122 protein-coding genes, 1 tRNA gene and 1 pseudogene (2 of these 124 running past the window's edge) are annotated in these 108,965 nt (G+C 73.1%); 73 read left to right on the forward strand and 51 right to left on the reverse strand.

Annotated features, from left to right (window positions below; genetic code table 11):
- Positions 1-699: the 3' portion of a uracil-DNA glycosylase gene (locus Ae717Ps2_RS02475; RefSeq protein ID WP_020626456.1), read on the forward strand. 18 nt of this gene lie to the left of the window's left edge; 699 of the gene's 717 nt are visible here — the last part of the coding sequence; the start codon falls outside the window, past its left edge; its stop codon occupies positions 697-699.
- 170 nt (positions 700-869) lie between these two features.
- On the opposite strand, the gene Ae717Ps2_RS02480 is transcribed toward Ae717Ps2_RS02475, so the two are convergent.
- A complete protein-coding gene (locus tag Ae717Ps2_RS02480) occupies positions 870-1,688 on the reverse strand; it encodes a class I SAM-dependent methyltransferase (protein WP_075308301.1) in 819 nt (272 codons plus the stop codon).
- 33 nt (positions 1,689-1,721) lie between these two features.
- Here Ae717Ps2_RS02480 and Ae717Ps2_RS02485 point away from each other — a divergent pair.
- Positions 1,722-1,794, forward strand: a tRNA-Leu gene (locus Ae717Ps2_RS02485).
- Between the two features lie 177 nt (positions 1,795-1,971).
- On the opposite strand, the gene Ae717Ps2_RS02490 is transcribed toward Ae717Ps2_RS02485, so the two are convergent.
- Positions 1,972-2,463 (reverse strand): pyridoxamine 5'-phosphate oxidase family protein, encoded by a 492-nt coding sequence (locus tag Ae717Ps2_RS02490; protein ID WP_075308300.1) that lies wholly within the window; start codon positions 2,461-2,463, stop codon positions 1,972-1,974.
- Positions 2,460-2,867 (reverse strand): GNAT family N-acetyltransferase, encoded by a 408-nt coding sequence (locus Ae717Ps2_RS02495; protein ID WP_233147419.1) that lies wholly within the window; start codon positions 2,865-2,867, stop codon positions 2,460-2,462. The genes Ae717Ps2_RS02490 and Ae717Ps2_RS02495 overlap by 4 nt, the downstream gene beginning before the upstream one ends.
- 164 nt (positions 2,868-3,031) lie before the next feature.
- Here Ae717Ps2_RS02495 and Ae717Ps2_RS02500 point away from each other — a divergent pair, with 164 nt between their 5' ends.
- From Ae717Ps2_RS02500 to Ae717Ps2_RS02510, 3 genes are all read left to right on the forward strand, one after another.
- Positions 3,032-3,586 carry a CGNR zinc finger domain-containing protein gene (locus tag Ae717Ps2_RS02500; protein ID WP_075312378.1) on the forward strand — a complete coding sequence of 185 codons (555 nt, stop codon included), beginning with the start codon at positions 3,032-3,034 and terminating at the stop codon, positions 3,584-3,586.
- 52 nt (positions 3,587-3,638) lie between these two features.
- Positions 3,639-3,863: a hypothetical protein gene (locus Ae717Ps2_RS02505; RefSeq protein WP_075308298.1), complete on the forward strand. Its 225-nt coding sequence runs from the start codon at positions 3,639-3,641 to the stop codon at positions 3,861-3,863.
- A gap of 180 nt (positions 3,864-4,043) precedes the next feature.
- The gene (locus Ae717Ps2_RS02510; protein ID WP_020626462.1) at positions 4,044-4,580 is read left to right on the forward strand and encodes a hypothetical protein; all 537 of its coding nucleotides are present in this window, start codon (positions 4,044-4,046) and stop codon (positions 4,578-4,580) included.
- A gap of 98 nt (positions 4,581-4,678) precedes the next feature.
- Here Ae717Ps2_RS02510 and Ae717Ps2_RS02515 read toward each other — a convergent pair whose 3' ends face one another.
- Together Ae717Ps2_RS02515 and Ae717Ps2_RS02520 are read right to left on the reverse strand one after the other, a co-directional pair.
- Positions 4,679-5,137 (reverse strand): hypothetical protein, encoded by a 459-nt coding sequence (locus Ae717Ps2_RS02515; RefSeq protein ID WP_075332983.1) that lies wholly within the window; start codon positions 5,135-5,137, stop codon positions 4,679-4,681.
- A 507-nt stretch (positions 5,138-5,644) separates the two neighbouring features.
- A complete protein-coding gene (locus Ae717Ps2_RS02520) occupies positions 5,645-6,010 on the reverse strand; it encodes a hypothetical protein (protein WP_075309046.1) in 366 nt (121 codons plus the stop codon).
- Between the two features lie 316 nt (positions 6,011-6,326).
- Between Ae717Ps2_RS02520 and Ae717Ps2_RS02525 the strand changes: the two genes are divergently transcribed.
- A complete protein-coding gene (locus Ae717Ps2_RS02525) occupies positions 6,327-6,893 on the forward strand; it encodes a GNAT family N-acetyltransferase (protein WP_075332984.1) in 567 nt (188 codons plus the stop codon).
- A 97-nt stretch (positions 6,894-6,990) separates the two neighbouring features.
- Here Ae717Ps2_RS02525 and Ae717Ps2_RS02530 read toward each other — a convergent pair whose 3' ends face one another.
- Complete coding sequence (locus Ae717Ps2_RS02530) at positions 6,991-7,860, reverse strand: MFS transporter (protein ID WP_198932127.1); 870 nt, start codon at positions 7,858-7,860, stop codon at positions 6,991-6,993.
- A 9-nt stretch (positions 7,861-7,869) separates the two neighbouring features.
- Positions 7,870-8,142, reverse strand: coding sequence for a hypothetical protein (locus tag Ae717Ps2_RS38060; protein ID WP_198932128.1), 273 nt, complete (start codon positions 8,140-8,142; stop codon positions 7,870-7,872).
- Between the two features lie 239 nt (positions 8,143-8,381).
- Here Ae717Ps2_RS38060 and Ae717Ps2_RS02535 point away from each other — a divergent pair, with 239 nt between their 5' ends.
- Positions 8,382-8,702, forward strand: a complete 321-nt coding sequence (locus tag Ae717Ps2_RS02535; protein WP_075332985.1) for a putative quinol monooxygenase — start codon at positions 8,382-8,384, stop codon at positions 8,700-8,702.
- A gap of 124 nt (positions 8,703-8,826) precedes the next feature.
- Here Ae717Ps2_RS02535 and Ae717Ps2_RS02540 read toward each other — a convergent pair whose 3' ends face one another.
- Positions 8,827-9,390, reverse strand: a complete 564-nt coding sequence (locus tag Ae717Ps2_RS02540) for a GrpB family protein (protein ID WP_075332986.1) — start codon at positions 9,388-9,390, stop codon at positions 8,827-8,829.
- A gap of 221 nt (positions 9,391-9,611) precedes the next feature.
- Here Ae717Ps2_RS02540 and Ae717Ps2_RS02545 point away from each other — a divergent pair, with 221 nt between their 5' ends.
- On the forward strand, positions 9,612-10,256 hold the full coding sequence (locus tag Ae717Ps2_RS02545; protein WP_075332987.1) for a VOC family protein: 645 nt from the start codon (positions 9,612-9,614) through the stop codon (positions 10,254-10,256).
- Positions 10,257-10,497: 241 nt separating this feature from the next.
- Here the strand turns inward: Ae717Ps2_RS02545 and Ae717Ps2_RS35910 are convergent, their stop codons facing one another.
- Positions 10,498-11,190 (reverse strand): hypothetical protein, encoded by a 693-nt coding sequence (locus Ae717Ps2_RS35910; RefSeq protein WP_139320166.1) that lies wholly within the window; start codon positions 11,188-11,190, stop codon positions 10,498-10,500.
- Between the two features lie 231 nt (positions 11,191-11,421).
- On the reverse strand, positions 11,422-12,117 hold the full coding sequence (locus Ae717Ps2_RS02555; protein WP_075332989.1) for a hypothetical protein: 696 nt from the start codon (positions 12,115-12,117) through the stop codon (positions 11,422-11,424).
- A gap of 342 nt (positions 12,118-12,459) precedes the next feature.
- Here Ae717Ps2_RS02555 and Ae717Ps2_RS02560 point away from each other — a divergent pair, with 342 nt between their 5' ends.
- The gene (locus Ae717Ps2_RS02560) at positions 12,460-13,188 is read left to right on the forward strand and encodes a phosphotransferase enzyme family protein (RefSeq protein WP_075308296.1); all 729 of its coding nucleotides are present in this window, start codon (positions 12,460-12,462) and stop codon (positions 13,186-13,188) included.
- Positions 13,189-13,384: 196 nt separating this feature from the next.
- Here the strand turns inward: Ae717Ps2_RS02560 and Ae717Ps2_RS02565 are convergent, their stop codons facing one another.
- A complete protein-coding gene (locus Ae717Ps2_RS02565) occupies positions 13,385-13,966 on the reverse strand; it encodes a DinB family protein (protein ID WP_075312376.1) in 582 nt (193 codons plus the stop codon).
- Positions 13,967-14,055: 89 nt separating this feature from the next.
- Between Ae717Ps2_RS02565 and Ae717Ps2_RS02570 the strand changes: the two genes are divergently transcribed.
- The 3 genes from Ae717Ps2_RS02570 (at position 14,056) to Ae717Ps2_RS02580 (ending at position 16,169) form a co-directional block, all read left to right on the forward strand.
- The gene (locus Ae717Ps2_RS02570; protein WP_075332990.1) at positions 14,056-14,838 is read left to right on the forward strand and encodes a methylenetetrahydrofolate reductase; all 783 of its coding nucleotides are present in this window, start codon (positions 14,056-14,058) and stop codon (positions 14,836-14,838) included.
- Between the two features lie 132 nt (positions 14,839-14,970).
- A complete protein-coding gene (locus tag Ae717Ps2_RS02575; RefSeq protein WP_075308294.1) occupies positions 14,971-15,609 on the forward strand; it encodes a dihydrofolate reductase family protein in 639 nt (212 codons plus the stop codon).
- A 5-nt stretch (positions 15,610-15,614) separates the two neighbouring features.
- Positions 15,615-16,169, forward strand: a complete 555-nt coding sequence (locus Ae717Ps2_RS02580; RefSeq protein ID WP_075308292.1) for a dihydrofolate reductase family protein — start codon at positions 15,615-15,617, stop codon at positions 16,167-16,169.
- On the opposite strand, the gene Ae717Ps2_RS37205 is transcribed toward Ae717Ps2_RS02580, so the two are convergent.
- The 3 genes from Ae717Ps2_RS37205 to Ae717Ps2_RS02590 all read right to left on the reverse strand — a co-directional run bounded on the left by Ae717Ps2_RS37205 (position 16,151) and on the right by Ae717Ps2_RS02590 (position 17,474).
- The gene (locus tag Ae717Ps2_RS37205; protein ID WP_158071448.1) at positions 16,151-16,288 is read right to left on the reverse strand and encodes a hypothetical protein; all 138 of its coding nucleotides are present in this window, start codon (positions 16,286-16,288) and stop codon (positions 16,151-16,153) included. The two genes, Ae717Ps2_RS02580 and Ae717Ps2_RS37205, sit on opposite strands and share 19 nt — an antisense overlap.
- An 83-nt stretch (positions 16,289-16,371) precedes the next feature.
- Positions 16,372-16,866, reverse strand: coding sequence for a hypothetical protein (locus tag Ae717Ps2_RS02585; RefSeq protein WP_075308290.1), 495 nt, complete (start codon positions 16,864-16,866; stop codon positions 16,372-16,374).
- Between the two features lie 8 nt (positions 16,867-16,874).
- Positions 16,875-17,474, reverse strand: coding sequence for a TetR/AcrR family transcriptional regulator (locus Ae717Ps2_RS02590; RefSeq protein WP_233147420.1), 600 nt, complete (start codon positions 17,472-17,474; stop codon positions 16,875-16,877).
- Between the two features lie 81 nt (positions 17,475-17,555).
- Between Ae717Ps2_RS02590 and Ae717Ps2_RS35915 the strand changes: the two genes are divergently transcribed.
- The gene (locus Ae717Ps2_RS35915; RefSeq protein WP_139318816.1) at positions 17,556-17,762 is read left to right on the forward strand and encodes a hypothetical protein; all 207 of its coding nucleotides are present in this window, start codon (positions 17,556-17,558) and stop codon (positions 17,760-17,762) included.
- 5 nt (positions 17,763-17,767) lie between these two features.
- On the opposite strand, the gene Ae717Ps2_RS02595 is transcribed toward Ae717Ps2_RS35915, so the two are convergent.
- Entirely contained in the window at positions 17,768-18,121 is a 354-nt protein-coding gene (locus Ae717Ps2_RS02595; protein ID WP_075308286.1) for a VOC family protein, read from the reverse strand.
- Between the two features lie 29 nt (positions 18,122-18,150).
- Between Ae717Ps2_RS02595 and Ae717Ps2_RS02600 the strand changes: the two genes are divergently transcribed.
- On the forward strand, positions 18,151-18,708 hold the full coding sequence (locus tag Ae717Ps2_RS02600; RefSeq protein ID WP_233147421.1) for a GrpB family protein: 558 nt from the start codon (positions 18,151-18,153) through the stop codon (positions 18,706-18,708).
- 10 nt (positions 18,709-18,718) lie between these two features.
- Here the strand turns inward: Ae717Ps2_RS02600 and prcB are convergent, their stop codons facing one another.
- Positions 18,719-19,510 (reverse strand): proteasome subunit beta, encoded by a 792-nt coding sequence (prcB, locus tag Ae717Ps2_RS02605; protein WP_020621946.1) that lies wholly within the window; start codon positions 19,508-19,510, stop codon positions 18,719-18,721.
- Positions 19,511-19,612: 102 nt separating this feature from the next.
- Here prcB and Ae717Ps2_RS02610 point away from each other — a divergent pair, with 102 nt between their 5' ends.
- Positions 19,613-20,662 carry a nitronate monooxygenase family protein gene (locus tag Ae717Ps2_RS02610; RefSeq protein ID WP_075332991.1) on the forward strand — a complete coding sequence of 350 codons (1,050 nt, stop codon included), beginning with the start codon at positions 19,613-19,615 and terminating at the stop codon, positions 20,660-20,662.
- 7 nt (positions 20,663-20,669) lie between these two features.
- Here the strand turns inward: Ae717Ps2_RS02610 and Ae717Ps2_RS02615 are convergent, their stop codons facing one another.
- On the reverse strand, positions 20,670-20,915 hold the full coding sequence (locus tag Ae717Ps2_RS02615; protein WP_060713255.1) for a DUF397 domain-containing protein: 246 nt from the start codon (positions 20,913-20,915) through the stop codon (positions 20,670-20,672).
- A 175-nt stretch (positions 20,916-21,090) separates the two neighbouring features.
- Between Ae717Ps2_RS02615 and Ae717Ps2_RS02620 the strand changes: the two genes are divergently transcribed.
- Entirely contained in the window at positions 21,091-21,390 is a 300-nt protein-coding gene (locus tag Ae717Ps2_RS02620; RefSeq protein WP_143510281.1) for a hypothetical protein, read from the forward strand.
- A gap of 25 nt (positions 21,391-21,415) precedes the next feature.
- On the opposite strand, the gene Ae717Ps2_RS02625 is transcribed toward Ae717Ps2_RS02620, so the two are convergent.
- The gene (locus tag Ae717Ps2_RS02625; protein WP_020621950.1) at positions 21,416-21,640 is read right to left on the reverse strand and encodes a hypothetical protein; all 225 of its coding nucleotides are present in this window, start codon (positions 21,638-21,640) and stop codon (positions 21,416-21,418) included.
- 192 nt (positions 21,641-21,832) lie between these two features.
- On the opposite strand from Ae717Ps2_RS02625, the gene Ae717Ps2_RS02630 reads away from it, so the two are divergent.
- From Ae717Ps2_RS02630 to Ae717Ps2_RS02640, 3 genes are all read left to right on the forward strand, one after another.
- Positions 21,833-22,150 carry a hypothetical protein gene (locus Ae717Ps2_RS02630; RefSeq protein ID WP_139318814.1) on the forward strand — a complete coding sequence of 106 codons (318 nt, stop codon included), beginning with the start codon at positions 21,833-21,835 and terminating at the stop codon, positions 22,148-22,150.
- Positions 22,151-22,305: 155 nt separating this feature from the next.
- Complete coding sequence (locus Ae717Ps2_RS02635) at positions 22,306-23,127, forward strand: Bax inhibitor-1/YccA family protein (protein WP_075332992.1); 822 nt, start codon at positions 22,306-22,308, stop codon at positions 23,125-23,127.
- Positions 23,128-23,272: 145 nt separating this feature from the next.
- Complete coding sequence (locus Ae717Ps2_RS02640) at positions 23,273-23,713, forward strand: hypothetical protein (protein WP_075308277.1); 441 nt, start codon at positions 23,273-23,275, stop codon at positions 23,711-23,713.
- 64 nt (positions 23,714-23,777) lie between these two features.
- Here Ae717Ps2_RS02640 and Ae717Ps2_RS02645 read toward each other — a convergent pair whose 3' ends face one another.
- Positions 23,778-24,998 (reverse strand): acetyl-CoA C-acetyltransferase, encoded by a 1,221-nt coding sequence (locus tag Ae717Ps2_RS02645; RefSeq protein ID WP_020621954.1) that lies wholly within the window; start codon positions 24,996-24,998, stop codon positions 23,778-23,780.
- A 112-nt stretch (positions 24,999-25,110) separates the two neighbouring features.
- Between Ae717Ps2_RS02645 and Ae717Ps2_RS02650 the strand changes: the two genes are divergently transcribed.
- Genes Ae717Ps2_RS02650 through Ae717Ps2_RS02660 form a run of 3 tightly spaced genes read left to right on the forward strand, consistent with a single transcriptional unit; the run spans position 25,111 to position 28,146 of the window.
- Positions 25,111-25,572 carry a pyridoxamine 5'-phosphate oxidase family protein gene (locus Ae717Ps2_RS02650; protein WP_043276228.1) on the forward strand — a complete coding sequence of 154 codons (462 nt, stop codon included), beginning with the start codon at positions 25,111-25,113 and terminating at the stop codon, positions 25,570-25,572.
- A 19-nt stretch (positions 25,573-25,591) separates the two neighbouring features.
- Positions 25,592-26,962, forward strand: a complete 1,371-nt coding sequence (locus Ae717Ps2_RS02655) for a cystathionine beta-synthase (protein ID WP_020621956.1) — start codon at positions 25,592-25,594, stop codon at positions 26,960-26,962.
- A gap of 38 nt (positions 26,963-27,000) precedes the next feature.
- Positions 27,001-28,146, forward strand: coding sequence for a cystathionine gamma-synthase (locus Ae717Ps2_RS02660; RefSeq protein ID WP_075308273.1), 1,146 nt, complete (start codon positions 27,001-27,003; stop codon positions 28,144-28,146).
- Positions 28,147-28,158: 12 nt separating this feature from the next.
- Here Ae717Ps2_RS02660 and Ae717Ps2_RS02665 read toward each other — a convergent pair whose 3' ends face one another.
- Entirely contained in the window at positions 28,159-28,386 is a 228-nt protein-coding gene (locus Ae717Ps2_RS02665; protein ID WP_020621958.1) for a hypothetical protein, read from the reverse strand.
- Between the two features lie 91 nt (positions 28,387-28,477).
- Between Ae717Ps2_RS02665 and ilvA the strand changes: the two genes are divergently transcribed.
- Positions 28,478-29,701 (forward strand): threonine ammonia-lyase, encoded by a 1,224-nt coding sequence (gene ilvA, locus Ae717Ps2_RS02670; RefSeq protein ID WP_075308271.1) that lies wholly within the window; start codon positions 28,478-28,480, stop codon positions 29,699-29,701.
- A gap of 63 nt (positions 29,702-29,764) precedes the next feature.
- Here the strand turns inward: ilvA and greA are convergent, their stop codons facing one another.
- Positions 29,765-30,253: a transcription elongation factor GreA gene (gene greA, locus Ae717Ps2_RS02675; protein WP_170917035.1), complete on the reverse strand. Its 489-nt coding sequence runs from the start codon at positions 30,251-30,253 to the stop codon at positions 29,765-29,767.
- A gap of 544 nt (positions 30,254-30,797) precedes the next feature.
- Between greA and mca the strand changes: the two genes are divergently transcribed.
- Positions 30,798-31,676 carry a mycothiol conjugate amidase Mca gene (gene mca / locus Ae717Ps2_RS02680; RefSeq protein ID WP_075334146.1) on the forward strand — a complete coding sequence of 293 codons (879 nt, stop codon included), beginning with the start codon at positions 30,798-30,800 and terminating at the stop codon, positions 31,674-31,676.
- A 90-nt stretch (positions 31,677-31,766) separates the two neighbouring features.
- On the forward strand, positions 31,767-32,060 hold the full coding sequence (locus Ae717Ps2_RS02685; RefSeq protein WP_139318813.1) for a hypothetical protein: 294 nt from the start codon (positions 31,767-31,769) through the stop codon (positions 32,058-32,060).
- Between the two features lie 24 nt (positions 32,061-32,084).
- On the opposite strand, the gene Ae717Ps2_RS02690 is transcribed toward Ae717Ps2_RS02685, so the two are convergent.
- Positions 32,085-32,711, reverse strand: coding sequence for a hemolysin III family protein (locus Ae717Ps2_RS02690; RefSeq protein ID WP_075312370.1), 627 nt, complete (start codon positions 32,709-32,711; stop codon positions 32,085-32,087).
- Between the two features lie 116 nt (positions 32,712-32,827).
- Here Ae717Ps2_RS02690 and Ae717Ps2_RS02695 point away from each other — a divergent pair, with 116 nt between their 5' ends.
- Complete coding sequence (locus tag Ae717Ps2_RS02695) at positions 32,828-33,598, forward strand: isoprenyl transferase (RefSeq protein WP_075312368.1); 771 nt, start codon at positions 32,828-32,830, stop codon at positions 33,596-33,598.
- Between the two features lie 554 nt (positions 33,599-34,152).
- Here Ae717Ps2_RS02695 and Ae717Ps2_RS02700 read toward each other — a convergent pair.
- Positions 34,153-34,518, reverse strand: coding sequence for a hypothetical protein (locus Ae717Ps2_RS02700; RefSeq protein ID WP_233147422.1), 366 nt, complete (start codon positions 34,516-34,518; stop codon positions 34,153-34,155).
- A 331-nt stretch (positions 34,519-34,849) separates the two neighbouring features.
- Here Ae717Ps2_RS02700 and Ae717Ps2_RS02705 point away from each other — a divergent pair, with 331 nt between their 5' ends.
- Together Ae717Ps2_RS02705 and Ae717Ps2_RS02710 are read left to right on the forward strand one after the other, a co-directional pair.
- Positions 34,850-36,103, forward strand: coding sequence for a hypothetical protein (locus Ae717Ps2_RS02705; protein WP_075312364.1), 1,254 nt, complete (start codon positions 34,850-34,852; stop codon positions 36,101-36,103).
- 454 nt (positions 36,104-36,557) lie between these two features.
- On the forward strand, positions 36,558-37,838 hold the full coding sequence (locus tag Ae717Ps2_RS02710) for a PhoH family protein (RefSeq protein ID WP_043278933.1): 1,281 nt from the start codon (positions 36,558-36,560) through the stop codon (positions 37,836-37,838).
- Positions 37,839-37,889: 51 nt separating this feature from the next.
- Here the strand turns inward: Ae717Ps2_RS02710 and Ae717Ps2_RS02715 are convergent, their stop codons facing one another.
- A complete protein-coding gene (locus Ae717Ps2_RS02715; protein ID WP_020624480.1) occupies positions 37,890-38,714 on the reverse strand; it encodes a class II aldolase/adducin family protein in 825 nt (274 codons plus the stop codon).
- A 43-nt stretch (positions 38,715-38,757) separates the two neighbouring features.
- Positions 38,758-40,203 (reverse strand): GuaB1 family IMP dehydrogenase-related protein, encoded by a 1,446-nt coding sequence (locus Ae717Ps2_RS02720; RefSeq protein ID WP_075308267.1) that lies wholly within the window; start codon positions 40,201-40,203, stop codon positions 38,758-38,760.
- 115 nt (positions 40,204-40,318) lie between these two features.
- On the opposite strand from Ae717Ps2_RS02720, the gene Ae717Ps2_RS02725 reads away from it, so the two are divergent.
- From Ae717Ps2_RS02725 to Ae717Ps2_RS02745, 5 genes are all read left to right on the forward strand, one after another.
- Positions 40,319-40,825 (forward strand): DUF4365 domain-containing protein, encoded by a 507-nt coding sequence (locus Ae717Ps2_RS02725; protein ID WP_075308265.1) that lies wholly within the window; start codon positions 40,319-40,321, stop codon positions 40,823-40,825.
- The gene (locus Ae717Ps2_RS02730; protein ID WP_075308263.1) at positions 40,822-41,886 is read left to right on the forward strand and encodes a hypothetical protein; all 1,065 of its coding nucleotides are present in this window, start codon (positions 40,822-40,824) and stop codon (positions 41,884-41,886) included. Before Ae717Ps2_RS02725 ends, Ae717Ps2_RS02730 begins: the two co-directional genes overlap by 4 nt.
- Before the next feature lie 61 nt (positions 41,887-41,947).
- Positions 41,948-42,508, forward strand: a complete 561-nt coding sequence (locus Ae717Ps2_RS02735; RefSeq protein ID WP_233147423.1) for a hypothetical protein — start codon at positions 41,948-41,950, stop codon at positions 42,506-42,508.
- Complete coding sequence (locus Ae717Ps2_RS02740; RefSeq protein ID WP_075332993.1) at positions 42,505-45,639, forward strand: helicase HerA domain-containing protein; 3,135 nt, start codon at positions 42,505-42,507, stop codon at positions 45,637-45,639. The genes Ae717Ps2_RS02735 and Ae717Ps2_RS02740 overlap by 4 nt, the downstream gene beginning before the upstream one ends.
- A 71-nt stretch (positions 45,640-45,710) precedes the next feature.
- Positions 45,711-46,487 carry a UTRA domain-containing protein gene (locus tag Ae717Ps2_RS02745; RefSeq protein ID WP_075332994.1) on the forward strand — a complete coding sequence of 259 codons (777 nt, stop codon included), beginning with the start codon at positions 45,711-45,713 and terminating at the stop codon, positions 46,485-46,487.
- On the opposite strand, the pseudogene Ae717Ps2_RS02750 reads toward Ae717Ps2_RS02745, so the two are convergent.
- From Ae717Ps2_RS02750 to glpX, 4 genes and pseudogenes are all read right to left on the reverse strand, one after another.
- A pseudogene (locus tag Ae717Ps2_RS02750) lies at positions 46,418-47,946 on the reverse strand (ATP-dependent DNA ligase). The gene Ae717Ps2_RS02745 and the pseudogene Ae717Ps2_RS02750 sit on opposite strands and share 70 nt — an antisense overlap.
- A 45-nt stretch (positions 47,947-47,991) precedes the next feature.
- Entirely contained in the window at positions 47,992-49,248 is a 1,257-nt protein-coding gene (locus Ae717Ps2_RS02755; RefSeq protein WP_075308253.1) for an EAL domain-containing protein, read from the reverse strand.
- A 136-nt stretch (positions 49,249-49,384) separates the two neighbouring features.
- Positions 49,385-50,785 (reverse strand): class II fumarate hydratase, encoded by a 1,401-nt coding sequence (locus tag Ae717Ps2_RS02760; RefSeq protein ID WP_075308251.1) that lies wholly within the window; start codon positions 50,783-50,785, stop codon positions 49,385-49,387.
- Between the two features lie 54 nt (positions 50,786-50,839).
- Positions 50,840-51,826, reverse strand: coding sequence for a class II fructose-bisphosphatase (glpX, locus tag Ae717Ps2_RS02765; RefSeq protein WP_226363091.1), 987 nt, complete (start codon positions 51,824-51,826; stop codon positions 50,840-50,842).
- 628 nt (positions 51,827-52,454) lie between these two features.
- On the opposite strand from glpX, the gene Ae717Ps2_RS35920 reads away from it, so the two are divergent.
- Both Ae717Ps2_RS35920 and Ae717Ps2_RS02775 read left to right on the forward strand, forming a co-directional pair.
- Entirely contained in the window at positions 52,455-53,084 is a 630-nt protein-coding gene (locus tag Ae717Ps2_RS35920) for a DUF4245 domain-containing protein (RefSeq protein ID WP_075308249.1), read from the forward strand.
- A gap of 156 nt (positions 53,085-53,240) precedes the next feature.
- Positions 53,241-54,200, forward strand: a complete 960-nt coding sequence (locus Ae717Ps2_RS02775) for a type IV toxin-antitoxin system AbiEi family antitoxin domain-containing protein (RefSeq protein ID WP_075308247.1) — start codon at positions 53,241-53,243, stop codon at positions 54,198-54,200.
- Positions 54,201-54,272: 72 nt separating this feature from the next.
- Here Ae717Ps2_RS02775 and Ae717Ps2_RS02780 read toward each other — a convergent pair whose 3' ends face one another.
- Genes Ae717Ps2_RS02780 through Ae717Ps2_RS02790 form a run of 3 tightly spaced genes read right to left on the reverse strand, consistent with a single transcriptional unit; the run spans position 54,273 to position 56,349 of the window.
- The gene (locus Ae717Ps2_RS02780) at positions 54,273-54,509 is read right to left on the reverse strand and encodes an exodeoxyribonuclease VII small subunit (protein WP_075308245.1); all 237 of its coding nucleotides are present in this window, start codon (positions 54,507-54,509) and stop codon (positions 54,273-54,275) included.
- A complete protein-coding gene (gene xseA / locus Ae717Ps2_RS02785; RefSeq protein WP_075332995.1) occupies positions 54,506-55,744 on the reverse strand; it encodes an exodeoxyribonuclease VII large subunit in 1,239 nt (412 codons plus the stop codon). Before xseA ends, Ae717Ps2_RS02780 begins: the two co-directional genes overlap by 4 nt.
- The gene (locus tag Ae717Ps2_RS02790) at positions 55,741-56,349 is read right to left on the reverse strand and encodes a lipid droplet-associated protein (RefSeq protein WP_075308241.1); all 609 of its coding nucleotides are present in this window, start codon (positions 56,347-56,349) and stop codon (positions 55,741-55,743) included. Before Ae717Ps2_RS02790 ends, xseA begins: the two co-directional genes overlap by 4 nt.
- A gap of 104 nt (positions 56,350-56,453) precedes the next feature.
- On the opposite strand from Ae717Ps2_RS02790, the gene Ae717Ps2_RS02795 reads away from it, so the two are divergent.
- Positions 56,454-57,431, forward strand: coding sequence for a 4-hydroxy-3-methylbut-2-enyl diphosphate reductase (locus Ae717Ps2_RS02795; protein WP_020626874.1), 978 nt, complete (start codon positions 56,454-56,456; stop codon positions 57,429-57,431).
- Positions 57,432-57,515: 84 nt separating this feature from the next.
- Here the strand turns inward: Ae717Ps2_RS02795 and Ae717Ps2_RS02800 are convergent, their stop codons facing one another.
- The 3 genes from Ae717Ps2_RS02800 to Ae717Ps2_RS02810 form a co-directional block, all read right to left on the reverse strand.
- The gene (locus tag Ae717Ps2_RS02800; RefSeq protein ID WP_060713230.1) at positions 57,516-58,064 is read right to left on the reverse strand and encodes a L,D-transpeptidase; all 549 of its coding nucleotides are present in this window, start codon (positions 58,062-58,064) and stop codon (positions 57,516-57,518) included.
- A 185-nt stretch (positions 58,065-58,249) separates the two neighbouring features.
- The gene (locus Ae717Ps2_RS40025) at positions 58,250-59,143 is read right to left on the reverse strand and encodes a DUF6542 domain-containing protein (RefSeq protein WP_158071449.1); all 894 of its coding nucleotides are present in this window, start codon (positions 59,141-59,143) and stop codon (positions 58,250-58,252) included.
- 4 nt (positions 59,144-59,147) lie between these two features.
- Positions 59,148-60,743: a DNA recombination protein RmuC gene (locus Ae717Ps2_RS02810; protein ID WP_075308237.1), complete on the reverse strand. Its 1,596-nt coding sequence runs from the start codon at positions 60,741-60,743 to the stop codon at positions 59,148-59,150.
- 245 nt (positions 60,744-60,988) lie between these two features.
- Between Ae717Ps2_RS02810 and Ae717Ps2_RS02815 the strand changes: the two genes are divergently transcribed.
- The gene (locus Ae717Ps2_RS02815; protein WP_075308235.1) at positions 60,989-61,525 is read left to right on the forward strand and encodes a hypothetical protein; all 537 of its coding nucleotides are present in this window, start codon (positions 60,989-60,991) and stop codon (positions 61,523-61,525) included.
- A 67-nt stretch (positions 61,526-61,592) separates the two neighbouring features.
- Here Ae717Ps2_RS02815 and Ae717Ps2_RS02820 read toward each other — a convergent pair whose 3' ends face one another.
- Positions 61,593-62,090, reverse strand: a complete 498-nt coding sequence (locus tag Ae717Ps2_RS02820; protein ID WP_020623209.1) for a methylated-DNA--[protein]-cysteine S-methyltransferase — start codon at positions 62,088-62,090, stop codon at positions 61,593-61,595.
- Positions 62,087-63,580, reverse strand: a complete 1,494-nt coding sequence (locus tag Ae717Ps2_RS02825; RefSeq protein WP_170917037.1) for a DNA-3-methyladenine glycosylase 2 family protein — start codon at positions 63,578-63,580, stop codon at positions 62,087-62,089. Before Ae717Ps2_RS02825 ends, Ae717Ps2_RS02820 begins: the two co-directional genes overlap by 4 nt.
- Before the next feature lie 251 nt (positions 63,581-63,831).
- Between Ae717Ps2_RS02825 and Ae717Ps2_RS02830 the strand changes: the two genes are divergently transcribed.
- The 7 genes from Ae717Ps2_RS02830 to Ae717Ps2_RS02860 all read left to right on the forward strand — a co-directional run bounded on the left by Ae717Ps2_RS02830 (position 63,832) and on the right by Ae717Ps2_RS02860 (position 69,547).
- The gene (locus tag Ae717Ps2_RS02830) at positions 63,832-65,379 is read left to right on the forward strand and encodes a cell wall metabolism sensor histidine kinase WalK (protein WP_233147424.1); all 1,548 of its coding nucleotides are present in this window, start codon (positions 63,832-63,834) and stop codon (positions 65,377-65,379) included.
- A complete protein-coding gene (locus tag Ae717Ps2_RS02835) occupies positions 65,376-66,047 on the forward strand; it encodes a response regulator transcription factor (protein WP_075332996.1) in 672 nt (223 codons plus the stop codon). Before Ae717Ps2_RS02830 ends, Ae717Ps2_RS02835 begins: the two co-directional genes overlap by 4 nt.
- Positions 66,048-66,072: 25 nt before the next feature.
- Positions 66,073-67,146, forward strand: a complete 1,074-nt coding sequence (gene ychF, locus Ae717Ps2_RS02840; protein ID WP_075308229.1) for a redox-regulated ATPase YchF — start codon at positions 66,073-66,075, stop codon at positions 67,144-67,146.
- Positions 67,147-67,177: 31 nt separating this feature from the next.
- Positions 67,178-67,945, forward strand: coding sequence for an aminoglycoside phosphotransferase family protein (locus tag Ae717Ps2_RS02845; RefSeq protein ID WP_143510283.1), 768 nt, complete (start codon positions 67,178-67,180; stop codon positions 67,943-67,945).
- Positions 67,946-68,103: 158 nt separating this feature from the next.
- Positions 68,104-68,559, forward strand: a complete 456-nt coding sequence (locus tag Ae717Ps2_RS02850; RefSeq protein ID WP_158071450.1) for a hypothetical protein — start codon at positions 68,104-68,106, stop codon at positions 68,557-68,559.
- Positions 68,560-68,623: 64 nt separating this feature from the next.
- Positions 68,624-68,953: a hypothetical protein gene (locus Ae717Ps2_RS02855; protein WP_198932129.1), complete on the forward strand. Its 330-nt coding sequence runs from the start codon at positions 68,624-68,626 to the stop codon at positions 68,951-68,953.
- 156 nt (positions 68,954-69,109) lie between these two features.
- Positions 69,110-69,547 (forward strand): BLUF domain-containing protein, encoded by a 438-nt coding sequence (locus Ae717Ps2_RS02860; RefSeq protein WP_020623134.1) that lies wholly within the window; start codon positions 69,110-69,112, stop codon positions 69,545-69,547.
- A 6-nt stretch (positions 69,548-69,553) separates the two neighbouring features.
- Here Ae717Ps2_RS02860 and Ae717Ps2_RS02865 read toward each other — a convergent pair whose 3' ends face one another.
- A complete protein-coding gene (locus tag Ae717Ps2_RS02865) occupies positions 69,554-70,015 on the reverse strand; it encodes a nuclear transport factor 2 family protein (protein ID WP_075308225.1) in 462 nt (153 codons plus the stop codon).
- A 90-nt stretch (positions 70,016-70,105) separates the two neighbouring features.
- Between Ae717Ps2_RS02865 and Ae717Ps2_RS02870 the strand changes: the two genes are divergently transcribed.
- Complete coding sequence (locus Ae717Ps2_RS02870; RefSeq protein WP_075308223.1) at positions 70,106-70,666, forward strand: TetR/AcrR family transcriptional regulator; 561 nt, start codon at positions 70,106-70,108, stop codon at positions 70,664-70,666.
- A gap of 7 nt (positions 70,667-70,673) precedes the next feature.
- Here Ae717Ps2_RS02870 and Ae717Ps2_RS02875 read toward each other — a convergent pair whose 3' ends face one another.
- The gene (locus Ae717Ps2_RS02875; RefSeq protein ID WP_233147425.1) at positions 70,674-71,507 is read right to left on the reverse strand and encodes a MarR family transcriptional regulator; all 834 of its coding nucleotides are present in this window, start codon (positions 71,505-71,507) and stop codon (positions 70,674-70,676) included.
- Positions 71,508-71,544: 37 nt separating this feature from the next.
- Complete coding sequence (locus Ae717Ps2_RS02880) at positions 71,545-72,096, reverse strand: GNAT family N-acetyltransferase (RefSeq protein ID WP_075308222.1); 552 nt, start codon at positions 72,094-72,096, stop codon at positions 71,545-71,547.
- 693 nt (positions 72,097-72,789) lie between these two features.
- Here Ae717Ps2_RS02880 and Ae717Ps2_RS02885 point away from each other — a divergent pair.
- Complete coding sequence (locus Ae717Ps2_RS02885) at positions 72,790-73,419, forward strand: hypothetical protein (RefSeq protein WP_075332997.1); 630 nt, start codon at positions 72,790-72,792, stop codon at positions 73,417-73,419.
- Between the two features lie 88 nt (positions 73,420-73,507).
- On the opposite strand, the gene Ae717Ps2_RS02890 is transcribed toward Ae717Ps2_RS02885, so the two are convergent.
- Entirely contained in the window at positions 73,508-74,065 is a 558-nt protein-coding gene (locus Ae717Ps2_RS02890) for a TetR/AcrR family transcriptional regulator (RefSeq protein WP_075312352.1), read from the reverse strand.
- A gap of 70 nt (positions 74,066-74,135) precedes the next feature.
- Positions 74,136-74,291 (reverse strand): hypothetical protein, encoded by a 156-nt coding sequence (locus Ae717Ps2_RS37210; RefSeq protein WP_158071451.1) that lies wholly within the window; start codon positions 74,289-74,291, stop codon positions 74,136-74,138.
- Positions 74,292-74,431: 140 nt separating this feature from the next.
- Between Ae717Ps2_RS37210 and Ae717Ps2_RS02895 the strand changes: the two genes are divergently transcribed.
- Genes Ae717Ps2_RS02895 through Ae717Ps2_RS02905 form a run of 3 tightly spaced genes read left to right on the forward strand, consistent with a single transcriptional unit; the run spans position 74,432 to position 75,872 of the window.
- A complete protein-coding gene (locus Ae717Ps2_RS02895; RefSeq protein WP_075308220.1) occupies positions 74,432-74,923 on the forward strand; it encodes a GNAT family N-acetyltransferase in 492 nt (163 codons plus the stop codon).
- The gene (locus Ae717Ps2_RS02900; protein WP_075308219.1) at positions 74,917-75,405 is read left to right on the forward strand and encodes a GNAT family N-acetyltransferase; all 489 of its coding nucleotides are present in this window, start codon (positions 74,917-74,919) and stop codon (positions 75,403-75,405) included. Before Ae717Ps2_RS02895 ends, Ae717Ps2_RS02900 begins: the two co-directional genes overlap by 7 nt.
- A gap of 47 nt (positions 75,406-75,452) precedes the next feature.
- Complete coding sequence (locus Ae717Ps2_RS02905) at positions 75,453-75,872, forward strand: hypothetical protein (RefSeq protein ID WP_020622671.1); 420 nt, start codon at positions 75,453-75,455, stop codon at positions 75,870-75,872.
- Positions 75,873-75,883: 11 nt separating this feature from the next.
- On the opposite strand, the gene Ae717Ps2_RS02910 is transcribed toward Ae717Ps2_RS02905, so the two are convergent.
- Positions 75,884-76,954, reverse strand: a complete 1,071-nt coding sequence (locus tag Ae717Ps2_RS02910; RefSeq protein ID WP_075308218.1) for a 3-deoxy-7-phosphoheptulonate synthase — start codon at positions 76,952-76,954, stop codon at positions 75,884-75,886.
- A 200-nt stretch (positions 76,955-77,154) separates the two neighbouring features.
- On the opposite strand from Ae717Ps2_RS02910, the gene Ae717Ps2_RS02915 reads away from it, so the two are divergent.
- Positions 77,155-77,952, forward strand: a complete 798-nt coding sequence (locus Ae717Ps2_RS02915) for a carbon-nitrogen hydrolase family protein (RefSeq protein ID WP_075308217.1) — start codon at positions 77,155-77,157, stop codon at positions 77,950-77,952.
- Positions 77,953-78,064: 112 nt separating this feature from the next.
- Here Ae717Ps2_RS02915 and Ae717Ps2_RS02920 read toward each other — a convergent pair whose 3' ends face one another.
- The 3 genes from Ae717Ps2_RS02920 to Ae717Ps2_RS02930 form a co-directional block, all read right to left on the reverse strand.
- Positions 78,065-78,364 carry a 4a-hydroxytetrahydrobiopterin dehydratase gene (locus Ae717Ps2_RS02920; protein ID WP_060713209.1) on the reverse strand — a complete coding sequence of 100 codons (300 nt, stop codon included), beginning with the start codon at positions 78,362-78,364 and terminating at the stop codon, positions 78,065-78,067.
- Between the two features lie 66 nt (positions 78,365-78,430).
- Positions 78,431-79,465, reverse strand: coding sequence for an ABC transporter permease (locus Ae717Ps2_RS02925; RefSeq protein WP_075332998.1), 1,035 nt, complete (start codon positions 79,463-79,465; stop codon positions 78,431-78,433).
- Positions 79,462-80,457, reverse strand: a complete 996-nt coding sequence (locus Ae717Ps2_RS02930) for an ABC transporter ATP-binding protein (RefSeq protein WP_075308215.1) — start codon at positions 80,455-80,457, stop codon at positions 79,462-79,464. Before Ae717Ps2_RS02930 ends, Ae717Ps2_RS02925 begins: the two co-directional genes overlap by 4 nt.
- A 128-nt stretch (positions 80,458-80,585) precedes the next feature.
- Between Ae717Ps2_RS02930 and Ae717Ps2_RS40200 the strand changes: the two genes are divergently transcribed.
- Positions 80,586-81,413 (forward strand): NUDIX domain-containing protein, encoded by an 828-nt coding sequence (locus Ae717Ps2_RS40200; protein ID WP_349289825.1) that lies wholly within the window; start codon positions 80,586-80,588, stop codon positions 81,411-81,413.
- 79 nt (positions 81,414-81,492) lie between these two features.
- Complete coding sequence (locus Ae717Ps2_RS02940; protein ID WP_075308214.1) at positions 81,493-82,488, forward strand: type IV toxin-antitoxin system AbiEi family antitoxin domain-containing protein; 996 nt, start codon at positions 81,493-81,495, stop codon at positions 82,486-82,488.
- 255 nt (positions 82,489-82,743) lie between these two features.
- On the opposite strand, the gene Ae717Ps2_RS38065 is transcribed toward Ae717Ps2_RS02940, so the two are convergent.
- Positions 82,744-82,893, reverse strand: a complete 150-nt coding sequence (locus Ae717Ps2_RS38065) for a hypothetical protein (RefSeq protein ID WP_020626377.1) — start codon at positions 82,891-82,893, stop codon at positions 82,744-82,746.
- Positions 82,894-83,002: 109 nt separating this feature from the next.
- On the opposite strand from Ae717Ps2_RS38065, the gene typA reads away from it, so the two are divergent.
- From typA to Ae717Ps2_RS02990, 10 genes are all read left to right on the forward strand, one after another.
- A complete protein-coding gene (gene typA, locus Ae717Ps2_RS02945) occupies positions 83,003-84,913 on the forward strand; it encodes a translational GTPase TypA (protein ID WP_075312348.1) in 1,911 nt (636 codons plus the stop codon).
- 152 nt (positions 84,914-85,065) lie between these two features.
- On the forward strand, positions 85,066-86,913 hold the full coding sequence (locus tag Ae717Ps2_RS02950; RefSeq protein ID WP_075332999.1) for an ABC transporter family substrate-binding protein: 1,848 nt from the start codon (positions 85,066-85,068) through the stop codon (positions 86,911-86,913).
- A gap of 319 nt (positions 86,914-87,232) precedes the next feature.
- Positions 87,233-88,936, forward strand: coding sequence for an ABC transporter substrate-binding protein (locus Ae717Ps2_RS02955; protein WP_075333000.1), 1,704 nt, complete (start codon positions 87,233-87,235; stop codon positions 88,934-88,936).
- An 86-nt stretch (positions 88,937-89,022) separates the two neighbouring features.
- Positions 89,023-89,955: an ABC transporter permease gene (locus tag Ae717Ps2_RS02960; RefSeq protein WP_020626372.1), complete on the forward strand. Its 933-nt coding sequence runs from the start codon at positions 89,023-89,025 to the stop codon at positions 89,953-89,955.
- A gap of 21 nt (positions 89,956-89,976) precedes the next feature.
- Positions 89,977-90,951: an ABC transporter permease gene (locus tag Ae717Ps2_RS02965; RefSeq protein ID WP_083695573.1), complete on the forward strand. Its 975-nt coding sequence runs from the start codon at positions 89,977-89,979 to the stop codon at positions 90,949-90,951.
- A 3-nt stretch (positions 90,952-90,954) separates the two neighbouring features.
- Entirely contained in the window at positions 90,955-93,033 is a 2,079-nt protein-coding gene (locus Ae717Ps2_RS40030; RefSeq protein WP_075308209.1) for an ABC transporter ATP-binding protein, read from the forward strand.
- Positions 93,034-93,099: 66 nt separating this feature from the next.
- Positions 93,100-94,215 (forward strand): tRNA (adenosine(37)-N6)-threonylcarbamoyltransferase complex transferase subunit TsaD, encoded by a 1,116-nt coding sequence (gene tsaD / locus Ae717Ps2_RS02975; RefSeq protein WP_075333001.1) that lies wholly within the window; start codon positions 93,100-93,102, stop codon positions 94,213-94,215.
- Positions 94,216-94,224: 9 nt separating this feature from the next.
- On the forward strand, positions 94,225-95,112 hold the full coding sequence (mshB, locus tag Ae717Ps2_RS02980) for an N-acetyl-1-D-myo-inositol-2-amino-2-deoxy-alpha-D-glucopyranoside deacetylase (protein WP_075308205.1): 888 nt from the start codon (positions 94,225-94,227) through the stop codon (positions 95,110-95,112).
- A complete protein-coding gene (locus tag Ae717Ps2_RS02985) occupies positions 95,109-95,495 on the forward strand; it encodes a hypothetical protein (RefSeq protein WP_075308203.1) in 387 nt (128 codons plus the stop codon). The genes mshB and Ae717Ps2_RS02985 overlap by 4 nt, the downstream gene beginning before the upstream one ends.
- Positions 95,495-96,277, forward strand: a complete 783-nt coding sequence (locus Ae717Ps2_RS02990; RefSeq protein WP_075308201.1) for a hypothetical protein — start codon at positions 95,495-95,497, stop codon at positions 96,275-96,277. Before Ae717Ps2_RS02985 ends, Ae717Ps2_RS02990 begins: the two co-directional genes overlap by 1 nt.
- Positions 96,278-96,293: 16 nt before the next feature.
- Here Ae717Ps2_RS02990 and Ae717Ps2_RS02995 read toward each other — a convergent pair whose 3' ends face one another.
- Positions 96,294-97,304 carry an N-acetyltransferase gene (locus Ae717Ps2_RS02995; RefSeq protein WP_083695575.1) on the reverse strand — a complete coding sequence of 337 codons (1,011 nt, stop codon included), beginning with the start codon at positions 97,302-97,304 and terminating at the stop codon, positions 96,294-96,296.
- 116 nt (positions 97,305-97,420) lie between these two features.
- Between Ae717Ps2_RS02995 and fdxA the strand changes: the two genes are divergently transcribed.
- The 3 genes from fdxA (at position 97,421) to Ae717Ps2_RS03010 (ending at position 100,268) form a co-directional block, all read left to right on the forward strand.
- Positions 97,421-97,747: a ferredoxin gene (gene fdxA, locus Ae717Ps2_RS03000; protein WP_075308199.1), complete on the forward strand. Its 327-nt coding sequence runs from the start codon at positions 97,421-97,423 to the stop codon at positions 97,745-97,747.
- Entirely contained in the window at positions 97,744-98,847 is a 1,104-nt protein-coding gene (dapC, locus tag Ae717Ps2_RS03005) for a succinyldiaminopimelate transaminase (RefSeq protein ID WP_075308197.1), read from the forward strand. Before fdxA ends, dapC begins: the two co-directional genes overlap by 4 nt.
- 233 nt (positions 98,848-99,080) lie before the next feature.
- Entirely contained in the window at positions 99,081-100,268 is a 1,188-nt protein-coding gene (locus Ae717Ps2_RS03010) for a CynX/NimT family MFS transporter (RefSeq protein ID WP_075312342.1), read from the forward strand.
- Between the two features lie 10 nt (positions 100,269-100,278).
- Here Ae717Ps2_RS03010 and Ae717Ps2_RS03015 read toward each other — a convergent pair whose 3' ends face one another.
- Genes Ae717Ps2_RS03015 through Ae717Ps2_RS03025 form a run of 3 tightly spaced genes read right to left on the reverse strand, consistent with a single transcriptional unit; the run spans position 100,279 to position 102,964 of the window.
- Positions 100,279-101,259, reverse strand: a complete 981-nt coding sequence (locus Ae717Ps2_RS03015) for a CHAD domain-containing protein (RefSeq protein WP_075308195.1) — start codon at positions 101,257-101,259, stop codon at positions 100,279-100,281.
- Positions 101,260-101,312: 53 nt separating this feature from the next.
- Positions 101,313-102,248 (reverse strand): 2,3,4,5-tetrahydropyridine-2,6-dicarboxylate N-succinyltransferase, encoded by a 936-nt coding sequence (dapD, locus tag Ae717Ps2_RS03020; protein WP_075329826.1) that lies wholly within the window; start codon positions 102,246-102,248, stop codon positions 101,313-101,315.
- A gap of 11 nt (positions 102,249-102,259) precedes the next feature.
- Positions 102,260-102,964, reverse strand: a complete 705-nt coding sequence (locus Ae717Ps2_RS03025; protein ID WP_075308193.1) for a helix-turn-helix transcriptional regulator — start codon at positions 102,962-102,964, stop codon at positions 102,260-102,262.
- A 479-nt stretch (positions 102,965-103,443) separates the two neighbouring features.
- On the opposite strand from Ae717Ps2_RS03025, the gene dapE reads away from it, so the two are divergent.
- From dapE to Ae717Ps2_RS03065, 8 genes are all read left to right on the forward strand, one after another.
- Positions 103,444-104,517, forward strand: coding sequence for a succinyl-diaminopimelate desuccinylase (gene dapE, locus Ae717Ps2_RS03030; protein WP_233147725.1), 1,074 nt, complete (start codon positions 103,444-103,446; stop codon positions 104,515-104,517).
- Between the two features lie 229 nt (positions 104,518-104,746).
- Positions 104,747-105,529 (forward strand): TIGR00730 family Rossman fold protein, encoded by a 783-nt coding sequence (locus Ae717Ps2_RS03035; RefSeq protein ID WP_043280539.1) that lies wholly within the window; start codon positions 104,747-104,749, stop codon positions 105,527-105,529.
- On the forward strand, positions 105,529-106,125 hold the full coding sequence (locus Ae717Ps2_RS03040) for a TIGR00730 family Rossman fold protein (RefSeq protein WP_075333002.1): 597 nt from the start codon (positions 105,529-105,531) through the stop codon (positions 106,123-106,125). Before Ae717Ps2_RS03035 ends, Ae717Ps2_RS03040 begins: the two co-directional genes overlap by 1 nt.
- 4 nt (positions 106,126-106,129) lie before the next feature.
- Positions 106,130-107,200, forward strand: coding sequence for a glucosyl-3-phosphoglycerate synthase (locus Ae717Ps2_RS03045; protein ID WP_083695578.1), 1,071 nt, complete (start codon positions 106,130-106,132; stop codon positions 107,198-107,200).
- Complete coding sequence (locus Ae717Ps2_RS03050) at positions 107,176-107,538, forward strand: DivIVA domain-containing protein (RefSeq protein ID WP_020626070.1); 363 nt, start codon at positions 107,176-107,178, stop codon at positions 107,536-107,538. Before Ae717Ps2_RS03045 ends, Ae717Ps2_RS03050 begins: the two co-directional genes overlap by 25 nt.
- Positions 107,513-108,076 carry an SRPBCC family protein gene (locus Ae717Ps2_RS03055; protein ID WP_337819610.1) on the forward strand — a complete coding sequence of 188 codons (564 nt, stop codon included), beginning with the start codon at positions 107,513-107,515 and terminating at the stop codon, positions 108,074-108,076. Before Ae717Ps2_RS03050 ends, Ae717Ps2_RS03055 begins: the two co-directional genes overlap by 26 nt.
- Positions 108,077-108,080: 4 nt before the next feature.
- Positions 108,081-108,707, forward strand: a complete 627-nt coding sequence (locus Ae717Ps2_RS03060; RefSeq protein ID WP_075308187.1) for a DNA-3-methyladenine glycosylase I — start codon at positions 108,081-108,083, stop codon at positions 108,705-108,707.
- Positions 108,708-108,881: 174 nt separating this feature from the next.
- Positions 108,882-108,965: the beginning of a DUF3117 domain-containing protein gene (locus Ae717Ps2_RS03065; RefSeq protein ID WP_010241564.1), read on the forward strand. It continues 84 nt past the right edge of the window; 84 of the gene's 168 nt are visible here — the first part of the coding sequence; its start codon is at positions 108,882-108,884; its stop codon lies off the right edge, out of view.

Raw genomic sequence — 108,965 nt, forward strand, 5'->3', positions numbered from 1 at the left:
GACCAGCGGATCTCCGAGTGCCGGGCCTGCCCGCGGCTGGTCGAGTGGCGCGAGCAGGTGGCCCGAGAGAAGCGGGCCGCGTTCCGCGACGAGACCTACTGGGGTCGGCCGGTACCCGGCTTCGGCCCGCCCGACGCGCGGATGCTGATCGTCGGGCTGGCCCCGGCCGCGCACGGAGCGAACCGGACCGGGCGCATGTTCACCGGCGACCGCAGCGGCGACGTGCTCTACGCCGCGCTGCACGCCGTCGGGCTGGCCTCGCAGCCGACCGCCTCGCACATCGGCGACGGCCTGGAGCTGTACGGGGTCCGGATCACCGCGCCCGTGCACTGCGCGCCGCCGGCGAACAAGCCGACCCCCGCCGAACGGGACACCTGCCGCGGCTGGCTGGAGCAGGAGCTCGACCTGCTCGCCCCGACGGTCCGATCGATCATGGTGCTCGGCGGCTTCGGGTGGCAGGCGCTGCTGCCGGTGCTCGCCGGGGCGGGGTGGACGGTCCCGCGGCCGGCCCCGAAGTTCGGGCACGGGGCGTCGGTGACGCTGGCCCCCGCCCGCCCCGACCGGGAGCCGCTTGAGCTGTTCGGCTGCTACCACGTGAGCCAGCAGAACACCTTCACCGGACGACTCACCCCGGCCATGGTGGAGCAGGTCCTGGCCGACACCGCATCGGCCGGCGGATTGACGCCGATCCGACGATAAGTCTCGTCGTCGCTGGTCGGGGTGAGGTCCGGGGTTGCTCTGCTCTGCTCACCGCTACGCAGCACCCTCCCCGCCGCGCCGCTGCCGTCGTCGAGATGCAGCTCAGCGGGGTTCCGGCGCGGGGTGCCACCCGCTGAGCTGCATCTCGGCGGGTGTCCCGGTAGCGGGGCTCAGTCGGTGGTGAAGCGGTGCAGCCGCATCGCGTCCTGCATGGCGGGGACGTGCCCGGCCGCCGACAGCAGCGGACGCAGCCACACCCGCGGCTCGCGCAGGGACACCTCGTCGTAGATCGAGACGTCGTCGCGCTCGGTCAACGACGGGTGCCGGTGCGCGAACTCGGCGGGGTTCCACGACCACCGGAACTCGGTGCCGACCGCGCGGAACGTCGGCGTCCAGCGCGAGGCGCGCACCGTCCACGGGGCGACGGCGTCGAACGCCAGCGTGGCCGCCGGGGTGCCGGCAACGACCCGGTCGACGGTGGCGTGCACGGCCTCGGCCGGGAGGTACATGAACAGCCCTTCGGCGACGACGAGCGTCGGCAGCGCCGGGTCGACGGCGGACCACCAGTCGTCGTCGACGACGGAGCCGGAGACCTGCTCGACGTTGTCGGGGAAGTCGTAGAGCCGACGGCGGACGTCCATGACCTCGGGCTGGTCGACGTCGACCCAGCGGCACGTCGACGGCACCCCGACCCGCAACGGCCTGCTGTCGAGCCCGCAGCCCAGGTGCAGGACCTGTCCGGCGGGCTCGGCGGCGAGGAACTCCCGCGTCCAGCCGTCGAGGATCGCGGCGCGGCACACGATGGTCGAGACGTCGCCGGTGAACTGCCAGAGGCCGTGGACGTCGTGCTGGATGCGGTCCCAGACGGGCTCCGCCCACGGGTCGCCGAGGATCGGGCGGCGGGACCGGGCGTCCAGGCGTCGCATGTAGAGGGTCATCAGCAGGGTCGCCGCGGCGCCCCGGAGGTCGACCTTCTCGGTGCTCGGCATGAGTTCTTCCCGCCCTGGCTACGCTGTCGCGGCGCCCCCGTAGCCCAACGGCAGAGGCAGGCCCCTTAAAAGGGTCCCAGTGTCGGTTCGAGTCCGACCGGGGGCACCCCGCTTCCACGTCGAGGCTACCCCTCTGACCAGCGGTGACACCCGCCCCGGCCACCGCGACGCGGGTCGCGGACGATACGCGGACGCGGGAGCGATGCGTGGTTGCATCGTAGGTCAGGGCCGGTGTGACAGCTCTCTGTAGTTCCGCCCTCCTCTTCGCTGTCGGAGGGTTGCGTCAGTACTTCCGCACGGTGCGTTCGGACAGTCCTGGAGTCCAGACGGTGATGTCGAGATGGCCATCGACGAGTTGAACGGCGGACGCACTCGTGATGTCGGCTGCGTAGAACGTCTCGAACTCCCGCCCCCGGATGTCGAGTCCGATCAGGGTGAAAAGATGTTCTGCGAATCGTTGCTGTTGTTCTCGGTCGGGTATGTGATGGACTCGACCCGACAGCTTCGCGTCTCCGTCGGTGGGGTGTGTGCTCACCGTCGCGCTGTGGAGGCAGAAGCGGGGGTCGGCCGCGAGATCGCCGAACTTCCGTGTGCCGGGCATGCCGATGATCCACAGCCGATCTTCGAAGATCCTGGGTTCCATCGGGCTGATCCGAGGTGACCCATCGGCGCGGACGGTTCCGAGCATGCACAGGTTGTCGGTGGCAACGTATCTACGTTCGAAGATCTCCGCGACGGTCGGTGCGGCGAGTACGAACTCGCTCCAGCTCATCATGCCCGTCCTCCGGCGGGCGGAAGGTTCTTCTCGTAGCGACGACACGGAACGACGATGGTCGCCTCACCAGCGGTCCTGGCCTCGTAGTCGATGGCCCCCACGTCTCGCCAACCCTCGCGCTCGTAGAAGCGACGGGCGCGCCTGTTTCCGGGGGCGACAGCAAGCCAGCATCGAGGGTGTCCGTCTGCGCTGATGAGTCCTTCACCGTGGCGCAGCAACTGCGCTGCCGCACCGGTTCCACGGGCTGCTCGCCCGACGTACAACTGCTCGATCTCGGCCTTCTTCACCGTCACGAAGCCGATGACGTCGTCGTGGTCGACGACGACTGTCGTGGAGGAGATCTGCGCCGGCGTGCGGTGGCGAAACGTTGCGGGAGTGCGGTGCCCCAGCAGCGCATCCGGCACGTGGCCGACATGTCCGTCCCGCCATCCGTCGTGCCACAGCTCTGCGATCGCCTCACGGTCAGCGGCGTTCGCCGGTCGTAGTGTCGTCGGGCTCGTCGAGGTTCTCATTCTGTACCGTCACAGACGTTAGGTGTTTGAGTCGTGACGAGGTTAGGAGAGTGCGCGTGACGGGTCAAGAGCAGTTCGATCGTTACGTCGACGCAGGGGTGTTCGTCGCTGTCGATCTCGTCGACCTGCGCCGTCAGGCAGAGGGCCCCGTCATTCCGGTCGTCGAACTCGCACGCATCCTCGCCGTGGATCCGGCGTCCGTGGAGCTGCTGGACAAGGCCGACGAGGCGGGTTTCACGGAGCTGGCCAACCAGCTCGGGGAGGTGTTCGCGGCGATCGATGGCGACCGACTCGACGAGGCAGCGGAACGACTCAACGTGCTCCTCGCCCTGTACCCCGCGCACCCGCATCTGGCCAAGGAGTTCGGGCGGTGGCGCCTTCACCACCATCCCCCGGACCTTCCGCTGGTTCCGATGTGGACCGCCATCTGCGCGGAGAACATCGCGCGCATCCTCGCTGCGGGCGAGGCGGCCCGGCTCGGCACGTGCGACGCACAGAACTGTAACCGGGTCTACCTCGACGAATCGAAGAACGCCAGCCGTCGCTACTGCTCCACCGCATGCAACAACCGGGCACGGTCGGCGGCCTACAGGCGCCGACGAGCGTCATGATGGACGGGCCAAGGTCCTTGCGGACCGGGGACCGACCGTCGACGCTGAAACAATGTCGGCGACGTCCCAGACCGTGACAGTAGACGGGCAGATCTTCCGCGTGAGCTGGCAACTCGGCACCCACAGCCGGTACGACTTCCGCTGGCTGACCGGCCCACACGACTATGGGTTCACCGCCTCCTACTCCAGCAGTGAGCCCATGACTCCGGCCGACGTCGAGGACGCGATCAGGGGCTTCCTGGCGCAGATCGATCCGGAGACCGGCTTCATCGACTGATGGCTTCCGGCGGCCGGGCTCGCCCGAACCCAACACTGCTCGGAGATCGGGGGAGCCGTGGTGGGGGTGCTCTCGTCACGGTGCCCGAACCGGCAACCGGGGGTGAACCCACGCCGCGAGGGATGACCTCAGCGGGCGGTAGGAGGGGACAGACGGTGAACGATCAAGAACGATGACCTCATGACCGACGAGTGGTTCGGGCCGGTGACCTACAGCGACGGCGAGGCCGAAGGATCGCCGTTCCTGGAAGCAGTGCGCAGGCTCGCGCCAAACAGACTCACCGGCTTGATCGAGCCCGACGCAACGGTCGTCAGCTCCTACCCTGTTGCGCCGTTCGTGCTGCTCTGCCTGGACGTCGCCCTCACCGAGGACCCGGGCGAGATCACACTCAAGGTTCTCTTCGATGGTCGTGGAGGCCTCTCAGGCACCTGGGGCGGCGATGACATCTGGGACGGCTTCGACCGGAAGCACCCCGACAACCTTCTCGTTCACGCTCGATCCTTCTCCGATGAGCGGCACGCAGTGATCGCGCTCGATTGGGTCGCCGCCCAACTCAACCGACCTCTTGTCGAGAAGCAATGGGTACGGCGGGGAAAGATTGTTGCGAGAGTCTGGGCTACAGGGGACACCGGGGACGTTCTCGAGGTGTCGGGTCGGCGGCGGTTCCGTGGTGAGGCGGACATCGTAAGAATCGTCCGGACAGGCATCTCTCGCTGAGCCGGGACCGCCCTCGGTGCGGCTGCCGACCGGACGAGCGCGCTGAATACGCGCCGAAGCTCGGCTGGCGAGACGCCGAGTGCGGGCATCCAAGCAGCTCAGAGGCCATGATCGGCGGGCAAAACGGCTCCCCCCAAATGAGGAGGGGCGTCTGACTCCAGAGGGGGATCGTCAGCGACCGCGAGCCTCGCCAGGACACGCCGACGCAGCAAGAGGTACTCGTCGACGCATCGACGGAGCTCGCTGGTTGGCGGTCGCTTGAGAGCCTCTCCGCCCACAACGACCTCATGGGCGGTGAACTGTTCGCGAGTCAGGTCGACGTCCACGAGGCCAAAGCGGTTCCACCAGTGGTAGTCGACGTGCGTGCCGTCTTTGTGTACTTCGCCGACGACCAGGTCTCCGCCGAGCAGATCGTTGACCACCAAGGCAGTGACGCCGCACTGATCGCGAGAGGGATTGCTGGGGTCCCATTCAGCCTGACACTCGGGAGGCCGCGTCTCGTCGCACCAGCTCTCACGTACCGCGCGCTCGACGTCGGCAAGGGTGTAGGTGGGCATGAGGCGAACGTGCCACGAAGCACCGACAACTTGGCCGACAAGCCCCGGACTCCGCCAGACCCGGTACCGCTCGATGACCGGGGGAGAGTGCGGTGGAGCTGGTGAACTCCTCGCGGCGCGCCGAGACGGCAGCCGGTCTGGCAGGGACGAGCCCACGTCGCGAGAAGATCCCAGCGGGACCGGACGTGGAGAGAGCGGTCAGGACGGCAGCAGGACGAGACCGTCGTGTTCGGCGACGTCGGCGAAGTCTCTGGTGTTCAGCGTCGCGAGCGGGACGTCGTTCGCGATGCAGGTGGCGGCGATCCACGAGTCGTCGCCGGGCGTGCGCGTCCGCGGAGCCGCGCGGCAGCGTTGATCCGCTCCCGGACCGGGAGACCGTCTCGTCGGAGTCCAAGACGACGACGTGGGCGAGCCAGTCGTCGAGCTGGTCGCGGGTCAACCCGCGTCCCTCACGACGGCACCTGGTCTTGTTCCACGCGGAGGATGGGCAGGGACACCGGAACGTCGTCACGCAGGCCAGTCGAGCTGTGCGTCCGGTACCCCATGCTGTCGTCCATAGTTCTCCGCGGCGCGACGGCCCTCAGCGTCGCCCCGCCGGTACCGAAACACCAGGTGGGGAAAGATGATGAGGGTCTCGTCGGTCGTCCTCATGTCGACATACCAACCGGGCTCGTCGAGGACGCGGGAAAGCTGGTTCGACAGTTCGGTGACCATGCTGTCGTCGGCCTCGAACGTGAGCAGGGTCCAGATTCGCGCTTGGGCCGCGATCGCCGAACGGGCCTCGAACCGCTGGATACGTGAGACACGGAGAGCGAGCTCTCCCAAGTCCGTCCCCAGCCGCAGACTCTCGGCGATCAGCGTGCCAGTCGCCATGTCGGTTCCCTCCTTCCCCGCACCGTCGTGCAGGCGATCTTCGGGGCGTGCCTGACAGTAGGCAAGGGGCAGCCGACATGGGGCCGGAGTTCGAACAGGCGCGGCAGTGGGTGCCCTCTGGAAGATCGCTGTCGCGGCCACCGTGGAGGAGTCGGCAGCTGGGGTGTGGTGCCGCGATCGGCGAGGTGCGACCGCAGCAGGACCGTAGGCGGTGGGGACCGTGGCCGGCCCCCGGGGGGAGAAGTGCTCAGTCCCCGACGCGGCGCCGCGTATTACACCGCGATCCTGTTGACGCCGGGTGTCCCATACTGTCCGAATGGGGCAGGCCACGTTGGAGACATCCCGACTGCTTCTCACGCCGCTGGCCGAGGAACATCTGGAGCTCGAGGTCGCAGTCGACTCCGATCCCGAGGTCATGCGCTATCTGACCGGGCGGCCCAGCCCCCGGAAGACGGTCGAGGCGCAACACCGGAGACGGCTCGCAATCTCCCAGAACACACCAGGATTCGGCCTGTGGGCCGGCTTCACCGCGGGACAGTTCGTCGGTTGGTGGCTACTCCATCCGTCTACCCGTCCCGAATCCGCTGCCGGCGAAGGCGAGGTCGAACTGGGGTACCGGCTGCTCCGTCGATTCTGGCGTCAGGGTTTGGCCAGCGAGGGTGCTCGGGAGCTGATCCGCCATGCGTTCGATGACCTTGGACTCTCACGGGTGTTCGCCGAGACCATGGCTGTCAACACCGCGTCGCGCGCAACGATGAACTCGGTGGGGCTCCACTACCAACGCACGGTGCACCGTGAGTGGGACTACCCATTGCCCGGCAGCGAGCGTGGCGAGGTCGAGTACGCGATCACCCGGACACAATGGCTCCGGCGCGCACGCTGACGATTCTCACCGCGCGGCCCCTCGGCCGAGAAGAATCCACGGTCAAGAGTGTGTATCTGCTCCGAGTGAGGAGCGGCACCCGTTGCGGAACGTGGGGTCATCTCGGTTGCCGGACACAAAGGCACAAGGGGAGGCCAAGTGCCGTCACGGCGGCGAGGGCGACGCCGAGTCCGGGGAAGCCCCCGAGGGACAGCCCAAGTCCGCCAACGGCCGAGCCCATGAACACGCCCAGGCTCATCGCGGCTGCCTGGAGCGAGAGGACCGTGCCTCGGGCAGCACCTGCTCTGTGAACGAGCATGGTCGTCACACCGGCAGCGATCGTGGCATGGGTCGCCCCGAGAGCCGCCGTGCCGGCGAGAACCACCACGAGGTCCGGCACGAGGTGCACGACAAGCATCGCCAGCGTGCCCGTCGAGAGGCCCGCAGCTAGAGCCAGCACTCCGCGTTCGCCATGAGTGGCCAGCCATCGGCCGGTCAGAAAGTTGGCAACGAAGAAGGAGGCCCCACTGAGCGTCCAGACAAATGCGAAGACCGTGGGTGCCAGATGGAACCGGAAATCGAACAGTGCTGCGAGATAGGACAGGTAACCCATGAACGCAGTGGTGCGAAGGAAGGCCATCGCTGTCAGTGGCAGCGCTCCCGGTATCCTGACGGCTATACGAAACGCGTCGAGGTATCCAACTCTCGGTTTGACCTCGTCGATCGTGGTCGCGCGCGAAAGCCGGACCAGCTCGACAGCCAGCACGGCCGAGACGACGGCCACCGCGACGTAGTCACCGCGCCAGCCCCAGAACTCGGCCGGCCAGACGACCAGCGGAGCGGCGAGAAGTGCGGTGAGCGATGTGGTCGCGGTGACAAGGGTCGCGGCCCGGCCGGCCTCCGCTGCAGTGGTGAAGTGGTCAGCAGCCGCGGCCATGAGCGCCGGGGTCAGTAGCGCGGTCCCGGCACCGGTGAGTAGGCAGAACACGATCAGTGCCTACAGGGTTCCGAGGGTCGCCACCAGGGACGATGCCGCTAGCACTGTCAGTGCGAGCGCGGCCGCGTAGCCACGCGGAACTCGGTCGAGTAGCGGAGCAACGAGGACTCCGACCGTGAGCGCCGCGATGCCTCCGAGTCCTCGTAGTGAGCCAACGACGGCTACATCGCTGGCCACCTGCTCGGCGATGGGGACGAGAAGAGTGCTGAAGATCGTGAACGGGACCAAGCCGACGACCGAGGCCACGAGGGTTGGCCAGATCGTGATCGCCATCCGGAGGTCGCCAGGCATGTCCGCGGCTTCGCTGGGGCCACGCTTCCAGGATCGCTCGATGTTCGGACGTGCTCGTCGCACCAGCCCCCCAGCTCGGAGCGTCAGTATCCACTTGTTGCCACATACTGGCAATAAGTGACGGTTGCGGTGAGGAGCTGCACCCCACCTCGTGAGGCAGCGACTGATTCCGCGGGTCGATCGACCGATGACTCCGCACAGTCCAAGCGGTCGACCCTCTCATGACCACTGCACGCAAGCCGGACCACAGCGGCAAGCTCGTGATCGCCGGCCCGGTCCACATCGACCCACGTCAGCGGCGAGCGTTCGTCGATGCTCACAAGGACCTCATCACCGCGGCCCGAGCCTTCCGCGGATGCCTCGACATCGCCGTCACGCCTGACCTCGTCGACCCCGCCCGGGTGTACCTCTTCGAACTGTGGGAGTCAGACGAGCGACTGCAGGCATGGCGAGCCATGGCGCCCGTGCCGGTCGACGTTCCTCCTGTCGTCCGCGACGAGGTACAGCTGCACCGGATCTCAGCATCCGGGTCGCCGTTCTGAATCCGTGGGCTCGGCCCACTCCCGATGCCGCTCGGAGATCAGCGGAGTGCGACAGAACCGGTGATCTCTTCACCGAGGGGGCGCTCACTGTGTCGCAGGTAAGGGCAGCTTTGGTAGCTCGCTGTCAATCCGGTGCCTGCAGGTCCGCTACGACCCGTTGCACGAAATCGTGCTTGGCCAGGGTGTAAGCCTCGCGATCCTCGCGGTGCTGTGCAGCGGCGCCGGTCTTCAGCCGGGCGTACTCGCGAACGAGATCCTCCGATGCACGGAGTCTGTCTCGGAACACGAGCTGTTGGCACCGCCTGGGCTGATCAACCGTCATGAGATGCAAGTGCGCGAGTCGATGGCTCTCGGACGTGTCGGTACGGACAACGAACCACCGCCAGGGGCGCTGATCCAGCTCTCGTGGAACGACGTGCCAACGCGCCGCCGCAAGAGCGTCCTTGCAGTCGGCGACGGCCTGGGCGGGGTCCACCGAGACGGCCTGCAGATCGATGATCGGCTTCACGGGCAGCCCCGGAACTGCAGTCGACCCCATGTGCTCGATCTGGCCGGCCAGCCGATCGCCCAACAGGCCGTGCAGCTCGTCGATGTACTGCTCAGCCACCACCGGCCAACCCGGGTCCGGCTCGGCGAGATGGACGGGCTCGTTCGCCCACGCTGGTACGGGCTCGTGCTCACCTGTCACCTCTCGACGGTGGCACACGAAGGAGGTCGAGACGAGCACCTGCCGGCGGTTCTGCGCCGGAGGTGTGCCGAAGTTGGAGACCGCCCGACCCGAGCAGGCGATCGGTGCGGGTCCGGCGCGCAGGTCAGAACCGGTCTGGCAGCTCTCTGTAAAACCACCACCCCCTTACGCGCGTGGCACGTACGCGACTCGGTCGCGACCCGGTGGCCTACCGTTGCCCCGTGGAAGAGGTGACCGCCCGTCTCGGTGTTCGTGAAGTCGACCTGACGGACTGGCGGTGGTTGCTGGGAGCGCTGCACGCCCGCTTCGACACTCGTTCGTTCGGCGACGGGGCAGCGTTCATCGATGCGGTTGCGCAGGCCTCCGGTGCGGACGATGACCATCTCAATGTGGACCTGCGTGTCGGACACGTCCGAATCGCGCTGCGCACGACCGACGTGGGCGGGGTCACCCAGCAGGACGTCCTCCTGGCCGAGTCGATCAGTCTCCTCGCCCGTGACCGGGGTCTGGTAGCGCGCCCACAGCGTGTGCAGGTGGTGGAGTTGGCTTTGGACACTCCCGTCGCCGACTCGGTGCGACCGTTCTGGGACGCGGTTCTTTCCGGGCGCGACGGGGGAGGTGACGTTGTCGATCCCGCCCAGGAGTTCCCGTCGTTGTGGTTCCAGGCAACGGACTCGACTGCCCGCGATCGGCAGCGCTTCCATCTCGACGTCACCGTCCCTCCGGAGGTCGCCGAGGAGCGGATCGCTGCGGCGGTGGCGGCGGGTGGACGCGTTGTCGACGACGGTCGTTCTCCGGCCTTCGTCGTGCTCGCAGATCCCGACGACAACGCGGTCTGCATCTGTACCGAACTGGGCCGAGAGTGAGCCTTCCCGCTGGAGCTCCCCGGACCAGGGGGGCTCGGCCCAGCACGGGACGCCGTGCCGAGTACGTACCGGCGTTTCGCCGCTCCCGGGGGATTCCGGGAACGTCGACGATCCCGGTGTCCGCGCGGCAGCGCCGCCGGTGACGGAGGGCACGGGACATTGCGTGTCCGGCCGAACGTCCGGTGCTTCACCCTGCGCTTGCGCGCTACACATCCGGCCCGTTCGCGGCGCCGTGGCTCGGCTATCCGGCCCCGTCCGTGGAGGAGTGCGCTTGCTCCCAGTGTCTGAACGTCGCGTCCTGGCGGACGTGGTCGGCTGTCAAGCCGACCACCACGGCGCCGAGGAGCAAGGACAGGAGCGGAAGGTACGTCGTGAACGCTGCCTGCGAGACGGTCTGGAATCCAGCCAGCCACATCACTCCGGTGTTGCGGAGGACGGTTGTTCGGTTCCGCTGGACGTGTACGCGCGCGAGATCGATCGACCGGCCGTTCAGCGGCTCGCGCCGTCGTAGCGCTCGCACGATGCTCTTCCTATCGTCCTTCGTGCTGGCGGACCGTGCCCGGGGCAGCTCGGTGTCCTTCAGGTACGGCCGCGTGGGCAGCCTCCACGTGAACGCCACCGCAGACAGCCCGAGCAGTACTCCGCCGCAGCACACCAGGATCTGGTAGATCGAAGGTCCCGGTGAAGGGGCCGCGAGAAGCGTGAACAGTGCGGAGGCGACGGTGAGGACAAGGCCGCCGACGCTCCCGGCGCGCCACCGCCGTGTGCGCTTACGTGTCGGGGGTTCGGCGACCGGCCATCGATCCGGCTCCTCGCGGGTGCGATCTGGGATCTCGGACCAGGGAAGAACGGCGGAGAAATCGACATGGTGTTCGGGCTGCTCGGACAGCCGTCGGCGGGGTTCCGGGCGATCGGGATGCCTCCCTGCGGTCACGGCACCGACCCCGGCTGCTTCTGACCGACGAGTTCCGCGTCGCCCCCGACCTCGTTCATCACAGTGGAAGCGATTATGCAGGTGTCCCCTCGGCGGCGAGAGACCATGACCGCGGCCAGCACCGATGGAGACACATGCCAGGAGAGCCTGCCTGCCACGGTCGCGTGGAACAAGCACGGCTCCGCCCGGACTCGGCACCGCCCGGAAACCCGAGGCAGTGGGGCGGAACCGTCACACGGCCCACGTGATGCTGTGGGGCAGATCGTTGTCGGCGACGTCCCACTGTTCTCGAATCCGGATGACGAGTTCGTCGACTCGGCCCGGCACGATCGTGGACACCCACTGACCGATGCGATCCGTGGTGGCGATGAGTCCGCGCTGCATCTCGGACACCAGCTCAGGCACGGTCGACTTCGAGAACTCGATGTGGGAATCGTCCGGTAGCGGGCCTCGATCATCGGTGTTCATGTCTTCGGTTGCCCACGCGAGGCAGATGTCGTCGCGCAGTGCGACAACGACTTCCGGGGCGTGTCCCATCACCACGGGCCGGCCATGGAGGAGGAGGTCGGTCCAGTCGGCCCAGTCACGGACGTGTGTGCAGCATCCTGGAGCGATGACAGTGCCGGTCGTGTCATCGGTGAGTCGTACGCCTCCCTGGCTCGTCAGATGGCGGGCATCGAGAATGCGGTCCAGGACCGCGCTGGGCTCTGCGAGCTGTGCCACCGTCGGCGGGTGTCGGCGAAGGAGCCTCTGGGCGATCGCCAGTTTGGGAGGCGTGGCCAGCCACGCGATGTTGGCGACGAGAAGCGCGATCTGCTCGTCGGGCTGATTCCCGTCCAAGACGATGTCGGGATAGCTGTCGGTCACCGGCCAAGCCTGGAATCCGTCCGGAACCCCGGCGTAGGCGACGACTTCGGCGCGAACCACGAACGTCCTCCTACGGGCGCGCGACCGGACTCCCGGATGTTGCGGCCTCCGCCGCGTTGCGCGGTGGTCCGCGGAACCGCCAGTTCACCACATACGTGCTGAGTACGCGTCGATGTTTCACCTGCGAGGGATCTACCTCCACGTCGTTCGAGGACAGAGGTGACGTTCAAAGGCGACCACGGTTCCCGTTGGCAGACTCCAGCGTCGGTCCGAGTCCGACTGAGGGCGCACTGCTCCCAGCGACGACGCTCGTCTCGGGCACCAGCGCCGTCGTCGAGCACTCCGGCAGCGAAGGGCCGGTCGTGAGGGGCATGTTCTCCTGCCGTCCGGCAGGCTGGCGCCGTGATCGACCTCAGCCCGTGGCCCGGTCTCAGCGTGACTGCACCACTCGGTGGTGGCCATCGGAACGATGTCTACGAGGTGCGCGGTCGGGACCGCCTGGTCGCGCGGCGCACCAGGCGAACAGCGCCGGCCCTGGATTGGGAACTCGATCTACTGGAGTTCCTGGAACACCACGGGTTCGTCGTGCCGCACACCGTCCCCACAGCGGACGGCCGACGCTCGGCGGGCGGCGTGGTAGTGCAAACCTGGCTGCACGGGCGGGAGCCCCTGGCCAGTGACTGGGCCCTTGTCGCTTCCGAGCTGGAGCGGCTGCACCGACTGACTGCGGGGTGGGCGAACCAGCGCCCCGGCTTCCGGTCGACCCGGGAGCTCCAGCGGGAGTCACGCGGAGGAGACATCGATCTCGAGGCCATGCCCGATCATGTCGCCCACCTTTGCAGGCGGGCCTGGGCCGCCCTCTCGGCCGGCCCGGACTGCGTCGTCCACGGCGACCCCGGCCCGGGCAACGTCCGGGTGAGTGGCGGCTGTGTCGGCTTCCTCGACTGGGACGAATCGCGAGTCGATCACGCCGACCTCGACCTGGCCGAGATCCCCGGAGGGCCACTGCGAGGTCACCGTGCCGCCGTCGCGAGCAACGCGATCGACGCGTGGGAAGCTGCCTGCGGATGGGCCAGTGAACCCGCCTACGCCCGCCGACGCTTCGATCGACTTCGTCAGAAGCTCAGCTAGACCTCCTGGCTCCGTCGCGATCCGACGAATCCGGGACAGAAGCGACGCGACGAGGGCCGGAATCGATCGTCAGCGACCCCGATCCGCTGACGGACATTCCCAGCCCGAACCGGGCTCGACGTTCCGTTGCCATCACCTCGCTGCGATCCGCGGGTTTGGCGGGGGTTGCCAGCTTCTCGAGGCTGGACGGCGACCACTACCGCGAAGCCTGCCGCGCCGCCGACTCGATCCGGCTGACGTACTGCTCCCACCACACACGGTCCCCGGGAGGCAGCGACGACGAACCTTCCTGATGCCCGGTCGCGCCGTCGAAGCCCTCACGGATGACGTCCGCCTGGCCCGCATGGCGGTTGGTCTCTGCGATCATCCGGATGAGGATGTGGTGGAGCGTCACGGTTGCCCGGTCCTCGGGCCAGTGAGGGACACGCCCCGTGTCGTCCAGCGACAGCTCGGTGACGACGTCGTTCGAGTGCGCACAGACGCGGCGGTAGCGCTCGACCACGTCTGCCCGGTTCTCGTCCGCCCGGGCCCACATGTCCTCGTTCTCCCACGGGTCGAACGCGTCGAGGTAGGCGAGATCCCTGGTCGGGCGGTCGAAGGTCTGGGCGAAGTAGGTCAGCTCGCAGCTAGTCAGGTGCTTGACCAGACCGAGGAGATTGGTGCCGGTGTCGGTCGCAGGCCGGCGAGCGGTGTACTCGTCGAGCCCGTCGACCTTCCACACGACGGCATTGCGCGCCTCGTCGAGGTAGCGGACCAGATCGTCCTTCGGGCTGCTCATGCTCGGGATGCTGACAGGGGCCACCGACAGCTTGGCCCGCTGTGCCTCGACCCGGCCAGTTCCGGCCACAGGGTCTCTACCCTCGGACCGTGACCGACGGATTCCGCATCATCTGCGAGATCGAGCCGCCGACCAGGCCCGACCTGACGCACGCCCGCCACCAGATCGGCGTCCTGACTCCGGTGTCGGATGCGTTCCTGATCCCCGACAACCACATCGGTCGGGCCACGGTGTCCAGCATCGCGGTGGCCAACGAGGTCCGGGCGATGGGCGGGGCCGGCATCGCCTGCGTGAACTCCCGTGACCGCAACCTGTTGGGCTTCCGCCGGGATCTCCTGACCGCCGCCGCCTACGGCGTGGACCAGTTCCTGTTCGTCCAGGGGGACAAGCCGTCGGTCGGAGATCGCACCGGCGAGCTGACCGTGCGGACCATGATCGAGGAAGCGCGTGCGGCGACCGGTCAGGATGCGTTCGCGGGGGTCGCGCCCTTCCGGCTCGGTGTGACGGCCGGCCACCGTCGTCGGATGGCGGCCTGGAAGCAGGCGGCCGACTTCGTGTTCGTGCAGGTCGGCTACTCGGTCGAGGCGTTCCTGCAGTGGCGCGAGGCCAACCCGATGGACCTGCCCGTCTATGCCGGTGTGATGGTCCTCGCGAGCGCCGGCATGGCGACCAGGCTGCGGGCGTCGATCCCGGACATCGACATTCCCGACGAGCTCGTCCACCGGGTCTCGGACGACCCGGCCGCGGGGGTCGACGCGGCGTGCGAGCAGATCCGCGCCCTGCGCGACACGGGAGCCTTCGCCGGGGTGCATCTCGTCCCGGTCAGCCGGTTCCGTGAGGTGGCCGCCCGCCTGGAGCGCGAGCGACGGTGACCGGCCGAGCGTGACGATTGCCCCGTCCCGTTCGAGTTCGACGTGCCCGCCGCCCCGTCGTCGCAGCGCGGGCGATGAGTTCCGCCGCCCCCGCCGGTCGACCATCTGAGCCACGTCCACCGAGGAGCCCCCATGTCCCGCACCCGGGTGCACAACCTGTTCGTCTCCCTCGACGGCTACGCCGCCGGCGACCACGTGAGCCTCGACGCCCCGATCGGCGACGCCGGGGCGCTCTTCGCCGGCTTCGACGGGCGGTTCATCCACGGGATCGGCGGTGTGGACGCCCCCGTCACCCCGGACCGCGCCCTGACCAGCACGTGGGCCCAGGGGATCGGCGCCGAGATCATGGGGCGGCGCAAGTTCGGCCCGCAGACCGGCCCCTGGACCGACGACGGCTGGCAGGGCTGGTGGGACGACGAGCCCCCGTTCCGCACCCCGGTGTTCGTCATGACCCACCATCCGCGGCCACCGATCGAGTTCGCGAACGGGACGAGCTTCCACTTCGTCGACGGGTCGGCGCAGGAGGTGCTGACGGTCGCGCGTGCGGCCGCGGGCGAGCTGGACGTCCGGCTCGGCGGGGGACCCTCGACGATCCGCCAGTTCCTCGACGCCGACCTGGTCGACGTCATGCACGTGGTGATCCTGCCGATCGTCCTCGGCCGTGGGGTGTCCCCGTGGGAGGGGCTGACCGGCGTCGAGGACCGGTTCACCGTCGAGTCGGTCGCCTCGCCGAGCGGGCGCATCCACCAGTTCTGGAACCGGAAGGGCTGACACCCATGGGCCTGGTCACCTACGCCATGAGCATGTCCCTCGACGGCTTCGTCGAGGACCCCACGGGCAGCATCGCCTTCGGCGACCCCGACGAGGAGGTGCACCGCCTGTCCAACGACCAGACCCGCGCGACGTCGGTGTTCCTGTTCGGCCGTGGCCTCTACGAGATCATGGAGGACTTCTGGACCGCCCCCGAGCGGGCCGACGGGCATCCGGTGGAGGCGGAGTTCGCCCAGCTCTACACCGCCGTCCCGCGGGTCGTGTTCTCCGACTCGCTGACCTCGGTCGCGCCCGGGTGCCGCCTCGTCCGTCGAGTCGGCGCACTGGACGAGGTGTCCCGGCTGAAGGCGGAGAACGACGGCGAGCTGGCCGTCGGCGGGCCGGGGCTGGCGGCGTCGTTGCTGGAGCTGATCGACGAGTTCCGCCCGCGGGTGGTGCCGGTCGTCCTCGGCGGCGGGAAGCCGTTCCTCCCGCCCGGTGCGGACCTGCGGCTGCGGCTGATCGAGCAGCGTGTGTTCGACGGCGGGACCGTGCACCTGCGCTATGAGCGTGTCCGCTGACCCCGGACCCATCGGTCGCGCAACGCGTCGTCCAGCGCGGTCGTCAGCGCGGCGAACCGGGTCACGACCCGCAGGTCGGCCATGGTGAGGGCGACGTCCCCCGGTCCGATCCGTGCCACCCCGGCACCTTCCCGCAGCGGGCGCGTCTGCGCCAGGACTGCCCTGCGCACCCGGCGGCGGACCGTCGCCGGCGCGTGACCGTTCAGACCGGCCGGTACCGGTAACGCCCCAGGTACACGCAGTACCCGACGATCCCGACGACCAGCAGGACGAGCACCACCCAGACCGGCCCGACCGGCAGCCGCGGCGGGTCGCTGCGGGTGGCGTACACCGCCGTCACCGGGACGACGGTGAGCAGCAGCAGCGTCCCGCCGAAGGTCCGTCCCATGTCCTCGGCGAGCATGTGGCGCAGCCTTCCGACCCGCTGCGGCGCCGTCCAGTAGTCGCGGTGCGGCACCGACACCCGCGCCAGCGACCCGGTCGTGACCAGGCGGTAGAGCCCCGCCCCGATCCCGGCGACGAGCAGCCCGAACAGCGTGCCGAGCGCCAGGAACCCGGCGCGGGTGCCGAACGCGGTCGGCACGCCCGCGGGGTCGAAGTGCAGCGGCACCCCGTCCTCCGGCAGCTCCCCGGCCGCCCACACCAGGGCGAACGCGTAGAACACCGAGCCGGCGAGGAGCGGGAACCAGGGGCGCACCGCTCGGATCATTCCGGGTCGCCGGCCGGTGCGCGCGCCGTGGCGGGGGCCAGCCGGTCGAGCATCGCGGTCAGGGTGCGCCGGGCGCGGTCGACGGGAGCGCCGTGCAGCGCGACCTCCGTGCTGAGCCCCGAGGTCAGGGCGAGCAGCGCGTGCGCGTCGGTGTCCGGATCGGGCGATCCGGCGTCGGCGACGACCCGGACGGCGAGGGCATGGATCTCGTCGTCGCCGTCGGTGAGGATCGCCCGCGCCCGCTCGTCGACCTCGCGGGTGGCGAAGGCGGCGTGGATGCGCAGCGCGTCGCGGGTCCGCGGGTGCTCGCCGAGCAGCTCGTCGAGGATCGTCGCGAGGACGGTCCGATCCCCGCCGCCCACGGCCCGGGCCCTGGCCTCGATCCGTTCCTCCATCTGCCGGTGCGACCGGTCCAGGGCGTGCAACAGCAGCGCGTCCTTGCTGGCGAAGTAGTGCTGCACGCGGCCCATCGAGATCCCGGCCTCGGCCGCGACCGAGCGCAGCGAGACCGCCTCGGTGCCCGACCGCGCGACGAGCGCGAGCACGGCGTCGGCGATCTCGGAGCGTCGGGCGTCGTGGTCGACGGAACGGGGCACCACGCCACTGTAGCAATGCGGTCGCATTGACAAGGCCCGATGGAGCTGTTGCAATGCGACTGCATTGCTACAGGGGGGCATGTGAGGACAGCACAGAACATCGCCGGGATCCTCGGGGTGCTCCTCGGAGCGATCCCGTTGCTGCAGTACCTGATCACCGGCGGGATCGGCCTGTGGACGGTCCCGCTCGGCGACGCACCGGCGCTGCCGTGGGCCTACCCGACGGTCGTGCTCGTGTTCACCGGGGCCGCGGTCGTCGTGCTGGACCGGCGGGAGAAAGCGGGCTGAGCGGATCAGTCCTGCAGCGGCGAGCCGTAGCGCAGCAGGTTGTTGTCCGGGTCGTGGTGCGCGCCCTCGCGCAGCCCGTAGGGGGTGTCGACCGGCGCCACCTCGCGGCCGCCGGCCACGGCCGACCAGCGGGCGTGCAGTGCGTCGGCGTCGTCGACGTGCAGGTAGGCGCAGCCCGCGGTGCGGGCCGGGTCGTGGTCGGGCAGCACCGAGACGTGCAGCTCCACGCCGCCGAGGGCGGCGAAGCCGTAGCCGTCGTCGTAGCGCTCGACGGTGAACCCGAGCGCCCGGTAGTGGTCCAGCCACCGGTCGAGATCGGTGGTGGCGAAGACCGGGGCGACCGAGCGCAGCGTGGACACCGAGGCAGTCTGCCCGCATGCTCGGCATCGTGACCAGTCGCCACGACGAGCTGAACCGGGCACTCGTGCACGGGATGCGTCCGGTCGTCGTCGAGCTCGCCGAGCCCGACCCGGCCTGGCCCGCGGCCTTCGACGCGGCGGCGGCCCGCCTGCGCGCGACGCTGGGGGAGCGTGCGCACCGCATCGAGCACATCGGCTCCACCTCGGTGCCGGGGCTCGCGGCGAAGCCGGTGATCGACGTCGTCGTGGCGCTCGACGACCCCGACGACGAGCCGGCCTACCTGCCCGACCTGCTCGCCGACGGCTACGACCTGCGGGTGCGCGAGCCCGGGCACCGCTGCCTGCGCGGCGCCGTCGGGGACCTGCCCGTGAACCTGCACTGCTACCCGCGGGGCAGCCCGGAGATCACCCGCTACCTGGTGTTCCGCGACCGGCTGCGCACCCACGACGACGAGCGGGCGCGCTACGAGGCGCACAAGCGTGGGCTCGCCGGTCGGGAGTGGGCCGACATGAACCTCTACGCCGACGCCAAGGGCCCGGTCGTCGAGGAGATCATCGGCCGGGCCGGTGGCCCGCCCCGGCCCTGACCCGGTCGGCTCAGCCGCCGGGGCGCTCCGCCCGCTCGGCGAGCATCCGCTCGGTCGCGGCCCGGACCTCGTCGACGCCGATCTCCTCGACGCCGTCGGCGGTCACCGTGATCAGGTTCGGGAAGATCGCGCGGGTGAGGTCGGGACCCGCGGTGGCGGTGTCGTCGTCGGCGGCGTCCCACAGCGCGTTGACCGCGAGCGCGATCGCGCCGGCCCGGTCGACGCCCGGGTCGTGCCGCTTCTTCAGCGACGCCTCGGCGAACTGCGAGCCGGACCCGATGCCGACGTAGCCGGACCGGGCGCGCTTGACGCTGCCGGTCGGGTCGTAGGTGACGATGCGGACCGGGTCGGGGTCGGTCGGGTCGTAGCCGACGAACAGCGGCAGCGCGACGAAGCCCTGCATCGCCGCGCCCAGGTTCTCCCGCACGATGCTCGACAGCCTGCGGATCTTGCCGTCCTGGCTGATCGGGGCGCCCTCGACCTTCTCGTACTGCTCCACCTCGGCCGCGAACATCGTCAGCATCTGCAACGCGTGACCGACCGACCCGGCGAACCCGGCGGCGGAGGTGTCGTCGATGCCGACGACCTTCACCAGGTCCTTCTGCGCGATCAGGTTGCCGGAGGTGGCGCGCCGGTCGCCGGCCAGCAGCACCCCGTCGGCCCAGGTCAGCGCGATGATCGTGGTGCCGTGCGGGACGTCCATGTCGGCGGGGACCCGCTGGGCGGGGTCACGCGGGAGACGCGAGGGCAGCAGCTCGGGGGCGTGCGCACGCAGCTGCTCGAGGAACGAGGGTCCGGTCATGAGGGGGAGCGGGCTCCTTCGCACTGCGGGTCGGGGTCGGGGTCGATCCTTCCTGTCCGCGCCGCCCCGGTCCACCCGCGGTGCAGTGGCACACTCGCGACGGTGAGCGCACGGAGCCGGGCCGAGTCCTTCTGCACACGCCACGGGCTGCGGGTCCCGGTCCTGGAGGCCCCGATGGCCGGGGCCTGCCCGCCGGAGCTGGCGGCCGCGGTGGCCGCGGCGGGCGGTATGGGTGCGGCGGGCGTCGTCAACGACACCCCGGAGGCGATCGCCGACTGGGCTGCCCGCTTCCGCGTCCTCGCCGGGACCGCTCCGTTCCAGCTCAACCTGTGGATCCCCGACTCGCCCACCGACGACGACGTGGGCCTCCAGACCGCCTATCTCGACTCCCTGGGCGGTGCGCCGGCTCCGCCCGGCGGCCCCGGACCGGCGTTCCCCGACCAGCTCGCCGCGGTCCTGGCGGCCCGGCCGGCCGTCGTCTCGACGATCATGGGGCTGTTCACGGCCGAGCAGGTCGCCGCGGTGCACGGTGCGGGCTGCGCCTGGTTCGCGACGGTCACGACCCGCGCCGAGGCCCTCGCTGCGGAGCGGGCGGGGGCCGACGCCGTCGTCGTGCAGGGGATGGAGGCGGGCGGGCACCGTGGCACCACCGACCCCGCCGACGCCGAGACCGTCTCGGTCGGGCTGCTCGCGCTCGTCCTGTGGGTGGCCGACGCCGTCGATGTCCCGGTGGTCGCCGCCGGGGCGATCGGCGACGGCCGGGCCCTGGCCGCCGCGCTCACCCTCGGCGCGAGCGCGGTGCAGGTGGGGACGGCACTGCTGCGCAGTCCCGAGGCCGGGATCGACGACGGCTGGTCCGCCCGGCTCGACGGCCTGGACCCCACCGGTACGACGACCACCCGCGCCTACACCGGCCGGCTGGCCCGCGGCATCGCCACCGACTTCGTCCGGGCCTGGACCGTGCCGGGCGCCCCGGCGCCGGCGCCCTACCCCCACCAGCGACGCCTGGTGGCCCGCTACCGCGCGGGTGAGCCCGGCGCGGTCGACCGGGTGAACCACTGGGCGGGCCAGGCCGCCGGACGCGCGACGACCGACCCCGCGTCCGAGGTGGTCGCCCGGCTGTGGCGCGAGGCGGACCCGCTGCTGCCGTGAGCCCGGCTCAGTCGCGGAAGGGGTCGACCATGTCGTCGAACTCGCCCTTCTTGGCGCCGTCGACGAACGCGGAGATCTCGGCCGGGGTGTAGACGAGGACCGGGCCCTCGGGGTCGCGGGCGTTGCGGACGGCGACCTGGCCGTCGTCGAGGACGGCGAACTCCACGTTCTGCCCCTCGGCGGCCCCGCCGGCCGGGCGACGCCACGTCACCGGGCCGAGATCTGCTGCGCGCGTGCCGTTCGAGTGGGACATGGGGGACCTCCGGATGTGTCCGCGGCGTCCGTTTGACTGCGGAGAGTGTCGAAAGACTGTGGAAGGGATCTTGCATCCGCAAGTGTGATCCGTGACGATGGAACGACTGACACGCTGAGGGGGCCAGAGAAATGCGCCGGTCGACGCACGGATCTGCCGTCGTGTGGGCGTCGTCGTGACCGCCGGACGGACGAACGACGCCGGCTGCCCCGATGTCCTGACGCTGACGTCGGTTCTCGACGGTCGTGCACACAAGGTGACCGACGCGGAACTCTGTGCGCCGCACTCGGTGCGGACCGGCCGCTATGCGGCGCTGTGCGGCCACCTGGTGTCCCCGGCCCCGCTGATCGACGTCGCCGGGGTGCCGTGCGGCCGCTGCGGACAGCTCGACCCGACGCCCCCGGCGGACGAGGCACCGCGGCGGCGCCCCGCCCGCCGGCGCGGCTGGGGTCTGCGCCGGATGCTGCCGGCCTGAGCGTGCGGCGCCGGCGCGGGAGTCGTCAGCGGGCGAGCCGCTCGGGGTCGGTCTGCTCGTGGCGGCGCAGCGGTCCCCGGCTGCGCCGCTCCAGGTAGCGGCGGCCCGAACGGATCAGCTTGGTCAGGGTGTTGGGGCCGCGGCGGCGCTCGACGGCGTCGCCGATCTTGCCCAGGAGCCAGGCCAGCAGCGGTGCACCGACCGCCAGCAGCAGCCACACGCGCAGGTGCCGGGAGAGCAGGGCCCACATATCCGGACCGTCCTTTCACTGGAGGGGCGACGGAGGCGCCGTCGCGAACGCGCCGAGAGTAGTGCGGCCCGCGCGGGTCCGCCCGCTGCGCGGTGACGGCCCGTGACCGACCCGCCACAGGATCGTTGTACGGCGCGAGGGTGGGTCCGGCTGCCCCCGGCCGGGCGCCCGCTTCTGCGAGGAGGTACGCCCGTGCTCGCTCCGGGTTCCAGCGGCGTGGTCGTCGCCGTCGCGTTGGTCGTCGTGGTCGCCGTGCTGGTCAGCCCGGCGGGACGCCGCGCCGCGGTGGCCGCGCTCGGTTCGGTCGGGCGCTGGCCGGCGTTGATCCGCGCCGAGATGCGCGGTGACGCGCCGCTGGTCGACGGGCGTGCCGACTCCGTCGACACCCTCGACTCCCTCGACACCGTGGACGACCGGCACGACGACACCACGCCCGAGATGCCGGCGGTGCGTGCCGAACCGCTGCCGACGACGTCGACGTTCCCGCAGGTGAGACTCCCGGGACGGTGATCACCGCCCGTTGTGGGGGACAGGACTGACGCCGGACCCCCGGACGCGGTAAATTTTCTTTTACCAGCGGGAACCCCCGGCTCTCCCTCGGCGTTGCACACGTGTGAGGGCCTGCCAGAGGTGGGCCCCGCACACGTCCGTCGAGGAGGATCCAGGTGCGCTCCACGAGCAACCCGGCGTTCCGCAACCTGCCTACACAGCAGCAGGGCGGCTACGCCACGTTCGACCGCTCGGGTGGCGGCATGATGGGCGGGGGCGCCGCCATGGCCGGCTCCCAGCCGTCCTACGTCGACCCGACCCAGGCCACGCAGGAGACGGGTCGCCCGATCACGGTCGACGACGTCGTCCAGAAGACCGCGATCAGCGCGGGTCTCGCGCTGGTCGCCGGCATCCTGACCGTGATGTCGGGGCTCTACATCCTGGCCCTGCCGGCGTTCCTCGTAGGCCTGGTCGTCTCGCTGATCGTCATCTTCAAGCAGAAGCCCAGCGCTCCGCTGACGCTGATCTACTCCGGCGCGATGGGTGTCGCCCTCGGCGGCATCACCGGGATGATGCAGCAGAGCCCGGCCCTGCAGGGGATCGGGATCCAGGCCGTCATCAGCACCGCCGGTGTCTTCTTCGGCATGCTGGTCGTCTACAAGACCGGTGCCGTCCGGGTCACGCCGCGCTTCACCAAGTGGATGATGGGCGCCCTGATCGGCGTCGTCGTCCTCATGCTGGCCAACCTGGTCGCGAGCTTCTTCACCGACGGTGGCTTCGGCCTCCGTGACGGCGGCCCGCTGGCCATCCTGTTCAGCATCGTCGTGATCGGTGTGGCGGCGTTCAGCCTGCTGATGGACTTCGACGCCGCGGACAACGCGGTCAAGGCCGGTGTCCCGGCGAAGTACTCCTGGTACCTCGCCTTCGGCCTCATGACCACGATCGTCTGGCTCTACATCGAGATCCTGCGCCTACTGAGCTACCTGCGCCAGGACTGACCGGTCACCCACGACCCGGCCCGTGAGGGCCGGGTGCGGCCGGAATCGCCCCCTCCGGTCGCGCGCACCGCGGACACCTCCGGTGTCCGCGGCGTCGTCGTGTCGGGGGTGGCCGGGCGGAGCCGGGAGTCGTAGCGTCGGTGCCGTGCCCGGGAACGACCCGGTCGTCACCGGGATCGCCGTCTTCCTGGCCATCGCCTTCGGCCCCGTGGTGCTGGTGGGGCTGTTGGTGCACCTGTCCCGGCTGGCGCGCCGGGCCGCCGCGCGGCGAGGCCGTCCGACGCCGCGCCCGATCGGGCCGCCACTGGAACGGCTCGTCGCCGACCTGCGCCGGCTCGACCGGCTGCGCCGCGGGCCGCAGCAGGCCACCCGGGTCCGGCGGCTGGCGCTGCTGGCCGCCTACGACGACGTGCTGCTCGACGTCTGCCGGGCCGTCGGCGTCGAGGACCCGCCGCTGCGCGCCCACGTCGAGATGGGTGGTACCCAGGGCGCGCTCGACGCCGACCGGGAGTTCGCCCGGTTGCGTACCGAGGCCGCGATCGAGACCACGGGTGTGCGCATCGACCCGCCCGGCCACGCGGCCTGACCTCGTCGCGCGGACGGGCCGGCCCGCGCGGGTCGGGCCGGCCCGTCCTGAGGACGCCGTGGGATCAGGCGAGGTTCTCGATCACCAGCGCCATGCCCTGGCCGCCGCCGACGCACATCGTCTCCAGCCCGTAGCGGCCGCCGGTGCTGCGCAGACCGTTCATCAGGGTCGTGGTGATCCGGGCGCCGGTCATGCCGAACGGGTGGCCCAGCGCGATCGCGCCGCCGTGCACGTTCAGCTTCGCCTCGTCGATGCCGAGGTCGCGCGCACTGGGCAGGACCTGCGCGGCGAACGCCTCGTTGATCTCGACGAGGTCGATGTCGTCGATCGTGAGGCCCGCGCGACGCAGTGCCTGCTGCGACGCCTCGACCGGGCCGTAGCCCATGATCTCCGGCGAGAGCCCGGTGACGCCGGTGGACACGACCCGTGCGAGCGGGGTGACCCCGAGCCGCTCGGCCTTGGTGTCGGACATGATCACCAGGGCGGCGGCGCCGTCGTTGAGCGGACAGGCGTTGCCCGCGGTGATCCGCCCATCCGGACGGAAGACCGGCTTGAGCTGCGAGATCTTGTCGTAGGTGGTGCCCGGACGCGGGCCGTCGTCGGTGTCGACGACCGTGCCGTCGGGCAGCGTCACCGGGGTGATCTCACGGGCGAAGAAGCCGTCGGCGATGGCCTGCTCGGCGCGGTTCTGCGACTGCACCGCGAAGCGGTCCATGTCCTCGCGCGACACGTCCTTGTACCGGGCCAGGTTCTCCGCCGTCTGCCCCATCGCGATGTAGGCGTCGGGCAGCAGGTTCTGGTCGCGGGGGTCGGTCCAGGTCTCGGCGCCCTTCTCCGCGGTCTCGGCGGTGCGGGCCTCCGCGTCGGCGAACAGCGGGTTGTGCGTGTCCGGCCAGGAGTCCGACGTGCCGCGGGAGAAGCGCGAGACGGTCTCGACGCCGGCGGAGACGAAGACGTCGCCCTCGCCCGCCTTGATCGCGTGCAGCGCCATCCGGGTCGTCTGCAGCGACGACGAGCAGTACCGGGTGATGGTGGTGCCGGGAAGCGAGTCGTAGCCGAGCTGGATCGCGACGATCCGGGCCAGATTGTTGCCCTGCTCCCCGCCGGGCAGGCCGCAGCCGAGCATCAGGTCGTCGATCTCGGCCGGGTCCAGCTGCGGGACCTGGTCGAGGGCGGCGCGGATCATCTGTACGGTCAGGTCGTCCGGGCGCATCCCGGCGAGGGAGCCCTTGTTGGCGCGGCCGATCGGGGACCGGGCCGCGGCGACGATCACGGCTTCGGGCATGGGACGTCCTCCTCCATCGCAGGTACCACTCCCATCGACCCTACTCGCCGGTAACCGATGATCGGGAGACGGCGTGACGAAACCGTCAGGGGTGCGCGGCATGCTCTCGTCCATGACGACGTGGGGAGACTTCCGGCGGGCCGAGCCCGCGTTCGCCGAGCTGTCCGAGCGGATCCTGCGGCGGGGGATCGCGCTCGTGATCGCGACGCTGCGGGCCGACGGGTCACCGCGCGTCTCCGGGATCGAGGTGGTGCTGGACGACGCGGCCGGTGACACCGAGCTCTCCTTCGGATCGATGCCGGGCGCCCGGAAGGGCTCCGACCTGCGGCGGGACCCGCGGTTCGCGCTGCACGCCGCGCCCGCCGACCAGTCCGGCGGAGATCTCGGCGACGGTGACCTGAAGGTGTCGGGCCGGGCGGTGCTGCAGGGCCCGCTCTCCGGGCCGGTCACCGGCGACGCGTTCCGCGTCGACCTGACCGAGGTCGTCTGGACCGGGCTGAACGACGCGCGGAACCGTCTCGTGGTCCGGTGGTGGACCCCGGCAGGCGGGATGCACGAGGTCTCGCGCGAGTGAACGGTGCGAGGATGCATGCATGCGTTACGTCGAGCACGTCGTCGACCTGGTCGGGAACACGCCCCTCGTCCGGCTGGGAGCGACGGCGGAGGGCATCGCCCCGCCGGTCCTGGCCAAGGTCGAGTACCTGAACCCCGGTGGATCGGTGAAGGACCGCATCGCCCTGCGGATGGTCGAGGCCGCCGAGGCCTCCGGTGAGCTGCGTCCCGGCGGCACGATCGTCGAGCCGACCTCGGGCAACACCGGCGTCGGGCTGGCGATGGTCGCCCAGCGCAAGGGCTACCACTGCGTGTTCGTGTGCCCGGACAAGGTCGGGGAGGACAAGCGCAACGTCCTCAAGGCCTACGGCGCCGAGGTCGTGGTGTGCCCGACGGCGGTCGAGCCGGACCACCCGGACTCCTACTACCAGACCTCCGACCGCCTGGTCCGCGAGATCGAGGGCGCCTGGAAGCCCAACCAGTACGCGAACCCGGCCAACCCGGAGTCGCACTACCACTCGACGGGCCCGGAGATCTGGGAGCAGACCGAGGGCCGGATCACGCACTTCGTGGCGGGGATCGGCACCGGTGGCACCATCTCGGGCATCGGGCGGTACCTCAAGGAGAAGTCGAACGGTGCCGTGCGGATCATCGGTGCCGACCCGGAGGGCTCGGTCTACTCCGGCGGGACCGGCCGTCCCTACCTGGTCGAGGGCGTCGGCGAGGACTTCTGGCCGACCACCTACGACCGCGACGTCTGCGACGAGATCGTCGCCGTCTCCGACGGCGACTCCTTCGAGATGACCCGCCGCCTCGCCCGCGAGGAGGCGCTGCTCGTCGGCGGTTCCTGCGGGATGGCGACCGTCGCCGCCCTGCGGGTGGCCGCGACGCTGCCCGCGGACGCGGTGGTCGTCGTGCTGCTGCCCGACGGCGGCCGCGGCTACCTCGGCAAGGTCTTCAACGACCGCTGGATGGCCAGCTACGGCTTCCTCCCCCCGTCGCAGGGCACGACCATCGGCGACGTGCTGCGGCGCAAGGACGGCGCACTGCCCTCGCTGGTGCACGCCCACCCCAACGAGACCGTCGCCGACGCCGCGCTCTACCTGCGCGAGTTCGGCGTCTCCCAGATGCCCGTGGTCAAGGCGGAGCCGCCGGTCATGGCGGCCGAGGTCGCCGGCTCGGTCAGCGAACGCGACCTGCTCGACGCGCTGTTCACCGGGCGGGCCAAGCTCTCGGACCGGCTCGAGGACCACATGTCCCCGCCGCTGCCGACCCTCGGCGCCGGCGAGTCGGTGCAGGACGCGATGGAGGCCTTCGCCAAGGCCGACGCCGCGTTGGTCCTGGAGGACGGCAAGCCCGCGGGCGTCGTCACCCGTTCCGACGTGATCGCCTTCCTCGGCGGCAACGCCTGATCCGGCCCGCACGGGCGCCGGGAGTAGCCTCGGCGCCCATGCAGGGCTTCTCCACGCGCGCGATCCACGCCGGCCAGGTCCCGGACCCGACGACCGGCGCGGTGACGACGTCGATCCACACCAGCTCGACCTACGCCCAGGACGGCGTCGGCGGGACCCGCGGGGGGTACGAGTACTCCCGCAGCGCCAACCCGACCAGGACCGTGCTGCAGGACCAGCTCGCCGCCCTGGAGGGCGGCCGGCACGCGCACGCGTTCGGCTCCGGGATGGGGGCGACGGACACGCTGCTGCGGGTCCTGCTGGGGCCCGGTGACCACCTGGTGATCCCGCACGACGCCTACGGCGGCACCTTCCGCCTGGTCGACAAGGTGCTGTCCGGGTTCGGTGTCGAGCACACCCCGGTCGACCTCGCCGACCACGACGCCCTGCGCGCGGCGCTGCGCCCCACGACGAAGGTCGTGTGGTGCGAGACCCCGACCAACCCGCTGCTCGGCATCGCCGACATCGCGGCGCTGGCCGGGGTGGCGCACGAGGTGGGCGCGCGGCTCGTCGTCGACAACACCTTCGCCTCGCCCTACCTGCAGACGCCGCTGGCGCTGGGCGCCGACGTCGTCGTGCACTCCACGACCAAGTACGTCGGCGGCCACTCCGACGTCGTCGGCGGCGCGCTGGTCACCGACGACGACGCGCTGTCCGAGCAGATCGCGTTCGTCCAGAACTCCACCGGCTCGGTGCCCGGCCCGTTCGACGCCTGGCTGACCCTGCGCGGTGCCAAGACCCTCGCGGTGCGCATGGAGCGCCACTGCGACAACGCCGAGCGCGTCGCCGAGATGCTCTCCGCGCACCCCGCGGTGGCCTCGGTGCTCTACCCGGGCCTGCCCGAGCACCCCGGCCACGAGGTCGCGGCCAAGCAGATGCGCCGGTTCGGCGGGATGGTGTCGTTCCTCGCCGCGGGCGGGCGCGACGCGGCGCTGCGGATCTGCGCGGGCACCCGGCTGTTCACCCTCGCCGAGTCGCTCGGCGGGATCGAGTCGCTGATCGAGCACCCCGGCGAGATGACCCACGCCTCGACCGCGGGGTCGATGCTCGAGGTGCCGGACTCGCTGATCCGGCTCTCGGTCGGCATCGAGGACGCCGACGACCTGCTCGACGACCTGCGGGCCGCACTCGACGCGGTCCGGTAGCGCCGCACGGGCTCAGCTGCGCGACTGCTCCGGCGACGGCGCGGGGGGCTGGACCACCGGCGGCGGCGGGACGACCAGGTCACCCGGGTCCACACAGCCACCGACCAGCGACCACGTGCCGTCGCCGCGGGCCTCGTAGCGGCCCGGGTCGGCGCAGCCCGCGTCGTGCACGGTCGCCACCGCGAGCGCCGCCAGTCCGGCGGCCAGCAGCAGCGGTGCCGTCGTGCGCAGACGCGTCATTCCCGAGTCCCTCCCGACACCGGGCGCGCAGGGGACGTCACGCCCGGTGAGACACCGGCGAGGTTACCCGGGGCGGTGCGAGACTGCCGGTATGGCCGCCCCCGTCATCCCCCCGGTCACCGCCGACGACGTGCTCTCCGCCCGCGAACTGCTCTCCGGTGTCGTGCGCACCACGCCCGTCGCCGGTGCCCGTGCCCTGTCCGACCTGACCGGCTCCCGGGTCGGTCTGAAGTGCGAGAACCTGCAGCGCACCGGGTCGTTCAAGATCCGCGGCGCCTACACGCGCATCGCCCGCCTCTCCGACGACGAGCGCGCGGGCGGTGTCGTCGCGGCGTCGGCCGGCAACCACGCCCAGGGCGTCGCGCTCGCCGCGCGGCTGCTGGGCGTGCGCGCCACCGTGTACATGCCCGAGCGGGCGGCGCTGCCCAAGGTCGACGCGACCCGCGGCTACGGCGCCGAGGTCGTGCTCACCGGCCGCACCGTCGACGAGGCCGTCACGGCCGCCACCGCGGCCGCCGAGCGGTCGGGCGCGGTGTTCGTGCACCCCTTCGACCACCCCGACATCATCGCCGGGCAGGGCACCGTCGGCTGCGAGATCCTCGACCAGGTCCCCGACGTCGGCACGGTGCTGATCTCCGCGGGCGGTGGTGGGCTGCTCGGTGGGACCGCCGCGGTCCTGCGCGCCGCGCGGCCGGACATCCGGATCGTCGGGGTGCAGGCCGCGGGTGCCGCGGCCTGGCCGTCGTCGCTCGCGGCGGGTGCGCCGATGCCGGTCGGCGGGATGCGCACGATGGCCGACGGGATCGCCGTCGGCCGCCCGGGTGACGTCACGTTCGCCCAGGTCAGCGCCCTGATCGACGAGATGGTCACGGTCTCGGAGGACGCGTTGTCCGCGGCGCTGCTGCACTGCCTGGAACGGGCGAAGATGCTCGTCGAGCCTGCCGGGGCCGCGTCCGTCGCCGCCCTGATGGAGCAGCCCGACCGGTGGCCGGGGCCGGTCGTCTGCGTGCTGTCCGGCGGCAACGTCGACCCGCTCGTGCTGCTGCAGGTCATCCGGCACGGCCTGGTCGCCTCGTCCCGCTACCTCACCCTGCACCTGCGGATGCCCGACCGGCCCGGCGCGCTCGCCGAGCTGCTGGCCCGGGTCGGGCGGCTCGGGGCCAACGTCACCGACGTCGCGCACTCGCGGATCAGGGGTGCGCTCGCGGTCGGGGAGGTCGACGTCGAGCTCAGCGTGGAGACGCGTGGGCCCGAGCACCGCGACGCCATCGTCGCCGACCTGCGCGAGGCAGGGCACGCGGTCGCCACGCCGTGACCTGCCCGGACACGCGAACGGGCCCGGCCGACCGGCCGGGCCCGTTCCGCGGGTGGGTGTGGATCAGCCGGTGAAGGCCTCCACCGACACCAGCGTCACCTTCATGGTCCCGCCGTCGGGCAGCTGGTACTCGCGGGTGTCACCCGGCTTCGCACCGAGCAGCGCCGCGCCGAGCGGGGAGTGCGGCGAGATGACCTGCAGGTCGCCGTGGCTGCCCTCCTCGCGGGAGCCGAGCAGGACCCGCTCGGCCTCGTCGTCGTCCTCGTAGCGGATCTCGAGCACGGTGCCGGGGGAGGCCTCGTCGGAGCTGGACGGCGCGGTGCCGACCTGGGCGGTGCGCAGCAGCTCCTGCAGCTGACGGATCCGGGCCTCCTGCTGGCCCTGCTCCTCGCGGGCGGCGTGGTAGCCGCCGTTCTCCTTCAGGTCACCCTCCTCGCGGCGGGCATTGATCTCCGCGGCGATGACGGGCCGGTTCTCGATCAACCCGTCCAGCTCGGCCTTCAGCCGGTCGTAGGCGTCCTGGGTCAGCCAGGTGGCCTGGGTGTCCGTCACCGTCATCAACTCCTCCAGGAAAGCAGGACGTGTCGCCGCCGGGACGCCTGGCGCCCGGCGGGCACACGGGGGTGGCGGCTCCGAGCAGCACGCCCCGAGTAAGGAAAAACACGACCCGCCTGCGGGTCGTGTGGGGCTCACCTTACCACGGAGCGTGCCGCTCGTCGCAGCCTTTCGGTGAACGGGTGCGGGTCCCGGAAAGTTCCCGCGGGAGAAGTATTCGCAGGTAGTGGGGTCGACGACGGCAGGGCAGCCGTACCGTCCCCGCCGGCGGCAACCGCCCGTCGCAGACCGGTCCACCGGCGGGAACAGATGGCGCCGGCGACGGCGTTGCGGATGCCGGTGCCCGTGCTCGGCGCGGTTCCTGTCGGCCCTCTCTGCCAGGATCGTCCCTGAGCACGCCTCGCCGCCCGCCGCCGGCAGACCACCGGCGCGGGACCCGAGTCCGGTGACCGTGGAGGAACCCGCCCCGATGGCTACGCAGTACACCCCGTCCGCCCCGCGCCCGGTCCAGCTGCCGGCGCCCGGCGAGCGTCCCCGGCTGATGACGGTGCACGCCCACCCCGACGACGAGTCCTCGAAGGGCGCGGCGACCACCGCCCGGTACGTCGACGAGGGGCACCAGGTCATGGTCGTGACCTGCACCGGTGGCGAGCGGGGCAGCATCCTGAACCCCGCGATGGAACGGCCGGACGTCCTGGAGAACATGACCGCGGTCCGCAGGGACGAGATGGCCCGCGCCGCCGAGATCCTCGGCGTGCAGCACGTCTGGCTCGGCTTCGTCGACTCCGGCCTGCCCGAGGGCGACCCGAAGCCCCCGCTGCCCGAGGGCTGCTTCACCCTGGGTGACGTCGAGGAGCAGACCGCGGCACTGGTGAAGGTCATCCGTGAGTTCCGCCCGCACGTCCTCGTCACCTACGACGAGAACGGCGGCTACCCGCACCCGGACCACATCCGCACCCACGTGATCTCGATGGCCGCGTGGGAGGCCGCCGGCGACCCGGCGCGTTTCCCGGAGGCGGGCGCCCCGTGGCAGCCGCTGAAGCTCTACTACGGCCACGGCTTCTCCAAGGCCCGGCTGGAGGCCTTCCACAACGCGATCGTCGAGTCCGGCCAGGAGTCGCCGTACGCGGAGTGGCTGGAGAACTGGACCAGCGACCGGCCCGACCCCGGCACCCGGGTGACCACCAGGGTCCCGTGCTCGGACTGGTTCGGCCGGCGGGACGACGCGTTGCGCGCGCACGCCACCCAGATCGACCCGAACAGCAGGTTCTTCTTCACCCCGCTCGAGGTGCAGGCCCGGGTCTGGCCCACCGAGGACTACGAGCTGGTCCACTCCCTGGTCGACACCGAGATCCCGGAGGACGACCTGTTCGCCGGCATCCCCGTCGAGGTCGGCGGGGAGCGCCGCCGCGCCGGCTGACGGCGCGGGCCCCGCGGGTAGCCTGGCCACCGGACCGTCCCGCAGCTCCGGGACGGTGCCGGTGACCCGGGAACCGGAGTACGGAGGCGCGTGGCGGTGCAGGTCGAGAACGTGACGGCTGTGGTGAACCAGGTCGTGACGGGCCTGCTCGTCCCGATGCAGGACCGTCCCCCGCCGCCCGGGCAGCTGCCGGAGTTCGGCAACGCGGCGCCGGCCGGGCTGGCGATCGTGCTGCTCCTGCTGCTCGCGACGGTCTTCCTCATCCGCAACATGAGCAAGCGCATCACCCGCCTCCCGGAGTCCTTCGACGGCGAGGGGACCGCCGAGGGCGGATCCGACCCGGCCGCGACCGACCGGGGCGAGCCCGGAACGGCCCGCTCCTGAGTCGCCGACCCGCGGGAGCGCGGGTCAGCGCAGCAGGACCAGCCAGATCGCGACGTGGTGGCAGGCCCAGGCCAGGACCGTCGCGGCGTGGAAGAACTCGTGGTAGCCGAACGTCGCGGGCCACGGGTCGGGCCGTCGTAGCGCGTACATGACCGCGCCGACGGTGTAGAGCGCCCCGCCGGCGAGCAGCAGGACGAGTGCGGCGACCCCGCCTCCGGCCAGCAGCCCGGGCAGCACGAACACCGCGACCCACCCGAGCGCGATGTAGATCGGCACTCCCACCCAGGCCGGCGCGGTCGGCCAGGCGAGCTTGAGTGCGACCCCGGCGAGTGCCCCGCCCCAGACGACGGCGAGCACCCAGGTGGCGGTGGCCGCGGGGAGCGCCAGCACCGAGACCGGCGTGTAGGTGCCCGCGATGAACAGGAAGATCATCGAGTGGTCGAGGCGCTTCATCAGCCGTCGCCGGGCCGGGTCGGCCCAGGTGTGCCGGTGGTACAGCGCGCTGATCCCGAACAGGCCGAACGTGGTCAGCGTGTAGACGGCCGTGGCCACGGCCGCGGAGGTCCCGACGAGCGCCCCCGCGACGCTGATCAGTGCGGCGCACGCGAAGACGGAACCGACGAGGCTCCACAGGTGCAACCAGCCCCGCATACGGGGCTTGAGCGGGACGGACGGGGCGATGCTCACGCGCCCCGAGGTTACGGGTCGAGACGGCGGGGGTCCCGTCCGGCGGACGAACGCCACACGCGGGACTAGGCTCCGTGTACGTGGCCCTCAGAGACCTGCTCTACACGGTGTACGAGCGCAGGATCCTGCGTCAGATCGCCGGGACCGAGCGGCCCAGGCACGTGGCGCTCATCCTCGACGGCAACCGCCGCTGGGCGCGGGAGGCCGGCCTGGTCGACCCCGCGGAGGGGCACCGCGCCGGCGCGGCCAAGATCGCGGAGATGCTCGGCTGGTGCTCGGAGGCCGGCGTCGAGGTCGTCACGGTGTTCCTGCTGTCCACCGACAACCTGGACACCCGCTCCCCGGAGGAGCTCAAGGACCTCCTGGAGATCATCGCCGGGGTCGTCGACGACCTCTCCGGTCCGGACACGCCGTGGCGGCTGCGGGTGGTCGGCGCGATGGAGCTGTTGCCGAGCAGCCTGGCCGACCGGCTGACCGCGGCGGTCGCCCGTACCAGCGACCGCGGGGGCATCCAGCTGAACGTCGCCGTCGGCTACGGCGGCCGGCAGGAGATCGCGGACGCCGTCCGCAAGATGCTGCTGACCCAGGCGGAGGCGGGACGGACGATCGAGGAGCTCGCGGAGTCGCTCGACGTCGACCACATCGCGGAGCACCTCTACACCTCCGGTCAGCCTGACCCGGACCTCGTCATCCGGACCAGCGGTGAGCAACGTCTGTCGGGGTTCCTGCTGTGGCAGTCGGCCCATTCGGAGTTCTGGTTCTGCGAGGCCTACTGGCCCGAGTTCCGCCGCGTCGATTTCCTGCGCGCCCTGCGCGACTTCGGCGCGCGACACCGACGTTTCGGCGGATGAACTCGGATCGACCGTGGCTCCCGGTCGACTCACTCGTCATGGCTCTCTCGGAGCCCCCGACGGTCGAGGCCTCGGCCTTGGTGCTGCTGTCGTCGATGTAGGCGTCGCCACCGTGCTCACCCGCGAACGCGAGCGGGCTCAGCGCGCCGTCCTGCTCCGGCTCGGCTGGCTCCACCTGTCGGGCTGCATGATCACCGGTTGTGGAGTCCGACGTTCGCGTTGCGGACGCTCCGCTCCACAACCGGTGATCATGTCCGGTGTCCGGTGTCCGGTGTCCGGTGTGCGTGGCCCGGTGTCCGGCACCGTCGTGCGCTCTGGAACGTGTCCGGGAGGAGGGCGGCCGGCGAGGCCGCCGGCCCGAGTACGGAGCGTGATCACGTCACTGGTGAATCAGATCGGTATCGGTGGCGTCGACACGACGGGGTGAACACGGCCGCGCGGACGCGGTGAACGGTGACCCGGCGGAATTTCGGTCACTCCGGCGGGTGCCCGGGGTGACACACGAGAATGCCCCGGAGCAGAAGCTCCGGGGCATTCTCAGATCTGCGAGGAGATCAGCCGATCGAGTCGCCGGCGCCGGCCTCCTGGCCGCAGTTGTCGGACTGGTCGGTGACCGAGTCGCCGGACTTCGCCTTGGCGTCGCCCAGGATGCCCAGGGCACCGGTGAGGCCGTTGAGGGCGGAGGCGTCCTCGACCGGGACCTGCACGCCCAGCACGTTGACCGGGATGTTGTTGTTGCAGGCCTGGATCGGCACGTTGAGGTTGTTGCCGTTCAGGCCGGCGATGAGGCCCTTGGCGTCCTTGTCGATGACGTTCTCGGCACCGTGGTGGCCGCCCTTGTGGCCGTGGTCGCCGTCCTTGTCGCCGGCGAAGGCGAGCGGGGACAGGGCGAGCAGGGACGCGGCGGAGGCCGCAACCACGATTCCAGCCTTCTTCAGCACAGTTTTCTCCTGTTGAGTCTCGAGTCCGCCCGAAGCCGGTCTCACGCGTGCCGGCACGCTGACGAGGGGGAGCCCGTACCGACTACCTGAAAAGCTACCGGTGTTATTCCGACGAAACAAATCTCGTGACCCAATCGAGGTACACTTTCACTGACGGTTCCGATACTCCCCAAATAGGTTGTTCTGGCCCCGCGCGTCCGAGCCGTCGCCGTCCGCGGATCGTGCACCCTGCGTGGCCGGATACGTCCGAACGGACGCGTCACCGGCCGCCCTCGCGGTCGTTCGGTTCCGGGCCGCCTACGCTCCGGGGGTGGACCTGCTGCACGCGACGGCGGAGCTCGCGTCGCGGCTGGACCGGCTGCGGCCGGGGGTGCTGGACGGGCCGCCGCCGTACCCGTCGATCGCCCGGCGGGTGGCCGCGGAGCCGCTCCAGGACCCGGCGGCCCTGGTCGTCACGGCCGGACGGCTGCGTGCGGAGGTCGCGGCCGCGGGACTCCCGGCCGACCGTCGCCGGTACCTGGAGGCGCTGCTGGTCGCGCTGCGGTGCCGGGCCCGGCTGCTCGCCGGCGACGACATCGGCTACCTCGAGCAGGTCCGCGACCTGTTCGGGGTGGTCCCGCGTCGTAGCGAGCTGGACGAACTGCACGAGGCGCACCGCAGGCTGGCGGCGGTGCTGCCCGGGCGCGGTCCGCTGGCCGCCCGGATGCGGGACCACCGGGCCGCCGACGTCGTCCCCGCCGACCGGCTGGCCGACGCGGTCGCCGCCGTCGTCGCGGAGCTGCGCGGCCGCACCCGCGACACGCTGGGGCTCCCGGCCGGCGAGCACGCCGACGTCGGCCTCGTCGGCGCGCGTCCCTGGACGGCGTTCACCCGCTACCGCGGCGGGCTGCACAGCCGGGTCTCGGTCGCGACGACCGGCCGGGTGCGCGCCGGGTCGCTGCTGCCGTTGCTCGCCCACGAGGTCTACCCCGGCCACCACCTGCAGTACTGCCGGGTCGAGATCGCGTCGGCGCGGCACCCGGAGCTGGCGCTGCGACTGGTCCACAGCCCGCAGGGGCTCGTCGCGGAGGGTGCGGCGGAGGCCGCCGTCGACGTGGTGCCCGGCCCCGGCTGGGGCCCGGTCGCCGAACGCGTCCTCGCGGGCGTCGGCGTGCGCCTCGACGGCCCGGCCGCCGAGCGGATCGAACGGGAGCTGGACCTGCTCGGCCGGGTCCGGCTCGACGCCGCCCTCATGCGCCACGTCGACGGCGCCGGCCCCGACGCGGTGCTCGCCCACCTGTCCCGATGGCTGCTGGTCGACGACGACCGGGCGCGGCGGATGCTCGACTTCCTCGACCATCCCCAGTGGCGCACCTACCCGGTCACCTACGCCGAGGGCGGCCCGCTCGTGCGCGCCCGGCTCGCCGCGGCCCCGGACGGTCCGGCCGCCGCGCTGGCGGCCCTGCTCGACACCCCGGTCCTGCCGTCGGATCTGGTCACCGACGGTGGCAGCGGACGCGGTCCGGATCGCGGCGGACTACCCTCGGCAGCGGTCGGATTGCTCCGTACGCCGGTCCCTGACTGAGCCGAACGGCTCGCAGCCGAACGAGGTGTCTCTACCCGACTTGACGCCGGACGGTACCGATCACACGATGAACGGCACGTTACGACTGTTCCATCAGGGGTCAACGTTGCGATCCGACGGAGCGTTGCTATTGACCGCACGAGGGTGACCACTAGTAGCGTCCATGTCGACGGGCTGTACCCGATGCGGCCCGTTCGGGAGGCCCTGGAGTGGTATCACACGCACCCGAGAGGGCCGGCACCCGGCCCTCGCGGGCGTGCCGGCCGGAGGACCGCCATGGTCCCTCCGCGTCGTCGCGGCCCGCACCAGGGCCGGCCGGCCCGACGCAGAGCAGGTGCGGTGCCGCGCCTGCGAGGGAGCACCCGTGACCGATCGTCGTCCCGCCCTCACCGACCCGACCTCCGCACCGCAGGGGTCCGTCGGGGACGCACCGGCAGGTACCACCCGCTGCTACGTGCTCGACACGTCCGTGCTGCTGTCCGACCCGTGGTCGCTGCAGCGCTTCGACGAGCACCAGGTCGTCCTGCCGCTCGTCGTCATCAGTGAGCTGGAGGCCAAGCGTCACCACCCCGAACTGGGCTGGTTCGCCCGGACCGCGCTGCGCCAGCTCGACGAGCTGCGCGTCAGGTACGGCCGTCTCGACGCACCCGTGCCGATCGGCGAGTCCGGCGGCACGCTGCACGTCGAGCTGAACCACTCCGACCCCACGGTCCTGCCGGCCGGGTTCCGCACCGACTCCAACGACTCGCGGATCCTGGCCTGTGCGCTGAACCTGAAGGCGGACCCGTCCGTGCCGCCGGACGTCACGCTGGTCACCAAGGACATGCCGTTGCGGGTCAAGGCCGCCGCGGTCGGTCTGGACGCCGATGAGTACCACGGCCAGGACGTGCTGTTCTCGGGCTGGACCGGCATGACCGACCTGGAGGTGACCGCGGAGGACGTCGACGCGCTGTTCCGCGACGGCGTCATCGATCACGACGAGGCCCGCGACCTGCCCTGCAACACGGGGTTGCGGCTGATCGGGGCGTCGAACGCGCTCGGGCGGGTCACCGCGGACAAGCGGGTCAAGCTGGTGCGCGGGGACCGGGAGGCGTTCGGGCTGCACGGCCGTTCCGCCGAGCAGCGGATCGCGCTGGACCTGCTGCTGGACAACGAGGTCGGGATCGTGTCCCTCGGCGGACGCGCCGGGACGGGCAAGTCGGCGCTCGCGTTGTGCGCGGGCCTGGAGGCGGTGCTGGAGCGACGGCAGCACCGCAAGATCGTGGTCTTCCGGCCGCTCTACGCCGTCGGCGGACAGGATCTCGGCTACCTCCCGGGCAGCGAGGTCGAGAAGATGCAGCCCTGGGCGCAGGCCGTCTTCGACACCCTGGGGGCGATGGTCAGCCAGGACGTGATCGACGAGGTCATCGCCCGCGGCCTGCTGGAGGTCCTGCCGCTGACCCACATCCGCGGCCGGTCGCTGCACGACACGTTCGTGATCGTCGACGAGGCGCAGTCGCTGGAGCGCAACGTGCTGCTCACGGTGCTGTCCCGGCTCGGGACGGCGTCGCGCGTCGTGCTCACCCACGACGTCGCGCAGCGCGACAACCTCCGCGTCGGACGGCACGACGGCGTCAACGCCGTCATCGAGAAGCTGAAGGGCCACCCGCTGTTCGCGCACGTCACGCTGACCCGCAGTGAGCGCTCGCCGATCGCCGCGCTGGTCACCGAGATGCTGGAGGGACCCAACTCCTGACGACGGCACACGGCCCCCGTCGGCAGCCGCCGACGGGGGCCGTGGTGTGTCTCAGTCGAACAGGTCCGGGTCGGTACGCACGACCTCGTCCCACAGCGGCTGGTAGGAGAACCAGCCGGCGTAGGGCGTGCCGGTCTGCTCGGCGGTGAACCGCGCGTTGGCGTGGTCGACGAGCGTCGGCGTCCCCGCGGCCTCGGCCAGCAGCTGGGCCTGGCAGTTGCGCTCGGTCGAGATGAACCACCAGGCGGCCTCGGCGACCGTCTCGCCGACGGAGAAGATCCCGTGGTTCTGGTGGAAGACCATCCGCCGGCCGGTCAGACCGCGGGCCAGGGCCCGGCCCGCCTCCGGGTCGAGCACGACCGCGCCGGCACCCTCGTGGACGACGCCGTGGTTCTCGTAGAGGGCGCAGGCGTCCTGGGTGATGGGGTCCAGCGGCCGGCCCAGCGACGACCACGCCTTGCCGTACACCGAGTGGGCGTGCGCGGCCGCGACGACGTGCGGGTGCGCCTCGTGGACGGCCGAGTGGATGACGAACCCGGCCTGGTTCACCGGGCGGTTCCCGTGCCGGACCGTGCCGTGGTGGTCGACCATGATCAGGTCCGAGACCCGGATGTGCCGGAAGCTCATGCCGAACGGGTTGACCCAGAACATGTCCGGGTCCTCCGGGTCGCGCACGGTGATGTGCCCGGCGACGCCCTCGCCGAAGCCGAAGCGGCCGAAGATCCGGAACGCCCCCGCGAGCTGCTGCTTGCGGTGCAGGCGCTCCTCGGCGGAGGTGGCGAACGTCGGTGGGACCGGCAGACCGCCGGTACCGCCGCCGCCGAGGGCGGCGGTACCGGAGCTGCTGGTGGTGGTGTCCTGCGTGGGGGCGGCCATGACCCGACCGTGCGCCGGATCACGCGCCGGGTCAAGGGGTGGCTCAGAGGCCGTGCGGGGTGCCCTCGGTGAACCCGGCGGTGGTCTGCACCCCGACGACGGAACGCTCGTGCAGCTCGTCGACCGAGCGGGCGCCGGCGTAGGTGCACGCGGAGCGGACGCCCGAGCAGATCTCGTCGAGCACGTCCTCCACACCGGGGCGGTCCGGGTCCAGCCGCTGACGCGAGGACGAGATGCCCTCCTCGAACAGCGCCTTGCGGGCCCGGTCGAACGCGTTGTCGCCCCGGGTGCGTGCGCTGACCGCGCGCTTGGACGCCATCCCGAACGACTCCTTGTACGCGCGGCCGTGCTCGTCGCGCAGCAGGTCTCCGGGGGACTCGTAGGTGCCCGCCAGCCAGGAGCCGATCATCACCGACGCCGCGCCGGCGGCCAGGGCGAGTGCCACGTCGCGCGGGTGGCGCACCCCGCCGTCGGCCCAGATCACGGCGCCGCGCTCGCGGGCCGCGGCGGCGCACTCGGCGACCGCGGAGAACTGTGGGCGCCCCACGCCGGTCATCATCCGGGTCGTGCACATCGCGCCGGGGCCGACTCCGACCTTGACGATGTCGGCGCCCGCCTCGACCAGGTCGGCGACACCCTCGGCGGTGACCACGTTGCCGGCGGCGACCGGGACCGTGGCCCCGGCCTCGTCGACCACACGGCGGACCGCGCCGAGCGCGTCGGCCATCTTCTCCTGGTGGCCGTGCGCGGTGTCGACGACGAGCACGTCCACCCCGGCGTCGAGCAGGGCCTTCGCCTTCACCGCGACGTCGCCGTTGATGCCGATCGCGGCCGCGGTGCGCAGCCGGCCGGCGCCGTCGAGGGCGGGGGAGTAGATCCCGGCGCGGATCGCGCCGAGCGGGGTGTGCAGGCCGGCGAGGCGGCCGTCGCCGTCGAGGCCGAGCGCGACGGCCTTGCGGCGGGTGTCGAGCTGCTCGAACACCTCGCGCGGCTCGGTGCCCAGCGGCAGCGCCAGCGGGTCCGGATCGAGGACGTCGGCGAGGCGGGTGAAGCGGTCCACCCCGGCGCAGTGCGCCTCGGACACGGTGCCGACCGGGCGGCCGCCGTCGTCGACGACCACGACGGCGTCGTGGGCCCGCTTGGGCAGCAGGTTCAGCGCGTCGGCGACCGCGTCGGAGGTGCGCAGCACCAGCGGGGTGTCCCACACCGGGTGCCGGGACTTGATCCAGGACACGATCTCGGCGACGGCATCGGTCGCCACGTCCTGCGGGAGCACGGTCAGCGCGCCGCGCCGGGCGAGCGTCTCGGCCATCCGACGTCCGGCGACGGCGGTCATGTTCGCCGCCACCACGGGCACCGTGGCCCCGGAACGGTCCGGGGCGGTGAGGTCCACGTCGAAGCGGGACGTCACGGTGGAACGGCGTGGGACGAGGAAGACGTCGTCGTAGGTCAGGTCGTGCTCGGGCCGGCGGTCGTCGAGGAAGCGCACGGTATCGAGACTGTACGCCTCCTCGATACACCCGACCGGCTCTCGCGGAGGTTGATCGGTCACTCATAGGGTTCGCCCCGCGCCGGCGGGTGATCGGCGTCCGAGAAAGGCGCGGATGCTCGACCCGAACAATCACCGTGGTTCTTTCGGCGAAGCGTACGTACGCGTGCTTGCCGCCGCCGCCGGGCTCACCGTCTACAAGGACGAGCTCGATCGGGACGGCATCGATCTCGGTGTGCGCATGCCGGCTCCCGGCCCCGGGTTCGCCCGCGCGGTCGAGATGCAGATCAAGACCACGGCGTCGCCGTCGTGGGGGGCCGGTTGCCTGACCTTCAGGGGTCTCGACCGCAAGAGCTTCAACCGGTTGGCCGGGGACCGGTTCCAGGTGGCGCGTTACCTGGTCGTGGTCGTCGTCCCTCGTGACACGGACCGGTTCTCGGACATGTTCACCTCAGGGCTGCTGCTTCGGACGATCGGGTATGTGACGTCGCTCCGCGACCGGACACTCTTCGCCGACGAGCAGGGTAGGGCCGGAACCACGGTCCGGTTGCCGCTGGCCAACGTTCTGACCCCCGATTCGCTCCGTCGACTCGTCGAGCTGGACCCGGTGGTCGCACGGTGACCGACGATCCGAGTGTCGACCAGCTCGCCGACTACCTGCGTGGAACCGGATGGACCGACACCGGGCTGGCATGGAGGGGAGCCGGCATCTGGGCCCTCGATGGTCTGGAAGTGCTGTTGCCAGGGTCCTCCGGGGTCGGGGACTTCCCGCAGCGGGTGTCGGAGCTGCTCCGGACCGTGGCACGGGCCGAGGGGCGCCTTGTCGATGACGTACGACGCGCACTGCGTCATCCCACCGTCGACGAGATCACCGTCCGCCGGAAAAGCACACTGACGATATCCGAGGGCGCATCCGCGCTCCAGGGGCTGCGCAGCTTCGTCCGGGAGTCGGCTCGGGCCGTCTCCGAGGGTCCGCACCTGCGATTCCCGAAGGGGGAGCCCCGACCGGTCCGTGATCTCCTCGATGCGGTCGATCTCGGTCCCGGACCACGGGACCTGCCCGGGTTCTCCTTGTTCTTCGACACTCGGGAACGCCCCGACAGGTCCAGCCATCGGGCCGTGTCGCTGCAGGTGCGTAACGCGGCCCGTGCGCTGGCCGAGACAGTGGGAAACCGCGGCGCCTCGTTCGAGGACGTGGCCCTACAGGGCGTCTCCCTGGAGTGTTGCTCGGCTCTCGCGAGGCTGGCGGGGGAGGACGACGACGCTTTCGAGTTCAGCTTCCGGTGGGCGATACGGACACCGGAGCAGGACCGGCCCGTTGCATCCGCGCGAGTCGAGAAGGTCGGCTTCGCGGCCGGAGCGGGCGAGGGGCTCAGAAAAGGGATGAGACGGCTGTCCAGGTCGGGAGTCAGCGGTCCGGCGACGGCCGCGGGCATGGTGGACGGTCTGCACGACGAGCCGGGATCGGACGACCGGTGGCGAGCGCGACTGTCGGGAGAGGTCGCACCGGCGCACGGTGCCCGGCGGGGCCGCACGATCTGGGTCCGGTTCCCGGACCAGTCCACCTATGAGCGCGTCGTGCGCCGCTACGACCGGTCCCGACCGGTCCAGGTTCGCGGTGAGCTGACCACCAGAGACGGCCGGATCGAGCTGATGGTCGACAACAGCGGGGGCGCGTCGTGACACGTTGCGGAATCGGAGGATGTACGTGACCAGGGTGGATTTGAACCAGCGGGAGCGAGCGGTGCTCCTCACGCTGCTCGCCGAGGGGCGGGAGCTGACCAACGCCCAGCTCCAGGAGGCAGGTGGCGTGAGGCTCGACGGTGAACCCCGTCGTCGCCTCAACGAACACGGTCTCGTCGACTCGAGGAAGGTCGGCCGGGGGTTCGTCCACGAGATCAGCGACGCCGGCACCGCCTGGTGCACGCAGGAACTCGGCGCCACGCGCCCGGATCGTGCGGGGTATCTCGGCGGCGCGCTCTACGCGATCCTGCACGGCATCGAGCGGACCGGTATCCCGTTGTCGGAGCTGTTTCCTTACCGACCCGACCCGCAGGCACGCATCCGTGACGCCGTGGCCCGACTCACGGAACCCGGAGGCTGGGTCGGCCTGTCGCGGCTGCGCAAGGAACTCGCCGATCTGTCCCGGGGTGATGTCGACGCCGCGCTCACCGACCTGGCCGTCTCACCCGGCGTCCACCTGCAGTCGGAACCCAACACGAAAGCACTGACCGCGGCGGATCACGAGGCTGCCGTCACCGTCGCCGGAGAACCGCGCCACATGATCATGATCGAGAACGGATGATCGGCGACGACCTCGCCGCCCTCGAAGCAGTGCAGTTCAGCTCTGCGATGACGGCGGAGGACATCTGGAGTCCCGTCGAACAGCACGTCGAGGGCCTGCACGCACCGGCGGCTCGCGCGCTGTGGGCCGCGGTTCCCAAGAGCGCCGCACGACGGGCCAGCCCAGTGGGCATCGTCCTGCAGGGCGAACGTGGTGTCGGGAAGACCCACCTGCTGCGCTGGCTGCGGCAGCGGGTCCAGGAGATCGATGGCTACTTCTTCCTGCTCCGGCTGATGGAGGGGGACGACTTCTGGCGCAACGCTGTCCACGGCATCCTGGACGGGTTCCAGGCGGGATCGGTGGACCAACTGTCACCGCTGCTGCGGCGGCTCGCGACGGCGTGCGGCCTTCCACCCGTCGAGGTGTCGCGAATCGCAGGGACGATTCCCGTGGCACGCGCGGATCTCGACTCCCTGCTCGCCGGCCTGCGCCGGCTCGACGCCCAGGTCTGGAACGACTGCCAGGACACGTTGCGTGCACTCGTCCTCTTCCGGGCCGACCGGCCAGAGGTGCACGAGGTCGGCAACGGTTACCTGAGCAACGACGGGGACGTCGAGGAGGCCGCGCGCGAGGAGTGGGGCTTCCGGCCCGCCCCTGCCCGGTCACGGAAGCTGGTGCTGCGCGACCTGTCCCGGTTACTCGCCCTGACCGGCCCGTCGGTGTTTGCCGTCGACCAGATCGACCCGCTGATCAGCCATTCTGCGTCCACCGCATTCGACGATGCACGAGCTCCGCAGACCACGGCCGCGCAGACGGTGGGCAACGTCGCGGACGGTCTGATGGAGCTGCGGGAACTCACCCGGTGCACCCTGACCGTTGTCGCCTGCCTGCCGACCTCCTGGACGCTGCTCACCGCCGGTGCGGTCGAGTCGGCCAAGGACCGCTTCCGGGTCCTGACCCTGCAGGGCGTCATGCCTGACGACGAGGTGGCCCGTGCAATCGTCGCCGAGCACCTCGGAGGCCTCTACGCCGAGGCAGGCCACGTTCCGCCGTACCCGACCTGGCCGGTGCGACCTGAGGCGTTCGACGGCATCGGTGCCTACACACCACGGCGCCTGCTGCGAACGGTGGAGGAACACGTCCGAGCCTGCCTGGAAGCCGGCCGAGTCAGCGAGCTGTCCGATCTGCAGGATGTCTCCCGCACGGCGTTGCCCGCGGTCGCCGCCGATCCTGAACGGCTGAACGGGCTCGACGCAGAGTTCGAGAAGCTACGGGCGGCTGCCGACGTGTCGGCGCCGTTCGACCCCGAGCAGGAGGACGAGCTGATGCAGCGCCTGCTCGCGGCAGGGCTCCAGGCCTACATCGTCGAGATGGGTGACGGCGGCAACGCCTTCAGCGTCGACACGGTCCGTGCCCGTCGCCCTCCGGTGCATGCCCGGCTCCGGCACACCCTCGACGACAGCACCGAGAACGAGGTGCACTACACCTTTCGGGCCATCGCGCACTCCAATGCGCGCGCGGTCCAGAGCCGGATCACGGCAGCCCGCACGGAAGCCGGAGTTGCCGGCGGGGCGCAGCGACGGGCTCTGGTGCTGCTCCGGAACCGCGACTGGCCACGTGGCCGGATCACGGCGGAGACCGTCGAGCGGCTGGAGGCCCAGGGCGGTGTCGCAGTCCCGCTCGGGGAGGCCGACATCCGGACCCTCACCGCGCTCGAGGCGATGCGTCGCCGTGCCGCTCCCGGGTGGAGAGACTGGCTGCTGACCCGGCGACCGGCGGAGTCCGTCGAGCTCTTCCGTAGATTCCTGCCCGGACCAGGTGCTCCCGCTGTGGAGCCCGGCGGAGTACACGACGCATCGGCCGGGTCCGAAGCCGTCCCCGCCCCACATGCCCAGCAACCGGACGCCGACGAGACCGACCCCCGACCTCGCGCACTCATCGGGACAGGGGCGGACGGGCTGCCGGTCGCGATCCCGGTCGAGGCCCTCCGCAAACACACGGCTGTCTTCGCGGGATCAGGGTCGGGCAAGACCGTGCTGCTGCGGCGCCTGGTCGAAGAATGCGCGCTGCAGGGCGTCTCCTCGATCGTCCTGGACATCAACAACGACCTGTGTCGGCTGGGGGACCCGTGGCCCCGACCGCCGGTCCACTGGTTGCCAGGTGACCAGGAACGGTCGGAGACGTACCTGGACGGGACCGAGGTCGTCATCTGGACTCCGGGACGGAGCCGTGGACGCCCGCTCACACTTCGTCCGCTTCCCGACTTCGCGGCGGTGAGCGATGACGAGGACGAGTTCCGCATGGCCGTCGACTCAGCCGTGTCCAGTCTCGAACCGCATACCGGACTGAGCGGCCGCAAACTCGCCCAGGGCAAAGCCGTGCTGCGCGAAGTGCTGACCTACTTCGTGGAACAGGGAGGGACCTCGCTCGGCGGGCTCGTCGAGCTGTTGGCGGAGCTGCCGGAGGACCTGACCACACTGCGCACCGGCGTCAAGCTGGCCGAGGAGATGTCGGAGGCACTGCGTGCGGCACGGATCAACGACCCGTTGCTCCGTGAGACGGGCGAGCCGCTGGATCCTGGTGTCCTGCTGACCCCGCCGCCGGGGCGCCGGGCTCGGATCTCGGTGATCAGCTTCGTCGGGCTGCCGGTGCCGGAGCAGCGCCAGGCGTTCGTCAACCAACTGCAGATGGCGCTGTTCTCCTGGATCAAGGCGAACCCGGCGGGAGAGCGTCCCCTGGGCGGGTTGCTCGTCATGGACGAAGCCCAGAACTACGCCTCCTCGGGAGCGCACACGGCCTGCACCGCCAGCACCATCGCCCTCGCCTCCCAGGCCCGCAAGTACGGGCTGGGGCTCATCTTCGCGACTCAGGCACCAAAGGGCCTGCACAACCAGGTGTCGGGCAACGCGGCCACCCAGTTCTATGGCTTCCTCAACTCCGCCGCGCAGATCTCCGCCGCCAAGAGCCTGGCCCGCGACAAGGGGGGCACGGTCAACGAGATCTCGCGTCTGGGCACCGGGCAGTTCTACCTCGCCACCGAGGGGCGGCCCTTCGACCTGATGCGCTCACCGCAGTGCCTGAGCCATCACCCTCCCAGCCCGCCGGAGGAGGACGAGGTCGTCCGCCGGGCCGCGGAGGGACGGACGGACTGACGAAGCGGCCGTCATCTGTGTGTGACCCGGCGTCAATGGTGGGGAAACGACGCCGTCCTACCGTCGGGTACATGCCGGTGCCGTCGCCGAACCCTCGTGTGCGTGCCGCAGACGTGCGCCGGCTCCGTGACCTCCTGCGCATCGCGGTGGCCGGGGGCGGGCGCCCCGGGGGCCTGCTGCCCGGCGAGGACGAGCTGATGGTGCGCCACGCCGTGCCGCGCGCCGTCGTCCGGGCCGCCCTGGGTCTGCTGGGCGAGGAGGGGCTGCTGCGGCCGGGGCCAACCGGGTACCGGATCGTCGCCCGCCCGCACTACCCCGGACGGGCCGCCGTCACGGGCACGGGCACCCGCCTCCCGCGCTGGCTGGAGCGCACCGGGATCGCCGCGCCCGACGTGCTCGCCGAGTGGCTCGGTGTGCCGGTCGGGGCGCCGTGCCTGCGCACCGAGTGCGTCTCGGCGACGGCCGGCGGCGGCGCGGTGCTGGAGACCCACTACGTGACGACCACGGCCGCGGCGCGGCTGCTCGCAGTGCCCGGGACCGGCCCCTTCGACCAGCAGCTGACCGAGGCAGGGCTGCACCCGGTGTGGGCGGACACCCGCTCCGGCCCGGTGCCCGCCGACCCGGACTCCGCGGCGCTGCTCGGTGTCGCCGCCGGGGCCCCGCTGCTGGGCGCCGAACGCACCCTGACCGGCGGCGACGGTCGGGTCCTCGCCGTCAGTGTGCTGCGTGCCGACCCGACCGGGACGGTGACCGCGGCCCGCGACGGCGCCGGGTCGGCTCAGTCGGACAGCAGCGCCCGCACCGCGTCGAGGGAGTCGGCCTCGGCCGGGGTCTTGTCCGGCCGGTAGCGCAGCACCCGGGCGAAGCGCAGCGCCACACCGCCCGGGTAGCGGGTGCTGCGCTGCGCGCCGTCGAGCGCGATCTCCACGACCAGCTCCGGGCGCAGGTGCACCACCCCGGCTCCCGGGACGTCTCGTAGTCGGGGAAGGTCGCTGTCTGCCAGGCCAGCAGCTCGTCGGTCATGCCCTTGAACGTCTTGCCGACCATCACCGGCTCCCCGCCGTCCGGGTCGCGGGCGCCGAGATGGATGTTCGACAGCGACCCGGTGCGCCGCCCGTAGCCCCACTCGGCGCCCAGCACCACCAGGTCCAGGGTGTGCACCGGCTTCACCTTCTGCCAGGCCTTGCCGCGCCGACCGGCCGCGTACGGCGCGGCCAGGTCCTTCACGACGACGCCCTCGTGCCCCGCCGTCAGCGCTTCATCGAGGACCGCGGCCGCCTGCTCCGGCGACGGCCGCCGGACCCCCGGCATCCGCAGCGCGGCGTGGACGTCGGCGGCCAGCAGCCCGGCGAGCGCGTCGAGCCGCACCTCGGTGGGCTCGTCGACGAGATCGCGGCCGTCGAGGTGGAGCAGGTCGAAGAAGAACGGCGACAGCATCACCTCGCCGCCGGACTCCTCGGTCCCGAACCGGCTCATCGTGTCCTGGAACGGGCGGGGGCGGCCGTCGTCGTCGAGGGCGAGGGTCTCGCCGTCGAGCACCGCGGTGTCACACGGCAGCCCACGGACCAGATCCACCATCTCGGGCACGCGAGCGGTGATCTCGCGCAGCGTCCGGGTCCACACCCGCACCTCGTCGCCGTGGCGGTGCACCTGGATGCGGGCGCCGTCGAGCTTGTGCTCGACGGTCACGTCGGCGCCGAGCCCGGCCAGCGCGGCGTCGAGCGAGTCACCGGGGGAGGCGAGCATCGGCCGGACCGGCCTGCCCACCTCCAGCGCCACCCCGGCGAGTGCCTCCTCACCGCCGGTCAGCGCGGTCGCCGCCGTCTCGGGGAGCCGCCCGGACAGCATGAACGCCCGCCGCACCGACGCCGCCGGCACCTCGGCCGCGGCGGCGACGGCGTCGACCATCAGCCCCTCCAGCGCGCCCTGACGCAGCTCGCCGGTGAGGAGGCGGTGCAGGAACCGCTGCTCCTCGGCGGTGGCGGCGCCGTACAGCTCGGTGAGCAGCTCACGGCGCCGGGCCGCCGAGCCCGCCCCCGCGGTGCCGGCCAGCTCGTCGAGGACTGCGTCGACCCGCTCCACCGTCAGCGACGGCCCCGCCGCGGCCGGCACGTCGACGCCCGACAGGGTCCGCCAGCCGGTGCCGATCCGGCCCTGCCGGGGCACTCCGGACAGCCACGCGACGACCGGCACGACCTCGACCGGCGCGGCGGCGCGCAGCAGCCCGGCGAGCGCGGCGGTCTTCTCCTTCCGCGCGCGGGTCGCCCCGACCGCGGCCGAGGTGGTGACGACGTCGGTGAACAGCACCGGGCCAGTGAAGCAGCGACCCCCGACACTCCGCGCGTCGTCGGGTCAGGCGGTGCGCACGACCTGCGGTGCCGGTGCGGGACGCGGGCCGCCCGCGGGCGGCAGGATCGCGCGGCGCCACAGCTCGGCGACCGGGACGACCCCGCGGCAGGTGCCGTCCGGTGCGACGACGACCAGGTCGTCGTAGCCGCGGGCCGGGTCGCCGGCCAGACCGATCTCCATCGCGCGGTGCAGCGGGGTCCGCTCGTCGACGGTCCGCGGCGGGTCCGCCAGCTCGGCCGCCGGCTTCTCGGCCCATAGCGCGTGGCCGAACCTGCCTGCCAGCTGGAGCAGGACGCGGCTGCGGTCGAGGTAGCCGACCGGCCGGTGCGCCCGGTCGACCAGGACGATCCCGGCCGACTCGGGGCGGGCGCGCAGCACCTCGCGGGCGGTGTCGCCGACGGCGTCGTCGGGCAGGGTCACGGCCGGGACGGCGAGCCCGCGCACCGGGGGACCGGCCGGCCGGGGTGTCGCGGGCCGCTCGGGGACCGACGGTGTGATCCCGGGCGGTGTGACCCCGGGCGGCGCGGACCCGGGCGTGAACGGCTGCGGCACCGCGCTCAGCAGGCCGAGCAGCTCCGCACGGGTCGCCGGGTCGGCCTCGGGGACGGCGCGCGCCCCGCCCAGCAGCGGGCCCTGGGCGAGGGCGACGCCGGTCACGAACAACCCGACCAGCCGGCCCGCGTCGTGGACCCCGGTCGCGGCGACCGGCGCCCCGGCCGTGCGGGACACCTCGAGCACCGCGCGGACGGCGGCACCCGTGCCCGCGTCGAGCACCCCGCCGCAGAGGTCGGGCTCCAGCTTCACCACGTCCGGCCGGACGGCGGCCACCACCTCGGGCCCGAACGCGCGCCCGGCCCCGTCGAGCCCGATCCGGAATCCCCACCGCCGCAGCTCGGCCAGTGCCGGGACGAGGTGCTCGGCCGGCGCCGCGGCGGCGATCGGCGGCCCCACCTCCAGCAGCGGGGCCACCGGGTCGGTGGCGTCGCCCAGCATGCCGCGCAGCCGCTCCCGCGCGTGCAGGACGGTGTCCGCGGCGACATCGACCTGGATCGGGACCGTGCCGCCGTGCGCGCGGGCCGACGCGACCGCCGAGACCGCGGTACCCGCGTCGAGCTCGGCGATCCGGCGGGCGTCCCAGCCGCGGTCGCGGGCCACGACGGCCACCGCGTCGTGCTGCCGGCGCGGCACCACCTCGACCCCGGCGACGCGACCGGTGCGCAGATCGTGCACGGGGACGTACGCGAAGCGCTGGTCGGCCATGGTGCGGTCCGTTCGAGTGAAAGTGATCGACTGGTGCTCACACAGTGTCACGTCGATGTGGACCGAACGGGGACCGGAGATGAACAGCGGGTGGACTGACCCGGTGCGCCCGGCCGGTGACCGGGCGCAGCCGGGGTCAGGAGCGCTTTTCGCCGCGGGTCATCGCCAGCACGTCCAGCGCGCGGTCCAGCTCGGCCTCGGTGAGCGTCCCGTTCGCCACGTGCCCGCGCTCGATCACGACCTCGCGGATGGTCCGTCGCTCCTTCAGTGCCTGCTTCGCGATGGCCGCCGCCTCCTCGTAGCCGATCTTCGAGTTCAGCGGGGTGACGATCGACGGCGAGGACTCGGCGTACTCGCGGGTGCGCTCGAGGTCGGCCTCCATCCCGTCGACGACCTTGTCGGCGAGCAGCCGCGCCACGTTCGCGATCAGTCGTGCGGACTCCAGCACGTTGCGCGCCATCACCGGCATCATCACGTTCAGCTCCAGGTTGCCCTGGCTGCCGGAGAAGCCGACGCACGCGTCGTTGCCCATGACCTGGGCGCAGACCATCATCGTGGCCTCGCAGATCACCGGGTTGACCTTGCCCGGCATGATCGAGCTGCCCGGCTGCAGGTCCGGCAGGTGGATCTCGGCCAGCCCGGTCCGCGGTCCGGACGACAGCCAGCGCAGGTCGTTGGCGATCTTGTAGAGCGACACGGCGACGGTGCGCAGCGCGCCGGAGGCCTCGACCAGGCCGTCACGCGAGCCCTGGGCCTCGATGTGGTCGGTGGCCTCGGCGAGCTGCTCCAGACCGGTGGTCTCGCGCAGCTTCGCGACGACGGCGGCGCCGAACCCGTCCGGCGCGTTCAGCCCGGTGCCGACCGCGGTCCCGCCGATCGGCAGGACGGCGAGGCGGGGCAGTGCGTCGCGGACGCGGTCGGCGCCGTAGCCGGCCTGGCTGGCCCAGCCACCCGCCTCCTGGCCGAGGGTGATCGGGACGGCGTCCATCAGGTGGGTGCGGCCGGCCTTCACGACCTCCGACCAGTCCGCGGCGCGGCGGCGCAACGCGGCCTCGAGGTGCTCCAGCGCCGGGACGACCTCGGTCGCCAGCGCCTCGGTGGCGGCGAGGTGGATGGTCGTCGGGAAGACGTCGTTCGACGACTGCGAGGCGTTGACGTGGTCGTTCGGGTGCACGTCCGTACCGGCGCGGGCGGCCAGCGAGGCGATCACCTCGTTGGCGTTCATGTTCGACGACGTGCCGGAGCCCGTCTGGAAGACGTCGACCGGGAAGTGGTCGTCGTGCCCGCCCGCGGCCACCTCGTCGGCGGCCGCGGCGATCGCGCGGGCCCGGTCGTCGTCCAGTACGCCCAGCTCGCCGTTCACCCGGGCCGCGGCCGCCTTGACCAGGCCGAGCGCGCGGATCTGGGCGCGCTCCAGGCCGCGGCCGGAGATCGGGAAGTTCTCCACCGCGCGCTGGGTCTGGGCCCGCCACAGCGCGTCGGCGGGGACCCGGACCTCGCCCATGGTGTCGTGCTCGATGCGGAAGTCCTCGCTCATGGGCGAAGGTCTACTCCTCCGCGACTCGTCCCGCAGTGTTAAGTGAGCCTAACCTCACGGCAGCGGCGGGGCCTCGCCCTCGACGCCGTCGAAGTCGACGGAGGAGAACTCGCGCAGCTTGGTGAGGCGGTGGTAGCCGTCGATCAGCCGCACCGTGCCGGACTTGGACCGCATCACGATCGACTGGGTGGTCGCGCCGCCGCCCCGGTAGTGGACGCCGCGCAGCAGCGGGCCGTCGGTGATGCCGGTGGCGCAGAAGAAGACGTTCTCGCCGCGCACGAGCTCGGCGGTGGTCAGGACCTTGTCGAGGTCGTGGCCCGCGGCGAGGGCCTTCTCCCGCTCGGCGTCGTCGGTGGGCCACAGGCGGCCCTGGATCTCGCCGCCCATGCACTTGAGCGCGGCCGCGGTGATGATCCCCTCCGGGGTGCCGCCGACGCCGTAGAGCATGTCCACGCCCGAGTTGGGACGTGCCGCGGCGATGGCACCGGCGACGTCGCCGTCGGAGATGAAGGAGATCCGGGCGCCGGCCTCGCGGATCTCGGCGACGATCTGCTCGTGCCGCGGACGGTCGAGCACACAGACCGTCACGTCGGCGACGTCGGTCTCCTTGGCCCGCGCGACCCGGCGGATGTTCTCCGCGACCGGCGCGGTGATGTCGATGACGTCGGCCGAGTCCGGGCCGACCGCGATCTTCTCCATGTAGAACACCGCGGACGGGTCGAACATCGCGTCGCGCTCGGCGACGGCGAGCACCGCGAGCGCGTTCGGCATGCCCTTGGCCATCAGCGTGGTGCCGTCGATGGGGTCGACGGCGACGTCGCAGAACGGGCCCTCGCCGTTCCCGACCTCCTCGCCGTTGAACAGCATCGGGGCCTCGTCCTTCTCGCCCTCGCCGATGACGACGACACCGCGCATCGACACCGACGAGATGAGCTGGCGCATGGCGTCGACGGCGGCGCCGTCGCCACCGTTCTTGTCGCCCTTGCCGACCCAGCGGCCCGCGGCCATGGCGGCGGCCTCGGTGACCCGGACCAGCTCCATCGCCAGGTTGCGGTCGGGCGCCTCACGACGGCGGGGGGCGGGGCTGGCGGACTGGCTCACGGATACGTCTCCATTCACGGGCGGCGTGCTCGTCGGCGACGTCCCCTCGCCCGGGTGGTGACCGGCGTACGGGGAGGCGCCCGGCGATCCTCGCACGTGGGGCGCCGGGGGAGCAGTGATGAGCGACCGACGCCATGCCTGGGACGATGGACACGTGAGCGCACGACCTGACCCGGGAACGCCGTCCTCGGAGCGCCCGGAGGCCTCGGGGCCCGGCGGGTCCCCGGCTGCCCCGAACCCGGCGTCCCCTGACCCGGCGTCCCCGGACCCGGCGCCGGGTCCGGTGGCCCCGGACGCGGACGCCGGGCCGGTCCGGGAGCCGGCCGCGGCCGTTTCCCCGGCTGCGGATCCGGCTGCGCACCCCGCTTCGGACCCGGATTCGGCTGCGCCTCCAGCTGCGGCCGCGGACCCGGCTGTGGCCGCGGACCCGGCTGTGGCCGCGGACCCGGCTGCGGCTGCGGGCCCGGCTCCGGCCGCGGACTCGGATCCGGCTCTCGCTGCGGCCCGGGCGGCTCCGGCCGCCGCGCCCGCGGGTGCGGCCCGGGCCGGACGGCCGCAGCCACCGCCGGTGACCCGCCGGATCCCGGAGGCCGGACCGCAGGCGATGCACAAGCCCGGCCGCGGCGACGCGTCGGTGCGCGACCTGATCTGGGCCTGCCTGATCCTCGTCCCGGTCGCGCTGCTGATCTTCTCGGTCGGCGGGTCGTGCTCGTTCTCGCCCGGCGGCCCGGCCGAGGACGCCGCGTCGGGACCCACCGTCGACGCCCCGGCCCGGATCGCCGAGTACGCCCGCGGCTCGACCTTCCCGCTGCGGCTGCCGGACGTGCCGTTCCGGGCCAACTCCACCGATCGGGGCCCGGTCGAGGGCGGCGGCACCGCCGTGCGCATCGGCTTCGTCACCCCCGACGCGGACTTCCTGAGCCTGGTCCAGACCGACGGGTCGGTCGAGGGCGTCCTCGCCACCGAGTCCGGCTCCGCGGGCCGCGGCGACGGACCCCCGACGATGCGCGGCACCGTGCAGGCGGGCGGCCTGACCTGGGAGGTCTACGGCGCCGAGGGCGGCGAGCCCTTCCGGATCGCGACGCTGCCCGGCCGTCCCGAGGTCCGGGTCCTGGTGACCGGCTCGGCGTCGGAGGACCAGTTCCGAACCCTGGCGGAAGCCCTCACCACCGCCCGAGTCTTCCCACCCGGTTCCTGACCCCGGTCTTACACGGGTTCCGGCGTCCCACAGGGGATCCGATCCCGTGTGCGACGCCGGAATCCCTGTGGGACGTGGTTGTCCACATTGCGGGGAGTTGTCCACAGGGTTCGGTTCGGGGGCGTTGGTGGGGGTGTTGCGGGGCAGGGTCGGGGCATGGACCTTCTGCCTGGTACGACGCCCGTGCGGCGCTCGGAGCTGCTCGCCGCGGGGATGAGCGAGGCCGAGATCCGCCACGCCGTCGGCTCGGGGGCGATCGTGCGGGTCTGCCGCGGGATGTACCGCGGTGCCGTGCCGTCGGGGTCGCCGGTGCTGCGGGGGGACCCCGGTCAACGCTGGGAGGAGCTCGTCGCCGGGCACGAGCGCGCCGTGCGCGGGGTGGTGCGTCGGCTCGAGTCGCCCGCGGTCGTCAGCCACGTCTCCGCCGCGGTCGTGCACGGCACCGAGATCTGGGACGTGCCGCTGGACCGCGTCCACGTCACGCGGTCGGCGCCGACCGGGGCTCGCCGGGGACACGACCTCGTCCTCCACGCGGTGCCCCTCGATCCCGCGGAGACGCTGCGGGTGCGCGGGATCCTGGTGACCGCGCCCGCCCGCACCGTCGCCGACGTGGCCAGGACGGTGCCGTTCGGTCAGGCGGTCGTCGTCGCGGACGGTCTGGCCCGGCGGTACGGGCTCCGGACCGCGGAGCTCCTGACCGCGGCGCGCCCGGAGCGTCGTCGGCGGGGGACGGCGGCCGCGGTGCGCGTCGCGCGGTTCGCCGACGGGCGCGCCGCGAGCCCCGGCGAGTCACGGAGCCGCGTGCTGTTCCACGCGGCCGGGCTCCCGGCCCCCGACCTGCAGCGCGAGGTCCGGGACGCCGGCGGCCGGTGGTGCGCGACCGTCGACTTCTGGTGGGACGGCAGCCCGCCCGTCGTCGGGGAGTTCGACGGCGAGGTGAAGTACGGGCGTCTGCTCCCGCCGGGGAGGACGGCGGGTCAGGTGATCACCGAGGAGAAGATCCGCGAGGACCGGCTCCGTGACCTGGGCCTGCACGTCGTCCGGTGGACCTGGCGCGACCTGGACGCCCCCACCGCCCTCCTGACCCGTCTCCGTACAAGGCTGCAGCCCCGGTGACCTCCCACACCGGATGCGGCGTCCCACACGGGGTCGGAACCCGTGTCGGACGCCGGTTCCCGTGTCGGAGGCTCAGGCGTCGTCGGGGTCGTCGGCGTCGGCGTCGGCGTCGGCCAGCTTCTCCTCGATGCGGGTGCGGGCGCCGGCGAGCTGGGCGTCGCAGCGCTTGGCCAGGGCCTCGCCGCGCTCCCACAGCGCGACGGACTCGTCCAGGCCGAGGCCGCCGACCTCCAGTGCGCGCACGACCTCCATGAGCTCGTCGCGGGCCTGCTCGTAGCCCAGGGTCTCCACTGCCGGTCGGTCGCTCATCGGGTCTCCGGGTCGGGGGTGGTGGTCACGGTGGCGGCGACGGCGCCGTCGGCGACCCGGATCCGCAGGCCGGTGCCGGCGGGCGCGTCGGTGACCGACCGCAGGAGCGGGGGCACGTCGTCGGTGCGGTCGGCGAGCTGCACGATCGCGTAGCCGCGCGCCAGGGTCGCGGTCGGGCCGAGCGCGGCGAGCCGGGCGCCCAGGTGCTCCAGCTCCGACGACGCCCGGTCCAGCCGGCGCAGCACCGCGCGGTGGGCGGCGGCGCGGGCGTCGGCGATCTCGCCCTCCCGGGCGGTGACCATGCGCAGCGGGTCGGTGAGCACCGGCCGCCGTCGTAGGTCGTCGAGGCGGTGCTGCTCGCGGTCGACCCAGCCGTGCAGGGCTCGGCGGGCCCGGTCGCGCAGCCCGGAGATCCGGGCGGTCTCCTCGGCGAGGTCGGGGACCAGGCTGCGTCCGGCCTCGGTCGGGGTGGAGCAGCGCACGTCGGCGACGTGATCGACCAGCGGGGTGTCCGGCTCGTGCCCGATGGCCGAGACGACCGGGGTACGGCAGGCGGCGACGGCACGGCACAGCGTCTCGTCGGAGAAGGGCAGCAGGTCCTCGACGCTGCCGCCGCCGCGGGCGAGCACGATGACCTCGACGTCCGGGTCGCGGTCGAGCGCCCGCAGCGCGCCGACGACCTGCTCCACGGCCAGCCCGCCCTGTACGGCGACGTTCTCGATCCGGAACCGCACCGCGGGCCAGCGCGCGGTGGCGTTGCGGACCACGTCGTGCTCGGCCGCGGAGTCGCGCCCGGTGACCAGACCGATGGTGTGCGGGAGCAGCGGCGGGCGCCGTTTGAGGGACGGGTCGAACAGCCCCTCGGCGGCGAGCAGCCTGCGCAGCCGCTCGATGCGGGCCAGCAGCTCACCGAGACCGACCGCGCGGATCCGGTCGACGCGCAGCGACAGCGTGCCGCGCCCCAGGTAGAACGACGGCTTGCCGTGCACGATCACCCGGCTGCCCTCGGTCACGGCGCCGCCGGCGTCGCGCACCAGCGACGACGGCGCCGTCAGCTGCAGGGAGATGTCGGCGGCCGGGTCACGCAGCGTCAGGAACGTGGTCCCGGAGCGGGCGTTGACCTGGGCGAGCTGGCCCTCGACCCACACCGCGCCGAGCCGGTCGACCCACTCGGCGATCTTGCGGGCGACCGTGCGGACCGGCCACGGGTCCTCCTCGGAGGTCGTGGCGCTCAACGGTTCTCGGACACCGTCGCGATCCGGTTCGTCAGCATCGTGACGTACGGCGGCCGGTTCTCGTGTGCGGTCTCCCAGGCGAGGAGGTCCGTGAGGTCGTCGAGGCTCAGCGTGCGGAGCTTGCCGCGCAGCTGGGGCACGGTCATCGTCGGGTACTCGGGCAGCACGGCCGGCGCGGTCGCGCTCGCCTCGGCCCGGTTCGACGCCGCCGCCGGCCGGGACGACGGGGACCGGTCGATCGGGATGCCGGTGCGGGCGGGTCGCAGCGACGACACGGTGCCGTTGCGGCCGGCCGGGGCGGCGGGCGGCAGCGGCGGGGCGATCGGCTCCGGGTCGGGCAGCGAGATGTCGGCGCCGTCGGCCAGGTCGTCGTCGAAGGTCGCCCAGCTGGGGACGTCGTCGGCGGGACGCAGGGTGCCCAGCGCGCGGTCACCCTTGATGGCCAGCTCGGTGATCCGCTGCTGGACCCGCATGGACACCTGCAACGCCTGGCTGACCGCGGTCACCGGCAGCTCGACGGCGTGCCGCGGCAGCTCTCGGGCCTGCTCGACGGCGGTCACGACGAGGCCGGCGGCGATCCGCACGGGGAACGGCAGCGGAGACATGCACGCCATTGTCCCCTGATCCGCGGTCGCCTGTCGCGCCGGGCGCCCGGTCGGGCCGGTCACGTGCGGCTGCCCGTTCCCGGGGTGGTCCGTACCCTGGGGGCATGTCCGGTTCTGCCAAGCAGGTCCTGCTCGCCAAGCCCCGCGGCTACTGCGCGGGCGTCGACCGTGCCGTCGAGGCGGTGGAGCAGGCACTCGACCAGTACGGCGCCCCCGTGTACGTCCGCAAGGAGATCGTGCACAACAAGCACGTGGTGGAGACGCTGCGCGAGCGCGGCGCGATCTTCGTCGACGAGGCGTCGGAGGTCCCGGAGGGCGCGCACGTCGTGTTCTCCGCGCACGGCGTTTCGCCCGCGGTCCGCGCCGAGGCCTCGGGTCGGAACCTGCAGACCATCGACGCGACCTGCCCGCTGGTGACCAAGGTCCACCAGGAGGCGAAGCGGTTCGCCCGCGAGGACTACGACATCCTGCTCGTCGGGCACGCTGGGCACGAGGAGGTCGAGGGGACCTCTGGTGAGGCGCCCGAGCACATCCAGCTCGTCGAGTCCGCCGCCGACGTCGACTCCGTGACCGTCCGCGACCCGGAGAAGGTCGTGTGGCTCTCGCAGACCACGCTCAGCGTCGACGAGACCATGGACACCGTGCGCGCCCTGCGCGAGCGTTTCCCGAAGCTGCAGAACCCCCCGTCGGACGACATCTGCTACGCCACGCAGAACCGTCAGGTCGCGGTGAAGACGATGGCGCCGCGCTGCGACCTCGTGCTGGTCGTCGGGTCGCGGAACTCGTCGAACTCGGTGCGTCTGGTCGAGGTCGCCCTCGGCGCCGGGGCCGGCGCCTCGTACCTGATCGACTACGCCCGTGAGATCGACGAGTCGTGGCTCGACGGCGTCACGACGGTCGGGATCACCAGCGGCGCGTCGGTGCCGGAGATCCTGGTGCAGGGTGTCGTCGAGTACCTGGCCGAGCGCGGCTTCGGCTCGGTCGAGGAGGTCGACACCGCCGAGGAGACGCTGACCTTCTCGCTGCCCCGTGAGCTGCGCCCGCCGCGTGGCCGGTCGCTGGGCCTGACCCCGGTGAACTGAGCCCGGTGAACTGAGCCCGTCACGCACGACGCAGGCCCCGGACCGACTCGGTCCGGGGCCTGCGTCGTACAGGGGGTGGAGCGGTCAGCCCGCCGCGCGGTCCGCCTGGACCTGCTTCGCCGACACGACCTGCACCTGGTCACCGATCTGCAGGGTGTCGAACCAGAGCTTCGCGTTCTCCGGGGCGAGCCGGACGCAGCCCGCCGACGGGGTGTCGGTGCGGCCCTCGTGGAAGGCGATGCCGCCGTCCTGGAAGAACACCGCCCACGGCATCGGGGCGGGCTCGCCGTTGGTCATCGTGTACTCGCCACTCTTGTGGAGCTGCTCCTTGCGGTACACCCGCAGGGAGTGGCCGATCGGGGTCTCCTTGCCCGGGCCGCCGATGGCGACCGGGACGGGCCCGTGGGTGATCTTCCCGTCGGTGAACAGCCAGGAGCGCTGCGAGTCGAGGTCGACACAGGCGCGGGCCGTGACGGTGCACGGGGTGCCCGCGACGAGCGGCTGGTCCCGGAAGGCCTGGGCGGCCGGGGTCCCGGCGATCGCGGTGCCGACGCCGATCAGCGCGACGGCCGCGGTGACCAGCGCGACGACGATCGCGGGTCGCGTCCTGCGGGGGCTGCGGGTGGTCGACATGGCGCTCCAGTGGTTCCGGCGTGCGTCGGGGGGAGCGGCGGGGTCACGCCGTGCCCCCGATGGGGAAGACGCTCGGGAGGGCAGTGGGTTGCTCCCATTGTCCGGTCCGTCGTCACCCGGGCGGTCTGCGGGGTACGTTCCGGCCGTCCACCTGGGCGGATGCATGCGGAGCGCCGGTTCCGCCGTCAGCGGGTGTCGCGGCGTGTCCGGCCGGTCGCCCCGCGCGTCGACCCGCGGGTGGGCTCGGAGCGGGACGGATCGACACGGGAGGACTCCGCGCGGGAGGAGCCGGAGCGCGCGGACCCGGTGGAGCGTGCCGCCGAACCGGTGCGCGAGATCCCGGTGGAGCGCGCTGCGGAGCCGGTGCGCGAGACCCCGGTGCCGGTGGACCCGGTGCGGGCCGTGTCGCGTCGGGCGGAGCCGGTCGGGGTCGACCCGGTGGCCGACCCGGTGCGGGCAGTGCCGGACGTGCGGGACCGGGCCGCGGTCGCCGTGCCGGGCGTACCCGCACCGCGCGGCGCCCGGGTCCGCCCGCCGGGCCCGTCCGGGTCGTACCCGCCCGGGTCGCGGCCCAGGCGCTGCCGCAGCCGGCCGACCGCGTCGTCCGGGCCGAGCCGCTGGCGCAGCACCCGCAGGCCGGCGACGAGCAGCACGACCAGCGTGGTCACCGCCATCGCCGGGAACGCGTTGATGAGCGGTGCGCCCGCCATGAGCAGGCTCTGCGCCGCGCCGCCACCGGACGGGGCGCCGATGAGCACCGCGACCAGCGGGACGACGACGGCGAGCAGCAGCGGCGGCTGCACGGCCGGCAGGAACAGGCTGCGCCGGCGGACCCAGGACACCGCGAGCACGCAACCGAGCAGGTAGCAGACCTCGAACACCCGGCCGACGGTGCCGATCCGCAGCAGGTCCACCAGGACCCCGAGAGCTGTGGTGCCGACGGCCAGGCCGGTCGCCGCCATCGGCGGGATCCCGAGGACCGGGGGGAGCAGGGACCGCTCGCGCACCGGCCAGCCACCGCGCGCGGGGGCGGACCCCCGGCCGGGCCGGCGGGCCGAAGTCGATCGGGCCGTGGTCACCCGGTCAGCCTAACCCCTCCCGCCACGGTGTCCCGGCCGCCTCGTCGTGTTCCGTGTCGCCGTCGCCGAACGTGCCCGGATGTGCGCCGTCGGGTCGGCCACCGCCGGATCGGGTGCCGTCCGTCCGGTTGTGGTCGGGCCGCCCGAGGTCCTCCAGGGACACCAGCGAGTCCCCGGCGGAGGCGACCAGCTCGGGTGCGGAGACACCGCGCGGGGTCCGGTCGACCGTCGCGGGGGTCTCCAGCTCGGTGTCGGACACCTGCAGCTCGGTGAACTTCCGGGCGCTCACCAGGACCCGGGCCTCCAGCGAGGAGACGGTCCGGTTGTAGCTGTCCACGACCGCGTCGAGGCTGCGGCCGAGCTTCGCGACGTGGGTGCCCATCGTCGCGAGGCGCCCGTGCAGCTCGCGCCCGAGCCGGTGCACCTGGGCGGCGTTGCGGGCCAGCGCCTCCTGCTTCCAGCCGTAGGCGACGGTGCGCAGCAGCGCGACGAGGGTGGTCGGCGTCGAGAGCACGACGTTGCGGCCGAAGGCGTACTCCAGCAGCCCCGGGTCCGAGCGGAGTGCGGCCTCCAGGAACGGGTCGCCGGGCACGAACAGCACCACGAACTCCGGTGTGGGCTCGAACGACTCCCAGTAGGCCTTGGCGGAGAGCTGGTCCACGTGGGTGCGCAGCTGCCGGGCGTGCGCGGCGAGCCGCTCGATGTGCACGTCCGGGTCGGAGGCCTCGACCGCCTGCAGGTAGGCCGCGAACGGCACCTTCGCGTCGACGACGACCTGCTTGCCGCCCGCGAGCCGGACCAGCATGTCCGGGCGGACCCCGCCGTCCTCCCCGGCGGCGGACACCTGGGTGGAGAAGTCGCAGTGCTCGAGCATCCCGGCCATCTCGGCGACCCGCTGCAGCTGCATCTCACCCCACCGGCCCCGCACCTGCGGCGCCCGCAGCGCGTTGACCAGCGCCTTCGTCTCGGTGCCGAGCCTGTCCGAGCTCGCCGCCATCGCCCTGACCTGCTCGCGGAGCCCGGCATAGGCGGACTCGCGTTCCTTCTCCACCGTCCGCAGCTGGCCCTCGACCCGGCCCAGCGCCGCCGAGACCGGGTCGAGCAGCTGCTCGACGGCCTTCGCGCGGGCCGCCTGGTCGCCGTCGGCCCTGGCCGCGAGCGCGGCGGTCGCCTCCTTGATCCGGCTCTCCGCCAGCGCCACGAACGCCTCGTTGTTGCGGGCCAGCGCGTCCTGCGACAGCGCGGCGAAGGAGTCCTTCAGCTCGGCCTCGCGGCGCGTCGTCGCGGCCTCGGCCTGCGCGCGGGCCTCCCGCTCGGCGCGCAGCGCGGCGGTGGCCCCGGCGGCCTCGGACTCGGCGCGCCGGGCCCGGTTCGTCGCGTCGTCGAGCGACTCGTGCAGCTCCTCGACCCGCTCGAGCAGCGCGGTGCGCTCGGCGCGCAGGCCCGCGGCGTCCGCCCGGGTGGTGGCGGCGGTGTTCGCGGCGGCGCGGGCCGCCTCGGCCGCCTCGGCACGGAACCGGGCGGCGGCCACCGACCAGACCACGGCGGCGGCGACCGCCGCACCGAGCATCGATCCGAGGAGCAGGCTGAGGACGTCCACCCCCGCAGCGTGCACCGCACCCCCGACAGTTCCGCGTCGCCGCAGGTCGGCGGCGTGTCCGGAGTCCGGTGTCGCGCACCGGATCGCAGGGGAGGTCTGCGGCCGGACGGGTTGCCCCGGCGAGACGGATGCCACGCGGGGCGAACTGGTTCGCTATGCACACGTCTTCTCCGGTGTCGGACCTTCGGGGGCCGACGGTCCGGGCCGGGGGCCCGGGCGCCGCGAGAGTGAGAGAGGTACCTGTGATGACCACCCGACTCGCCCGCACCATCGGCCGTACGGCCGCCACGACCACCGCCGCCCTGGCTGTCGCCGCCGCGGCAGTGCTCGTCCCGGCCGGGGTCGCCTCGGCCGCACCCGCGACGCCGGCGGGGGACCCGGCGCCCAGCGCCTGCCGGCCGGCGAACCAGCAGGCGACCATCCACCCGGCGCCGGCGAGCGCCGGGCACCGTCACTACTCGGTCGTGCTCAGCGCGGCCCCGGGCACCGCGCCGTGCCTGCTGTCCGGATCGCCGTCGGACCTGGTGTTCAGCCTGAACGGCTCGCCGCGCGCCTCCGAGGTCGCGGTGCCCTACGGCGACCAGACCCGCGCCGTCGAGTTCGGGCCGGGGGAGCCCGTGCAGTTCGACGTGCAGATCCGCAACTCCGCCGGGCCCGCCCCGGCGAACGAGCTGGAGTTCTCGCTGCACGGTCCCGGCGGCGACATCCCGGGCAGCTTCCTGGCCCGGGGACCGATCGGCGTCGACGCCGGGATCCAGGTCGGACCGGTCACCGAGGGCTGACCCGGGGGCACCGGTGCCGGGGCACCCGGCGGCCGCGGTGCGCGATCCGCGGTCGCCGGGGACGGTCTCAGACCGCCTCGTGCTCCAGCAGCCACCGCTTCACGGCCAGGCCGTAGCGGAACCCGCCCAGGGTCCCGTCGCTGCGCAGCACCCGGTGGCACGGGACGAACAGCGCCGCCGCGTTGGACGCGCAGGCGCCGGCCGCGGCACGCACCGCCGCGGGGCGGCCGGTCTTCTCGGCGTAGCCGGTGTAGGTGACCGGTGCCCCCGCGGGCACGGTCCGCAGCACGTCCCACGCCAGCTCCCGGTAGGGGCCGGACCGCTGGCGGACGGGCACGTCGTCGATCGCCGACAGCTCGCCGTCGTGGTAGCGGTCGACCGCCTCGCCGACCGCGCCGAGGTCGCCCTCGACCACGGTCGTCGGGGCCAGTGAGCGGTGCACCAGGGCGAGCAGCTCGTCGACCGAGGCGGTCCAGCCGGAGGCGAGGACGTGGCCGTCGTCGTCGACGACCGCGGTGAACGGCCCGGCCGGGGTGTCCCGTGTGGACCACGTTGCTGTGCTCATGCGCTCCTCCGAGCGGTGGTGGTGGCGGCGGACGTCGCGGCCCGCCAGAGATGGGTGGCGGCGTAGGACCGCCAGGGGGCCCAGGCGCGGGCGCGCGCGGTGAGCGCGGCCCCGTCGCAGGGCAGTCCGAGCGCCTCGGCGCCGCGGCGCACCGCGAGGTCGGAGGCGAGCAGCTCGTCGGGGTCACCCAGGACCCGCATGGCCAGGTAGCCGGCGCTCCAGGGTCCGATCCCGGGCAGCGCGCACAGCTCGGCGCGCAGGTCGTCCGGGTCGCGCCCGGGGTCGAGGGCGAGCGTGCCGTCGGCGAGCGCGGCACACAGCCCGCGCAGCGACGACGCTCGTCGGGCCGGGCCCGCGAGGTCGGCGTCGACGAGGGTTCCCGGCTCGGGGAACAGCAGGTGCGGCCCGCCGTCGTCGCACAGCTCCGCGGGCAGCGGCGTCCCGTGCGTGGCCGCGAGACGGGCCGCGGCGGTGCGGGCGGCGGCGACCGACACCTGCTGGCCCAGCACCGTGCGGACCGCCGTCTCGGCCGGGTCGACGGTGCCCGCCAGCCGGATCCCGGGCGTCGCGGCGACCAGGGGGGCGAGTGCGGCGTCGGCACCCAGCACGGCGTCGACGGCGAGCGGGTCGGCGTCGAGGTCGAGCAATCGGCGCAGCCGGTACACCGCGGGCCCGACGTCCCGCGGGTCGGACGCCCGCAGCGTCGCCACCACGGCGCCGGGCCGCGCGGTCAGGTCCAGTGCGACGGCGGCCGATCCGTGCGGGAGCCACAGCGTGCGGCGGTAGGTGCCGCCGCCGACGGTCTCGACACCGTCGACCGCGCGGGCCGCGAGGTGGTCGAGCAGACCGTGCGGGTCGAACGGGGACCGGTAGGGCAGCCGCAGCACGAGCGCCCCGGGCGGGCCGGGCTCGCGGTTGCGCGTGCGGCGTGCGGCCTCGGCGCGCAGCTGGGAGGGCGGGACGCCGTAGACGGCGCGGACGGTGTCGTTGAACTGCCGGACGCTGCCGAACCCGGCGGCGAACGCGACGTCGGCCAGCCCGAGCGGGGTGGTCTCGACCAGGATGCGGGCGGTGTGCGCGCGCTGCGCGCGGGCCAGGGCCAGCGGCCCGGCACCCACCTCGGAGGTGAGGATCCGGCCGAGCTGGCGGGGCGAGTAGCCCAGCCGCGACGCGAGCCCGGGGACCCCGTCGCGCTCGACGACGCCGTCGGCGATCAGGCGCATGGCCCGCCCCGCGGCGTCGGCACGCAGGTTCCACTCCGGCGAGCCGGGGACGGCGTCGGGCAGGCACCGCCGGCAGGCCCGGTAGCCCGCGGTCTGCGCGGCGGCCGCGGTCCGCAGGAACTCGACGTTGTGCGAGCGCGGAGGCGGTACCGGGCAGGACGGACGGCAGTAGATGCCGGTGGTGCGCACGGCCGTGACGAACTGGCCGTCGAACCGCGCGTCCTTGGCGGCGACGGCGCGGTAGCAGGAGTCGTGGTCGAGCAGCACGGTACCGACGATGCCACTGGGCGGCCGTCGCCACTGGCGGGAATCGGTCACCGGTGTCCGGGGCCGGTCCAGGGCAGGCGCACGACGTCCCCCTCGGTCCCGGTCGTCGGAGCTCGGCCCGGACGGGTGTGGTGCTCGGCCGTCCGGGTGGTGGCAGCCGTTCGACGATGTCCGTGTGTCACCTGTGCGCCGTGCGACGGAGCGTGCCTTACTCCCAACGGAGCTGTATCGACGACCGACGGTGCTCATCCGTGCCGGGTGTCGGCACGAGAGCGCTGCCCACGGTGCGCCCGTCCCGCAGCGGGTACGGGATCATGGTCACCGGCACGGACGAACTGGAGGCGATCATCGCGACCGAGGCCGTCGGGTCCGGCCCCGGGCCCCGCCGCGTCGGTCGGGCGATCGGGGCCCGCACCCGCATCGTCGGGTGGGTCGTGCTGCTGGTGCTGGCCTCGCTGGGCGTCGTCACGCTGCTGACCTGGATGCTGCTGATCGACGAGACCGACCGCCGGATCGACGGGGCGCTGAACTCCGAGATCGCCGAGTTCGCCCGCGTCACCGAGACCGGCATCAACCCGACGACCGGCCGGCCGTACTCCTCGGTCGACGAGATCCTGCGGTCGGTGATCGCCGCGAACGTCGCGCGGCCGAACGAGAAGTTCCTCGGCTATCTCGACGGGCGCTTCCGCTGGGAGTCCCGGCGGACGAGCCCGCGGGTGCTGCTGCGCGAGGACCCGGCGTTCACCGCGCTGGTCGCCGACGTCCGTCGTCCCACCCGCGGGTCCTACGAGAGCTCGGCGGGCGAGGTGCGCTGGTCGGCGTTGCCGGTCGGGCTCGCCGGCGACCCGCAGCGCGGCGTCATCGTGATCGGCTACTTCACCGACCGCGAGCACGACTTCGCCCACGAGGCCGCGCGCTTGATGGGGCTGGTCGGGTTCGGTACGGCGCTGCTGTCCGCGGTCGGGGCGTGGCTGGTGGCCGGGCGCATCCTGCGGCCGCTGCGCGACGTCGCCGCGACCGCGAACACCATCACCGGGCGGGACCTGTCGCGCCGGGTGCCGCAGCGCGCGCAGGCCCGCGACGAGATCGCCGAGCTGGCCATCACGCTGAACGCGATGCTCGACCGGGTGCAGAGCGGTATGGAGTCCCAGCGGCGGTTCGTCGACGACGCCGGCCACGAGCTGCGCACCCCGATCACCATCGTGCGGGGGCACCTCGGGGTGCTCGACCCGCACGACCCCGACGACGTCGTCGAGACCGTCGCCCTGGTCGACGACGAGCTGGAGCGGATGAACCGGCTGGTGTCGGAGATGCTCGCGCTGACCCGGGCCGAGCAGCCGTCGCTGCTCCGGACCGAGCTCGTCGACGTCGGCGCACTGACCCGGGAGCTGTTCGAGAAGCTGACCGGCCTCGCCGACCGGGACTGGCGGCTGGAGGCGGTGGCCGCGGTGCGGTGCCGGATGGACCCGCAGCGGATCACCCAGGCCGTCGTCGCGCTGGCCGACAACGCGACCCGCTTCACCGGCGACGGCGACCGGATCGCGCTCGGCTCGGAGGCGGTCGACGGGCGGGTGCGGATCTGGGTGGCCGACACCGGACCGGGCGTCGCGCCGGAGGACCGGCAGCGGGTGTTCCGGCGCTTCGCGCGCGGCGACGACGCACCCCGCTCCGACGGCGCCGGGCTCGGGCTGTCCATCGTCGAGGCCATCGCGACGACGCACGGCGGTCGCGTGCTGCTCGAGAGCACGCCCGGGCACGGGGCGACCTTCACACTGGACCTGCCGAGGAGCGAGACGTGACCAGCCGGATCCTGGTGGCCGAGGACGAGCCGCGCATCGCGTCCTTGGTGAAGAAGGGCCTGGTCGGGGCCGGGTTCGAGGTCACGGTCGTCGCCGACGGGGCCGGCGTGCACGACCACGCCGTGTCCGGGGGGTTCGACCTGCTGGTGCTCGACATCGGGCTGCCCGGGATGGACGGCTTCGAGGTCCTGCGACGACTGCGGGCGGCCGGCAGCAGCCTCCCGGTGATCATCCTGACCGCGCGCGACAGCGTGCACGACACCGTCGCCGGGCTGACCGGCGGTGCCGACGACTACATGGCCAAACCGTTCCGGTTCGAGGAGCTGGTGGCCCGGATCCGGCTGCGGCTGGAGCGCGCCCGCCCGGTCCCGGACCCGGATCTGCTGACCTTCCACGGACTCGAGCTCGACCCCCGCACCCGGCACGTGAGCGTGCACGGCCGCACCGTCGAGCTGTCCACGCGCGAGTGCGCGCTGGCCGAGACGTTCCTGCGCCACCCGGGCCAGGTGTTGTCCCGCGACCAGCTGCTCCGGCTGGTGTGGGGGCCTGCCGAGTCGGGGGCCTCGTCCAACGTCGTCGACGTCTACGTGCGCTACCTGCGTCGTAAGCTCGGCGCCGGTTGGATCGCGACGGTGCGCGGCGCGGGCTACCGGCTCGAACCGGGCTGAGGAGTCCCGACTACCCTGGTCGTCCGTGTCCCTCACCCTCGGCATCGTCGGCCTGCCCAACGTCGGCAAGTCGACCCTGTTCAACGCGCTGACCCGCAACGACGTGCTCGCCGCGAACTACCCGTTCGCGACGATCGAGCCCAACGTCGGCGTCGTCCCGCTCCCCGACGAGCGCCTGGGGAAGCTGGCCGAGATCTTCTCGTCGGAGAAGATCATCCCGGCGACGGTGTCGTTCGTCGACATCGCCGGCATCGTCAAGGGCGCGTCCGAGGGCGCGGGTCTGGGCAACAAGTTCCTCGCGAACATCCGCGAGTCCGACGCGATCTGCCAGGTCGTCCGCGTCTTCGACGACCCGGACGTGGTGCACGTCGACGGCCGCATCGACGCCGCGAGCGACATCGAGACGATCGCGACCGAGCTGGTCCTGGCCGACCTCCAGACGCTGGAGAAGGCGGTGCCGCGGCTGGAGAAGGAGGCCCGCACGCAGAAGGACCGCAAGCCGGTCCTCGACGCCGCGAACGCCGCCGTCGCGATCCTCAATGAGGGCCGGACGCTGTTCCAGGCCGAGGCCGACACCGAGCTGCTGCGCGAGCTGACGCTGCTCACGACGAAGCCGTTCCTCTACGTCTTCAACGCCGACGAGGCCGTCCTCACCGACGACGCCCGGCGCAAGGAGCTCACCGAGCTGGTCGCCCCCGCCCGGGCCGTGTTCCTCGACGCCAAGGTCGAGGCCGAGCTGCTGGAGCTCGACGACGAGTCCGCTGCCGAGCTCCTGGAGTCGATCGGGCAGGACGAGCCGGGACTGGCCCAGCTGGCCCGCGCCGGGTTCGCCACTCTCGGTCTGCAGACCTACCTGACCGCCGGGCCCAAGGAGTCGCGGGCCTGGACGATCCCGCAGGGGGCCACCGCGCCGCAGGCGGCCGGGGTCATCCACACCGACTTCGAGCGGGGCTTCATCAAGGCCGAGATCGTCTCCTTCGACGACCTGGTCGCCGCGGGGTCGATGAACGCCGCGAAGGCCGCGGGGAAGGTGCGGATGGAGGGGAAGGACTACGTGATGCACGACGGCGACGTGGTCGAGTTCCGCTTCAACGTCTGACCCGGCCCGCCGTCGCCACCGCACTGCGCCCGTGACTCCGCTGCATCCCGACCTCGCCCGAGCCGTACACGCGCGATGGCCCGACCGCGCACCCGCCTGGGTGGAGGCGCTCCCCGTCGAGCTGGCCGAGGTCTGCGCCGCACTCTCGGTCACACCGACCGGCACGACGTTCTCCTCCAGGTCGGCCCACGTGGTGGAGGCGACGACCAGCGCCGGCGCTCGGGTGGTCCTGCGGTCGAGCCCCGACCCGGACGCCGTTCACCAGGCCGCGGTGCTGGAGCAGCTCTCGCGAGCTGGTCTGGCGCCTGCGGTCCATCTCCTGCGGAACACACCCACGAGCACGTGGACCGCACTGGACGCGGTCGAGCCCGGCGCATCGTTCGCCGAGCGGGAGCCGCGGCCGCGGGACATCGAGGGCGCAGCCACGATGCTGCGCACCCTCGCCGACGAGGACGGCGTGCCCTCGGCGCCGAGCATCGTCCCGTGGCTCCGGGCACGGCTCACCGATCCGGCCGCCGACGTGGTTCTCGACCAGCTCGCCACCGACTCGCCGGCCGGACTGTGCCACGCCGACCTCTCACCGCCCCACGTCCTCCACGGCCGCGGTCGGCCGTGGTTCATCGGCCCGCGCGGGATGAACGGCGAAGCCGCCTACGACGTCGCCGTGCTCGCCCTGAAACTGAGCTACGACGACCTGGAGACGGCACACCTCCTCGGCCGCAGTGTCGCCCGATCCGCCGGTGTCGATGCCGATCGCGCGGCCGCCTGGGTGACGGTGGCCGACGCAGCGGCCGTCTGATCATCCCTTCCAACGTCTGACCCGCCCCGTCTGCGCACCCCCCGCTCATCAGAAGGGGTGACGATCCGGCGCCCACACTGACCGTTGTCGCGCCACCCACGACACTGTGCGCGAGGCCCCGGCGAGCGGGGCCGGTGTGACCGGCTGGGGGAACGACGATGGGCATGGGCCGCTTCGCCGTGGCAGCCGTCGTCGCCGCCGTGTTCGCCACCAGCGCGTGCGCCGCGGCGTCCGGGGCCGAGCCGAGCACCGTCCCGGAACCCGCGGTCGCTCCGGTGTCCGCCCGGTTCGCACCCGCCACCGGTGTGCTGCTCCGCGTCGGTCCGGCGGCGTCCGTGCCGGGCGCGGCGGTGGACGGGGCGCTCACCGAGGCCCGCCGGGCGATGGACCGGGCTGCGGCGGCCGAGGCGCGGGAGGCCGAGCGGAGCAGGGCGACGACCGCCGGTGCCGACTGCGCGGAGCGGGCGATGGCGGCCGGCCGGTTCGACCCGTCGTGCTCCGCCTACCAGGGGTACCTCGACCCGGGTACGTCCGCGGGCCGGGCACCGACCAGCGGCGAGACCCAGATGCAGTACCTGTGCGAGCGGGGCCTGGTGCCCCGGAGCGACTGCTGACCTGCCTTGACCTCCCCGTCGCGGCACGGGCGGCGCCGGTCGCCCGCGGCTACGCTGGCGGAGCGTGAACCTCCTCCAGCGCATGGCCCGGGTCGTCAACACCGTCGTCGCGCCCCTCGCGCGCTCGGGCAGGCTCGGTCCGTTGACGGAGATCAGCTACCACGGACGCCGATCCGGCACGGAGTTCCGGCTCCCCGTGGCCTTCCAGCCCGCTGGCGACGGCGGCGTCATCCGTGTCGAGCTGCCGGACCGGAAGAACTGGTGGCGCAACTTCACCGGCGAGGGCGCACCGCTGCGGGTCCGGGTCGACGGCGAGGAACGGCCGGGCCACGGTGTGGCGGTGCGAGACGGACGACAGGTCCGGGTGGACGTCCGGTTCGACGGGGCCCGGTAGCGACCGATCTTCCGACAGGGCGTCTCATATCGCGACGTCGGAGTGTGTCGTACGCCACTACCGCCGGGACGGCCGTGACGATCACCCGGGATCCGGGTCCGTGACGGTTCCACGCCCGTCTCCGGTGAGGCGGCCCGACCGACACGGGGGAACCACATGGCCGAGCAGGTCCACAGGCTGATCTACCGCAGCCACAGCACCGTGCCTCGCGACCGCCGCGACGAGGTCCTCGCCGAGATCTTCGACGTGGCTCGGTCGAAGAACAAGAAGGCCGGTGTGACCGGTGCGCTGTTGATCTCGGACAACTGGTTCGTCCAGACCCTGGAGGGCGACGAGGCAGTGGTCACCGGGCTGTTCGAGAAGATCGAGGCAGACGACCGGCACACCGACGTGTCGGTCCTCGAGTCGACGACGGTGGACTCCCGGGTGTTCTCCCGCTGGTCGATGGCCCGCATCTCCGCGATCGGGCGCTCGGACATCCCGCTGCACGACGTCGACGGCCGCATCCGGCCCGCGGCGCCGGACCAGCCCGGGCGGGAGCAGCAGGATCTGCTCACCCGGATGCGGAACACCATCGGCGCGGACACGGTCTGACGTCGTTCACTGCAGAGGGATGTCGACCCCCCGCTCGGAGTCGGGGCGCGGGCCGTGGATACGCCGCTCCGCCTCGGTGATCGGGACGTCGTTGATGCTGGCCTCCCGCCGCCGCATGAGCCCCAGCTCGTCGAACTCCCACAGCTCGTTGCCGTAGCTGCGCCACCACTGGCCGTCGGCGTCGCGGGACTCGTACTGGAACCGGACGGCGATGCGGTTGTCGTCGAACGCCCACAGGCTCTTGCGCAGCGCGTAGTCCTGCTCGCGCTGCCACTTCGCGGTCAGCAGCTCGACGATCTCCTGCCGGCCGGTCGCGAAGGTGTCGCGGTTGCGCCACACCGAGTCCGGTGTGTACGCGCCCGCGACGCGCTCCGGGTCGCGGGTGTTCCAGGCGTCCTCGGCGGCCTGCACCTTCTGTCGCGCGGTCTCCGGCGTGAACGGCGGGTAGGGCGGACGGCCTTCGGCCACGGCTGCCTCCTCGGTGGGTCGAGAACCATCGTTCTCGATGCGTTCCGGTAACGTAGGGAACGACCGTTCTCGATGTCAAGGAGGTCATCGGTGCCTGCGGCCATCACCGAGGAACAGGCCCGTCTCGACCGGGACGGCCTGCTGGAGGCGGCGGAGCTGCTGTTCTACGAGCGCGGCATCCGGGCCGTCGGGATGGACCAGGTCAGGTCGGCGTCGGGGCTCCCGCTCAAGCGGATCTACCGGGACTTCGCCACCAAGGAGGACCTCGTCGTCGCGGTGCTCCGTCGGCGCGACGAGCGGTGGCGCGCCGACCTGGCGGCGTACGTGACCCGGGTCGAGGACCCGCGGCAGCGGCTCCTCGCCGCCTTCGACTGGCTGGGGGAGTGGTTCGCCCGGCCGGGGTTCCGCGGCTGCGCCTGGATCAACGCCTACGGCGAGCTCGGCAGTACCTCGGAGCCGGTGCTGCGAGAGGTGCGCAGGCACAAGGAGCTGTTCCACCGGGAACTCGGGGAGTGGGCGTCGGCGGCCGGGGTGGACCCCGTCGAGCCGGTCTGCCTGCTCGCGGAGGGGGCGATGGTGACCGCGGCGATCGGCGGGAGCCCGGAGCCGGCGCGGCAGGCGCGGGCGGCGGTGGCGGCACTGCTGCCCTGACCGACGGTCACTGCGACCAGGCCGCCGTCATCACCGTGGACAGCGGCTCCAGCTCCGCGACCAGCTCGTCGAGCTCCGCGTCGGACAGGACCGCGTACGGCGGTGCGGCGAGCTCGTCGGTCAGCGCCTCCACGCGTGCCTTGACCTCCCGGCCCGGGTCGGTGAGCCACCCGTCGTCGTCGATCAGGCCGCGTCGCCGCAGCCCGGCCATGACCTCGGCCAGCCGGGCCGCCGGCAGGTGGTGCACGCGCCCGAACGTCTCCGGCGGGTGGATGCCCATGTCCAGCGCGGACAGCAGATGGGCCTCGGTGCCCCCGACCCGCTCGGCGAGCAGGGCGGTCACGTGCCCGTCGCCGCGGTGCTCGCGCAGCGTCGTCGCGGACTGCCACAACCGGGTCAGCGGGTCGGCGGGGACCTCCAGGGCGCGCATCCCGGCGTACATCACCCGGCCCTCGACGGGCGCGCCCGTCGAGGCGGTGGTGAGCAGGTCGGCCGCGCGGGCCACGCCGGGGGAGCCGGACATCTCGGCGCCGAGGATCCGGCGCAGCGCCGCGACGCTTCCCCGGCGCCACGCGGCGAAGGACTCCTCCGGCGGGGCCGTCGCCCAGGCGCTCGGGATGTGCCGGGCGGCCTCGCCGTCGGCGAAGCTGTAGAACGCCGCGTGCACGACCTCGGCCGGGACCCGGCCCAGCGGCGCGGCGCGGCTCGCGAAGTAGCCGTCCCAGTAGGTGCGGTGGCCGAGCGCGACCAGCTCCTCGTTCGGCTCGTCGGCGAGGTAGGTGGCCAGGCAGATCGGCTCGAGCAGCTCGAACATGCGGCGGGCGGTGTGTGCTGCGGACATGACCGGTACGACCGGGCGGGCGTCGGGAACTGAGCGGTCACCCGGGCCCGGGTGGTGAGCACCGGCCGCCGGTGCGGTCGCCCGCGGCGAGGACCGCCCTGCCCGCGTCGCTGCGCGGCCGCCCGGCAGCCCGGCCCCACCGGGCGTGCACGGCGTCGCCCTCGACGGTCACGCCCGCCCCGAGCCCGCGCAGCACCGCGACCGCCGCGCCGTTGTCCGCGGTGGTCTCCGCGACGACCGGTCCGTCGGCGCGTTCCACGAGCATCCGCAGCACGGTGGCACCGACGCCGCGGCCCCGCCACGGCCGGGCCAGCCAGATCCCGGCCTCCTCCCCGCCGTCGACCGGTTCCAGCCGCGCCGCCCCGGCCACCTCCCCGTCGACGACGACCGCCCAGGTCCGTTCGACCGGCCTCGGCGCCGCGACCGACCGCTCCCGGTGGAACGCGACGAACGCCGCGCGCCGCCGCACCGTCCACCCCGGCGGACCGGGCACCGGCGGCATCACCTCGAGCGGGTCCGCCCCGGCGGCCGCCGTGTCACACAACGCCGCCAGCAGGGGCTCGTCGAGGCGCCGCAGTCCGATGTGCACCCGCCCAGGATCGCGGTCGTCCGTCCCGCGCGACACCGGGTTTCCGGCCCGTGACGGCCGGGCGCGGCCGGTCCCCGCCGACCACGACCGTGGCTCCGGCAGCGACGTCGGCTCCCGGAGGACCCGTCCGGGTGTGGATCCACCCCGACAGCGTTACTCCGGACGGACCACGTCGTTGACCATCCTGAGGGCGCTGGCCGCCGCGCGACAGTCTGGTGCGAAGCGCTGTCCAGTCCCGTTCCGGGCCGCCGTTCGGCGATCGATACACACCCGGCAGCCGTTCCCCGCGCGACGAACGGTCGAGTCGCGTCCCGCCGTCCGGCCCATTCCCGCAGGTGGATGCGGTTATCGCGAGGTGTCCACCCGGCGCGGGCGGTGACTCCGGGGGCTAGAGACGCGCGTTCGCCCTCCCCGTTGCGCATCTGTGATTCATGCCACTTCCGAGACGCTTTCCGTAACGATCGGCGAGCTGCTGATTCTGCACGGAGAGTAGCTAAACGACACCTGGTGGATAGCACTCTGTGTAGCTGGTCAGCGGCGAGCGGTCGGTTCGGGCGCAGCGAAACGGACATAACGCTGCCCGAACGAGGGGGTTCTCTCGCTTGAGTGATCAGCCTCCGTACGTTCTGCGGCACCGGTCAGTGACGGAGTGTCAGTACGACGGCCGGATCACATCGCCACAGAAGGAGTGCCATGAACGCCCCCGAGACGACTCCCGCCCGCCGCAACGCCCGGCGGATCGCCGCCGCCGGCGCCCTGTCCGTCCCGCTGGTCCTGGGCTCGGCCGGAATGGCCTTCGCCGGTGACTACGGCGACGGCGGCAAGCACCACGACAAGGGTCGTGACTGCGCGCCGTCCTCGGCGTACCAGAAGGGCGGTCTGCTCGGCCTCGACGCCGCGGTCGACCCGCAGCTGAACGTCGGCGGCATCCTGAACCAGGGTGCGGTCTCCCAGCAGACCACCAAGCTCGACCGGTCCAACTCCGGCATCGTGCAGAGCGGCTGCGGCGCGGGCGACGCCGTGCAGGTCGACGACCTGGTCGGGCTGGGTCTGGACGTCAGCCCGTCGGCCAACATCGGCGGCATCCTGAACTCCGGCCCGGTGGAGCAGTCGACCACCACCGTCGACGACTCCAACAGCGGGATCCTGCAGTCCGGCGGCAAGCACGGCGGTGGCGGGCACGCCTCGCAGCGCGGCGGCCTGATCGACATCGCGGCCACTGTCAACCCGTCGATCAACATCGGCGGCCTGCTGTCCGGCGGTCCGGTGTCGCAGTCGACCACCACGGTCGACCAGAGCAACTCCGGCATCGTGCAGGGCTGAGCGCCGCGGAACACCCGTGAGGCGCGTACCGCCCGGGCCGCTTGACCCGGCCCGGGCGGTACGGCCGACCGGTTCCTCCGAGCGGAGCTCAGAAGTCCCGGCGGACCAGCATCCGCCACGCCCACCCGGCGGCGACCTCGGGTGGGGGCAGCGGATCGCGTTCCAGCCAGCTCGCCGCGACGCCGAGCAGCGTCCAGGTCAGGGCGGCGGCGAACACGTCCAGCGGCATGCCGAACGCGTCCTCGGAGACTCCGAGCCCCACCGTCGTGTCGGCGACGACCGACTGCATCCGCCGGCGCATCCCGGCCGCCGCGTCCGGCGCCGCGGCACCGCCGAGCGCCTGCCGGTACAACGGCGCGTGCTCCGCGAGGTGGTGGAACCAGCGCAGCAGCGCCGCCGGCGGCTCGGGCCCGATGTCGTCGATCGACAGGTCCGACAGATCCGCCCCGGCGTCCGCCGCCCGGTTGGCGAGCGCGTCGGCCAGCAACATCTCCTTGTCGGTGTAGTGCTGGTAGAAGCTGCTGCGGTTCACCGACGCGTGCTCCGCGACGTCCGCGATCGTGATCGACTCGAGGGAACGCTCCCTGGCCAGCGCGAGCAGCGCGTCCTGGAGACGCCGTCGCGTGCGCACCGCCCGGGGATCCACGCTCACCATTCTGCCGAACGGGTGACACCCGGTTGCGGCGACCCGGCATCGCGTCGCCCGCCGGGCGGGATCAGGGACATCCGGCCGCGGTCCAGGCTGCGGAACAGTCCGTGCCGGCGGAGGCGGGCCCGGCGACCACGGTCCCGAACAGGGTGACCACGAGGACGGCCCCGGCCAGCAGCAGGCGGGGCCCGGCGGGACGGGTACGGCGGTGCGGCGCGCTCATGCCGGTCCTCTCGCCGGACAGCGGGTCGATGTTGCGCCGTGCGGACCAGGCTCATCAGGATCGACGATCGCCGGACGGGCGGCGGGAGCGCCCCGGGGCGCTGCTAGGTTCGGCGCCTCCGTCCGTCCGGGAGGCCATGCGTGATCACCGTCCGGGAGCTGGGCCCCCACGACTGGGAGACCTGGCGCGACCTGCGCCTCGCCGCCCTGGCCGAGGCCCCCGACGCGTTCCACAGCCGGCTCACCGACTGGCTCGGCGCGGGCGAGCAGGAATGGCGCGACCGGCTGGCCGCGCCCGGTCGGTACCTGGTGGTCGAGGTCGGCGGCCGACCCGCCGGGCAGGTCGTGGCCGTCCCGCCGGACGACGACGGCGTCGCCGACCTCATCGCCCTGTGGGTCGCCCCGCACGCGCGCGGGGGCGATGCCGCGACCGCGCTCGTCGACGCGGTCCTCGACCGCGCCGCCGGGTGGGGCGCGCGGACGCTGGCGCTGCACGTGGTGGTCGGCAACGACCGCGCCGCGGCGTTCTACCGCCGGCTCGGGTTCGTCGACCGGGGCGTCGTCGAGCGCCCCGACGGCATCAGCGAGACCCGGATGGACCGGCCCGTCGGCCGTCCGGTCCCGCGGTGCTGACCGTCCGGGCCGCGGCGCCCGCCGACGACCCCGAGCTGACCCGGATCGATGCCCTGACCTGGACGGCCGAGGTCAGCCCCGCCCCGCCGCGGCCCGAACCGTTCCTCGACCGGACCCCGGTCGGGGACGTGCTCGTCGCCGACGACGACGGCGCCGTGGTCGGGTACGTGATCGTCGGGCCCGCGCCGCCCGCCGTCCCGGCGCGCGACCACGTCCACTACATCGGGGGGCTGGCGGTGCACCCCGGTCACGCCGGTCGCGGCGTCGGCCGCGCGCTGGTCGCCGCCGCGGTGGCCCGGGCCCGCGACACCGGCGGCCGCAAGGTCACGCTGCGGGTCCTCGGTCCGAACACCCGGGCCCGGGAGCTGTACCGCCGCTGCGGCTTCGTCGAGGAGGGCGTGCTGCGCGCCGAGTTCGTGGTCGACGGGGTCGCCGTCGACGACGTCCTGATGGCCCTGCACCTCGGCCTACCGGACCGCTGAGCTGCGGCGACGCGGAACTGTCGGGGGTCGCTCGTAGCGTCGGAACCATGACCACCGCCCCGCCGTCGCCCCCGGCCTCGCCACCCGTCCCGTCGCGGGTGGTGGCCGCGCTGCGCGCCTCCTGGAGCCACGACACCTGCGACGTCGCGGACGTCAGGGACTGGACGCCGGACCGTCCGTCGCGGGGCCAGTGCGGGGCGACCGCACTGGTCCTGCACGACCTGTTCGGCGGTGACCTGCTGCTCGCCGAGGTGTGGCACGCCGACGGCACGCTGCAGGGCTACCACTGGTGGAACCGGCTGCCCTGCGGCGCCGAGGTGGACCTGACCCGGGACCAGTTCGGCCCGGGCGAGACGGTCCACCCGCCCCGGGTGGTCGTGCGGCCGACAGGCCCGCCGCGGCGTTGCCGCGCGCAGTACGAGCTGCTGCGCCGCCGGGTCCTCGACCGGCTGGACGGCCCGGGGTGAGCGGCCCGGGCTCAGCGGCGGCCGCGGCGCACGGCGTCGGCGAGCGTGCCCAGCAGCTCGTCGGTGGTGGGCCAGGACATGCAGGCGTCGGTCACCGAGCGGCCGCGGATCATGTCCGGGCCCAGCTCCTGGCGTCCCGCTTCCAGGAAGCTCTCCATCATCAGCCCGGTCACGGCGCGCTCGCCGCCCGCGATCCGCTCGGCCAGCTCGGTGACGACGCCGGCCTGCCGCACGTGGTCCTTGCCGCTGTTGCCGTGGCTGGCGTCGACGACGATCCGCTCCGGCAGGCCCGCCGCGCGCAGGGCGTCGGCGGTGGCGGTGACGTCGGAGGCCGAGTAGTTCGGGGTGGCACCGCCGCGGAGGATGACGTGGGTGTCCGGGTTGCCGATGGTGGTGACCAGGCCGGCGAGCCCGTCGGCGTTGACCCCCATGAACACGTGCGACGCCGCGGCCGCCCGCATTCCGTCGATCGCCGCGCGGATGTCGCCGTCGGTGGCGTTCTTGATCCCGACCGGCATCGACAGGCCGCTGACCAGCTGGCGGTGCACCTGGCTCTCCGCGGTGCGGGCACCGATCGAGCCCCAGGTGACCACGTCGGCGATGTACTGCGGGGTGATCGGGTCGAGGAACTCGCAGCCGACCGGCAGCCCGAGCGCGGAGATGTCGAGCAGCAGCGTGCGCGCGGTCCGGAGCCCGCGGTTCACGTCGAAGGTGCCGTCCAGGCCCGGGTCGTTGATCAGGCCCTTCCAGCCGACGGTCGTGCGCGGCTTCTCGAAGTAGGTCCGCATGACCACGCACAGCTCGCCGGACAGCTCCTCGGCACGGGCGGCGAGGCGGTGGGCGTAGTCCAGGGCGGCCTCGGGGTCGTGCACCGAGCACGGCCCGACGACGACGAGCAGCCGGTCGTCGTCGCCGTCGAGGATGTCGGTGACCGCGGCGCGGCCGCGGGTGACGGTCTCGGCGACCCGGGGATCGCAGGGCAGGTCGTGGCGCAGCAGCGCGGGCGAGATCAGCGGGCTGATCCGCTCGATACGGCGGTCGTCGGTCGGGGCGACCTGCAGAGGGGTGGTGCTCGCACTCATCGGAGACGGTGGTCCTTACCCGGCGGACCGCCTCGGATCACCTCGACCGAGCCGGTCTGGAATGCCGGCTCGAGGGGATGGAGGTCAGCGCGCTACGGCACCTGCCAGCCCATCCCAGGCCGGCCGGCGAAACCAGTAGTACGCGTTCAGCACGCCCCGACCGTACCCCACGCGCGGGACCGGCGTGGTACGACCGGCACATGCGGATCGCCCTGGCCCAGATCGTGTCCACCCCGGATCCCGAGGAGAACCTCGCGGAGGTGGAGCGCAACACCCTCGCCGCCGCCGACGCCGGCGCGCAGCTGGTGCTGTTCCCCGAGGCCACCATGTGTTGTTTCGGGGTCCGGCTCGGCCCGGTGGCGCAGCCGCTGGACGGACCGTGGGCGACCCGGGTCCGCGAGCTCGCCGCGGCGGCCGGGACCACCGTCGTCGCGGGGATGTTCACCCCGTCCGGGGACGGCCGGGTCCGCAACACGCTGCTCGCCACCGGCGGCGGTGTCGACACCCACTATGACAAGATCCACATGTTCGACGCGTTCGGCTTCGCCGAGTCCGACACCGTCGAGCCCGGGAACGATCCGGTCGTGGTCGGGGTGGGCGGGGACGATCCGGTCACGGTCGGCCTGTCCACCTGCTACGACGTGCGTTTCCCCGGGCTGTACCAGCGCCTCGCCGACGACGGCGCCACCGTGCTGCTGGTCCCCGCCTCCTGGGGCACTGGCCCGGGCAAGCGTGAGCAGTGGGAGCTGCTCGTGCGGGCCCGTGCGGTGGACACCGGCTCGTTCGTCGTGGCGTGCGATCAGGCCGATCCGACCACGGTCGGCCGCGAACACGGCAAGGCCCCGACCGGGATCGGGTACAGCCTGGTCGCCGGCCCGCGCGGCGAGGTCGTCGACGCGCTCGGCGCCGAGCCCGGGCTGCTCGTGGTCGACGTGGACCCGGCGGAGGCCGCGACCGTCCGCGAGCAGATCCCGGTGTTGGCCAACCGGCGGTTCTGAGCCGCGCCCGGCCGCGTCCGGTGGCTCGGCGGTCGGGCGCCGCGTCGGGGTGCTGCGCCGGGGGGCCTCGCGGTGGGGGAGCGGTGCGTGGCCCGGCCCGGCCGTGGGTGGTTCAGCCGCCGGCGGTGCTGAGACGGTCGGAGATCTGCGCGGCGAGGTCGACGTCCTTCGCGGTCAGTCCGCCCTCGGAGTGCGTCGACAGCCGGAAGGTCAGCGTGGCGTAGCGGATGTCGATGTCGGGGTGGTGGTCGGCGGCCTCGGCGTCCTCGGCGACCCGGTCCACCACCGCGATCGCGGACTCGAAGTCGGGCAGGGTGGCGGTGCGGACGATCGAGTCGCCGTCGCGGTCCCAACCGGGCAGCTTCTGCAGGGCGTCGGCGATCTCGGCGTCGGTCAGCGTCGGGGTGGGCATCGGCCCATCGTGGCGCAGACGGTGCACCCCGTCGCGATGGAGGGTGTCCGGATCGTCCCGGAGCGCTCAGCCGTCGCGGCGGGTCAGGGCGAACACCACGACCCCCGCCCCGGCGACGGCGAAGCCGGCCGCCCGCGCCGTGGTCGCCCACAGCGCCGACGGGTCGGCGGGCACCGCGAGGATCCCGGCCAGGACCTCGTGCCAGTGTCCGGACGGCAGGACCGGCGCGACCGGCTCCCACAGCACGGTCGCCAGCGGAGCGACGGTCAGCGCGGCCAGACCGGTCGCGACGACCCCGGCGGGCCGCCGGACCAGCGCCGACATCGCCAGCAGGAGCATCCCGAGCCCGCACAGCTGCGCGGCGGCCCAGCCGGTGAGCACCACCGCGCGGAGCAGGGTGTCGCCCACCCCGAACGGGCCCGCGCCCAGGGCGAGCCCGCCGCAGACCAGGGCGGAGACGACCGTCGTCGTCGCGGCGAGCAGCGAGGTCACCGCGACCGCGGCGGCCTTGAGCCCGAGCAGCCGTCCCGGGCCGACGGGGGAGAGCCGCAGGGCGTCGAGGGTGCCGCGGGCCCGCTCCGCAGCGAACGCGTCGGCCGCCACGAGCACGACGGGCATCCCGAGCGCGAACGCCGCGGGCTCGGACAGCGCGACCGTCAGGGTCCCGAGCGCGAAGGACAGCCGGCCGTCGTCGGTGGCCAGCGCGATCGTCGCCAGCAGTGGGACGAGCGCCGCCGACGCGAGGACGACCGCCGTGCGCGGACGGAGCAGGGCGAGCTCCAGCTCCGAGCGGAGCAGCCGGCCGAAGGGGGCCGCGGTGGGGCGGCGCGCCGGGCGACCGGTCCTCGGCCCGGAGCGTGGGCGGGGGGAGCCGGCGGACCGCGGCCGTGCCGGTGCCTGCGAGTAGGCCGCCCCGTGGGGGATGACTGCCCTGGCTCCGGTCGTCGCCGGGGAGCCGCCGGTCCGGTCGCGCGGCGCGGGAGCGACCGCCGGGTCGCCCGGGACGGCGCCGGGGGAGCCGTGGGGTGCGGCGGCCCAGTCGTCGCCCGGGCGGGGGTCCGGGGCGCCCCAGGTGTGCTCGGGGCGCACGATCGCGCTCACCGCCCCGCCCCGGACCCGGCGCCCGTCGAGGCCGGTTCCTCGGTGAGCCGGGCGAAGAACTCCTCCAGCCGGGCCGCGGGCCGCGTCACCCCGTGCACGGCGACACCCGCGTGCACCAGCGTCGCGACGACGTCCGGCGTGGCGGGCCCGGCCGGCACGAACACCCGGTCCCGGGTTCCCTGCTCGGCGTCGATGCCCCGGGCCAGCAGGGCCGCGACGGCGCGCTCGCCGTCCGGCGTCGTCACCACCAGCGCCGACGGGCCCGAGTCGACCAGCTCGTCGAGCGGGCCCGCGCACAGCAGCCGCCCGGCCCGGAGCACCGCGACGTGGCTGCAGGTCGCCTCGATCTCCCCGAGCAGGTGCGAGCTGACGATCACCGTCGCGCCCGCGGCGTTCATCTCCGCGATCAGCCGGCGCACCTCCCGGGTGCCGGCCGGGTCGAGCCCGTCGGTCGGCTCGTCGAGGACGACGAGGCGCCGCCGGGTCAGCAGCGGCACGGCCAGCCCGAGGCGGCGGCGCATCCCGGAGGAGTACTCGCCGGCGCGGCGGTCGGCCGCCTCGGCGAGCCCGACCCGGCGCAGCACGGCGTCGACGGCGGCCGGGATCCGCGCCGAGTCCAGCAGCGGTTCGGCGGCCGCGGCCCGCAGCAGGTTCTGCCGACCGGTGCGGTGCGGGTGCAGCGCAGGCGCGTCGACCAGGGCGCCGACGTGCGGCAACACCTCCGACGCGCGGTGCGGCAGTCGCCGTCCGAGCAGCTCGACCTCGCCGTCGCTGGGGGCGAGGAGCCCGAGCAGCATCCGCATCAGCGTCGTCTTGCCCGCGCCGTTGGGGCCGAGCAGCCCGAGGACCGCGCCCATCGGCACATCCAGGTCCACCCCGTCGACCGCGCGCACCGCGCCGAAACCGCGGGACAGACCGATCGCGCGCACCGCCGGTGGGCGCGGCGCCGGGGGCGGCTCGGGAGGGTCGAGGGGAGCGGACGTCGGGTACACGGCACCCAGCGTGACCGCGCGGCGGCGCGAGCGGGCCGTTTTCGCCGAGTTCGGCCACTCCGGCCGGGTGCGGGGCCGGCGATCGGCCGCCCCGGGCGGCTGCGGGACCGGCTGCGAGGATCGACGGCGTGCCGGTGCTGAGCCTGGACCATCACGTGGACGGACCGCCCCGACTCGTCGCGGGGGTGCTGCGCGAGTCGGCCCCGTCGGCCCGCGCGGTCGCGCGGGTGGGAGCCCGGTTCACCGCGCCGTCGGCGCTGCTCGTGGCCGGGGACGAGGTCCGGGTCGCGCTGCCCGGCGGGTTCCTCGCCTGCCGGACACGGATCACCCGCGCCGGCGCCGGTGGGGTGTGGTCGGAGCTGGCGGCGGGTCCCGCCGCGGTGCTGCGGCACTCGACCCGGGTCGTGGCCGCCGCCGGGGGTGGCAGCCATGTCCGCGACGAGCTCACCTGGCAGCCGCCCCTCGGTGTGCTCGGCCGGATCTCCGACCCGGTGCTGCGCCGGTTCGGTGCGCGCCTGCTCCGGGCCCGCCGCGAGGTGCTCGCCGAGCGGGTCGCGGAGCTGGGCCGGGCCGGGGTGGTCGTCGGGGCGGCGATCGTCCGGGACGGCAGGCTGCTCGTCGCCCAGCGTTCCTACCCGGCCGAACTGGCCGGCCGCTGGGAGCTGCCCGGCGGTGGCGTCGAGGACGGCGAGAGCGGGCCCCGGGCCCTGGTCAGGGAGTGCGCCGAGGAGCTGGGTGCGCGGGTGGTGGTCGGGGAGCGGCTGGGCACCGACCTGCCGCTCGGGCGACGTGTGCTGCAGATCCACACCGCCCGGCTGGAGCCCGGCTCCCCGGAGCCGGAGGCCCGCGAGCACCGGGCGCTCCGCTGGGTGGGGCGCCGCGAGGTGGCGACCCTGGGCTGGCTCGACGCCGACCGGGCCGTCGTCGCCGAACTGGTGGAGCTGCTGCGGACCTGATGCGCGGTCCCCGGTGCCGGAACGACGATCACCGCCGGATCCGGTGGAACCGATCCGGGTCGGGCGTCGTCCAAGCCACATGAACCGGAACGCCGCCGCGCCCCTCCCGTCCGTCCTCCCGACCGCTGCGCACCGGGCGGCCCGCCGCTCCCGGGCCGCGCGTGGCGCCGACCCGCTCGCCCGGCTGTTCGCCGCGCAGGACGGCCTGGTCACCCGGGCCCAGGCGCTCGCCCACGGCCTGTCCACCGACCAGGTCGACCGCAGGCTGGCCGCCCGGCGCTGGATCCCCGTGCACCCCCGTGTCTACCGGCACGCCGCCCACCGGCCGAGCGAGCGGTCCCGGGTCCGGGCCGCCGTGCTCTGGGCGGGGGAGGGCGCCGTGCTGACCGGGGCCGCCGCGGCCTGGTGGTGGGGGCTGCTGCCCGGTGCTCCCGCGGTGGTCACGGTCACCGTGCCGCGCCGGCGGGCGCCGCGCTCGCGTGCGGGGGTCCTCGTCCGGCGCCGCGACCTGGACCCGCTCGACGTCACCACCCACGACGGGGTGGTCGTCGCCCGGCCGGCGGCCGCGGTGCTGGACGGTGCGGCCGACCCGGCGGTGCCCGGGGACGCGCTGCTCGACCACGTCCTCGGCACGGGCTCCGTCGGTGTGGCCGAGCTGGTCGAGGCGCACGCGCGCAACCTCGGGGCGCACGGCTCGGGCGTGGTCGGCCGGATGCTGGCCGGGGCGTCGCGCCGGATCGCCGTCCGTGCCCGGCACGGGCTGCGGGCGTTGCTCGCCGCCCGGGGGGTGCGGGCCTGGCGCACCGACGTCACCGTGGCCGGGGTCCTGCTCGACCTCGCGTTCCCCGCGGCCCGGCTGGCCGTCGAGGTGCACGACCCGGTCGACGCCGGAACGGGCGCCGACGGCTGCGGCTCCGCGTGGCGCCGGGCCGTGCTGCGCCGGCACGGGTGGCGGACACTCGTCGTCGAACCGGCGGAACTCCGGTGCCCCGAGGATCTCCTGGCGCGCCTCCACGAGGCCGTCACCGGGCATCCGGCCGGCCCCGGCGGTGCCGCGGGGCGGGCCGCGGGGTGAACGACCGGCGAACCCCACCACACACGGGGTCGTCGGGCCGCCCGGACGACTGTGATTCCGGCCATGTCGGGTCCGGGTGACGGACGCGTCGTCACGGCCCACGGGGTGATCACGAAGGCCGGTCCGGGGTCCGGGCGCACGAAGGCCCGGACCTGTCGGACCACGTCGACCGACCTTCCACCGCGTTACCTCACCGGCGGTGCGCACGCAACCCGGACCGCGACGTCGTCGCAGGTCAGCGGGTCATACGTCCGTTCAGTAGATGCGCGCGATCTTGATCGCGCGCGTGAGTGCCTTGCCGCTCAGATCGTCGGCACCCGCCTTGCGCAACCGCAGCGCGACGACCGGACAGCTCTTGCACCGCTTCGGCTTGGACCGGCAGCACTTCTTCTTGACCTTGCCCATGATGAGGTCAGGCTAACCTGCGCCCGGGGCGTGGTGAAGGACTTGCAGCGGATACCGTTGAGGTGTGACCATCCCTCGTTCCGCCTCGGCCCTCGATGCCCGTTCCTCGATCGAGAGCGACGCCGTCCCCGATCGGGCCGGCCGACCCGAGCTGCGCAACGTCGCGATCGTCGCGCACGTCGACCACGGCAAGACCACGCTCGTGGACGCGATGCTCCGCCAGTCCGGCGCCTTCGCCGAGCGCGCCGAGCTCGTCGACCGGGTCATGGACTCCAACGACCTGGAGCGCGAGAAGGGCATCACCATTCTCGCCAAGCACACGGCGGTGAACTGGCACGGCACGACGATCAACGTCGTCGACACCCCCGGCCACGCGGACTTCGGCGGTGAGGTCGAGCGCGGCCTGTCCATGGTCGACGGCGTGGTGCTGCTCGTCGACGCCTCCGAGGGTCCGCTGCCGCAGACCCGGTTCGTGCTCCGCAAGACCCTGACCGCCGGGCTGCCCGTCATGCTCGTGGTCAACAAGACCGACCGTGGCGACGCACGGATCGCCGAGGTCGTCGACGAGTCCCTCGAGCTGCTGCTGGAGCTGGCCGACGAGCTCGAGCTCGACGAGTCGGTCACCTCGCACCTGCTCGACCTCCCGGTCGTCTACGCCTCCGGCCGCGCGGGCAAGGCCTCCCGGATCCGGCCCGCCGACGGCGAGCTCCCGGACTCCGACGACCTCCAGCCGCTCATCGAGACCCTGCTCGACGTCGTCCCACCGCCCGCCGACGACGTCGACGCCCCGCTGCAGGCCCACGTCACCAACCTCGACGCGTCCAGCTTCCTGGGCCGCATCGCGCTCTGCCGCGTCCGCGCCGGTGTGCTGCGCCGCGGCCAGCAGGTCGCGTGGTGCCGCGAGGACGGCACCACGCCGCGCGTCAAGATCACCGAGCTGCTGCGCACCGAGGCGCTGACCCGCGTCCCCGCCGACGAGGCGCGCGCCGGTGACCTGGTCGCCGTCGCGGGCATCGCCGACGTCACCATCGGCGACACCCTCGCCGACCCGGAGAACCCGGTCGCGCTGCCGCGCATCCACGTCGACGAGCCCGCCATCTCGATGACGATCGGCACCAACACCTCGCCGCTGGCCGGCCGGGACCCGCACCCGGGCAAGAAGCTGACCGCCCGCCTGGTCAAGGGCCGGCTCGACGCCGAGCTGGTCGGCAACGTGTCCATCCGCGTCCTGCCGACGGAGCGCCCCGACGCCTGGGAGGTCCAGGGCCGTGGTGAGCTCGCGCTGGCGATCCTGGTCGAGACCATGCGTCGCGAGGGCTTCGAGCTGACCGTCGGCCGCCCGCAGGTGGTCACCAAGACCATCGACGGCAAGCTCCACGAGCCGTTCGAGCAGCTGTCGGTCGACGTGCCCGAGGACAGCCTCGGCGCCGTCACCCAGCTGCTCGCCGCCCGCAAGGGCGAGATGGGCGACATGGTGCACGGCGACGGCCGGGTCCGGATGGAGTTCCGCGTCCCGTCCCGCGGCCTGATCGGCTTCCGCACCGAGTTCCTGACGATCACCCGCGGCGCGGGCATCGCCAGCCACGTCTTCGACGGCTACGGCCCCTGGGTCGGCGAGATCCGCACCCGGAACAAGGGTTCGCTGATCTCGGACCGTTCCGGGCCCGTCACCCCGTACGCGATCGACCAGCTCGCCGACCGCGGCACGCTGTTCGTCGGCCCGACCACCCTGGTCTACGGCGGCATGGTCGTCGGCGAGTACACCCGCAACGAAGACCTCGAGGTCAACATCACGCGGGAGAAGAAGCTGACCAACATCCGCTCGTCGACCTCCGACGTGCTGGTCAAGCTGATCCCGCCGACGATCCTGAGCCTCGAGCAGTCGCTGGAGTTCTGCGCGACGGACGAGTGCGTCGAGATCACCCCGGAGAACGTCCGGATCCGCAAGATCGAGCTGGACCCGAACCTGCGGGCCCGTGCCCGGTCCCGTGCGAAGGCCGCGGCCAACGCCACGAAGTGACCCGCACGGCTCGTGCGCTGCGGTGTTGCGTATCGGTGAGCAGAGCAAAGCCTCGCCGACACCCGGTACCGCTGCGTATCGGTGAGCAGAGCGCAGGCGCCCGCCGGACCCCGTCCGGCGGGCGCCTCCGCCACGGTGGGGATACTGCGGACGTGAGAGCACGTCGATGCTTCCGGGCGCTCCCGGCGCTCCTGCTGGTCGCCCTGCTGGCGCTGACGGGCTGCGCGGCGGACCCGCAGCCGGCACCTCCGCCGGAGACGAACCGCCCGACCGAGCCGGTCACCGCCCCCACCCGGGTGGTGGTCGGTGTCGACGACCTGGGGCCCGGGTTCAACCCGCACCTGCGGTCGGACCAGTCGCCGGTCACCACGGCGATCGCGTCGATGACCCTGCCGTCGGTGTTCCGGCCCGACGACCGGGGTGTGCCGCAGCTCGACACGACCGTCGCCACGTCCGCGACGGTCACGTCGCAGAGCCCGTTCACCGTCAGCTACGAGCTCAACCGCGATGCCGGGTGGTCCACCGGCGCCCCGATCGCCGCCGAGGACTTCGTCTACCTCTGGCAGCAGATGCGCAGCCAGCCCAACACGATCGGCGCCGCGGGCTACCGCGAGATCACCGACGTGCGCTCGCGCGCCGCGGGCAAGGCCGTCGACGTGGTGTTCCGGGAGCCCTATCCGCACTGGCAGGAGCTGTTCGGCGACCTGCTCCCCGCGCACCTGCTCAAGGACGCGCCGGGCGGCTGGACGGCCCCGTTCGCGGGCGGCGTGCCCGCCTCGGGCGGCCCGTTCCGGCTGATGCAGGTCGACCGTCTCCGCGGTGAGGTGCTGCTCGCCCGCAACGATCCCTACTGGGCGACCGCCGCGGTCGTCGACGAGATCATCCTGCGCCGCATCCCGGCGAACACCCTGCCGACGGCGCTGGAGAGCCAGGGCGTCGACCTCGCCCTGCCCGACGCCCGACCGGAGATCACCCAGGCCATCGAGGTCCTGGCCCGGGGCCCGAAGCCCCCGACGGTGCAGCGCGGGCCGCGACCGGCCGTCGAACAGCTGGAGTTCCGCACCGCCGACGGCCCGCTGGCCGATCCCCGGGTCCGCGAGGGCATCGCGGCGCTGCTGGACCGCGACGCGATCCGGGAGCGCGTCAACCCCGACGCCGTGGCCGTGAACGCCTTCGGCGCCGCCCCGTCGGACCCCGGCTACGTGGCGACCGCGCCGGCCGGTGCACCCGGCAGACCCGACGCTGCCGCGGCTGCGGCCGCGTTCACCGAGGCGGGCTACGTCCGTGGTGAGGACGGCCGGTGGACCCTCGGCGGGCGCCCGCTCAGCGTGGTCATCGGTGCCGGGGCCGAGCGGACCGAGGACGTGAACGTCGCCCGCGTCGTGGCTGAGCAGCTCAAAGCCGGCGGGATCGGCGCCACGATCGTCGCCCCGCCGGCACCGGACCTGCTGACCGACCCGAGCGTCGCTCCGACGACGCCGACCCCCACCAGCACGCCCGCCCCGGGCGCGGGCCCGGTCGGCGGTGGCGCCGCACCGGTCACCACGCCCCCGCCCGCGACGACCACCGTTCCGACGACGTCCGGTGCCCCGGGGTCCGGTGCTCCGGTCGCGGTCGACGTGCTCGTCGCACCCCGGGCCGCCTACGGCGCGATCGGGCCGCGACTGGACTCCGACTACGGCTGCCCCGCGGACGCGGTGTCCGGCGAGCTGCCGGGCGTGGCCTGCTTCCCCGCGCTGCAGCCGTTGCTCGACGAGCTGTTGGTCGCCGACAGCCCGGACCCGGCCGTCGTCGCCGAGGCCGAGCGGGTGCTGTGGCGTCAGCTGCCCGCGCTGCCGCTCTACCAGGCGCAGGGTCTGGTCATCAGCAACCAGCAGACCGACGCGGCCACCCGGGTCACCCCCGGCCCGATCGCGACCGGTCCGATGTCGGGTGCCCGGACCTGGGCCGAGCCGGAGGGCTCGGGCGAGCGCCCGACCGGCGAGGACGACCCGAACTGACACCGTCGGGTGCGCCCGTTCGGGCGCACTCCGCTGCTGCATGGTGACGCCGAGTGGTACGTAAGTACCAACTATGTTTCGGCGTGCATCGAGGGCTGTGCGACGCAACGCTCCGTTGTTACTGTCCGGTTCGGCTGCGAGCCCGTCACGTCGTTCAATGGTCACCGTTTCGCCACGATCGGCGTCGGACCTCGCTGCTGGAGGGCCGCGATTCCTAGCGTGCCTCCCTGACGGGCCCCGGCACACATCCGGTGGTCCGTCGCGTCCCGGACGGGTGCGACAACGGCGTGCACCCACGACATCTCGAGAGGCACGGCAGATGAGGGGAAGAAGGGCGGCCGCTTCGGCCATCGCCCTGACCGCGGTCGTGGGGCTGGTCCTCACGGGTTGCAGCCAGCAGAGCAACACGGGAGGCAGCGGCAACACCGCCGCCGGGTTCGAGGAGACCCCTGACCAGCCGGAGGTGCCCGGCAAGCCGGGCGGCACGTTCCGGCTGGCGATCACCGAGCCGACCGCGATCGACCCGTACAACACCCAGGAGTCCGAGGGCACCCTCGTGAACCGGGCGCTGTTCACGGGCCTGATCCGGGTCAAGCCGAACGGTGACGTCTACGACGGCGTGGCCTCGAAGTGGACGCCGAACCAGAACTGCACGCAGTGGGTGTTCGACCTCAAGCCGGACCAGAAGTTCTCCAACGGCGAGGCGCTGAACTCCACCTCGTTCAAGCGGGGCTGGGAGCGCACCGCGGCGAAGGCCTCGGCGTCGGAGGTCTCGTACCACCTGGACGAGGTGCAGGGGTACGACCAGATGCAGGCCGGGACCGCCAACGCGCTGTCCGGCGTGGACGCGACCAACCCGAACCAGCTCAAGGTGACGCTGTCCAAGCCCGACTGCGAGTTCGAGCTGCGGACCTACCACCCGGCGCTGAGCCCGGTCCCCTCGACCGCGGGCGCGGCGGACAACAAGACCTACAACGACCTGCCGATCGGCAACGGCCCGTTCAAGATGGACGGCCCCTGGCAGCACGACCGCGGCATCCGGCTGGTCCGCAACGACACCTACACCGCGGGGACCAAGGCGAACCTCGACGCCGTCGAGATCACCATCGTCCCGTCCGGTGAGGGCGGCGGCGTCACCGCCGAGTACAACGGTTTCCAGAACGGCCAGTTCGACTGGGCGCGCATGCCCACCCCCGTCCTGAACCAGGCCAAGTCGACCTACGAGCCCCAGGGCAAGTGGCTGAACAAGAAGACCAACGGCAACAACTACCTGCTGGTCTCGGTCACCACCAAGCCGCTGAACAGTGCGGATGCACGCAAGGCCGTCTCGATGGCGATCGACCGCAACGCGATCGTGCAGGGTGTGCTGCAGAACTCGACCTCGCCGGCCGACGCGCTGATCCCGCCGAACTTCCCGGACGCCTACACCCCCGGTGTCTGCACCGCGTGCACCTACAACCCGGAAGAGGCGAAGCGGCTCGCGCAGCAGGCCGGTCTCACCCCCGGCACCGAGGTGAAGCTGCAGTACAACACCGGCGCCGGTCACGAGGAGTGGACCGCGGCGGTCAAGCAGCAGCTCGAGCAGAACCTCGGGTTGAAGGTCACCTACACCGGTGTGCCGTTCCGTGACCTGCTCGACAACGAGCAGCAGCCCGAGGCTTCCGGCCTGTGGCGTGCGGCGTGGAGCGCCGACTACCCGACCCCGGGTAACTATCTGTTCCCGCTGCTCGCCACCCAGTCGATCGGTGCCGCCTCGCCGAGCGAGCCGGCCCAGGGCGACAACCGTGGCCGCTACTCCAACCCGGAGTTCGACAAGCTGCTCGCGCAGGCCGCGCAGACCCAGGACGAGGCCGCCCGCAACGACCTCTACAAGCGGGCCGAGAAGATCGCCATCGGCGACGACCTCGCGCTGATCCCGCTCTGGTTCCGCCAGCAGTCCCGCCTGGTCAACACCGAGAAGTTCGGCAACGTGAACATGGACTTCTCCGAGGACCCGACGTTCGACACGATCACCCTCAAGTGACGTCCCGCTGACGCGGCCCGCGTCCCGGCGACCCCGGGACGCGGGCCGTCGTGCGGCGTTCCCACCACACGAAAGTCCGTGCATCCATGGGCCGATTCATCCTTCGGCGGCTGCTCCAGGGGATCCTGGTCGTCGTCGTCACCGCTTTCCTGATCTTCATCGCGACGTTCTCGCTCGGGGACCCCTTCGCCTCCACCGGGGAGAAGGTCGTCCCGCCGGAGGTCGCCGCGATCAACCGCGCCAAGTTCGGTCTCGACCAGCCGCTGCCGGTCCAGTTCGTGAACTACCTCGGCAACATGGTCACCGGCGACTTCGGCCTCGACTTCGACCAGCGGCGTCCGGTCTCCCAGCTCCTCGCCGAGACCGTCCCCAACACGATCCTGCTCGCCGTCGTCGCGCTGCTGTTCCTCGTCTTGTTCGGGGTGACGGCCGGTGTGATCGCCGCGGTGCGCCGCTACTCGTTCTGGGACGTGTTCGTCACCGTCGTCTCCACCATTGGCATCGGTGTCCCGGTGTTCGTCGTCGCGATCTTCCTGGTCGCGAACGTCTCGGGAGTCGGGCCGTTCCCGCCGGTACCGCGCAGCTTCCTCGAGGAGGTGCCCTGGTACTGGGACGTGATCCTGCCCGCGTTCACCCTCGCGATCATCGAGTCGGCGTTCGTCGCCCGGCTGATGCGGGGGTCGATGTTGGAGGTCCTGCAGGCCGACTACATCCGCACCGCGCGCGCCAAGGGTCTGTCCGAGCGGACGGTCATCGGCAAACACGCCATGCGGACGTCGCTGCTACCCGTCGTCACCTTCGTCGGGCTCACCCTGGGCACCTACATCGGTGGCGCGATCGTCACCGAGACGGTGTTCCAGTACAACGGCGCCGGGTTCCTGCTGGCCCGCGCGATCACGAACAACAACGCGCCGGTCATCATGGCGGTGGTCGTCTACAGCGTGGTGGCCTACGTGCTGCTCTCCATGCTCGTCGACATCCTCTACGCCTACCTCGACCCGCGCATCCGCCTGAGCTGACTGAGTGAGGCGATCCCTCGCATGAACCCACCACCCACCCCCGGCGCGCCGGCCACCGATCCGGCCGCCGCGCTCGGACTGCCCGGCGGCGACCCCGCCGAGGCCGTCACGCCGGTCCCCGACGGCCGCCGCCGTGGACGGTCCAATGGCCAGTTCGCCGAGATCTGGCGGCGCTACCGCCGCAACAAGCTCGCCATGGCCGGGCTGGTCATCGTCGCGTTCGAGATCGTCATGGCGATCATCTCGCCGTTCTCGACGCCCTACGACCCGTTCGAGCAGAACCTGCTCAACACGCTGCAGCCGCCGTCGTCGGCGCACTTCTTCGGCACCGACGTCCTCGGCCGAGACCTGTACTCCGGGATCATCTACGGCGTCCGGCTGGCGATGATCGTCGGTCTGTCCGTGGTCTTCTTCTCCCTCGTCCTCGGGCTGACGCTCGGTGCGCTCGCCGGGTTCAAGGGCGGCGCGTGGGACGCGGTCATCGCCCGGATCATCGACATCTTCCTTGCGTTCCCACCACTGGTGGGTGCCCTGGTGATCGTCCGCGCGGTCGGCGGTGGGACGCTCCCGGTCGTCATCGCACTCGTCGCGCTGGGCTGGATGACGACCGCCCGGCTGATGCGTGGCCAGGTGCTGGCCCTGCGGGAGGCCGAGTACGTCGAGGCGGCCCGCTCGATCGGGGCGGGCACCCGGCGGATCCTGACGCGGCACATCCTGCCCAACGCCGTGGCACCGGTGCTCGTGTACTCGTTCACCTCGATCGGCGTCGTCGTGGTCGCGATGGCGACCCTGTCCTACCTCGGTGTCGGTGTCCCGCCGGACGTCCCGGAGTGGGGCCGGTTGATCTCGCAGGCCTCCCAGTACCTGTCGGTGCCGGGCAAGAGCTTCCTGTGGATCTTCCCGTCCGCCGCCATCGCGATCACCACGCTGGGCTTCGCGTTCGTGGCCGACGGCCTGCGCGACGCCCTCGACCCCAAGCTGCGCGGGAGGAACTGACCCGTGACCGAGAACCGAAGCGAGCACATGCTCGAGGTGCGCGACCTGCGGGTGCACTTCTCCACCGACGCCGGCGTGGTCAAGGCCGTCGACGGCGTCAGCTGGCACGTCGACCGGGGCGAGACCCTGGCGATCGTCGGTGAGTCCGGCTCCGGGAAGTCGGTGTCGGCGATGAGCCTGATGGGCCTCGTCCCGACCCCGCCCGCGACGTTCCCCAGCGGCGAGGTGCTGCTGGAGGGCCGCTCGCTGCTGACGATGTCGGAGTCCGAGCAGCGCAAGCTGCGCGGCAAGGACATCGCGATGATCTTCCAGGATCCGCTGACCGCGCTGAACCCGGTCTACAAGGTGGGCGACCAGATCGCCGAGATGATCCGGGCCCACGACCGGCAGGCGGGCAAGGTGACCGCCCGCCGTCGCGCCGTCGACCTGCTCGGCGAGGTCGGCATCCCGAATCCGGCCACGCGGGCGTCGCAGTACCCGCACGAGTTCTCCGGCGGGATGCGCCAGCGCGCGATGATCGCGATGGCGCTCGCGAACGACCCGAAGGTCCTGCTGGCCGACGAGCCGACCACCGCGCTCGATGTCACCGTGCAGGCCCAGATCATGAACCTGCTCGAGAAGCTCCAGGAGCAGCGTGAGACGGCGATCGTCCTGATCACCCACGACCTGGGCCTGGTTGCGGCGCACGCCGACCGGATCATGGTCATGTACGCGGGCAAGGTCGTCGAGACCGGGACCAACGACGAGATCTTCGCCGAGCCGCGGCACGCCTACACCTACGGGCTGCTGTCGTCGCTGGCGCGGATGGACCAGGCCCGGCCGGAGAAGCTGGAGCCGATCCCCGGGCAGCCGCCGAACCTCGCGCACGTCCCGTCGGGCTGCGCGTTCCACCCGCGCTGCCGGTTCGCCACGTCGTCGTGCGCGGAGAAGACCCCGGAGCTGGTCCAGATCTCCGACCGGCCCGGCCACCTGCACGCCTGCCTGCACCCCGACGAGGTGGGCCAGGCCGCCGCCACGCCGCGGGAGCCGGCCGTCCCGGGATCCGAGGCGCGCGTCGCGGAGACGTCGGACGGCGAGCCGATGCTGCGCACCGCGGGGCTGACCAAGTCCTTCCCGATCCGCTCCGGGGTGCTGTTCCAGCGCACGGTCGGCGTGGTGCAGGCCGTCGACGGCATCGACCTGGAGATCCCCGAGGGGCAGACGCTGTCGCTGGTCGGCGAGTCCGGCTGCGGCAAGTCCACCGCGGCCCGGGCGATCCTGCGGCTGCACGAGCCCACCGCGGGCAGCGTGCACGTCAACGGCCGCGACGTGACCGCGCTCGGACAGGGGGAGCTGCGCTCGGCCCGGGAGGACATGCAGATCGTCTTCCAGGACCCGTACGCGTCGCTGAACCCACGCATGACCGTCCGGTCGATCCTGTCGGAGAAGTACGAGCTCCTCGGCGGTGAGCTCACCGACTCCACGATCCCGGAGCTGCTCGAGACCGTGGGGCTCTCGGCCGAGTACGCCGAGCGCTACCCGCACGAGTTCTCCGGCGGGCAGCGCCAGCGCGTCGGCATCGCCCGAGCGATCGCGCTGAACCCGAAGTTCGTGGTGCTCGACGAGCCGGTCTCGGCCCTGGACGTGTCCATCCAGGCCCAGGTGCTCAACCTCCTCGAGCAGCTGCAGCGCGACTTCGGGCTGACCTACCTGTTCATCGCCCACGACCTGTCGGTGGTACGCCACATCTCCGACCGCGTCGCGGTGATGTACCTGGGCAACGTCGTCGAGGTCGCCGACCGCGACGACCTGTTCGACCGGCCGCAGCACCCCTACACCCAGGCGCTGATCTCGGCGGTTCCCGTCCCGGACCCACAGGTCGAGCGGGTGCGCGAGCGGATCGTGCTGACCGGGGACGTGCCCAACCCGGCCGACCCGCCGTCGGGCTGCCGGTTCCGCACCCGGTGCTGGAAGCACCTGGAGCTGTCCGACACCGACAAGGCGCGTTGCATCGACGAGAAGCCGGTCCTGGAGATCGCGTCCGGGCCGGGGCACCGGGTGGCCTGCCACTTCGCCGAGGAGCGCGCGCTCCTGCGGACCTGACCGAGCGGACCCGCCGGACCAGGGCCCCACGGCCACGACACGCCACCCGGTGCGAAACTGGGTGGCGTGTCGCTGGTTCTGGGGATCGAGACGTCGTGCGACGAGACCGGTGCCGGTCTCGTCCGGGACGGGGTGCTGCTCGGCGAGGGGCTGGCGTCGTCGGCGGACGAGCACGCCCGTTTCGGCGGTGTGGTCCCGGAGGTCGCGGCCCGTGCCCACGTGAGCGCGGTGACCCCGATGGTGCGCGCGGCCGTCGAGGCGGCCGGGGTGTCGCTGTCCGACGTCGACGCCGTCGCCGTCACCGCGGGGCCGGGGCTGTCGGCGGCGCTGCACGTCGGTGTCGCGGCGGCGAAGGCGTACGCGGCGGCCCTGGACGTGCCGCTCTACGGGGTGCACCACCTCGCCGGGCACGCCGCCGTCGACGTCCTGGAGCACGGGCCGCTGCCCGACCGCTGCGTCTGCCTGATCGTGTCCGGCGGGCACACCTCGCTGCTGGCGCTGGGCGACCTGGCCCGCGATCCCGTCGAGCACCTCGGCGACACCGTCGACGACGCCGCGGGGGAGGCCTTCGACAAGGTCGCCCGGCTGCTGGGCCTGCCCTACCCGGGCGGCCCGTCGGTGTCGCGGGCCGCCCTCGACGGCGACCCGGCCGCGATCGCGTTCCCGCGTCCGATGACCGGCCCGCGCGACGCCGCGTTCGGCTTCTCCTTCTCCGGGCTCAAGACCGCCGTGGCCCGGCACGTCGAGGCGGCCCAGGATGCGGGCCGCGCGGTCCCGGTGCCCGACGTCGCCGCGTCGTTCCAGATGGCCGTGGTGGACGTCCTGGTCCGCAAGGCGCTGCGGGCGTGTGCCGAGCGCGGCGCGGACACCCTGCTCATGGTCGGCGGGGTCGCGGCGAACCGGGTGCTGCGCACCGAGATGGAGCGCGCCTGCGCCGCCGCCGGGATCACCCTGCGGGTTCCCGTACCGCGGCTGTGCACCGACAACGGCGCGATGATCGCGGCCCTGGGTGACCTGCTGGTCCGCGACGGCGTCGCGCCCGCGGGGCTGGCCGGGACCGCCGTCCCGACCGTTCCGCTGACCGGCGCGACGATCACGTTTCCCCCGGCGACGGGGGAGGCGGCGGAGTACCCGCTGCCCGTCGTGCCCCACGCCGCGGCGGGGTCGATCATCGCCCCGTAGGCTCCTCGGGTGCCTGCTCGTCGCCTCCTGCTCGTCCACGCCCACCCGGACGACGAGACCCTGACCACCGGCGGGACCATCGCCCGCTACACCGCCGATCCCGACTGCGAGGTCACCGTGGTGACCTGCACCCTCGGTGAGGAGGGCGAGGTGATCGGACCGGAGCTGGCCGAGCTCGCCCCGGACCGCGGTGACCAGCTCGGCGGTTACCGCATCCGCGAGCTCGACGCCGCGCTGGCCGCCCTCGGCGGGCCCCGGCACCGCTGGCTCGGTGGCCCCGGGCGCTGGCGCGACTCCGGCATGGTGCTGGCCGGGCACGGGACCCGCGCGGCGCTGCCGCCGGAGCTGCACCCGCGGGCGTTCGCCGCCCCGGAGCCGTTCGGCACCCAGCTCGCGCAGCTGTTGGAGATCATCGACGAGGTCCGCCCGCAGGTGCTGGTCTCCTACGCCTCCGACGGCAGCTACGGCCACCCCGACCACGTCCGCGCGCACGAGCTGGCCGTCGCCGCCGCCGGGGCGCGCCCGGACGTCGTCGCCAAGCTGTACTTCGCGGTCCGGTCGAGCGCGCTGCTCGACGCCGGGCTCGCCGAGCTGCACTCCGCCCTCGGCGGGGACCCGGACCGCACCGGGCTGCGCTGGCCGGAGCCCGACGAGCACCCCGGCCACGACGTCGGGGCCGTCACGACCCGGGTCGACGTCGACGCCCACGACGACGCACGCGTCGCCGCGATGCGGGCACACGCCACCCAGATCGACGTCCGCAGCGGCGACGGCTGGGTCGCGTTCGCGATGAGCAACGGCATCGTGCAGCCGCTGCTGGGGGTCGAGGAGTACGTGCTCGCCGGTGCGCCGCCCGGCACGATGGAGTCGGACCTGTTCGAGGGGGTCGACGGATGAGCGACGTGACGAGGCTCCCGCTCGCGCTGGTGCTGCTGGTGATCTCGGTGCTGCTGGTGGCCTTCGAGCTGATGTTCCAGATGCTCTACATCGGGCCGGTCCCGGTGCCGCTGGGCACGGTGATCGTGGTCGTCTCGCTGCCGTGGCTGATCCACACCACGGTCACCGAGATCCTCCCGACCCCGGCGGGTGCCGCCGCCCCGCTGGTCGTGTGGTTCGCGGCGGTGCTCGTGCTCGGCTTCTTCGGGCCGGGCGGGGACCTCCTGCTCCCGGTGAACTGGGAGTCGCTGCTGCTGCTCGTCGCCGGCGCCGTGACCGGTGTCGTGTCGTTCCGCAGGGCGCTCGACCGGCTGGCGGACGGCCGCGACCGTAGGGTCAGCTGATGACGATCTCCGACGACGATCTGGTGCGGGTCCTGCGCCCGTTCGTGCGGGCGACCCGGCCGGTGCTCGACGGGCTGCGTGAGTCCGACCCGTTCGGCCTGCGCGCCCGGGTGACGCCCGGCCCGGACCGCGCGGTGGACACGAGCGACGAGGAACGCTCGTTGGCCGACAAGATCCTCGACGCGCTGGCGTCGGTGAAGGTCCCCGGCACCTCGGCCTGGGCGGCGATGGACGTCCCCGCCCGCAGCGACTGGTGGGTCTACCGGGTCGGCCGGTTCACGACGCTGATCGCCGCGATCCCGGGCCTGGGCGGGGCGCTGGCGCGCACCCTGCCGGTGTCCGACGCCGTCGGCGCGGCGGGGGAGGGGTTGCTGCTCGTCGCGATCGCGGGCGAGCACGGGGTGCGCTCGGAGGACCGGCTCGTCGAGCTGCTGGCGTCGGTGCTGTTCCAGCGTGAGCTCGACCTCGCCGCCCGGGAGCTCACCGCGGCCGAGGACGCCGCGGCCGACGCCCGCGCCGAGGAGCTCACCGGTGACCTCGCCGGCGACGGCGGCAAGCGGGCCACGCTCAAGCGTGTGGGCAGCGCCGTCTGGCGCCTCGGACGGGCCCTGTGGGGTGTGGAGGACGAGCTCGACAAGCGTCCGCACGGCCGCTTCTACCACCAGTGGCTCGGGCTGCTGCCGGTCGTCGGCGTCGTCGGGAAGTACCTGGGGGAGTGGTCGGGGCTCAAGCGTGCCGCCAAGCAGGCCCGCGCCTGGCTGCTCGCCCGCGGGTTCGCCTGAGCTCCTGATCCTCCGGTCAGGCAGGCTCCGGGGGAACCAGGTAGTGGTAGCGGTGGTGGTCGGTCCAGCCGGTGCCGCGGTAGAGGGCGAGCGCGGCGGGGTTGTCGTCGGCGACGTCGAGCATCCCGTGCCGCGCACCGTGCGCCGCGCCCCAGGCCAGAGCCTGTCCGGTGAGCCGGGACGCGAGCCCGCCCCGCCGCGCGGCCGGGACAACCCACAGGCGTGACACGTAGACGTGGTCGTCGACGACGGCGGCGCGCACCGACGCGACCGGCGTCCCGTCGGCGTCGGCGAGCGTGCCGAACCCGACCTCGACGGGGTCCGTGCTCGTCCCTTTGCTCTGCTCACCGGGACGCAGCACCTCGGCAGGCGCCCCGGTCAGCACCGCCCACGCGGGCGCGCCGGGCGCGGGTTCCGGCTCGCCCTGCGCGGCCCACCAGTCGGGTCCGGGCGTTGCGGGCCACCGCGGTGCCGGGGCGTCGGACGCGGCGCGGGTGACGAGCACGCTGCAGGTCCCGGGGCCCTCGTCCCGCACCCAGCCCGCTTCGATCACCCGGTTCGACCAGGGCGCCTCCACCGGGGCCTGCACCACCGGGACGATGCCGTGCCGCCCGGCGAACTCCCGCACCCGTTCCAGGGCGCGTTCCACCGGCATCCCCGGGTCCCCGAGTGCGAGCGCGGAGTTCGCCCGCCGGGTCCAGCCGCCAGCCGCGCGCAGCAGCCAGCCGCCCAGCTCCTCGACGACCGGTGCCGGCCAGGCCGTCGCCCGCACGCGTTCCAGCCGGTCCACCGCCGCACGCGACGCCCGCCGGGCCGGGGCGGGCGGCACCTCCCGGACGGCGACGACGGCGTCGCGCCGCACGTGGACCGGCCCCGACCGGGTGTGGACGATGACCGCGTCGGGCCCGTCGGGCTCCAGCTCACCGACCGCGTCGGTCAGTCCGGGGCCCGGCGCGTCCTCCGGCGCGATGCGGTGGCGCAGGGCCACTCGCCGTCCTGCCAGCTCGTCGAGCATGAAGCCGACCACCTCACTCCTGCCCCGCCGGGGGCCGCGGGTTAACCTGCGAGCGTCCCAGTTTGACCGGGCACCCCACCACCACATGATCGCCGGGTGCCCGCTGCTCCGAGTGGAGGACCACCGAAGTGACCTACGTGATCGCCGAACCCTGCGTCGACCTGCTCGACAAGGCGTGTATCGAGGAATGCCCGGTGGACTGCATCTACGAGGGTGGACGGATGCTCTACATCCACCCCGACGAGTGCGTCGACTGCGGTGCGTGCGAGCCGGTCTGCCCGGTCGAGGCCATCTACTACGAGGACGATGTCCCCGACCAGTGGGCCGCCTACACCAAGGCCAATGTGGACTTCTTCGAGGAGCTGGGCTCGCCCGGCGGGGCGTCGAAGCTCGGCAAGGTCGACCGTGACGTGGAGCCGGCCAAGAGCCTGCCCCCGCAGGAACACGACGAGTGAGCAGGCTCGACCTCCCCGACTTCCCGTGGGACTCGCTGACCGGCGCGCGCGAGCGCGCGGCGGCGCACCCCGACGGCATCGTCGACCTGTCGGTCGGCACCCCGGTGGACCCGGTCCCCGGGGTGCTGCGGGAGGCGTTGGCCGGGCCGGCCGCCGCCGAGCCCGGCTACCCGACGACGCACGGCCCGGCGTCGCTGCGTGAGGCGGTCGTCGCCTCGTTGCAGCGGCGCTTCGGCGTGCCCGGGGTCGACCCGGCCGCGGTGGTGCCCACGATCGGCTCGAAGGAGCTGGTCGCCTGGTTGCCGACGCTGCTGGGACTCGGCGCTGGCGACACCGTCGTCATCCCGGAGCTCGCGTACCCGACCTACGAGGTCGGGGCCCGGTTGGCGGGGGCCGAGCACGTCCGTTCCGACGGCCTCACCGCCGCCGGTCCGGCACGGGTCCGGCTGGTCTGGCTGAACTCGCCGTCGAACCCGACCGGCCGGGTCCTGCCGGTCGAGCACCTGCGCAAGGTCGTGACCTGGGCCCGGGAGCGGGGCGCGGTCGTCGCCTCCGACGAGTGCTACCTCGGTCTGCCCGGCGACGCCGAGCCGGCGCCGCGCTCGGTGCTGCACCCCGACGTCTGCGACGGCGACTCCACCGGCCTGCTGGCGGTTCACTCGCTGTCGAAGGTGTCGAACCTGGCCGGGTACCGCGCCGGGTTCGTCGCCGGGGACCCGGCGCTGGTGTCGGGGCTGCTGGAGGTCCGCAAGCACGCGGGCATGATCGTTCCGCGTCCGGTGCAGGCCGCTCTGGAGGCGGCCGTCTCCGACGACGCGCACGTCGCCGAGCAGGCCGCCCGCTACGACGCCCGTCGCACCCGCCTGCGGGCCGGGCTGGAGAAGGCCGGGCTCACGATCGAGCACTCGCAGGCCGGGCTCTACCTGTGGGCGAGCGCGGACGAGCCGTGCCGCGACACCGTGGACCGGCTCGCCGGTCTGGGGATCCTTGTCGCTCCCGGCGAGTTCTACGGGCCCGCGGGCGCCCGGCACGTCCGGGTGGGGCTGACCGCGCCGGACGAGCGCATCGACGCCGCCGTGGATCGGCTCGGGACCGCCTGAACCCCCGACTGTCGTTGCGATAGGCAAGGACCCGGGAGAGGATCGGCGGATCAGTCACGACGCCGGTGCAGCGATCCGGCAGGCGAAGGAGCCGTCGAATGCAGGCACCGCGTCCCTGCAACCCCGGTGGCGCCGACCCGTCCGCGTCGTCCGGTCCCGGCACGGCCTCCGGGCCGGCCGCGCATCGCGACCCGGGTCCGGGGTCGGGGCGACCGGTCGGGAGGCACCCGGCCGTGCGACCGGCACTGGTCCTGTTCGGGGTGCTCGCCCTCGCGGTGAACCTGCGGGCCGGGCTCGCCGGCTACCCGCCCCTGCTGGAGACCGCCCGCGCCGACCTCGGGATCGGGGCGGGCGCGGCGGGTCTGGTCCAGGCCGGTGCGGTGCTGATGATGTCGGCGGGCTCGTTCGGCGCGGCCGCCGTCGCCACCCGGGTCGGCCGTGAACGGCTACTGGGTGTCGCCGTGGCGACGATCGGGGTCGGCAGCCTGCTGCGGTCGGTGGCGGCACTGCCGGCCCTGGTCGGCGGCTCGGTGCTGGTCGGGCTCGGCATCGGGGTGTCCGGGGTGCTGCTCACCGGGGTCGTGAAGGAGCACCTGGCCGAGCGGGCCGGCGCGGTGACCGGCGCCTACGTCGTCTCGATGATGATCGGCGCGACGGTCGCCTCCGCCGTCGCGGTGCCCCTGGCCGTCGCGCTGGGCGGATGGTCCTTCTCGCTCGCGGTGTGGGCGGTGCCCGCGGTGCTCGCCGTCGCGGTGTGGGCACCGGTGGCGAGCCGGATCGGTCGCGCCCGCCCGGACACCCCGGACGCGCGGGGAACGACCGACGACGGCCCGTCGGTCGCCGAGGAGGTCCGGGTCCGTCACGACCCGTTCGCCCGCCGCATCGCCTGCTACCTGGCGGGCTCGTCGACGATCTTCTACGGCTGGCTGACCTGGCTGTCCCCGTTCTACGAGTCCCAGGGCTGGTCACCGCAGGCAGCGGGGCTCCTTCTCGCGGTGTGGGGCATCGCGCAGATCCCGGCGGCCCTGCTGTTCCCGGCCGCGGCCGAGCGACGACGCCGGTGGCGGTTCTGGGCGGCCCTGACCGTGCTCAGCTCCGCCGCGGGGACGCTCGGGGTGCTGCTCGCCCCCGCGCCGGGTTCACCGTTGCCGTGGCTGTGGGCGGTCCTGATCGGCATCGGGGTCGGCGCGGGGTTCCCGCTGGGCCTGACGGTGATCGCCTGGCGCACGCCGACCCCGGCCCGCAGCGCCGCCGTCAGCGGGTTCGGCCTCGGGATCGGCTACTTCTGCGCCGGGATCGGGCCGCTGGTGATGGGGGTGGTCATCGACGCCGCCGGGTTCCCGCCCGCGATCGGGCTGCTCCTGATCGGTGCCGGGCTGCAGGGCGTCGCGGTGGTCCGGATCGGGGACCGCCCGCGCTGAGCGGTCCGGCTCAGAGGACCTCGGCCTGCTCGGCCAGGTGCTCCCACGCGGCCCACCACTGCTCGCGCAGCGCCTCGGCGCGGGCCCGTTCGCGCTCGACCAGCCGGCCGCCGACGAAGACCTCGTGGGCGTCGGGTCCGGGGCCCAGTTCGTCGAGCAGGGCGCGGATGCGGTGCTCGGCGACGCAGGCGTCCTGGTGGTCTCCCAGGACCTCCTGCAGCCCGGCGGCGGCCTTGAGCATCCGCCGGACCTGGCGGGCGTCCTCGGTGCGGGACCCGTCCTCGTCGCGCATCGCCGGCTCGACGAGCTCACCGGTGTAGCGCAACCGCTTGGTGCGGATCCGCAGGTCGTGCAAGGTCATGTCCGGCGGGTTCGGCCCGGCGCGACGCACCGCCTTCACGAGCTTGCGGGTCTCGGCCCGGACCAGCTCGATCAGCTCGGGGCGGGCGACCTCCGCCGGCGGCTCCGGCAGCGGCGCCGAGACGGCCTCGACCAGCGAGCGACGCAGTGCGGCGTACCGGTCGGAGTCGAGCTCGTCCAGCATCTCGGCGCGGGCACCGACCCGGTCGGCCTCCAGCACCGCGACCAGCCGCTCACCGGCGGCCAGCTCGGCCGGGGGCAGCGTGGACACCTCGCCGCGCAGGCGGTCGATCATCACGTCGAGGTCGCGCACCGGGCCGAGCGCCCGGCCGAGCCGGCCGAGCTCGGCCCGCAGCAGGTCCGCCCAGGTCTGATCGAGCAGGGGGCGGGCGGCCTTGAGCGCCGCCCGCATCCGCCGCACCGAGACCCGCATCTGGTGCAGGTCCTCGATGTCGGACCCGTCGCGTACACCGGGTTCGTGCCGCAGCATCGCGCGCAGCCGCTTGTCCAGGAGCGCACGGACGTGCGCCACCGCCGGGTCCTGCGGCCCGGCGGTCAGCGGCTCACCGAGGTCCGCGGCGCCGTAGAGGTCGTTCCCCGGAGGCTGCGCAGCCCCGTCCGTACCCACCATGTCCCTGCCGTCCTGCTCTTGTGGGTGTTCCGCCGTGAACCGCTGCCGGGCCGTCAGTTGGCGTGCAGCGCGGCGTTGAGGGCGATGCCGTCGCCGGTGCGGGCCAGCACCTCGACGGCGCCGGACACCGAGTTGCGACGCAGCAGCAGCCCGTTGCGGCCGGACAGCTCGCGTGCCGCGGTGGTGCTGCCGTCGGGCAGCGTGACCTTGGTGCCTGCGGTGAGGTAGAGGCCGGCCTCGACCACGCAGTCGTCGCCGAGGGAGATGCCCAGGCCGGCGTTCGCGCCGAGCAGGCAGCGGCGGCCGATCGAGATGACCTCCTTGCCACCCCCGGACAGCGTCCCCATGATCGAGGCACCGCCGCCGACGTCCGAGCCGTCCCCGACGACGACCCCGGCCGAGATCCGGCCCTCGACCATCGACGCGCCGAGGGTGCCGGCGTTGAAGTTGACGAAGCCCTCGTGCATGACGGTCGTGCCCTCGGCCAGGTGCGCGCCGAGCCGGACGCGGTCGGCGTCACCGATCCGCACGCCGGCGGGGATCACGTAGTCGACCATCCGCGGGAACTTGTCGACGTGGGTGACGGTCACCGGACCGCGGCCGCGCAGCTTCGCCCGGGTGAGCTCGAACCCGGGGACCGGGCACGGGCCGTGGTTGGTCCAGACGACGTTGGCGAGCAGCCCGAACTGGCCCTCGAGGTTCACCTGGTGGGGCTGGACGAGGCGGTGGCTGAGCAGGTGCAGTCGGAGGTAGACGTCGGCGGCGTCGGCCGGTGCGTCGGCGAGCGAGCGGATCTCGGTGCGCACGACCTCGGTGCGGACCTCACGCAGCTCGTCGGTCCCGACGAGGGGCTGCAGCTCGGCACCGTTGTCGGACGCGTCCCCGCCCAGCACCGGAGCCGGGTACCAGACGTCGAGGACGGTGCCGTCGGTCGTGACCGTGGCCAGGCCGGTTCCGGAAGCGCCTTCGCGGCGGTACTCGGTGCTCACGGGCCCCGAACCTACCGTCCCGCCGTCGCCCACGGCACGCCGCGGTGGGTGCGCCGGGACACGTCGGCATGATCGGCCGCCCGCACCGCGAGCAGCACCGCGGCGGCCTGCAGGTAGCGGAGCACCGCGGCCGGCGCGAACGGCGGCGGTGGTGGGTCCGGGAGCCGCCCGCACGCCCGGCACCGGGCCTGCAGCACCATCCAGTGCTCGACCGTCGGCGGTGGCGGCGCGGTGCGGAACTGCGCGACCCGCACCTCCCACACGCTGCGCCGCCGCATCGCATCGCGCAGCGCCCGATCCCGGTGGAACGTCTCCGGCGGGCGCGCGCAGCCGTACCGGTCGCCCCACCACTCACCGGGCAGCGGATCGAGGATCACGTCCAGATGCGACGGGAACCGGCGGCCCGCCCCGTCACGCAGGTCACCCGGCGGGTCCTCCATCGGCGGCACTCGCCGGTTTTCCGCGTCCACGACGACCATCCGCAGCCCCGCGACCGCCAGGATCGCCGCCAGCGTGTCCAGCGCCGGCGCGAGCGACCGGCTCTCGATCCGGGCGATGGTCGACGGCGCCAGCCCCGTCCGCTCCGCGAGCTCCCGCTGTGACAGGTCCGCGCTGCGCCGCACCCGCCGGACGAGCCCGGACAGATCGGGCACGACGACGTCGACCGGCGCCGGCGGCGGCTCCTCGGGCAACCGGTCGCCCTCGATGATGTCCATGCACCGACCCTGCGCCCACGAGCCCGGGATGCACCGGTGACCTGCGAACCTGTGGACAACTCGCCCGCTTGTGGACAACCGCCCGTCAGCGGTTCCGGCAACGGGCGACGCAGCGCCCGCGGCCCGGGCGGCCGTCCCGGCGGTGGTCGTCCGTGCCTCGCTTTGCTCTGCTCACCGATACGCAGCGGGCGCCCCGGGGTCGCCCCTGGAGGCGGCCGGAAACCGTTCGCAACGCCGGTCGTGCCCGGCAGCGGCAGGGACGTGCGAGACGCTCGTGGGCCCGTGCTGCGTATCGGTGAGCAGAGCAAAGCGACGACCGAGGAGCCCTCCCCGGCGGCGCGGCGGCGGCCCGGGGCACCGACCCGGCGACGCGCGGGACCGGTCCGGGGCTCCTGGGGGGCGGGCGGGTCGCGGGTGAGGGCTGTCCTGGTGGAGGGCCGTCCTGGTGGGTCGGTAGCGTCGCGCCGGTGACGACGACGCTGCCCGCGCTGGACCTCACGTCCGACCCGGTGACCCTGACCGCTGCGATGGTCGACATCGCCAGTGTGTCCGGGGACGAGCGGCGGCTCGCCGACGCGCTCGAGGTCGCGCTGCGGTCCCAGGCGCCGCATCTGGAGGTGCTGCGGTCCGGTGACGCGGTGCTCGCGCGCACGAACCTGGGGCGTCCGCACCGCGTGCTGCTGGCCGGGCACATCGACACGGTGCCGATCGCGGACAACGTGCCGTCGCGCCGTGCCGACGGGATCGTGCACGGCTGCGGCACCTCGGACATGAAGTCCGGCGACGCGGTGTTCGCGCACCTCGCGGCCACGTTGGCCGCGCCGCGGCACGACCTCACCCTGATCTTCTACGACTGCGAGGAGATCGAGGCGGAGCGCAACGGGCTCGGCCGCATCGAGCGCGAGCACGGGGACTGGCTCGACGCCGACCTCGCGATCCTCGGCGAGCCCACCGACGGTGCGCTCGAGGCCGGTTGCCAGGGCACCCTGCGCGTCGAGCTGCGGACCGCGGGGCGGCGCTCGCACTCGGCGCGCTCGTGGCTGGGGGACAACGCGATCCACCGGGCCGCGGAGATCCTGTCGCGGCTGGCCGCCTACCGGCCGCGGTGGGTGGACATCGACGGCTGCGAGTACCGCGAGGGGCTGCAGGCGGTGCGGATCGGCGGCGGGGTCGCGGGCAACGTCGTCCCCGACGAGTGCGTCGTCACGGTGAACTTCCGGTTCGCCCCGGACCGGTCCGCCGAGCAGGCCGTCGCGCACGTCCGGGAGGTGTTCGACGGGTTCCCGCTCGTAGTGACCGACCTCTCGCCGGGTGCGCTGCCGGGCCTGTCCGCACCGGCGGCCGCGGAGTTCGTCGCCGCGACCGGGGCGGTGCCGCGGGCGAAGTACGGCTGGACCGACGTCTCGCGCTTCGCCGCGCTGGGCATCCCGGCGGTCAACTACGGGCCCGGCGACCCGAACCTCGCCCACACCCGCGAGGAGCACGTCGCCGAGAACGCGATCACCGCCTGCACCGCGGTGCTGCGCCGCTACCTCGCGGGCGACTCCGCCTGATCGGAGCTCGCCTGGTCGGAGCTCGCCTGGTCGGAGACTGTCTGACCGAAGCCCGCCGGACGGCCCGCACCGGGTGACACCGCACCGGGTGACACCGCACCGACGCTGTGCCGACACCGCTGCCGACACTGCTGCCGACACTGCTGGGGTCACCCCGTCGGGCCGCCCGACACCGCCCACGACCCCACCGGCGCGGCCCGGCCGTCGCCGCCCGAATACCGTGATCACCATGGCCGACGAGAACGCCGATCCCCGGACGCTGCACGAGAAGCAGCCCGAGAAGCAGCGAGGCCCGGTGGTGCTGCGCGGCGAACGCAGCATCGAGCCGACCACCACCGACCAGCGGCTGCTCGACTCGCGCGGCCCGGCGGACTGGGTGCACACCGACCCGTGGCGGGTGCTGCGCATTCAGGCCGAGTTCGTCGAGGGGTTCGGGATGCTCGCCGAGCTCCCGCGCGCGGCCACCGTGTTCGGCTCGGCCCGCACGAAGGTCGGCTCCCCGGAGTACGAGCTGGGTCGCGAGCTCGGGGCGCGGCTCGCCGGAGCCGGGTTCGCCGTGATCACCGGGGGCGGTCCGGGCGCGATGGAGGCCGCGAACCGCGGCGCCTCCGAGGCGGGCGGGCTCTCGGTGGGGCTCGGCATCGAGCTGCCGTTCGAGCAGGGCCTGAACCCGTGGGTCGACCTCGGGATCAACTTCCGCTACTTCTTCGCCCGCAAGACGATGTTCGTCAAGTACTCGCAGGCGTTCGTCTGTCTGCCCGGCGGGTTCGGCACGCTCGACGAGCTGTTCGAGGCGCTCGTTCTCGTCCAGACCAAGAAGGTCACCAAGTTCCCGGTCGTACTGCTCGGCAGCGACTACTGGGGCGGCCTCTACGACTGGATCGCCAGGACCGTCCTGGTCGACGGCAAGATCAGCGAGAAGGACCTGGACCTGCTGCACGTCACCGACGACATCGACGACGCCGTCGACGTGGTCAACGAGGCCTACCACGCCTGGGAGGAGACGCACTGATGGCCGGTCCGGAGCCCGGGTTCGCCGTCTGCGTCTACTGCGCCAGCTCCGACGGCGTCGCCCCGCACTACCTCGCCCTCGCCCGCGAGGTCGGCCGTGCCGTCGCCGCCCGCGGCTGGACGCTCGTCTCCGGTGGGGGCCGCAAGTCGATGATGGGCGCGGTCGCGGCCGGCGCCCGGGACGGTGGCGGCCGCACCGTCGGGGTCATCCCGCGGTCCATGGTCGAGCGCGAGTGGGCCGACCACGACAGCGACGAGCTGCTCGTCGTCGAGAGCATGCGCGAGCGCAAGCAGCAGATGGAGGACCGCGCCGACGCGTTCCTCGCACTCCCCGGCGGCATCGGGACCTGCGAGGAGCTGTTCGAGGTCTGGACGGCCGGGACGCTCGGCCTGCACGGCAAACCGGTCGTGCTGCTCGACCCCGACGGCCACTGGGACGGCCTCGTCGAGTGGGTCGCCGGGCTCGTCGACCGCGGGTTCGCCTCGCGGGCCCCGATCGAGCGGCTGCGGCAGGTCCGCGGTGACGACGCCGCCCCGGCCGACCCCGCGGCGCTGGCCGGCGTGGCGCTCGACGAGTGCGCCCGTCCGCTCGTCTGAGCCCATGCCCCTCGCCGCTCGGCTCGCCGCCCGCAAGGACGGCCGTCGCGTCGCCGTCGTCCTGCCCGCCCTGGACGAGGAGGCGACGGTCGGTCCGCTCGTCGCGGGGCTGACCCGGCTGTGCGAGGGCGACCCCCCGCTGGTCGACGACCTCGTCGTCCTCGACTCCGGCAGCACCGACCGCACCGCGGAGCGCGCCGCCGCGGCCGGGGCTCGGGTGCTCGGCCGGGAACGGGCGGTGCCCGGTGTCCCGGTGCTGCCGGGCAAGGGCGAGGCGATGTGGCGTGCCGTGGTCGCTCTGGGGAGCGGGCCACGCCCGGCCGACCTGGTCTGTTTCGTCGACGCCGACCTCGTCGACCCGCACCCCGAGCTCGTCGAACGGCTCCTCGCCCCGCTGCTCACCCGGCCCGGGACCGCGCTGGTCAAGGGCTACCACCGGCGGCCGCTGACCGGCCCCGGCGGCTCCGTAGGCCCCGGCGGCAGCGACGACGCGGGCGGGCACGAGGGCGGCCGTGTCACCGAGCTGCTCGCCCGCCCCCTGCTCGCCGCCCTCCGGCCCGGGCTGCGGCACGTCCGCCAGCCCATCGGCGGTGAGTACGCCGCGACCCGGGAGCTGCTCGACCGGCTCCCGTTCGCGACCGGCTACGGCGTCGACATCGGCCTGCTGCTCGACACCGACTCCGACACCGTCGTCGGCGGGACCGCGGCCATCGCACAGGCCGACCTGGGCGTGCGCCGGCACCGCAACCGTCCGCTGCACGAGCTCGGCCACACCTCCCGGGAGGTCCTCGCCACGGCCCTGTCCCGGTGCGGGGTCGACGACTCCGGTGCCGGCCTTACCGCGTTCCTCCCCGACGACGTCGGCTCCGACGACGCCCGTCCCGGCCACGGCATGGAGACGGGATGGCGCGCCGAAACCCGTCCGCTGCGTCAGGTGGACCGGCCCCCACCAGGGCGGGTGCGCGACGGAGGGTCCGCCGAGCCGGTGGTCGCGCCCGCCGCCCGCGTGGGGTGGGACCCGTCGTCGGACCGGCGTGATGTGATGGCGGCATGGGGACCGCCCTCGCGTACGTGATCGTCCTGGCCGGCGTCGCCGCGCTGGTCTTCGTGTTGGCGGCCGCGGTCTTCGGCCGTGGGGAGGAGCTCGCCCCGCTCGCCCCGGACGCGACGCCCACCCGGCTGCCCGCCCGCGAGGTGTCCGGCGCCGACGTCCGCGACCTGCGTTTCCAGCAGGTGCTGCGCGGATATCGGATGGCCGAGGTGGACTGGGTACTCGACCGGCTGGCCGGCGAGCTGGACCGGGTCCGGTCCGACCGGCACGAGCTCGCCGACCGGGTGGCCCGGTTGGAGGCGACGATCGCGCGGATGCGCGCCGAGGAGGACCCCGGTGACGGGCAACGACAGCAGTGGTGACCGCGGGACCGCAGGCGGGGTCGGCGACCGGGCCCCGGGCGTTCGGCCGGCCGGCGGCGGCCGGGTGGAGCTGACCGTCCCGGTCGACGTCAACGTCCCCGCCGACGTCCTGTGGGAGGTCGTGTCCGACCTCGAGGGCCAGTCGGACTGGATGCTCGGCACCACCGTCGAGATCACCGCGGGCGACGGCCGCTCGGTCGGCACCGAGCTGCGCGCGGTCACCGGGGTCGGGCCGCTCGGCGTCGCCGACACGATGCGGGTCACCGAGTGGACCGAATCGCCCGTGGGGACGACGGGGCAGCGGCGGATCGTCGTGACCCACACCGGCACCGTGATCCGCGGCGACGGCGTGTTCGTCGTCGTCGAGCTCGGCCCGGCCCGGTCGCGGTTCCTGTGGACCGAGCTGCTCGACCTGCCGCTGGGGGCGCTCGGCCGGTTCGGCTGGCCGCTGGTGCGTCCCGCGTTCCGGGCCGGGGTCGCGCACTCGCTGCGGCGGATGGCCGAGGCGACCGAGGACCGCTACCGGGCGGGCCGGTGACCCGATGACGACGCCGGCGATCACGCCTCCCGACGACCGCGGCCGCTGCGACTGGGCGCTCTCGGCTCCCGACTACGTCGCCTACCACGACGACGAGTGGGGCCGGCCCGTCCACGGCACCGCGGCGTGGTTCGAGCGCCTCACCCTGGAGGGCTTCCAGTCCGGCCTGTCCTGGATCGTCGTGCTGCGCAAGCGCCCCGCGTTCCGGGAGGTCTTCGCCGGCTTCGACCCGGAGACCGTCGCCCGCTTCGGCGACGACGACGTGGTCCGCCTGCTCGGCGACGCCCGGATCGTGCGCAACCGGCAGAAGATCGAGGCCACCGTGGCGAACGCGCGCGCCGTGCTCGACATGGCCGACGCCGGCGACGACCTCGGCGCGTTCCTCGCGTCCTACGCACCGGACCCGGCCGCGCACCCGCGTCCGGCGACGCTGTCCGAGGTCCCCGGCTCCACCCGGGAGTCCACGGCGCTGTCGAAGGCACTCAAGAAGCGCGGCTTCCGGTTCGTCGGCCCCACCACCTGTTACGCGCTCATGCAGGCGACCGGTCTGGTCGACGACCACGTCGCGTACTGCTGGCGGGCCGGGGCCCTCCCGGAGGGCCCGCGGGGTACCGGACCGGGGTCGTCGTAGGGTCGCCGGGCCGTTGCGCTGCGTGAACGCCGCGGGTATCGCTCCCGAGCCGTGATCGCCTCGGTTGCACCTCGACGCCGGTGATGAGGGACAATGTGGTCTCACGGGTCGGCGCGCGCCCCGAGCGCGCACCCGGGGAAACGACAGTTGTGGATGTTGACGGAGGACGGACGAATGGCCGCGATGAAGCCCCGCACCGGCGACGGGCCCATGGAAGTCACCAAGGAGGGCCGGGGCATCGTCATGCGCGTCCCGCTC

It is taken from the genome of Pseudonocardia sp. Ae717_Ps2, from assembly GCF_001932475.1.
Classification (GTDB): Bacteria; Actinomycetota; Actinomycetes; order Mycobacteriales; family Pseudonocardiaceae; genus Pseudonocardia.

Bases quoted from the DNA above. Each gene is read 5' to 3' on its own strand.
- Ae717Ps2_RS02480 (WP_075308301.1), bottom strand. From the start codon at position 1,688: ATGCCGAGCACCGAGAAGGTCGACCTCCGGGGCGCCGCGGCGACCCTG.
- Ae717Ps2_RS02490 (WP_075308300.1), bottom strand. From the start codon at position 2,463: ATGATGAGCTGGAGCGAGTTCGTACTCGCCGCACCGACCGTCGCGGAG.
- Ae717Ps2_RS02505 (WP_075308298.1), top strand. From the start codon at position 3,639: ATGTCGGCGACGTCCCAGACCGTGACAGTAGACGGGCAGATCTTCCGC.
- Ae717Ps2_RS02510 (WP_020626462.1), top strand. From the start codon at position 4,044: ATGACCGACGAGTGGTTCGGGCCGGTGACCTACAGCGACGGCGAGGCC.
- Ae717Ps2_RS02515 (WP_075332983.1), bottom strand. From the start codon at position 5,137: ATGCCCACCTACACCCTTGCCGACGTCGAGCGCGCGGTACGTGAGAGC.
- Ae717Ps2_RS02520 (WP_075309046.1), bottom strand. From the start codon at position 6,010: ATGGCGACTGGCACGCTGATCGCCGAGAGTCTGCGGCTGGGGACGGAC.
- Ae717Ps2_RS02525 (WP_075332984.1), top strand. From the start codon at position 6,327: ATGGGGCAGGCCACGTTGGAGACATCCCGACTGCTTCTCACGCCGCTG.
- Ae717Ps2_RS38060 (WP_198932128.1), bottom strand. From the start codon at position 8,142: ATGGCGATCACGATCTGGCCAACCCTCGTGGCCTCGGTCGTCGGCTTG.
- Ae717Ps2_RS02535 (WP_075332985.1), top strand. From the start codon at position 8,382: ATGACCACTGCACGCAAGCCGGACCACAGCGGCAAGCTCGTGATCGCC.
- Ae717Ps2_RS02565 (WP_075312376.1), bottom strand. From the start codon at position 13,966: ATGAGCAGCCCGAAGGACGATCTGGTCCGCTACCTCGACGAGGCGCGC.
- Ae717Ps2_RS02575 (WP_075308294.1), top strand. From the start codon at position 14,971: ATGTCCCGCACCCGGGTGCACAACCTGTTCGTCTCCCTCGACGGCTAC.
- Ae717Ps2_RS02580 (WP_075308292.1), top strand. From the start codon at position 15,615: ATGGGCCTGGTCACCTACGCCATGAGCATGTCCCTCGACGGCTTCGTC.
- prcB (WP_020621946.1), bottom strand. From the start codon at position 19,510: ATGACCGGACCCTCGTTCCTCGAGCAGCTGCGTGCGCACGCCCCCGAG.
- Ae717Ps2_RS02615 (WP_060713255.1), bottom strand. From the start codon at position 20,915: ATGTCCCACTCGAACGGCACGCGCGCAGCAGATCTCGGCCCGGTGACG.
- Ae717Ps2_RS02625 (WP_020621950.1), bottom strand. From the start codon at position 21,640: ATGTGGGCCCTGCTCTCCCGGCACCTGCGCGTGTGGCTGCTGCTGGCG.
- Ae717Ps2_RS02645 (WP_020621954.1), bottom strand. From the start codon at position 24,998: ATGCCCGAAGCCGTGATCGTCGCCGCGGCCCGGTCCCCGATCGGCCGC.
- Ae717Ps2_RS02650 (WP_043276228.1), top strand. From the start codon at position 25,111: ATGACGACGTGGGGAGACTTCCGGCGGGCCGAGCCCGCGTTCGCCGAG.
- Ae717Ps2_RS02655 (WP_020621956.1), top strand. From the start codon at position 25,592: ATGCGTTACGTCGAGCACGTCGTCGACCTGGTCGGGAACACGCCCCTC.
- Ae717Ps2_RS02660 (WP_075308273.1), top strand. From the start codon at position 27,001: ATGCAGGGCTTCTCCACGCGCGCGATCCACGCCGGCCAGGTCCCGGAC.
- Ae717Ps2_RS02665 (WP_020621958.1), bottom strand. From the start codon at position 28,386: ATGACGCGTCTGCGCACGACGGCACCGCTGCTGCTGGCCGCCGGACTG.
- ilvA (WP_075308271.1), top strand. From the start codon at position 28,478: ATGGCCGCCCCCGTCATCCCCCCGGTCACCGCCGACGACGTGCTCTCC.
- mca (WP_075334146.1), top strand. From the start codon at position 30,798: ATGACGGTGCACGCCCACCCCGACGACGAGTCCTCGAAGGGCGCGGCG.
- Ae717Ps2_RS02690 (WP_075312370.1), bottom strand. From the start codon at position 32,711: ATGCGGGGCTGGTTGCACCTGTGGAGCCTCGTCGGTTCCGTCTTCGCG.
- Ae717Ps2_RS02715 (WP_020624480.1), bottom strand. From the start codon at position 38,714: ATGGCCGCCCCCACGCAGGACACCACCACCAGCAGCTCCGGTACCGCC.
- Ae717Ps2_RS02725 (WP_075308265.1), top strand. From the start codon at position 40,319: ATGCTCGACCCGAACAATCACCGTGGTTCTTTCGGCGAAGCGTACGTA.
- Ae717Ps2_RS02740 (WP_075332993.1), top strand. From the start codon at position 42,505: ATGATCGGCGACGACCTCGCCGCCCTCGAAGCAGTGCAGTTCAGCTCT.
- Ae717Ps2_RS02745 (WP_075332994.1), top strand. From the start codon at position 45,711: ATGCCGGTGCCGTCGCCGAACCCTCGTGTGCGTGCCGCAGACGTGCGC.
- Ae717Ps2_RS02755 (WP_075308253.1), bottom strand. From the start codon at position 49,248: ATGGCCGACCAGCGCTTCGCGTACGTCCCCGTGCACGATCTGCGCACC.
- Ae717Ps2_RS02760 (WP_075308251.1), bottom strand. From the start codon at position 50,785: ATGAGCGAGGACTTCCGCATCGAGCACGACACCATGGGCGAGGTCCGG.
- glpX (WP_226363091.1), bottom strand. From the start codon at position 51,826: ATGGAGCTGGTCCGGGTCACCGAGGCCGCCGCCATGGCCGCGGGCCGC.
- Ae717Ps2_RS02775 (WP_075308247.1), top strand. From the start codon at position 53,241: ATGGACCTTCTGCCTGGTACGACGCCCGTGCGGCGCTCGGAGCTGCTC.
- Ae717Ps2_RS02780 (WP_075308245.1), bottom strand. From the start codon at position 54,509: ATGAGCGACCGACCGGCAGTGGAGACCCTGGGCTACGAGCAGGCCCGC.
- Ae717Ps2_RS02790 (WP_075308241.1), bottom strand. From the start codon at position 56,349: ATGTCTCCGCTGCCGTTCCCCGTGCGGATCGCCGCCGGCCTCGTCGTG.
- Ae717Ps2_RS02795 (WP_020626874.1), top strand. From the start codon at position 56,454: ATGTCCGGTTCTGCCAAGCAGGTCCTGCTCGCCAAGCCCCGCGGCTAC.
- Ae717Ps2_RS02800 (WP_060713230.1), bottom strand. From the start codon at position 58,064: ATGTCGACCACCCGCAGCCCCCGCAGGACGCGACCCGCGATCGTCGTC.
- Ae717Ps2_RS02815 (WP_075308235.1), top strand. From the start codon at position 60,989: ATGACCACCCGACTCGCCCGCACCATCGGCCGTACGGCCGCCACGACC.
- Ae717Ps2_RS02820 (WP_020623209.1), bottom strand. From the start codon at position 62,090: ATGAGCACAGCAACGTGGTCCACACGGGACACCCCGGCCGGGCCGTTC.
- Ae717Ps2_RS02850 (WP_158071450.1), top strand. From the start codon at position 68,104: ATGGGCATGGGCCGCTTCGCCGTGGCAGCCGTCGTCGCCGCCGTGTTC.
- Ae717Ps2_RS02860 (WP_020623134.1), top strand. From the start codon at position 69,110: ATGGCCGAGCAGGTCCACAGGCTGATCTACCGCAGCCACAGCACCGTG.
- Ae717Ps2_RS02875 (WP_233147425.1), bottom strand. From the start codon at position 71,507: ATGTCCGCAGCACACACCGCCCGCCGCATGTTCGAGCTGCTCGAGCCG.
- Ae717Ps2_RS02885 (WP_075332997.1), top strand. From the start codon at position 72,790: ATGAACGCCCCCGAGACGACTCCCGCCCGCCGCAACGCCCGGCGGATC.
- Ae717Ps2_RS37210 (WP_158071451.1), bottom strand. From the start codon at position 74,291: ATGAGCGCGCCGCACCGCCGTACCCGTCCCGCCGGGCCCCGCCTGCTG.
- Ae717Ps2_RS02905 (WP_020622671.1), top strand. From the start codon at position 75,453: ATGACCACCGCCCCGCCGTCGCCCCCGGCCTCGCCACCCGTCCCGTCG.
- Ae717Ps2_RS02910 (WP_075308218.1), bottom strand. From the start codon at position 76,954: ATGAGTGCGAGCACCACCCCTCTGCAGGTCGCCCCGACCGACGACCGC.
- Ae717Ps2_RS02915 (WP_075308217.1), top strand. From the start codon at position 77,155: ATGCGGATCGCCCTGGCCCAGATCGTGTCCACCCCGGATCCCGAGGAG.
- Ae717Ps2_RS02920 (WP_060713209.1), bottom strand. From the start codon at position 78,364: ATGCCCACCCCGACGCTGACCGACGCCGAGATCGCCGACGCCCTGCAG.
- Ae717Ps2_RS02940 (WP_075308214.1), top strand. From the start codon at position 81,493: ATGAACCGGAACGCCGCCGCGCCCCTCCCGTCCGTCCTCCCGACCGCT.
- Ae717Ps2_RS38065 (WP_020626377.1), bottom strand. From the start codon at position 82,893: ATGGGCAAGGTCAAGAAGAAGTGCTGCCGGTCCAAGCCGAAGCGGTGC.
- Ae717Ps2_RS02955 (WP_075333000.1), top strand. From the start codon at position 87,233: ATGAGGGGAAGAAGGGCGGCCGCTTCGGCCATCGCCCTGACCGCGGTC.
- Ae717Ps2_RS02960 (WP_020626372.1), top strand. From the start codon at position 89,023: ATGGGCCGATTCATCCTTCGGCGGCTGCTCCAGGGGATCCTGGTCGTC.
- Ae717Ps2_RS02965 (WP_083695573.1), top strand. From the start codon at position 89,977: ATGAACCCACCACCCACCCCCGGCGCGCCGGCCACCGATCCGGCCGCC.
- Ae717Ps2_RS02985 (WP_075308203.1), top strand. From the start codon at position 95,109: ATGAGCGACGTGACGAGGCTCCCGCTCGCGCTGGTGCTGCTGGTGATC.
- Ae717Ps2_RS02990 (WP_075308201.1), top strand. From the start codon at position 95,495: ATGACGATCTCCGACGACGATCTGGTGCGGGTCCTGCGCCCGTTCGTG.
- Ae717Ps2_RS03015 (WP_075308195.1), bottom strand. From the start codon at position 101,259: ATGGTGGGTACGGACGGGGCTGCGCAGCCTCCGGGGAACGACCTCTAC.
- Ae717Ps2_RS03025 (WP_075308193.1), bottom strand. From the start codon at position 102,964: ATGGACATCATCGAGGGCGACCGGTTGCCCGAGGAGCCGCCGCCGGCG.
- Ae717Ps2_RS03035 (WP_043280539.1), top strand. From the start codon at position 104,747: ATGGCCGACGAGAACGCCGATCCCCGGACGCTGCACGAGAAGCAGCCC.
- Ae717Ps2_RS03040 (WP_075333002.1), top strand. From the start codon at position 105,529: ATGGCCGGTCCGGAGCCCGGGTTCGCCGTCTGCGTCTACTGCGCCAGC.
- Ae717Ps2_RS03045 (WP_083695578.1), top strand. From the start codon at position 106,130: ATGCCCCTCGCCGCTCGGCTCGCCGCCCGCAAGGACGGCCGTCGCGTC.
- Ae717Ps2_RS03050 (WP_020626070.1), top strand. From the start codon at position 107,176: ATGGGGACCGCCCTCGCGTACGTGATCGTCCTGGCCGGCGTCGCCGCG.
- Ae717Ps2_RS03060 (WP_075308187.1), top strand. From the start codon at position 108,081: ATGACGACGCCGGCGATCACGCCTCCCGACGACCGCGGCCGCTGCGAC.